Source organism: Pseudomonas sp. LP_7_YM (assembly GCF_004364435.1).
Classification (GTDB): Bacteria; Pseudomonadota; Gammaproteobacteria; order Pseudomonadales; family Pseudomonadaceae; genus Aquipseudomonas.
In genome coordinates, this window is record NZ_SOCT01000001.1 from 803,775 (window position 1) to 919,117 (window position 115,343).

At 60.3% G+C, this 115,343-nt stretch carries 93 protein-coding genes and 1 pseudogene (2 of these 94 cut by a window edge); 61 read left to right on the forward strand and 33 right to left on the reverse strand.

What is annotated here, in order from left to right; genetic code table 11:
• On the forward strand, window positions 1-681 hold the 3' portion of the coding sequence (locus EC915_RS03605; RefSeq protein WP_133749128.1) for a LysR family transcriptional regulator. Its footprint begins 231 nt before the window's first position; 681 of the gene's 912 nt are visible here — the last part of the coding sequence; its start codon lies off the left edge, out of view; the stop codon is at window positions 679-681.
• A gap of 83 nt (window positions 682-764) precedes the next feature.
• The gene (locus EC915_RS03610; protein ID WP_133749129.1) at window positions 765-1,787 is read left to right on the forward strand and encodes an amidohydrolase family protein; all 1,023 of its coding nucleotides are present in this window, start codon (window positions 765-767) and stop codon (window positions 1,785-1,787) included.
• A gap of 55 nt (window positions 1,788-1,842) precedes the next feature.
• Here the strand turns inward: EC915_RS03610 and EC915_RS03615 are convergent, their stop codons facing one another.
• Window positions 1,843-2,688: an SDR family oxidoreductase gene (locus EC915_RS03615; protein ID WP_133749130.1), complete on the reverse strand. Its 846-nt coding sequence runs from the start codon at window positions 2,686-2,688 to the stop codon at window positions 1,843-1,845.
• A 433-nt stretch (window positions 2,689-3,121) separates the two neighbouring features.
• Here EC915_RS03615 and EC915_RS03620 point away from each other — a divergent pair, with 433 nt between their 5' ends.
• From EC915_RS03620 to EC915_RS03655, 8 genes are all read left to right on the forward strand, one after another.
• Window positions 3,122-4,783, forward strand: coding sequence for a DUF1302 domain-containing protein (locus EC915_RS03620; protein WP_133749131.1), 1,662 nt, complete (start codon window positions 3,122-3,124; stop codon window positions 4,781-4,783).
• 30 nt (window positions 4,784-4,813) lie between these two features.
• The gene (locus EC915_RS03625; protein WP_133749132.1) at window positions 4,814-6,178 is read left to right on the forward strand and encodes a DUF1329 domain-containing protein; all 1,365 of its coding nucleotides are present in this window, start codon (window positions 4,814-4,816) and stop codon (window positions 6,176-6,178) included.
• A 121-nt stretch (window positions 6,179-6,299) separates the two neighbouring features.
• Window positions 6,300-7,451, forward strand: coding sequence for a YCF48-related protein (locus tag EC915_RS03630; protein ID WP_256658645.1), 1,152 nt, complete (start codon window positions 6,300-6,302; stop codon window positions 7,449-7,451).
• Window positions 7,452-7,518: 67 nt separating this feature from the next.
• Window positions 7,519-10,026, forward strand: a complete 2,508-nt coding sequence (locus EC915_RS03635; protein ID WP_133749133.1) for an RND family transporter — start codon at window positions 7,519-7,521, stop codon at window positions 10,024-10,026.
• A gap of 96 nt (window positions 10,027-10,122) precedes the next feature.
• On the forward strand, window positions 10,123-11,088 hold the full coding sequence (locus tag EC915_RS03640) for a lactoylglutathione lyase (protein WP_133749134.1): 966 nt from the start codon (window positions 10,123-10,125) through the stop codon (window positions 11,086-11,088).
• 1 nt (window position 11,089) lies between these two features.
• Window positions 11,090-11,911, forward strand: coding sequence for an enoyl-CoA hydratase/isomerase family protein (locus EC915_RS03645; protein ID WP_133749135.1), 822 nt, complete (start codon window positions 11,090-11,092; stop codon window positions 11,909-11,911).
• Window positions 11,912-11,941: 30 nt separating this feature from the next.
• Entirely contained in the window at window positions 11,942-12,772 is an 831-nt protein-coding gene (locus EC915_RS03650; RefSeq protein ID WP_133749136.1) for an SDR family NAD(P)-dependent oxidoreductase, read from the forward strand.
• A gap of 93 nt (window positions 12,773-12,865) precedes the next feature.
• Window positions 12,866-14,449 carry an NAD(P)/FAD-dependent oxidoreductase gene (locus EC915_RS03655; protein WP_133749137.1) on the forward strand — a complete coding sequence of 528 codons (1,584 nt, stop codon included), beginning with the start codon at window positions 12,866-12,868 and terminating at the stop codon, window positions 14,447-14,449.
• Window positions 14,450-14,492: 43 nt separating this feature from the next.
• On the opposite strand, the gene EC915_RS03660 is transcribed toward EC915_RS03655, so the two are convergent.
• Both EC915_RS03660 and EC915_RS03665 read right to left on the reverse strand, forming a co-directional pair.
• A complete protein-coding gene (locus EC915_RS03660; protein WP_133749138.1) occupies window positions 14,493-15,137 on the reverse strand; it encodes a TetR family transcriptional regulator in 645 nt (214 codons plus the stop codon).
• 25 nt (window positions 15,138-15,162) lie between these two features.
• On the reverse strand, window positions 15,163-15,390 hold the full coding sequence (locus EC915_RS03665) for a hypothetical protein (RefSeq protein ID WP_133749139.1): 228 nt from the start codon (window positions 15,388-15,390) through the stop codon (window positions 15,163-15,165).
• On the opposite strand from EC915_RS03665, the gene EC915_RS03670 reads away from it, so the two are divergent.
• The 9 genes from EC915_RS03670 (at window position 15,374) to EC915_RS03710 (ending at window position 25,541) form a co-directional block, all read left to right on the forward strand.
• Window positions 15,374-16,651 carry a cytochrome P450 gene (locus EC915_RS03670; RefSeq protein WP_133749140.1) on the forward strand — a complete coding sequence of 426 codons (1,278 nt, stop codon included), beginning with the start codon at window positions 15,374-15,376 and terminating at the stop codon, window positions 16,649-16,651. The two genes, EC915_RS03665 and EC915_RS03670, sit on opposite strands and share 17 nt — an antisense overlap.
• 55 nt (window positions 16,652-16,706) lie before the next feature.
• Window positions 16,707-17,738, forward strand: coding sequence for a hypothetical protein (locus EC915_RS03675; RefSeq protein WP_133749141.1), 1,032 nt, complete (start codon window positions 16,707-16,709; stop codon window positions 17,736-17,738).
• Window positions 17,739-17,822: 84 nt separating this feature from the next.
• Window positions 17,823-18,614 (forward strand): SDR family NAD(P)-dependent oxidoreductase, encoded by a 792-nt coding sequence (locus EC915_RS03680; RefSeq protein ID WP_133749142.1) that lies wholly within the window; start codon window positions 17,823-17,825, stop codon window positions 18,612-18,614.
• Between the two features lie 48 nt (window positions 18,615-18,662).
• A complete protein-coding gene (locus EC915_RS03685; protein WP_133749143.1) occupies window positions 18,663-19,925 on the forward strand; it encodes an MFS transporter in 1,263 nt (420 codons plus the stop codon).
• A 19-nt stretch (window positions 19,926-19,944) separates the two neighbouring features.
• Window positions 19,945-20,298, forward strand: coding sequence for a nuclear transport factor 2 family protein (locus tag EC915_RS03690; protein ID WP_133749144.1), 354 nt, complete (start codon window positions 19,945-19,947; stop codon window positions 20,296-20,298).
• A gap of 215 nt (window positions 20,299-20,513) precedes the next feature.
• Entirely contained in the window at window positions 20,514-21,251 is a 738-nt protein-coding gene (locus EC915_RS03695) for a helix-turn-helix transcriptional regulator (protein ID WP_133749145.1), read from the forward strand.
• A 153-nt stretch (window positions 21,252-21,404) separates the two neighbouring features.
• Window positions 21,405-22,898: an efflux transporter outer membrane subunit gene (locus EC915_RS03700; protein ID WP_133749146.1), complete on the forward strand. Its 1,494-nt coding sequence runs from the start codon at window positions 21,405-21,407 to the stop codon at window positions 22,896-22,898.
• Entirely contained in the window at window positions 22,895-24,046 is a 1,152-nt protein-coding gene (locus EC915_RS03705) for an HlyD family secretion protein (RefSeq protein ID WP_133749147.1), read from the forward strand. Before EC915_RS03700 ends, EC915_RS03705 begins: the two co-directional genes overlap by 4 nt.
• Window positions 24,036-25,541 carry a DHA2 family efflux MFS transporter permease subunit gene (locus EC915_RS03710; RefSeq protein ID WP_133749148.1) on the forward strand — a complete coding sequence of 502 codons (1,506 nt, stop codon included), beginning with the start codon at window positions 24,036-24,038 and terminating at the stop codon, window positions 25,539-25,541. The genes EC915_RS03705 and EC915_RS03710 overlap by 11 nt, the downstream gene beginning before the upstream one ends.
• Window positions 25,542-25,556: 15 nt before the next feature.
• On the opposite strand, the gene EC915_RS03715 is transcribed toward EC915_RS03710, so the two are convergent.
• The 4 genes from EC915_RS03715 to EC915_RS03730 form a co-directional block, all read right to left on the reverse strand.
• Window positions 25,557-26,411 (reverse strand): oxidoreductase, encoded by an 855-nt coding sequence (locus EC915_RS03715; protein WP_133749149.1) that lies wholly within the window; start codon window positions 26,409-26,411, stop codon window positions 25,557-25,559.
• Window positions 26,408-27,643 (reverse strand): NAD(P)/FAD-dependent oxidoreductase, encoded by a 1,236-nt coding sequence (locus tag EC915_RS03720; protein ID WP_133749150.1) that lies wholly within the window; start codon window positions 27,641-27,643, stop codon window positions 26,408-26,410. Before EC915_RS03720 ends, EC915_RS03715 begins: the two co-directional genes overlap by 4 nt.
• A 35-nt stretch (window positions 27,644-27,678) precedes the next feature.
• Window positions 27,679-27,999, reverse strand: coding sequence for a 2Fe-2S iron-sulfur cluster-binding protein (locus EC915_RS03725; protein WP_133749151.1), 321 nt, complete (start codon window positions 27,997-27,999; stop codon window positions 27,679-27,681).
• A 62-nt stretch (window positions 28,000-28,061) separates the two neighbouring features.
• A complete protein-coding gene (locus EC915_RS03730; protein ID WP_133749152.1) occupies window positions 28,062-29,342 on the reverse strand; it encodes an MFS transporter in 1,281 nt (426 codons plus the stop codon).
• Between the two features lie 381 nt (window positions 29,343-29,723).
• Here EC915_RS03730 and EC915_RS03735 point away from each other — a divergent pair, with 381 nt between their 5' ends.
• The 6 genes from EC915_RS03735 (at window position 29,724) to EC915_RS03760 (ending at window position 35,183) form a co-directional block, all read left to right on the forward strand.
• Complete coding sequence (locus EC915_RS03735; RefSeq protein ID WP_133749153.1) at window positions 29,724-29,960, forward strand: ferredoxin; 237 nt, start codon at window positions 29,724-29,726, stop codon at window positions 29,958-29,960.
• 72 nt (window positions 29,961-30,032) lie between these two features.
• A complete protein-coding gene (locus EC915_RS03740; protein ID WP_133749154.1) occupies window positions 30,033-30,794 on the forward strand; it encodes an SDR family NAD(P)-dependent oxidoreductase in 762 nt (253 codons plus the stop codon).
• A 37-nt stretch (window positions 30,795-30,831) separates the two neighbouring features.
• Window positions 30,832-31,773 carry a VOC family protein gene (locus EC915_RS03745; RefSeq protein ID WP_133749155.1) on the forward strand — a complete coding sequence of 314 codons (942 nt, stop codon included), beginning with the start codon at window positions 30,832-30,834 and terminating at the stop codon, window positions 31,771-31,773.
• Window position 31,774: 1 nt separating this feature from the next.
• Window positions 31,775-32,656: a fumarylacetoacetate hydrolase family protein gene (locus tag EC915_RS03750; RefSeq protein ID WP_133749156.1), complete on the forward strand. Its 882-nt coding sequence runs from the start codon at window positions 31,775-31,777 to the stop codon at window positions 32,654-32,656.
• Window positions 32,653-34,275, forward strand: coding sequence for an MFS transporter (locus EC915_RS03755; RefSeq protein WP_133749157.1), 1,623 nt, complete (start codon window positions 32,653-32,655; stop codon window positions 34,273-34,275). The genes EC915_RS03750 and EC915_RS03755 overlap by 4 nt, the downstream gene beginning before the upstream one ends.
• Before the next feature lie 98 nt (window positions 34,276-34,373).
• Complete coding sequence (locus EC915_RS03760; RefSeq protein ID WP_133749158.1) at window positions 34,374-35,183, forward strand: IclR family transcriptional regulator; 810 nt, start codon at window positions 34,374-34,376, stop codon at window positions 35,181-35,183.
• A gap of 33 nt (window positions 35,184-35,216) precedes the next feature.
• Here EC915_RS03760 and EC915_RS03765 read toward each other — a convergent pair whose 3' ends face one another.
• Window positions 35,217-36,407, reverse strand: a complete 1,191-nt coding sequence (locus EC915_RS03765) for a thiolase family protein (protein WP_133749421.1) — start codon at window positions 36,405-36,407, stop codon at window positions 35,217-35,219.
• Window positions 36,407-36,805 (reverse strand): Zn-ribbon domain-containing OB-fold protein, encoded by a 399-nt coding sequence (locus tag EC915_RS03770; protein ID WP_133749159.1) that lies wholly within the window; start codon window positions 36,803-36,805, stop codon window positions 36,407-36,409. Before EC915_RS03770 ends, EC915_RS03765 begins: the two co-directional genes overlap by 1 nt.
• A 147-nt stretch (window positions 36,806-36,952) precedes the next feature.
• Between EC915_RS03770 and EC915_RS03775 the strand changes: the two genes are divergently transcribed.
• The 4 genes from EC915_RS03775 (at window position 36,953) to EC915_RS03790 (ending at window position 40,853) form a co-directional block, all read left to right on the forward strand.
• Window positions 36,953-37,687: an SDR family NAD(P)-dependent oxidoreductase gene (locus tag EC915_RS03775; protein ID WP_133749160.1), complete on the forward strand. Its 735-nt coding sequence runs from the start codon at window positions 36,953-36,955 to the stop codon at window positions 37,685-37,687.
• Window positions 37,684-38,673, forward strand: a complete 990-nt coding sequence (locus tag EC915_RS03780; RefSeq protein ID WP_133749161.1) for a fumarylacetoacetate hydrolase family protein — start codon at window positions 37,684-37,686, stop codon at window positions 38,671-38,673. Before EC915_RS03775 ends, EC915_RS03780 begins: the two co-directional genes overlap by 4 nt.
• 122 nt (window positions 38,674-38,795) lie before the next feature.
• Window positions 38,796-40,205 carry a Rieske 2Fe-2S domain-containing protein gene (locus EC915_RS03785; protein ID WP_133749162.1) on the forward strand — a complete coding sequence of 470 codons (1,410 nt, stop codon included), beginning with the start codon at window positions 38,796-38,798 and terminating at the stop codon, window positions 40,203-40,205.
• 42 nt (window positions 40,206-40,247) lie between these two features.
• A complete protein-coding gene (locus EC915_RS03790) occupies window positions 40,248-40,853 on the forward strand; it encodes an aromatic-ring-hydroxylating dioxygenase subunit beta (protein ID WP_133749163.1) in 606 nt (201 codons plus the stop codon).
• A 133-nt stretch (window positions 40,854-40,986) separates the two neighbouring features.
• On the opposite strand, the gene EC915_RS03795 is transcribed toward EC915_RS03790, so the two are convergent.
• Window positions 40,987-41,736 carry a DUF2889 domain-containing protein gene (locus tag EC915_RS03795; RefSeq protein WP_133749164.1) on the reverse strand — a complete coding sequence of 250 codons (750 nt, stop codon included), beginning with the start codon at window positions 41,734-41,736 and terminating at the stop codon, window positions 40,987-40,989.
• A 125-nt stretch (window positions 41,737-41,861) separates the two neighbouring features.
• Between EC915_RS03795 and EC915_RS03800 the strand changes: the two genes are divergently transcribed.
• Entirely contained in the window at window positions 41,862-42,662 is an 801-nt protein-coding gene (locus EC915_RS03800; RefSeq protein WP_133749165.1) for an SDR family NAD(P)-dependent oxidoreductase, read from the forward strand.
• Window positions 42,663-42,706: 44 nt separating this feature from the next.
• On the opposite strand, the gene EC915_RS03805 is transcribed toward EC915_RS03800, so the two are convergent.
• Window positions 42,707-44,350, reverse strand: coding sequence for an ATP-dependent acyl-CoA ligase (locus tag EC915_RS03805; protein ID WP_133749166.1), 1,644 nt, complete (start codon window positions 44,348-44,350; stop codon window positions 42,707-42,709).
• Window positions 44,351-44,532: 182 nt separating this feature from the next.
• Here EC915_RS03805 and EC915_RS03810 point away from each other — a divergent pair, with 182 nt between their 5' ends.
• The 12 genes from EC915_RS03810 (at window position 44,533) to EC915_RS03865 (ending at window position 57,458) form a co-directional block, all read left to right on the forward strand.
• Window positions 44,533-45,282, forward strand: coding sequence for a TetR/AcrR family transcriptional regulator (locus EC915_RS03810; protein ID WP_133749167.1), 750 nt, complete (start codon window positions 44,533-44,535; stop codon window positions 45,280-45,282).
• 353 nt (window positions 45,283-45,635) lie between these two features.
• Window positions 45,636-46,715 (forward strand): amidohydrolase family protein, encoded by a 1,080-nt coding sequence (locus EC915_RS03815; RefSeq protein ID WP_133749168.1) that lies wholly within the window; start codon window positions 45,636-45,638, stop codon window positions 46,713-46,715.
• Window positions 46,715-47,584 (forward strand): fumarylacetoacetate hydrolase family protein, encoded by an 870-nt coding sequence (locus EC915_RS03820; RefSeq protein WP_133749169.1) that lies wholly within the window; start codon window positions 46,715-46,717, stop codon window positions 47,582-47,584. The genes EC915_RS03815 and EC915_RS03820 overlap by 1 nt, the downstream gene beginning before the upstream one ends.
• Complete coding sequence (locus tag EC915_RS03825) at window positions 47,581-48,486, forward strand: 3-hydroxyacyl-CoA dehydrogenase (protein ID WP_133749170.1); 906 nt, start codon at window positions 47,581-47,583, stop codon at window positions 48,484-48,486. The genes EC915_RS03820 and EC915_RS03825 overlap by 4 nt, the downstream gene beginning before the upstream one ends.
• A complete protein-coding gene (locus tag EC915_RS03830; protein WP_133749171.1) occupies window positions 48,483-49,658 on the forward strand; it encodes a thiolase family protein in 1,176 nt (391 codons plus the stop codon). Before EC915_RS03825 ends, EC915_RS03830 begins: the two co-directional genes overlap by 4 nt.
• A 146-nt stretch (window positions 49,659-49,804) precedes the next feature.
• Entirely contained in the window at window positions 49,805-51,079 is a 1,275-nt protein-coding gene (locus EC915_RS03835; protein WP_133749172.1) for a cytochrome P450, read from the forward strand.
• Between the two features lie 191 nt (window positions 51,080-51,270).
• Window positions 51,271-52,578 (forward strand): amidohydrolase family protein, encoded by a 1,308-nt coding sequence (locus EC915_RS03840; RefSeq protein WP_133749173.1) that lies wholly within the window; start codon window positions 51,271-51,273, stop codon window positions 52,576-52,578.
• A gap of 116 nt (window positions 52,579-52,694) precedes the next feature.
• Window positions 52,695-53,843 carry an acyl-CoA dehydrogenase family protein gene (locus tag EC915_RS03845; protein WP_133749174.1) on the forward strand — a complete coding sequence of 383 codons (1,149 nt, stop codon included), beginning with the start codon at window positions 52,695-52,697 and terminating at the stop codon, window positions 53,841-53,843.
• A 2-nt stretch (window positions 53,844-53,845) separates the two neighbouring features.
• Window positions 53,846-54,901: an acyl-CoA dehydrogenase family protein gene (locus EC915_RS03850; protein ID WP_133749175.1), complete on the forward strand. Its 1,056-nt coding sequence runs from the start codon at window positions 53,846-53,848 to the stop codon at window positions 54,899-54,901.
• Window positions 54,898-55,698: a crotonase/enoyl-CoA hydratase family protein gene (locus EC915_RS03855; RefSeq protein ID WP_133749176.1), complete on the forward strand. Its 801-nt coding sequence runs from the start codon at window positions 54,898-54,900 to the stop codon at window positions 55,696-55,698. The genes EC915_RS03850 and EC915_RS03855 overlap by 4 nt, the downstream gene beginning before the upstream one ends.
• Before the next feature lie 35 nt (window positions 55,699-55,733).
• Window positions 55,734-56,858 (forward strand): acyl-CoA dehydrogenase family protein, encoded by a 1,125-nt coding sequence (locus tag EC915_RS03860; RefSeq protein ID WP_133749177.1) that lies wholly within the window; start codon window positions 55,734-55,736, stop codon window positions 56,856-56,858.
• A gap of 54 nt (window positions 56,859-56,912) precedes the next feature.
• Window positions 56,913-57,458 carry a glutathione peroxidase gene (locus EC915_RS03865; RefSeq protein WP_133749178.1) on the forward strand — a complete coding sequence of 182 codons (546 nt, stop codon included), beginning with the start codon at window positions 56,913-56,915 and terminating at the stop codon, window positions 57,456-57,458.
• Window positions 57,459-57,587: 129 nt separating this feature from the next.
• On the opposite strand, the gene EC915_RS03870 is transcribed toward EC915_RS03865, so the two are convergent.
• On the reverse strand, window positions 57,588-58,205 hold the full coding sequence (locus EC915_RS03870; protein ID WP_133749179.1) for a TetR/AcrR family transcriptional regulator: 618 nt from the start codon (window positions 58,203-58,205) through the stop codon (window positions 57,588-57,590).
• A 244-nt stretch (window positions 58,206-58,449) separates the two neighbouring features.
• Between EC915_RS03870 and EC915_RS03875 the strand changes: the two genes are divergently transcribed.
• The 5 genes from EC915_RS03875 (at window position 58,450) to EC915_RS03895 (ending at window position 65,628) form a co-directional block, all read left to right on the forward strand.
• On the forward strand, window positions 58,450-60,069 hold the full coding sequence (locus tag EC915_RS03875; RefSeq protein ID WP_133749180.1) for a GMC family oxidoreductase: 1,620 nt from the start codon (window positions 58,450-58,452) through the stop codon (window positions 60,067-60,069).
• Window positions 60,066-61,553, forward strand: coding sequence for an aldehyde dehydrogenase family protein (locus EC915_RS03880; RefSeq protein WP_133749181.1), 1,488 nt, complete (start codon window positions 60,066-60,068; stop codon window positions 61,551-61,553). Before EC915_RS03875 ends, EC915_RS03880 begins: the two co-directional genes overlap by 4 nt.
• Window positions 61,554-61,602: 49 nt before the next feature.
• The gene (locus EC915_RS03885) at window positions 61,603-63,258 is read left to right on the forward strand and encodes a DUF1302 domain-containing protein (protein WP_133749182.1); all 1,656 of its coding nucleotides are present in this window, start codon (window positions 61,603-61,605) and stop codon (window positions 63,256-63,258) included.
• A 50-nt stretch (window positions 63,259-63,308) separates the two neighbouring features.
• Complete coding sequence (locus tag EC915_RS03890; RefSeq protein WP_133749183.1) at window positions 63,309-64,682, forward strand: DUF1329 domain-containing protein; 1,374 nt, start codon at window positions 63,309-63,311, stop codon at window positions 64,680-64,682.
• A gap of 553 nt (window positions 64,683-65,235) precedes the next feature.
• The gene (locus tag EC915_RS03895; RefSeq protein WP_133749184.1) at window positions 65,236-65,628 is read left to right on the forward strand and encodes a RidA family protein; all 393 of its coding nucleotides are present in this window, start codon (window positions 65,236-65,238) and stop codon (window positions 65,626-65,628) included.
• 112 nt (window positions 65,629-65,740) lie between these two features.
• Here the strand turns inward: EC915_RS03895 and EC915_RS03900 are convergent, their stop codons facing one another.
• Together EC915_RS03900 and EC915_RS03905 are read right to left on the reverse strand one after the other, a co-directional pair.
• Window positions 65,741-66,718 carry an alpha/beta hydrolase gene (locus tag EC915_RS03900; protein WP_133749185.1) on the reverse strand — a complete coding sequence of 326 codons (978 nt, stop codon included), beginning with the start codon at window positions 66,716-66,718 and terminating at the stop codon, window positions 65,741-65,743.
• A gap of 20 nt (window positions 66,719-66,738) precedes the next feature.
• The gene (locus EC915_RS03905; protein WP_133749186.1) at window positions 66,739-67,617 is read right to left on the reverse strand and encodes an MBL fold metallo-hydrolase; all 879 of its coding nucleotides are present in this window, start codon (window positions 67,615-67,617) and stop codon (window positions 66,739-66,741) included.
• A 205-nt stretch (window positions 67,618-67,822) separates the two neighbouring features.
• On the opposite strand from EC915_RS03905, the gene EC915_RS03910 reads away from it, so the two are divergent.
• The 5 genes from EC915_RS03910 (at window position 67,823) to EC915_RS03935 (ending at window position 74,590) form a co-directional block, all read left to right on the forward strand.
• Entirely contained in the window at window positions 67,823-68,800 is a 978-nt protein-coding gene (locus EC915_RS03910) for a LysR family transcriptional regulator (protein ID WP_256658647.1), read from the forward strand.
• A gap of 268 nt (window positions 68,801-69,068) precedes the next feature.
• Window positions 69,069-69,761 carry an ImmA/IrrE family metallo-endopeptidase gene (locus tag EC915_RS03915; protein WP_133749187.1) on the forward strand — a complete coding sequence of 231 codons (693 nt, stop codon included), beginning with the start codon at window positions 69,069-69,071 and terminating at the stop codon, window positions 69,759-69,761.
• Window positions 69,762-69,790: 29 nt separating this feature from the next.
• Window positions 69,791-70,867 (forward strand): DUF4062 domain-containing protein, encoded by a 1,077-nt coding sequence (locus EC915_RS03920; protein ID WP_133749188.1) that lies wholly within the window; start codon window positions 69,791-69,793, stop codon window positions 70,865-70,867.
• 1,272 nt (window positions 70,868-72,139) lie between these two features.
• Window positions 72,140-73,444 carry a site-specific integrase gene (locus EC915_RS03930; protein ID WP_133749190.1) on the forward strand — a complete coding sequence of 435 codons (1,305 nt, stop codon included), beginning with the start codon at window positions 72,140-72,142 and terminating at the stop codon, window positions 73,442-73,444.
• Between the two features lie 276 nt (window positions 73,445-73,720).
• Complete coding sequence (locus tag EC915_RS03935) at window positions 73,721-74,590, forward strand: oxaloacetate decarboxylase (RefSeq protein ID WP_133749191.1); 870 nt, start codon at window positions 73,721-73,723, stop codon at window positions 74,588-74,590.
• Window positions 74,591-74,732: 142 nt separating this feature from the next.
• Here EC915_RS03935 and EC915_RS03940 read toward each other — a convergent pair whose 3' ends face one another.
• Window positions 74,733-75,080: a hypothetical protein gene (locus EC915_RS03940; protein ID WP_133749192.1), complete on the reverse strand. Its 348-nt coding sequence runs from the start codon at window positions 75,078-75,080 to the stop codon at window positions 74,733-74,735.
• Window positions 75,081-75,371: 291 nt separating this feature from the next.
• Here EC915_RS03940 and EC915_RS03945 point away from each other — a divergent pair, with 291 nt between their 5' ends.
• Window positions 75,372-75,752: a RidA family protein gene (locus EC915_RS03945; protein WP_133749193.1), complete on the forward strand. Its 381-nt coding sequence runs from the start codon at window positions 75,372-75,374 to the stop codon at window positions 75,750-75,752.
• Between the two features lie 184 nt (window positions 75,753-75,936).
• Window positions 75,937-77,930 (forward strand): annotated as a pseudogene (locus EC915_RS03950) (U32 family peptidase).
• Between the two features lie 30 nt (window positions 77,931-77,960).
• On the opposite strand, the gene EC915_RS03955 reads toward EC915_RS03950, so the two are convergent.
• Entirely contained in the window at window positions 77,961-78,290 is a 330-nt protein-coding gene (locus tag EC915_RS03955) for a hypothetical protein (protein WP_133749194.1), read from the reverse strand.
• A 296-nt stretch (window positions 78,291-78,586) separates the two neighbouring features.
• Between EC915_RS03955 and pcsA the strand changes: the two genes are divergently transcribed.
• Entirely contained in the window at window positions 78,587-79,306 is a 720-nt protein-coding gene (pcsA, locus tag EC915_RS03960; protein ID WP_133749195.1) for a phosphatidylcholine synthase, read from the forward strand.
• A gap of 80 nt (window positions 79,307-79,386) precedes the next feature.
• Here pcsA and EC915_RS03965 read toward each other — a convergent pair whose 3' ends face one another.
• Entirely contained in the window at window positions 79,387-79,848 is a 462-nt protein-coding gene (locus EC915_RS03965) for an Lrp/AsnC family transcriptional regulator (RefSeq protein WP_133749196.1), read from the reverse strand.
• Between the two features lie 209 nt (window positions 79,849-80,057).
• On the opposite strand from EC915_RS03965, the gene EC915_RS03970 reads away from it, so the two are divergent.
• Both EC915_RS03970 and EC915_RS03975 read left to right on the forward strand, forming a co-directional pair.
• Window positions 80,058-81,215, forward strand: coding sequence for a cysteine desulfurase family protein (locus EC915_RS03970; RefSeq protein WP_133749197.1), 1,158 nt, complete (start codon window positions 80,058-80,060; stop codon window positions 81,213-81,215).
• A 108-nt stretch (window positions 81,216-81,323) separates the two neighbouring features.
• Window positions 81,324-82,475 (forward strand): MalY/PatB family protein, encoded by a 1,152-nt coding sequence (locus tag EC915_RS03975; RefSeq protein ID WP_133749198.1) that lies wholly within the window; start codon window positions 81,324-81,326, stop codon window positions 82,473-82,475.
• A 75-nt stretch (window positions 82,476-82,550) separates the two neighbouring features.
• Here the strand turns inward: EC915_RS03975 and ggt are convergent, their stop codons facing one another.
• Window positions 82,551-84,278, reverse strand: coding sequence for a gamma-glutamyltransferase (ggt, locus tag EC915_RS03980; RefSeq protein WP_133749199.1), 1,728 nt, complete (start codon window positions 84,276-84,278; stop codon window positions 82,551-82,553).
• Between the two features lie 431 nt (window positions 84,279-84,709).
• Between ggt and EC915_RS03985 the strand changes: the two genes are divergently transcribed.
• Window positions 84,710-85,924, forward strand: a complete 1,215-nt coding sequence (locus EC915_RS03985; RefSeq protein ID WP_133749200.1) for an MFS transporter — start codon at window positions 84,710-84,712, stop codon at window positions 85,922-85,924.
• Between the two features lie 274 nt (window positions 85,925-86,198).
• On the opposite strand, the gene EC915_RS03990 is transcribed toward EC915_RS03985, so the two are convergent.
• On the reverse strand, window positions 86,199-86,879 hold the full coding sequence (locus EC915_RS03990; protein ID WP_133749201.1) for a TIGR04211 family SH3 domain-containing protein: 681 nt from the start codon (window positions 86,877-86,879) through the stop codon (window positions 86,199-86,201).
• 16 nt (window positions 86,880-86,895) lie between these two features.
• Between EC915_RS03990 and EC915_RS03995 the strand changes: the two genes are divergently transcribed.
• Complete coding sequence (locus EC915_RS03995; protein ID WP_133749202.1) at window positions 86,896-87,237, forward strand: hypothetical protein; 342 nt, start codon at window positions 86,896-86,898, stop codon at window positions 87,235-87,237.
• 8 nt (window positions 87,238-87,245) lie between these two features.
• On the opposite strand, the gene glgB is transcribed toward EC915_RS03995, so the two are convergent.
• Genes glgB through EC915_RS04010 form a run of 3 tightly spaced genes read right to left on the reverse strand, consistent with a single transcriptional unit; the run spans window position 87,246 to window position 94,879 of the window.
• Entirely contained in the window at window positions 87,246-89,504 is a 2,259-nt protein-coding gene (gene glgB / locus EC915_RS04000; RefSeq protein ID WP_133749203.1) for a 1,4-alpha-glucan branching protein GlgB, read from the reverse strand.
• Between the two features lies 1 nt (window position 89,505).
• Complete coding sequence (gene treS, locus EC915_RS04005) at window positions 89,506-92,826, reverse strand: maltose alpha-D-glucosyltransferase (RefSeq protein WP_133749204.1); 3,321 nt, start codon at window positions 92,824-92,826, stop codon at window positions 89,506-89,508.
• A gap of 16 nt (window positions 92,827-92,842) precedes the next feature.
• A complete protein-coding gene (locus EC915_RS04010; protein ID WP_133749205.1) occupies window positions 92,843-94,879 on the reverse strand; it encodes an alpha-1,4-glucan--maltose-1-phosphate maltosyltransferase in 2,037 nt (678 codons plus the stop codon).
• Window positions 94,880-95,209: 330 nt separating this feature from the next.
• Between EC915_RS04010 and EC915_RS24765 the strand changes: the two genes are divergently transcribed.
• Window positions 95,210-95,371 carry a hypothetical protein gene (locus EC915_RS24765; RefSeq protein WP_166650906.1) on the forward strand — a complete coding sequence of 54 codons (162 nt, stop codon included), beginning with the start codon at window positions 95,210-95,212 and terminating at the stop codon, window positions 95,369-95,371.
• A 53-nt stretch (window positions 95,372-95,424) separates the two neighbouring features.
• On the opposite strand, the gene EC915_RS04015 is transcribed toward EC915_RS24765, so the two are convergent.
• The 8 genes from EC915_RS04015 to EC915_RS04050 all read right to left on the reverse strand — a co-directional run bounded on the left by EC915_RS04015 (window position 95,425) and on the right by EC915_RS04050 (window position 107,978).
• Window positions 95,425-95,970: an MgtC/SapB family protein gene (locus EC915_RS04015; RefSeq protein WP_133749206.1), complete on the reverse strand. Its 546-nt coding sequence runs from the start codon at window positions 95,968-95,970 to the stop codon at window positions 95,425-95,427.
• Window positions 95,971-96,189: 219 nt separating this feature from the next.
• Window positions 96,190-96,936: an SDR family oxidoreductase gene (locus EC915_RS04020; protein WP_133749207.1), complete on the reverse strand. Its 747-nt coding sequence runs from the start codon at window positions 96,934-96,936 to the stop codon at window positions 96,190-96,192.
• Window positions 96,937-97,123: 187 nt separating this feature from the next.
• Window positions 97,124-98,614: an efflux transporter outer membrane subunit gene (locus EC915_RS04025; protein WP_133749208.1), complete on the reverse strand. Its 1,491-nt coding sequence runs from the start codon at window positions 98,612-98,614 to the stop codon at window positions 97,124-97,126.
• Window positions 98,611-101,718, reverse strand: a complete 3,108-nt coding sequence (locus EC915_RS04030) for an efflux RND transporter permease subunit (RefSeq protein WP_133749209.1) — start codon at window positions 101,716-101,718, stop codon at window positions 98,611-98,613. The genes EC915_RS04025 and EC915_RS04030 overlap by 4 nt, the downstream gene beginning before the upstream one ends.
• A gap of 88 nt (window positions 101,719-101,806) precedes the next feature.
• Window positions 101,807-104,902, reverse strand: a complete 3,096-nt coding sequence (locus EC915_RS04035; RefSeq protein ID WP_133749210.1) for an MdtB/MuxB family multidrug efflux RND transporter permease subunit — start codon at window positions 104,900-104,902, stop codon at window positions 101,807-101,809.
• The gene (locus EC915_RS04040) at window positions 104,899-106,239 is read right to left on the reverse strand and encodes an MdtA/MuxA family multidrug efflux RND transporter periplasmic adaptor subunit (protein ID WP_133749211.1); all 1,341 of its coding nucleotides are present in this window, start codon (window positions 106,237-106,239) and stop codon (window positions 104,899-104,901) included. The genes EC915_RS04035 and EC915_RS04040 overlap by 4 nt, the downstream gene beginning before the upstream one ends.
• Window positions 106,240-106,433: 194 nt before the next feature.
• Window positions 106,434-106,934, reverse strand: coding sequence for a thiol peroxidase (gene tpx, locus EC915_RS04045; RefSeq protein WP_133749212.1), 501 nt, complete (start codon window positions 106,932-106,934; stop codon window positions 106,434-106,436).
• A gap of 123 nt (window positions 106,935-107,057) precedes the next feature.
• The gene (locus EC915_RS04050; RefSeq protein ID WP_133749213.1) at window positions 107,058-107,978 is read right to left on the reverse strand and encodes a LysR family transcriptional regulator; all 921 of its coding nucleotides are present in this window, start codon (window positions 107,976-107,978) and stop codon (window positions 107,058-107,060) included.
• A 130-nt stretch (window positions 107,979-108,108) separates the two neighbouring features.
• Here EC915_RS04050 and EC915_RS04055 point away from each other — a divergent pair, with 130 nt between their 5' ends.
• Complete coding sequence (locus EC915_RS04055) at window positions 108,109-109,104, forward strand: aldo/keto reductase (RefSeq protein ID WP_133749214.1); 996 nt, start codon at window positions 108,109-108,111, stop codon at window positions 109,102-109,104.
• A gap of 115 nt (window positions 109,105-109,219) precedes the next feature.
• On the opposite strand, the gene EC915_RS04060 is transcribed toward EC915_RS04055, so the two are convergent.
• The 3 genes from EC915_RS04060 to EC915_RS04070 form a co-directional block, all read right to left on the reverse strand.
• Complete coding sequence (locus tag EC915_RS04060) at window positions 109,220-112,873, reverse strand: translocation/assembly module TamB domain-containing protein (RefSeq protein ID WP_372237851.1); 3,654 nt, start codon at window positions 112,871-112,873, stop codon at window positions 109,220-109,222.
• A 35-nt stretch (window positions 112,874-112,908) separates the two neighbouring features.
• Entirely contained in the window at window positions 112,909-114,639 is a 1,731-nt protein-coding gene (locus tag EC915_RS04065) for an autotransporter assembly complex family protein (RefSeq protein WP_133749216.1), read from the reverse strand.
• 67 nt (window positions 114,640-114,706) lie between these two features.
• Window positions 114,707-115,343: the 3' portion of a GNAT family N-acetyltransferase gene (locus EC915_RS04070; protein WP_133749217.1), read on the reverse strand. 14 nt of this gene lie beyond the right edge of the window; the window shows 637 of its 651 coding nt (coding positions 15-651); its start codon lies beyond the right edge, outside the window; its stop codon occupies window positions 114,707-114,709.

Genomic DNA, 115,343 nt, shown 5'->3' on the forward strand with positions numbered 1-115,343 from the left:
CTCGAAACACTGCAGGACGCCCTGAGCGAGCCGCTGTTCCACAGTCGCACGGTCTCGGGCAGCGTGCGCGTGGGCGCGTCGTACACCGTGCTTGGCTACTTTCTGCCGTCGCTGCTGGCGCGCTTCAAGCGCAGTTATCCGCAGATCGACATCGACCTGGTGGACCTTGACCGAATGAACATCGAGAGCGCCGTCGCCCAGGGCAGCCTGGACCTTGGACTGGTGATCATCTCGAACACGCAAAACATGCATCTATTTGAACACCAGGTGCTGATCCGTTCACCCAGGCGCTTGTGGCTGTCGAGTCAGCATCCCTTGGCCGGTAGCGCAACGATCCGCCTTGAGGACGTGGCCGAGCATGCCTACATTCTCGCCACGGTGGATGAGGGAGAGGTCTCGACCGCCCGTTACTGGCAGAAGAAAGGCCTGTCGCCCCAGGTGGCGTTTCGTACCTCATCGATGGAGGCGCTGCGCGGTTTGGTCGCTCATGGGTTCGGAGTGACCATTCTGTCGGACATGCTCTATCGCGCCTGGTCGCTGGAGGGCAAGAAGATCGACATCCGCCCGCTGGCCGATCCGGTTCCGCCCATGGAACTGGGCCTGATCTGGCATCCGCAGTCACACCTGAGCGCGGCTGCGCAAGGGTTCCGGCAGTTTCTGATCATGGCCTGCGCCAGTTGACCCTCGCCTTACCCAACCACCGCCCCACGGATTTAATGGCTTTAGCCTGACGCTGCACTTCTAAAAACAACAAGGAGAACACCATGCTCATCGATGTCCACGCGCACCTGCTCACCAAAGGCATGCTCAACCAGCATGAATTCTGGGGTCCGTTCATGAAAACCGGTGGCCTGACGGTCGGGCATTTTTCATTGGGCACCAAACAGCCCGCTAAAGCGGCCACCGACGAAGAAGCCCAAGCCAATCTGCTCAGCCGCATGACCCACGCCAGCCGCCGCGCGTTGATGGCCGAGCGAGGTGTCGACAAGCTCGTGCTGTCGACGCCGTCACATGCCTTTATGTACTGGGCGGCGGAGTTCGGCACCGAATACGCGAAAATCTGCAACGATGAAATCGCCGCATTTTGCCGCGTCGATCCCGACCACTTTGATTTCTGGTGCCACGCCAACCTGGCCGATCCGCAGGCAGCCGTGCGCGAAATCGATCGCGCGGTGCGGGTGCTGGGCGCCAAGGGCGTTTGTGTGGGTGGGGCCAACTTCAATGGCCTGGAAGCCCATGATGAGCGGCTGTTTCCGGTCTGGGAAAAACTCTCTGAACTGGACGTGCCAATCATGGTGCACGGCTACAACCAATCGATCTGGCTGGGCGAGCGACACACCGAAGACCGCTTCGAGACCAGTTCCATCGTCGGTGACTGCGTCGATGAGACGCTGTTCTTCTGGTATTTGATCAATGGCGGGGCGCTGGACGTGTTCCCCAATCTGAAGACCTACATCACCCACGCCGGCGGCATGGCGGTGTTTCAGCTGGGCCGTCTGAGCGAACTGAACCGGGCCATGGCGCCGGATTCGCGCAACAAAAAGCCGTTGATGGAATACATGGACAACTTCTACTTCGATCTCGACGTGCACGCACCGGGATTACGGCGCGGGGTGGCGGAAGTGGTGGGCAGTCACCGGCTGCTGTACGGGACCAATTTTGGTGGCGCTTACGATCACGGTGACCTGACCCAAGGGCTTGGCCTGAGCGACGTTGACCGTGAGCGTATACGCAGCAAAAACGCGATCGAGTTGCTCAAGCTCAGCGTGCCGACGACGGTGGTCTAACCCTTGCACACGCCGTCGCGAGCCGCGTTACCGGCGGCTCGCGATAGGGTCGGTGTCAGGCCTGTTGCGCGTTACGCGCCTTGATCATGGCCGCGAAATCGCGCTTGAGCTGCGGGAAATAAGCGATCTGTCCGCCCATGCCACCTGCAATGTCGATGGAGGCAGCGCTGATGAAACTCGCGTATTCACTGGCCAGGAAAAGCACCATCCCGGCCACGTCCTCTGGCTTGCCGTAACGCCCGATCGGCACGACCTTCATGACCATCGCGTCGAATTCCTCACGGCTTACGCCGGGGCCCATCTCCTTGTAGTGGCGGTCCCACTGGCCGGTGTCGATCCAGCCCATGTTCAGGCTGTTGACCAGAATGTTGTCCTTGGGCAGTGACATGCCCAGGGTCTTGGACAGGGCGATGCAGGACGCCCGGTTAATGACCGACGGTATGCCGTCGGGCGTGGGGATAGCGCCTGCCAGGGCATTGATTTCGATGATCCGTCCCCAGCGCTGTTCACGCATGTACGGCACCACCGCCTGCACGAAGCGAAAGTGGCCCATCTGCAAGACGTTGGCGTGTTCAAGAATGGCTTCCGGAGTAAGGGTGTCCAGATTGCCGCCTCGACCCTGACCGGCGTTGTTCACTAGCACATCGACGCCGCCCCAGGCCTGTGCAACTTCCGAGACAAAGGCCTGCACAGCTGCGCTGTCCGTCACGTCCACCGCCCGGGCGATGACCGCTTGTGCCCGCTCCGTCAGGGCCTGTCCCGCCTCGCGCACGGCTTGCTCGCTGCGTGCGCAAATGGCGACGCGTGCACCTTCGCTGGCAAAAGCCCTGGCAATCGCAAGGCCGATACCCCTTGAGCCTCCCGTGATGATGACGCGTTTGGCGCTCAGGTCGATATTCATCAACTTTCCTCTTTTTGTCGTTATGTACCGCATCTGACGGGGCTTTGAGTCGGTACGGAGCCTGCCTTTGAGCGGTGTTGGAATGCGCGGCGGCCCATGGGCTCGACCTTGGTCTCTGAAACTTTAATTGAACATTAATAAATAATGTGTGCAGTATTGCCCTGTCGGCCAACGTGCGCAAGGGCGCCAGGTGATCGAGCTGAACGCAGTAAAGAATTCTGTATATAGAACGTAAATCTTTATGTGGAATTCTGTGAAAAGATCAATTACCTTGAGATTCAGCTGACGAGGTGGCGGCAAGCCGAGGTGGAAATAGCCTCAGGCGCCCATCGTCCGGGCTGCAATCGAAGCGATCTATCCTCGGGGCAGAACGCGAACCAGCAGGGCCCGGATGCACATAAACGACTGAAAATAAAAATAAAAGGTAGTTTGCATGAGAGACATGACCAACCCGGGTCGCGTAGCGTTGACCCATGGTGCGATCACCCTGTTGATGCTGGGATGCGGGCAAGGTGCGATTGCCGCATCCTTCGACCTGCCTAACCCTGACTACCGTCTGCGCTGGGACAACACCGTGCGATACAACCTGGGCATGCGTACCGACGGCCAGAACAGTCGCATCATGAATACCCCCAACTATGACGAGTCGGACGGCAAGTTCGGTCGGGGCGATATCGTGACAAATCGGCTAGATGTGTTAACCGAAATCGACTTCTCCTACCTCAACGACTGGGGCGCACGTTTGAGCGCGGCCGGCTGGTACGACCAGGCTTACCATGACGACAACGTCAAAAGTAACGTGCCCGGCTACGCCACCAGCTATCAAAACGATCATTACAGCGGCGAGGTGAAACGCTACGTGCAGGGACCGTCGGGTGAGATCCTCGATGCGTTCCTGTGGCGCAACTTTGTCATCGGCGACACGCCGGTCAACGTGAAGGCTGGTCGGCACACCAACTACTGGGGCGAAGGCCTGTTGTTCGGTGCCCATTCGGTTTCCTATTCCCAGGCCCCGAGCGATGGTGTGAAGGCGGCCACCAGCCCTGGCATCGAAACCAAGGAAGTGTTTTTGCCGGTCGGACAGGTGTCGGCCAAGGCACAGGTCACCGACAGTCTGTCGGTCGCCGGTCAGTACTTTTATGAGTGGGAACCCACCCGGATTCCCTACGGCGGTACTTATTTCGGCGGCGCTGACCCATTGTTCGAGGGGCCTGATCGCCTGCCGCTCGCGGCCAACGGCTCGGTGTTCCAGCGTCAGAATTCGCGCTTTGGCCGCGACGGCAAGAACTGGGGCGTCATGGCCAAACTCAACGTGGAAGCACTGGAATCGACCATCGGCGCCTACTACCGCGAGTTCGATGACTACCAGCCCTGGCTTGCGCCGCAGATCAAGGCCTCTTCCGGGTTGTACCGGGTGGTCTATCCACGAGGCGTGAAACTGGCGGGCTTGAGTTTTTCCCGGGTGATCAACACTGTCGCGGTCGGTAGCGAGGTGTCCTATCGCATGAACGGCGCCCTGAACGCCACCGGGGTCAGCACCGTCGACAACGAGGGTCCGCGCGGCGATACCTTGCACTTCGTGGCCAATGCGGTGTACGGCGTGCCGCGTAACTTCATTTCGGAAAATGCCACGCTGGTCGGCGAATTCGCCTACAGCCACCTGCTGCGTGTCACTGAACATGACGAGCTGTACAAAGGCGCCGGGACTGCCGCCTGTACCAACGCCCGCACGCCCACCCTCGCCGGTTCCGGCAGTGAGTCGGACGGCTGCTCTTCGAAAAACTACTACGCGATGGCGGTCAACTACACCCCGCAATACCTCTCGATCTTCCCTTCGTGGGACCTGGATGTCCCGCTGACCGTCAACTACGGCCTGCACGGTAACGCCCCCACCGCGGGCGGCGGTAACGAAGGCGCGCTGGCCTATTCGGTCGGCGTCAAGTTCACCTACGCCCAGCTGTATGAATTCGGTCTGCGTTACGCCGACACCGAAGCGCGCTCCAAAAACCTGGGCAACGGGACGATCGCCGGCAACGGTAACGTCGGCGGCACGGATCGCGGATGGCTGGCGTTCACCTTCAAAACCTCATTCTGACAAATCCAATAAGAATCGGAGTAAGCCTGTATGAAACGACAACTTGCCTTATCCCTCGTGCTGACAGGATTTGCTACCTGCAGCCTGGCTGCGGTGCCGGCCAACGAAGCTGCGGAAATCGGCAAGACCCTGACGCCGTTCGGTGCGTTGTTGGCCGGCAATGCCGACGGCAGCATTCCCGCCTATACGGGCGGCCTGACCACCGCTCCGGCGGGTTTTAAACCGGACAGCGGTTTCTGGGTCGATCCGTTCAAGGACGAGAAACCGCTGTTTCGCATCGACTCGAAAAACGTCGACAAGTACGCCGACAAACTCAGCGAGGGCCAGAAAACCCTGCTCAAGAAATACCCGGATTACTACCTGGACATCTATCCGTCTCATCGCACCACCGCCTACCCCAAGGCCGTGCTGGATGCGACCGCACGCAACGTCACCAGCTGCCGGATCCTGAAGGACGGCCTGGCGGTCGACACCGCGTGCCGCGGCGGTCTGCCGTTCCCGATTCCCAAGACCGGCAATGAGGTGATGTGGAACCAGCAGCTGCGCTACAAGATTGGCACCGGTTACTCGACCACATCTTCGTCCAACAGCTGGGTGGTCGACGCCAACGGCTCGGTTACCAAAACCGCCGAACAGGCCACCTTCGAAGAAACCCCGTACTACCAGGTCACTCAGCAGGACCGCGATCCGATGATGTACGCGCGGGTGTTCTCCCTCAACAACTACCCGGCGCGCCGTTCGGGGGAAGTGGTGGTGATCAGCGATTACCTGGACCCGCAAGCCAAGGCGCGCCGCTCATTCAGCTATTCGCCGGGCCAGCGTCGGGTAAAGAAGGCGCCTGAATTCACCTTCGACACACCGGTGGCCAGTCAGGGCGGCGTCACGCTGTTCGACGAACTGCAGATGTTCTCCGGCAGTCAGGACCGCTTCGATTACAAACTGGTCGGGCGCAAGGAAATGTACATCCCTTATAACGCCTACAAGTTCTATTTCAGCGCCAAACAGGATGAGCAGTTCAAGCCGCACTTCGCCAATCCGGAGAACGAACGCTGGGAGCTGCATCGGGTGTGGGTAGTCGAAGCCACGCTCAAGCCGGGCGAGCGCCACGTGTATGGCAAGCGCACTTATTACCTCGACGAAGACACCTACGGCGTGGGCCTGTATGACGCCTGGGACAAGAGCGGGGCGCTGTATCGCTCTATCTTCCTCAGCGGCGTGCAGCTGTACGACAAGACCATTCCCTACAACGTGAAGAACGTGGTCTACGACTTCAACAAAGGCATGTATGCGCTGCTCAACGATGGCCTCAAAGGCGGTTACAAGTTCGTCGACATACCGCTGACCGAACGCGACATGAACGAGGAAGCGATCGTCACGCGGGTTACCCAGCGCTGATACGTGCAGCCTGATGCAAGGATCGGTCAACGGCGTCACGTCACAGCGGATGCCGTTGCCTTGGGCGTGAAGCAATACCATCGGGCAACCGTTTCAGGTCGCCCGCATGAGGATAAAAATAATGATTAGCCCTGAACCCCATGCCGCTTGCCAGGCGGCACAGGCCCCGTTAAAGCCGGCGCGCGCCTGGCCTGCCACCTTTCGTGCCTGCGTGCTCGCTGCCTGCCTGATAAGCGCGATGCACCCGGTGCACGCCGCCCCCGTCGGTGAGGTACTGGAGACCCCCGCGCAGACCGTCGACGAACGCTTGCCGGTCCCGGTGGTGTCGGTGGCCAGGGCCGGCGAGGCGCTGATCGGCGTAGGCCCGCACGGCGTCATCCAGCGCTCGGTCGATGCGGGACAGAGCTGGCAGCAGGTCACAAGCCCGGTGTCCAGCGACCTGGTTCAAGTGCGCTTCATCGATGATCGCAACGGATGGATCGTCGGCCATGACTCCCTGGTCATGCACAGCAGCGATGCCGGGAAAAGCTGGCAGGTGCAGCTCGACGGTCGCAGCCTGCTCACGCTGTTGCATGATTATTACCAGCCGTTGGCCGACAAGGGCGACGACGCAGCGGCGCAGGTGCTTAACGAAGTCGCCACGGCCAGCGGCAGCACGGCCACCCCCGGGGTGCTCGCCGCGCCGTTTCTGGATGTGCTGTTCGATGGGCACGGCAATGGCTTCGTCGCCGGTGCCTTTGGCATGCTGCTGCACAGCACCGACAACGGCGCGCACTGGCAGCCATGGGTCGAACGCAGTGACAACGAACGACGCATGCATTTGTACGGCCTGGCGCAACGGGACGGCGTGTTCTACATCAGCGGCGAACAGGGCCTGCTGCTCAAACAGGACGTCGCCGGCGAGCGCTTCACCCATATCGAATTGCCCTATGCCGGAACGCTGTTTGGCGTCGCGGCGCTGAACGATGTGCTGCTGGTCCACGGGCTGCGCGGCAACCTCTACGCCAGCCGCGATGAGGGTCAGCAGTGGCAGAAGATCGACACCGGTATTGCCTCCAGCCTGGTGAATATCATCCGTCAGGGTAACCGCTGGCTGGTGGTCGGGCAGGGCGGTGAACTGGTCGGGCTCGACCGCCGGACCCTGGAAGTGAACACCTTGCCTCGGGTGCCGGGCGGCGAGGTCTATGGCGCCAGCGACAGCGGCAAACCGGGCGAACTGCTGGTGTCGCGCTTCTCAGGCGCCAGGGTCGTGAATATCGCCACCGCCGAATGATCTCGGCAATGCACTGCAACTGCAACGGCCGCTATGGCTGGCACGCATCTTCAACGGGAATGCAGCGATGGTAGAGCAAAAGTACAACAGCGGAATGCCGGTGATTCCAGACCTCAAGGACTTCGACATGAACTCCGGCGGCCTGCTGGAGCGCGTGATCTTCAACAACCGCATTCCGGTGATCATCGGCTGCGTGTTGGCGACCCTGATTCTCGGGTTTTTCGCGACCCGCCTTCAGGTCAACGCCAGCTTCGAGAAAATGATTCCCAGCGCCAGCCCCTATATCAAGAACTACCTGACCTACAAAAGCGAGCTTCCGGGACTGGGCAACACCATCCGCATCGTGGTCGAGAACAAGACTGGCGACATCTACGACCCCGAATACCTGCAAACCCTGCAGAAGGTCAACGACACGCTGTACCTGATCCCCGGCGTCGATCGCTCGTGGATGAAGTCGCTGTGGATGCCGATCGTGCGCTGGAAGGAAGTGACCGAAGAAGGCATCGAGGGCGGCGCCGTGATGCCGGCCGATTACAACGCCAGCGCCGCGTCGATCGACAAGCTGCGGCAGAACATTGCCCGCGCCAACATCATGGGCAACCTGGTGGCCAACAACAGCCAGTCGAGCATGATCGTCGCGCCGCTGCTGGAAACCAATCCGCAAACCGGACAGGCGCTCGATTACGGCGAATTTTCCCGGCAGCTGGAAAGCCAGATCCGTGTGCTGCAAAGCGACAAGGTCGGCATTCACATCGTTGGTTTCAGCAAGCTGGTCGGTGATCTGATCGACGGCCTGTATGCGGTGATGATGTTCTTCGGCATTTCGGTGGTCATCGCTGCGCTGTTCGTCTACCTCTACACCCGCTGCCTGCGCAGTACGCTGCTGCTGGTGGGGGTGGCGATTGCCGGGGTGATCTGGCTCCTGGGGCTGATGGAATTGCTGGGTTATTCGCTGGACCCGTATTCGATCCTGGTGCCGTTTCTGATCTTCGCTATCGGCCTGTCCCATGGCACGCAGAAGATGAACGGCATCCTGCAGGACATCGGTCGCGGCACGCACAAATACATCGCGGCGCGTTACACTTTTCGCCGCCTGTTCCTCACCGGGCTGACGGCGCTGCTGACCAATATCGTCGGCTTCGCGGTGCTGGTGATCATCGACATTCCGGTGATTCGAGATCTGGCGCTGACCACCAGCATTGGCGTGGCGGTGTTGATTTTCACCAAGCTGCTGCTGATTCCGGTGGCGCTGTCCTACCTGGGCGTGAGCAAGAAAGCGGCACGCATCGCCATCGAGAAAGACCGCGCCGGGGAAGCCAACAAAGGCTTGCTGGGCCGTATCTGGCGCGGCCTCGACCGTTTCACCGAGCGCCGCTGGGCCACGTTGGTGATCGTCGCCTCACTGCTGGTGACCGCTGGCGGCAGCGCGGTGATGATGCACCTGAAGGTGGGTGACCTCGACCCGGGCGCGCCGGAGTTACGGCCGGATTCGCGCTACAACCTGGACAGCGCCTTCATCTCGAAAAACTACGGGCTTTCCAGTGATCAGTTCGTGGTGATCATGACCACCCCTGAAGACAGCTGCCGCCTGTACTCTGCGTTGCAGGCCATGGATCGCCTGGCCTGGCGCCTGCGCCAGACGCCTGGGGTGCAGACCACCAGCTCCTTGCCCGAGGCGGTCAGGTTCATCACCTCCGGCATGGCCGAAGGCAGTGGCAAGTGGCTGACCATCAGCCGAGATCAAGCCATCACCAATGCCTCGGTGGACGCTGCGATGATCTCCCAACCCGGCATCACCAATCAGAAATGCTCGGTGACGCCGCTGGTGGCCTACCTGGCCGATCATAAGGCCGACACCCTGAACCGGGTGCTGACCGTGGCGCAGGAGTTTGCCGATCAGAGCAAGGCCTCCGGGGTTGCCGATCAACCGCAGTTTTTGCTGGCCGCAGGTAACGCGGGGATTGAAGCGGCGACCAATATCGAGGTCGAGAAAGGCATCATCACCATGTACTTCGCGGTGTACGGCGCCACGGCGCTGCTGTGCCTGCTGACCTTCCGCAGCTGGCGTGCAACGCTGGTCGCGCTGATTCCGCTGGTCATGACCACGATCATCTGCAAGGCCTTGATGGTCTGGCTGGGCATCGGCCTGAAGGTCGCGACGTTGCCGGTGATCGCCGTAGGCGTCGGGGTCGGTGTGGACTACGCCCTGTATTTGCTCAGTGTGCAACTGGCGGTGCAGGCGCGCGGCGGTTCGCTGGCCACGGCCTATCGCCGCTCGCTGGACTTCACCGGCCGGGTGGTGGCGCTGATCGGCCTGACCATGGCCGCAGGCGTGATCACCTGGGCCTGGTCACCGATCAAGTTCCAGGCCGACATGGGCATCCTGCTGACGTTCATGTTCCTGTGGAACATGCTCGGTGCGCTGGTGCTGATTCCTGCGCTGTCGCACTACCTGCTCAACCCCAAGGCGCGCAACGACACCGAATTGGACGAAGTGAATGCGCCAGGTTCCAGCGGCACCGTGCTGCCCAAGGATCGTCCGAAAACGCACTCGGCGGCCATCGTCTCCCACTGACGCAGGCTGGCCACAACACGGCTCAGCGCAGCCAGCCAATAACAACAACCGCTGCCAGGCCAGCGGGACAAGCGAAAAAGCATAAGGGGAAAGGGTATGTTCGATTTGTTGATGAGTGCCGACATGATGGTGCCGGACCCGGATGCCATGACCGAAAAACTGGTCGATAAGCTCGGCATTCACAAGCATGAGCGCTGGCGTCAGGCGTTCGATAACCATCCGTACATCGCGCACTTCCTGCGGGTTCACAAGTCGTTGGCCGTGTCGCCGACCCGCGTTGAACCCCAGTGGCACCTGGACCGACCGAACCCGGGTGACCCGTTGTTCCATGACTTTCTGGAAAGCCTCAAGGCGTTCCAGGGCCGCCACCGACCGATGATTACCCACTCCATCGTGCTGGCAATCCACGGCGACAAGTTCAACGCACTGGTGCAAAAACTCATGGAGCGGCGCCTGCCGTTCCGCATGGCCCAGCGTACCGAGGAGATGCCCTTCGATCGCCTGTGGTTGGGCGTGACCCCGGAAAATCCCGTTTACGAGCCTTCGGTGGACGGTGGCCTGTGCATTGAAATCATGCCCATGGAACCGTTGCAGATGCCAGCGGACACCTTCGCCCAACCGCCGGTACAGCCCCGCGATCCGAAACCCGGCGATATGATTCGCGTGACCGCCCGCGGGTTTCTGGTGCGTGATCTGGACCAGACCCTGCGTCGCTGTGCAGCGAACCTGGACTGGGAGCCCAGCGGCGCGGTGCAAACCCTGCAAGAGGAGGGCTACCGCCGCGCCCGCATGGGCTTCAGCCTGGCCAACAGCGCAACGCTGGACATCATCGAAGCCACGCGCTGGGACAGCGAGGCCGGCGTGTATCTGAACAGCTGGGGCCCCGGCCCGTACTACATCCGCATCGGCGTGCACGGCCTTGAAGCCAAGGCCGAGGACCTGCGCGCGCGGGGTACGGCGTTCAAATGGATCGAAGCTAGCGAAGCCGTGGGTGGCAAACCGCTGATCCGTATCGATCCCAGGGAACTGGACGGCCAGTTGTTTGAGTTCGAGGAGTGCTGAGATGAGTGACGAGCCTTTGCAGCCGCAACGAACGACGTTGATCAACGACGCCGTGACCATCGAGCGCGACGGCGCCGTGGGGTGGCTGGTGCTGACCCGCCCCGGACAGATCAATGCCATCAACGACCAGATTCGTCATGGTGCCCCGCAAGCCTTGCGCCTGCTGGACGCCGACCCCGAAGTCAGGGTCATCGTGATTCGCGGCCAGGGTGAGCGCGGGTTTTGTGCCGGTGCCGATATCAAGGAGCGCCGTGGCGAAGAGACCGCGCTGCAGGTGCGCCAGCGGATACAGGGCTCACGCTGGATCAGCAGTCTGGACAGCATCGAGAAGCCAATCATTGCGGCGATTCACGGTTATTGCATGGGCGGCGGCCTGGAACTGGCGCTGGCATGCGATATTCGCTTTGCCGCGCCCGATGCTGTCTTCGCCCTGCCGGAAACCGGTCTGGGTCTTATCCCCGGTGGCGGCGGCACTCAGCGCCTGTCCCGGGTGGTCGCGCCGGGACGCGCGCTGGACATGCTGCTTACGGGCGATCGCATGAACGCGCAAGAAGCGCGCAACATCGGCCTGGTCAGTCGCCTGGCCAGTGACGCGACAGCCCTTTTGAGTGAGGTTCTGGCCTTCGCCCAGCGCATTGCCGCCAAGCCGCCTGCGGCCTCGGCGTCGGTTAAACGAGCGGCCCGGGCGGCGCTGGAGCTGGACCTCAAGAGCGGGCTGGATCTGGAACTTGACCTGTTCGCGCTGCTGGCGCCGAGCAAGGACGCCAAGGAAGCGGCCCAAGCCTTCGCCGAGCGGCGTGAGCCGCGTTTTACCGGCGAGTGAACAGCTGACCCATAACAAGAAGAGAAGATCATGAGCACAGCAAAGCTTGCAGAACGGGTTGCCATCGTCACCGGTGGCGGCAATGGATTGGGTGCCGAGTGCGCTCGGGTACTGGCCGGACATGGCGCTCACGTGGTGGTGCTGGACATCGATGGCGAGGCCGCCAGTCGGGTTGCCGACGAAGTCAGCAAACGCGGCGTGCAGTCGATGGCGATCCGTTGCGACGTGTCTTCGGAGGACGACGTCAAGGACATGGCGGCGCAGGTCAAGGCGCGTTTTGGCCGCATCGATGTGCTGCACAACAACGCAGCGGTGCTCAGCGTCGATCAACGCCAGCGTGACCGAGACATCTGCAACCTCGACATGCAGGCCTGGGACCGTGCCATCGCGGTCAACCTGCGCGGTGCAGTGCTGTGCAGCAAGTACGTGATTCCGGTGATGCTGGAGCGCAAGTCCGGTGCGCTGATCTTTGCAACCTCGGGTCTGGGTATGCAGGGCGACCTGTCGCTGACCGGTTATGCCTGCTCCAAGGCCGCGCTGATGATGCTGCCCAGAACCATCGCTGCCCAATACGGCAAGCAGGGCATCCGCGCCAACGCCGTGCAGATCGGCCTGGCACCGGCCGAGAACGCCCATGGCTCGATGCCGGCCGAACTGCTGGAAATCATCCGCGATAACCACCTGACACCCGAACTCGGCACCCCACGGCAGATCGCCGATGTGGTGGCGTTCCTCGCCTCGGACGAAGCGTCGTTCGTGACCGGCACCACCCTGGTGGCCGACGGCGGGTTCAGCAGCCATACGCCGTCGCTGGTCGCGATGCGTGCGCTGTTCGAGAAGATGGGCCGTTCGAGCATGTAACGGCTCGCCCCAAGATCCGGCTTTGATGCCCGCGTGACGGTTTGACCTGTGACGGCGCTGGCTTGCGACCTACCGATGCTGAAGGGATTTGACATGAATACTGCTGCGCAGAAGTCCGAATACGATGTGGTGATTGTCGGCGGCGGCCATAACGGCCTGTCAGCCGGGTGCTACCTGGCAGGCCAGGGAAAATCGGTGCTGGTGCTCGAAGCGCTGGACAAGGTTGGCGGCATGGCCTCGTCCGGTTACCTGATCCCCGAAGCGCCGAACCATCTGGTGCACCCTTGTGCAGCCGACCTGCTGTCGCTGCGCGCGCACTCGGTGGTCCAGGAGCTGGAACTGGAACGTCATGGCTTCAAACAGGTCGAGCTGAAACCTGCCTACGTCTACCTGCACCCGGACGGCACCTCGCTGGTGTTCTGGCGCGACCCGCAGAAAACCGCCGATGAGATCCGCAAGTTCTGTCCTGAAGATGCCGATGCCTACGTCAAGTTCGTCGAGGTGATTTATGCCTTGCTCGACGTGGTGCATCCGATGATGCGCGTGGACCCCGCGCAGAAGAACCTGGGGGTCAAGTTCAAGGCTTTCCGTACGCTGCGCAGGCACAAGGCAATCAAACCGGACATCATTGCCTTGGCCAGCGGCTCGGCTTACGGCGCCGCCGTCGAGCGTTTCGTGCACCCGGTCACCATATCCGCGCTGACCTGCCTGACCGGGGCGGCCGGTCCGGTCAAGGCTGACGGCAGCGGGCTGTATTTCGCGGTGCTGGGGTTCCTGCATCGTTTCGGCATTGGCCGGCCCATAGGTGGCATGCAGACCATTCCCGATGCCATGCTGGCGCGTTTCAAGGAATTGGGCGGCGAGGTCCGCACCCAGGCGCCGGTGGCGGAAATCATCAGCGTTCAGGGCAAGGCCAACGGTGTGCGCCTGCAAAGCGGGGAGGTGATCAAGGCGCGGGCCGTGGTTGCCAGTTGTCACCCCAAGGTGGCGCTGGACATGGTCACCGCCGGTGAGCTTGAACGCAAATGGCTGACGCGCATCGCCATGGCCCCGGCCAATGCCCATGGTGGCTCGCCGCTGAAAGTGGACATTGCCCTGAGTGGGCAGATCAGCGTGCCGCTGCATCAGTCCAAACGCAGCGATGGCCTGAACCTGCGTGGACCGGTGTTGTTGGTAGGGACCGCCGAGGCGGTGATTGAGAACTTCGAATCCGCAGCCCGTGGCGAGGTGCCCAAGCTGCCGTGGATGTGGATCGCTACGCCCAGCGCCATCGACACCTCACAGACCCCAGAAGGGCAGGACATCGTCTATCTGTATCCACCCGCCATGCCGGTCAATCCAAAGGAGGGTTGGGAAGCCATTCGCGAGCAGGCAGTGCGCCAGACCATCGAGTTCGCCAGCCAGTACGTGCCCGAAATTGCCAGCCTGGAGATCGGCCGCCGGGTCGAGACAGCACCAGAACTGGCCAAGCGCTTGAATGCGCATAACGGTTGCGTGCTGCACATCGACACCTCGATATTCCGTTCCAGCACGATGCGTCCGGCTGCCGGGCTGGGTGGCGACACCCTGCCGATTGCCGGGCTGTTTTTCGGCGGCGCGGGGATTCATCCTGGCGGTGGCGTGACCGGCATGCCCGGCAAGATCGCGGCCGGACGGGTGAAGCGCTTTTTGGGCTGAGGCCAGCGCAGCGCTATCGCAACGCTGCCACCGCTCCCCGGCATCAGCTACGGGCTGTGGCAGCAATGCTCGCCAGCACGAAATCGACTGAGTGCTCGCGCCACACGTGCAGGCCTTCTTCGGAGTAGGTCGCAAGGCCGGTCAGGGCAGACGTCGAGTAGCGATTGGTAAACCAGCCCGTGGTCACCAGCGCGGCGGTGGCGAGGAACAGTGGGGCATCGAGTCCGTGCTTGAATTCGCCGGTCTCGGCGCCGCGCTTGAGCAAGGCGTCAAGCTTGTCGATCAGCCGCGGTGCCAGTTCCAGAAAGTGATTGCGCGGGGTCTGGTGGGCGTCGTGATAGCGGATGCCTTCCAGCGCCAGCGAACCCATCAACGGGTCATCGCGGTATTGATCGAAAAAATGATTGAGCACCTGACGCATGGCCTGGGTGGGGCTGAGGCTGTCCACGTCCAGGGCCACCAGTTCGGACATGATCTGATCCGAGGCTTCGTCGAGCACGGCGACGAACAAGCCTTCCTTGGTGCCGTAATAGTGATGAATCAGCTGTTTGGTCACGCCCGCGTCGTGGGCAATGTCGTCGATGCGTGCACCCGCCAGCCCATGTTCGGAGAAGGCTTGCCGGGCGGCGGCCAGAATGCGCTTGAGGGTGTTGAGCTTGCCGGCTTCGGGTTGTGCAGGGCTTTTCACCAGGTCTCTCCATGGGCTGTTCTTGTTATGCCATGGCAGGCCCTTGCCACGGTTCCGACACACTGCCGCCGACGGCACAAACACGCAATGGGCGGATGCACTTTATTGCCTGCGGCGTTTCGTTTGACGCAGCGTCCAACGAATTGAACACGCGCTGGACAGCCTTGTGGATACCATCCGCCAGCACGTCATTGATCGACAACGCCCATAAAAACGACAACAAAAAGGTAGCAAGCATGAGCAGCGACAGCACCGCCCTGAACCTGGAATCCGCGTACTCCGCCGTCTCGGACATGTACAAGGGCGCCGACCTGGACATTCACGCTTTGTGTCGAGAGATGCGGCATCGCTCGCCGGTCTACGAAGGCGACTTCATTGCCCAGTTCGGCGTACCGACCAATGCTGGCATGCAAGCCGGCACCCGTCCGACCTTTGCCTTGTTCAAGTACAAGGATGTGATGGCGGTGCTGCGCGATGGCGCAAGCTTCACCAGCGGCTTTATCGCCGAAGGGCTGGGTGCATTTTTCGACGGCCTGATCATTCTGGCCATGGACGGCGAGCAGCACCGCAAGGTGCGGGCCTTGTTGCAGCCGGCCTTCATGCCGGAAACCGTGAACAAATGGCGGGACAAGATCGATCGGGTGATTCGCGAGCATTTCCTGCTGCCGATGGTGGCCGACAAGCGCGCAGACCTGATGGATTTCGGGCTGAATTTCCCGATTCGTGAAATGTACGCCCTGATGGGCTTTCCCGAAGACGATCCGCAAACCTACCGCCAGTACGCGGCCTGGGCGTTGGCGATGGTCGGTGGTAACCAGATCGACCCGGCCAAGGCGCCTGAAGCCCGACGTCTGGCGGGTATTGCCGTGAAAGCGCTGTACGACGAAATCCTCAAGGTGGTGATCCAGCGCCGTGCCGACGGCAGCAGTGGCGACGACCTGATCGGGCGCTTGCTGCGGGCCGAGCACGAAGGCCGCCAACTGGATGACCATGAGGTCGCCACCTTCGTCCGTTCGCTGTTGCCGGCGGCGGGCGAAACCACCACACGCACCTTCAGCTCGGCGCTGGTCCTGCTGCTGAGCACGCCGGGTTTGCTGGAGCGTGTTCGTGCCGACCGTAGCTTGATCGGCAAGCTGATCGATGAATCGGTGCGCTATGAACCGGTCGCCACGTTCAAGGTGCGTGAGGCTGCCCGCGACGTGGAAATCGACGGCGTAAAGATTCCCAAGGGCGCCTTCGTGCAATGCATGGTGGTGTCTGCCAACCGCGACGAGGATGCGTTCGATCACCCCGACCAATTCGACATCGACCGCAAGCCCAAACCCTCGTTTGGCTTTGGTTTCGGCCCGCACATGTGCATCGGCCAGTTCGTCGCCAAGGTCGAACTCAACTGTGCGATCAACGCCATCCTCGATCTGTTTCCCAATGTGCGCTTCGACCCGTCCCGACCGCAGCCGGTCATCACCGGTGCGCAACTGCGCGGCGCCTCGAGCCTGCCGGTGATCTGGGACTGATCGCCAGCGCTGTGCGTATGAATTCAGACAAAAACAAGAGAGAGACCCCATAGCGATGAAAACTTTCAAGACCATCCCTGAACGCGGCGATTTCGGCTTCCAGCAACTGGTCGGCCCGCATAAGGTCACCGGCCCGGCCCTGTCCGGTGAGCGCGGCTTCTTCGGCCTGCAGTTGAGCAAGAGTGCGCCGTTCGGCTCGGTGCGTGACGAGGAGGGCAACATCTATTCGTTCGTGCGCTCGATCATGGCGCCGACGGGTACGCCCAACCCGACCAAGTTTTTCTTCATGAGCACCCTGGTCGACGGCAAGCACCTGCGCATGGATCAGGCGCTTATTGCCAAGCAAGCACTGACGCCCAAGCCGGTACAGGTGCTCGATGGCGACACCATCCGCTGGAGCAGCCAGCCGGACGAGCCGGGCAATGGCTGGGAGATTACCGCCTCCAGCGAGCGCATCACTTACAAGGAAGAGGGCCTGTTCGAGCTCGAAGGTCGATTGCTGGCGCCGGGATTGCAGTGGTACTTGCCGGGGGTGGAGTGGGGCACGTTCTACGTTTCCCAGGTCTGGGACATCCACGGCGTGTGCAACGGTAAACCGGTGAAAGGTGCGATGGCCCTGGACCAGTTCTACATGGCCGAGGGCGGTGCGATCCACTTCAAGAAAGACCTGGTGGTGAACAACAACAAACACGTGATCTGGTGGACCTTTGCCACGGTCTACAAGGACGGCACCTGGGACACCGGCTCGTTCATGGTGGGTCACGATCATCTGGGCTACGCGATTTTCGCCAATGAAAAAGGCGAAGTGCGAGTTACCAATGACATCGAAGGCAGCACCGTGCACAAGGAAGGCAGCTACTTCCTCGACAGCGCCCGGATCGTTCTGGATGGCGACGAAGCGTGGGAGTTCCTGCCGGATCCAAAGGGCGAAATGATCGATTTCGTTGGCGGTTTTCCGGTCACCGCGCAGCAGGAAGGTCGCTGGCGTCGTGTGGGCGATACCCGCGAGCCGGATCACTGGCTGGCCTGGGGTGAGTCCGACCGGCGCAACGGCCCCTCGCGCAACGTCCAGGGTTCGGACATCTGAAACCGGCTGTTGAGCGTAAAACCTTGATCCTGCGGGCGATGCCCATCGCCCGCAGCACAACAACAATAACAATGAGGTGCGTGCATGAGGTTCAAAGACAAAGTGGTGCTGGTGACTGGCGCCGGGCGGGGCATGGGGCGGGCGATTGCGCTGGCCTTTGCCCGCGAAGGCGCGAAAGTGGTGGTCAGCGCACGTACTGAAAGCCGCGGGCAGGAAACCGTGGCGCTGATCGAAGCAGGCGGTGGCGCTGCCTGTCTGGTAGGGGGCGATGTCGCTGACCGGGCGGCGGTCAAAGGCATGGTCGAAGGCGGGGTTGAGGTGTTCGGTGGCCTCGACATTCTGGTGCATTGCGCGGCGGACACCAGCAGCGGGCTGATCGTCGAGATGGCCGACGAGACCTTTGATCACATCGTGCGCAGCAACGTGCAGGCGTTGTTCTGGCTGGCCAAGGACGCCACGCCGCACCTGGGCAAGTCCGCTGACAAGGGCCGGCTGATCTACATTTCGTCGGGCGAAGCCAATCGCAAATACACCCCGCGTCTGATCCCGTACAGCTCGACCAAGGCCTTCATGAATGCTTTTGCCCGAGGCCTTGCGGTAGAACTCGGCGCCCTGAACGTGCTGGTCAACGTGGTCGAGCCAGGCCTGATCGGCACCGATCACATGCACGAAACCCTCGGTCACGAGCTGCCGGATACACTCGCCGCGAACTTCCCGGTGCCCCGGGTCGGCAGGCCGGAAGAAATTGCCTCGGCCGTGATGTTCCTGGCGTCCAGCGAGGCGTCCTATATCACCGGCACTTCGCTGTTGGTCGACGGCGGGGCAACCATGGTCGCGCTGCCGAAGATCGATGCCTCGCTGAAAAACGCCCATTAACTTTCGAGGCGTCGGGAAGCAGTTGAAGTCTGGCGCCGGAGCACGAGCATGAACGTTTTACAGGATTCATTGGCGGGCCAAACCGTCACGGGCGAGTTTCACCGGGGCTGGCGCATCGTCGTGCTGGGCCTGGCGGGCGTATTGACCAGCACCAGCGCGGCATTGCTGTATGGCTTCGGCACCCTGGTGATTCCGTTGCAGGACGCCTTTGGCTGGAGCCGTGGCGAACTGCAGACCTCGATCACCTTCCTGTTCGCCGGTGTTGCCATAGGCTCGCAACTGCTGGGCGGACTGTATGCCCGTTACGGCTTGCGGCGGGTGGCCCTCGTCAGCCTGGTGCTGCAGGTGCTGTGTTATGCGTCGCTAACCCTGCTCGGCGGCAGCATCTACTGGTTGTACCTGGCGTTCTTCCTTATGCCGCTGCTGGCTGTCGGCACCATCGCCATCACCTGGACGCAACTGGTGAGTCTGTGGTTCGAGCGTAACCGGGGCGTGGCCTTGGCGATCATCCTCAGTGGCTCGGGCCTGGCCGCGATGGTCATGCCGCCGCTGCTGGCCTGGTCGATTGCGCATGGAGGCTGGCGCTGGGCCTTTCTGCTGCTGGCGGCCATGCCCTTGTTGCTTACATTACCCATGGCCGTGGCCTGGCTGAAGTTTCCGGCACAACGGTCGACCGCCACAGAGTCCTCCACGACTGAGCCGGTGGTTGAGGGTACGAGCTTTGCGCTGGCGATTCGCACACGGGTGTTCTGGGGCTGCAACCTGGCGTTGATTCTGTCGGTGTCGCTGATCGTCGGCATGGTGACCACCATCGTGCCGTATCTTCAGGACAAGGGCGTGCCGAGCCTCACTGCCAGTCAGGTCTTCAGCAGCTTCGGCATTTCAATCATCGTCGGGCGCCTGCTGGTGGGGTATCTGCTGGATCGCTTCCCACCGCACCTGATTGCTGCGGCCAGTCTTTGTGTTCCCGCCGTGGGTTGTCTGTTGTTCATGTTCACCGGACCGCAGGCTATCGGGGTATTGGTGCTGGCGACGGTGTGCATCGGTTTCAGCGCCGGGGCCGAGTTCGACATTGCCGCATTTCTCATCGCCCGGTATTTCGGGCTACGGGACTATGCGCGGATCTTTGGCCTGCACCTGGGTCTGGTGACGGTCATTTCCGGTCTGGCACCGGCGATGTTCGGGCACTTGTTTACCCTGTTTGGCAACTACAACCCGGTGCTGTTCTATTGCCTGGGTTGTGCCGTCGTCGCACCGCTGGTGATGCTGACCCTCGGGTCCGCGCCGCTGTATCGCAAGGTTTCGGTCTGAGTTTCTTTGGAGGTTAATCATGAGTGTTCCCGATCAACAGAGCATCGAGCATTTCCTGCACGGGCAGGTGGCGTGCTGGAACGCAGGCGACAAGGAAGGCTTCTTCGCGCATTACCGCCGGGTCGCCAGCAAGGGCTTGAGCATCGAGTACGTGGGCCAGGCCGAACGGGACGCCTGGCAGGTGCTGGAAGGCATGTGGGCGCAACAGCAATCGCGGATCCGCATCGAAGTGAAGCTGACAGTGGTCAAGGGCGCCGAGGCCGCGTGTCATCATCGCAATGCGTTCGTCGGTGCCGAGGGCGGTATCGAAACCATCGAGCTTTATCGATTCGAGGACGGCTTGTTGTCAGTGCGCTATTTCATTGCCGGGTGAGTGATTGTGCGCCGAGCCGCTCGCGGGGCATGACTGTTGATGCCTTTGCAACCCAGTCTGGGGGCAGCGTCGCAAGCTGATTGCCGGTTCTGGGAGGCTTTGAAGGATTTATTGCCGAACGTCCGTTTTCAGGACGCCTTTTGGGCCAGTGCTGCCGATCGGGCGTCGTTAGACTGTTCGGCATCATGAGGGCTTGATCGAGGGACGCGCAGTTCATGGAAGCTCTGGGGATGGATTACAGGCATGGCGAGTGGATCGGTCGTCATTGCCACGCCGAGGATCAGTTGATCTACGCCACCCAAGGGGTGATGCAGGTGCGCACCGAACGGGGCAACTGGATTATCCCGAGCGGGCATGCGCTGTGGGTGCCCGCTGGCGTGGGCCATGAAATCCGCATGAGCGGTGACGTGTGCATGCGCACGCTGTTGTTGCCCGCGCAGGAACGGCCCTGCCAGGTCATCGAGGTGCCAGCCTTGCTGCGCGAACTGATTCTTGCGGCGCAGCGCCTGCTCCTCCCGGATTCCACGCCCTTGGCCGGGCATCTCCGCGCGCTGGTGCTGCACGAACTGGTCAACGCCAGGCGCGTCGTCTCGCACATTCCCATGCCGCGTCTGCCACGCTTGCTGCAACTGTGCGAGCGCTTTCTCGACGATCCGGCGCAGGACGTGTCGCTGGACGAGTGCGGCGTACGTTTGAACATGAGCGCACGCACGGTGGCGCGGCTGTTCCAGCGCGAGCTGGGCATGACCTTCGCGGAATGGCGGACCCACGCCCGCATGATCCTCAGTCAGCAACGCCTGGCGGACGGTGCGCCCATCCTCCATGTGGCGCTCGAACATGGTTATCAGAGCGCCAGCGCATTTGCCGCCGTGTTCAAGCGCGTGCTGGGCTACACGCCGCGCGACTGTCGCGCAGGCAGACGTGAAGCGCCCCGAGCCGCGTCGCTGCATTGACCTCGCACGCCAGCAGAGCCGTACCGGTCGCTTGCCGAGCCCTCCCAGGCTGATCAGGTTGTCTTGATCACGCGCAAGGTTGTCCGGTTTCGAGCAGAACGGGCCCGATTTGCTCGCTAGTCTGGCTGTCCATTCTTCAGGCGCTTACTCGCAATGCCCGAACCTCAACCTTGCTTGCGCCTGGCCTGGTCGCCAGTTGTTGTGACGCTGGCGCTGACCCTGTGCGGCTGTGCCACGCCAACCGCACCTGGGGCGTCCCTTGGCACGGCGTCGGTCAATCCGTTGCTGTCGCTGCCGGCGGGCGTCAGCCATCAACCGCTGCCAGCCCGCTGGTGGCAACTGTATGAGGACCCGACATTGAATCACTGGGTCCAGCAAGCCTTGGCGCATAACCAGGACCTGGCCGCCGCCCAGGCCAACGTGCAGGCCATGCTCGCTGGCATCGGCGAATTCGAAGGCCAGCGCTGGCCGGCGACTTCGCTGGGCGTGGCGGCGGTGTACGGCAGGACCGCCGATGACCAGACACTGGCCCAGGCACGCGGTCGGCAGGCGCCCGCGCAGTGGGAGTTCAACCCCGGCGCGGAGCTGGCGTATCAGCTGGACGTTTGGGGTCAGGTGCGCAATTCGATAACGCGTGCACAGGTTCAGGCCCAGGCAGCCAGCGAAGCCTACGACCTGCTGCGCATCAACGTGGCCAGCCAAACCAGCCGCGCGTATATCGAGCAATGCACAATGGGTGCGCGCATTGAGGTGACACGACGCTCATTGCAAACCCTGGACCGAAGTGGGGCGTTGAGCGAGCGCCAGCGTCAGGCCGGGATTGCCACCGAGCTGGACGGCGCACGCTTGCGAAGCCTGCGTGAGCAGGTCAGTGCCGAATTGCCCCTGCTCCAAGCACATCAGCGCATGGCGCAGTACGAACTGACGATGCTCAGCGGCCAGTCCGATGCGCCCTCGGACGCCGAATCCGCAGCCTGCAAGACCATCCCAGCGCTTAACAGGCCATTGCCCGGCGGTGACGGTTGGCACCTGCTGCAGCAACGCCCCGATGTGCGCCAGGCCGAGCGCGAACTGTCGGCGAGCCTTCTGGAGGTCGACATCGTCAAGGCTGACCTTTATCCCAAGGTCAGCTTCGGCGCGTCGCTGACCTCGTCCAGCCATCGGCTTAACGGGCTGGGCGACAGCCATGCGGTGATGTTTGGCATTGGTCCGTTGATCAGTTGGCAATTCCCCAATCTGCACGCCAATCGTGCCCGGGTCGGCAAGGCTCAGGCGCTGGCAGAGAGCCAACAGGCGACCTTCCACAGCGTGGTGCTGGCCGCTTTGAAAGACGTGCGGCAGGCATTGGCGCTGTATGACGGCGAGCGGCAGCGCCAGCAGGCCTTGACCCTGGCCTTGCAGCAAAGCCAGCGCAGCTATGAATTGGCCGAGGATGGCCTGCGCGCCGGCAGCGTGGATGGCCTCGCACTGCTCGACAGCGAGCGCGATCTGATTGCCGTCCGCGCTCGTACAATCGATGCGCAAGGGCGCCTGGCCCTCAGCGAAATCAACCTGTTCAAAGCCTTGGGCGGCAGCTGGCAGAGCGACGCCCGACTGGGCGTGGCATCGCCTGCGGCCCTCATTCACGCTGCCGGAAACCCGCCATGAACATTGCTGTGGAAAAAGACCCTGTTGTCGGCCCGGGCACTGCGTCGCGCGCCGATCTCCGCCCGAGCCGCCAGCGCTGGTGGATGCTGGGCGGCGCTTGCCTGGCCGGTTTGGGCATCCTGGCGTGGGGCTTTTATTGGTTCGTCAGTGGGCAGCATTTGCAGACCACCGACGATGCTTATGTGCGCGCCGACTGGGTGGCGGTCAGTGCGCGGGTCAGCGGCTATGTCGCGCAGGTAGAGGTGACCGACGATCAGCCGGTCAAGGCGGGCGATGTACTGGTGCGTCTTGAAACCCGCGACTACCAGGCAATCTACGAGCAGGCCCAAGCCGTGGTCGCCGAGGCCGAGGGTGCGCTGCTGGCGGCGCAAGCCCGGCAGCAAGTGGCTGCCGAGCGTGTCGAGCAACAGCGCGAGGCCATCGCCCAGGCCCGGGCCGCGGTACAAAGTGCGACTGCCGAAGACCGGCGCAGCCAGCTGGACGTGCAACGCTACCGGGGTCTGGTAAGGGACAATGCCGCCACGCAACAGCGCCTGGAAACCGCCGATGCCCAGGCGCAGCAGGCACACGCGGCGCTCCAGGGCGCCCAGGCGCGGTTGCGCGAACAACAGGCGTTGCTGGCCGTGACGCAAGCGCAGGCCCGATTGGCGGACGTACAGATCAAAGCACGGGCGGCTGCTCAGGCCAGTGCTTTGGCCCGCCGCACGCTGGCGCAGCAGAATCGGCAAGACACGGTGATTCGTGCGCCGGTCGATGGGGTGGTCGGCCAGCGGCAGGTGCGCAGCGGTCAATACGTGGTTCCCGGCCAGCCGATGCTGGCGGTGGTACCGGTGCACCAGACCTATGTGGTGGCCAACTACAAGGAAACCCAGTTGACGCATATGCAGCCAGGTCAGCCCGCGATCATTCACGTCGACAGTTTCCCTGACCAGGCACTGCGTGGTCACGTAGCCAGTTTCTCCCCGGGCTCAGGCAACGTGTTTGCCTTGCTGCCTTCGGACAACGCCACTGGCAACTTCACCAAGATCGTCCAGCGCTTTGCCGTGCGGATTGTCCTGGATGAGCCGCAGGCGATTGAGGTCTTGCCGGGCATGTCCGTGACCACCACGGTCGATACCCGCCGTGAGGCAGGCGCCGATGAGCAGTGAGTTCGCCGTCTCCAAGCGTGCCTGGGTCGCGGTGATCGGTGGCCTGTTCGGCTGTTTCATGGCGGGCATGAACGTGCACGTCACCAGTGCGGCGCTCCCGGAAATCGAGGGGTCGCTGGGGGCCACGTTCGAGGAAGGTTCGTGGATATCCACCGCGTACCTGGTGGCCGAAATCGTGATGATCCCGCTGACCGCCTGGCTGGTCGAAGTGTTTTCGATGCGGCGCGTGATGTGGCTCGGCTCATTCATTTTTTTGCTGGCCTCGGTCGCCTGTTCCTGGGCGCCGAACCTGCAAGCGATGATCGTTATCCGGGTGATCCAGGGGGCCGCCGGGGCGGTGCTCATCCCACTGTCTTTCCAACTGATCATTACCGAGTTGCCGCCCGCGAAAATGGCGCTGGGCATGGCGCTGTTCAGCCTGGCCAACAGTGTCGCGCAAGCGGCGGGGCCCTCGATTGGCGGCTGGCTGACCGACACCTATTCCTGGCGCTGGATCTTTTACCTGCAGTTGATTCCGGGGGTCGCGCTGCTCCTGGCCATCGCCTGGTCCATCGACGCCAAGCCGATGAAACTCGAACTGCTGCAGCGCGCCGACTGGTTCGGTATCAGCGCCATGGTCATCGGCCTGGGCAGTTTGCAGATCGTCCTCGAAGAGGGCGGACGCAAGGACTGGTTCGGCTCCAGCTATATCCTCGGTATGTCGATCATCGCTGGCGTAGCGCTGAGCGGATTCGTGCTGGCGCAGCTGTATGGCTCGCGTGCCTTTATCAACCTGCGACTGCTGCGGCGCTACAATTTTGGCGTCGCCAGTGTGGCCATGTTCACCTTCGGCGCCGCTACGTATGGGCTAGTGTTTCTGGTGCCCAACTATCTGTCGTTTCTGCAGCACTACAACGCAGGTGAAATCGGCATCACGCTGATCGCCTACGGCATGGTGCAGCTGCTGTTGGCGCCCCTGATGCCGCGCCTGATGCGCTGGTCCAGTCCCAGGATAATGGTGGCCAGTGGTTTCGCAATCATGGCCCTGGGCTGCTGGCTGGGCGCGCACCTGAACGCTGACAGCGCGGCCAACGTCATCATTCCCTCCACAGTGGTGCGCGGTATGGGGCAGCCCTTGATCATGGTGGCGTTGTCGGTTCTGGCCGTCGCCGGGCTGGAAAAAAGCGAGGCGGGGGCTGCTTCGGCGTTGTTCTCCATGCTGCGTAATCTGGGCGGGGCTGTCGGTACCGCTGCTTTGACCCAGATCGTCGCGATGCGCGAGCGCTTCCATTCCGAGCGGCTGAGCGAGCATGTCAACGTCTTTTCCCCTGGCGTGCAGGAGCGCCTGGGCCAGGTGGTGCATACCTGGCTGCCCGCGCAACAGCAAGCCCTCGGCGCACTGGCCGTGACCATCAGGCGCGAAGCGTATTTGATGGCGTACAGCGATGCGTTTTACCTGGCCTGTCTGGCATTGGCGGGGTGTGCGCTGGCGACCGCGATGATGCGCCAGCGTTGATCGCGTTGGCCGGACTCAGTTTTGGGGGCCGGTGGACCAGTCACCGTCGGTCGAGCAGGACAGTGTCTGCCAGCGTTCGATTTCAGTGCCCATGTGTGCCAGCTTGGCGCTGACCTGAGTGTAGGCGTCGCTGCCGGCCAGAAAACGCAAAGGCGGTGTTTCGCAGTTGGCCAGCGTCACCAAGGCGTGGCCCAGTTTCGCCGGGTCTCCCGCTTGCTGGTGATTGCCAGCGGCGCAAGAGGCCTGCAGTTTGTCTACCAGCGCCGCGTAGTCGGCGATCTGCACACTGCCGAACGCCAGCGAGCTGCTGTCGAGGAAATCAGTGCGGAAAACCCCGGGTTCCACCAGCGTGACGCGAATACCGTAACCGGCGACTTCCTGAGCCAATGCTTCACTGAAGCCTTCAACCGCGAACTTTGAGGCGCTGTATAAGGAAGCGCCGCCCATGCCGATCAGTCCGCCCACCGAAGACAGGTTGAACACATGACCGCGACGCTGGGTACGCATCAGCGGGAGCACCGCCCGGCACAGGTTGAACACGCCAAAGACGTTGGTCTGGAACTGCCGCTCGACGTCGGCCTGGGTGTTGGTTTCAAAAGGGCCGAGCTGACCGTAGCCAGCGTTGTTGACCAGTACGTCAATCGCGCCGAAGCGGGTCAGCGCCGCGTCCACTACCGCACTGGCCTGGGCTTGGTCGGTGACGTCCAGCGCCTGTTTGAGCACCCGGTCCGCGTCGCCGGTAAACAGCGAGTCCAGGGCATGCAGGTTGCGTGCGGTGACCACGACCCGGTCGCCTGCCGACAACGCAGCCTGGGCGATGTGCGCGCCTAGTCCCCTTGAGGCCCCGGTTATCATCCAGACTTTATTCATGGTCGATTGGCCGCTTCCCATGCCTTGAGTTCGAACCCCGGTTCTGCTGCTTGCGCCGCCGTCAGCTGGGGGGCGCGAGCCAGGATCTTGCGCGCCGCCATGTGATCGCCCGGCCGATTGCAGGACTCCACGGTGATCAGTTGATCATTGCGAAAACACAGTACCGACAGCTGCGAGGTTTCCGGCGAGCCCACCATAACGCTGCTGTCATAGCCGGTAGACAGCCCGGCGATTTGTAACTTGAGCGGGCCCTGATCGGTCCAGAACCACGGCAGGGCCTCATAGGCAGCGGGCTTGCCCATCAGCCGCGCGGCGATGCAGCGCGCCTGATCGATGGCGTTCTGCACCGACTCCAGCCGAATGGGCTGCTGATCGTTATGCAGGCACGGGAAGCAGGCCACGTCGCCAACGGCAGAAATCTGCGGGTCGCTGGTCAGCAGGTGGGCGTCGACCTTGATGCCGTTTTCGATGTCCAGCCCGGCCTCAGTGGCGATTTGCACGTTGGCGATCACGCCGATACCGAACACCACCAGGTCCGCCGGCAGCCGCCGACCGTCGCTGGTGGTCACGGCGCAGACCCTGCCGTTGTCGCCTTCGATGGCGGCCAGCCCCTGGCGAAAATCGAAATGCACGCCCCAGCCTTCATGGGCCTTGCGAAACACCTCGGACATTTCCCGCGATACCGCACGCGCCATTGGACGATCGCCCAGTTCCAGCACGTGCACATTGGCCCCCAGCGCGGCGGCCACCCCGGCGAACTCCAGGCCAATGAACCCGGCGCCGACCACCACGACATTGCGCGCCTGATGCACTAAAGGCGCGAGGGTGTCGGCGTGCAGCTTGGTCTTGATGCCGAATACGCCCTCCAGTTGCGCCCCCGGCACTGCCAGCGGACGGTTATGTGCGCCGGTGGCCAGCACCAGATGGTCGTAGCTCACGACGTTGCCGGAGGCCAGCAGCACCCGTCGGTTGAGTCTGTCGATGGCGGTCGCCTGATCATGCAGCAACTCGATATTCTGGCTGGCGAAAAAATCTGCCGGGCGAAACAGCAGCGCCGTTTCGGCGATCTTGCCGAGCAGGTAGGCCTTGGACAACGGTGGACGCTGATAGGGCAGGCCGGGCTCGTCGCCGATCAGGACGATACGCCCGGTATGGCCTTCCTGGCGCAGCGAGGCGGCGACCTGATAACCCGCCTGACCTGCGCCGACGATCACGATTGAGGACAGTGACATGACAACTCCTTCGACTGAGTCCATGAGCGCAAGGCTCAGTACTGGGATTGCGGCAAACGCAGCACCAGACCGTCCAGCGCATCGCTGACGATCAACTGGCAGGTCAGGCGGCTGTTGTCGCTGCGACCGCAGGCGTATTCGAGCATGTCCGATTCGGCCTCTTCGGCGGCCGGCACGCGTGCCAGCCAGGCATCATCGACGAACGCATGGCAGGTGGCGCAACTGCACGCGCCGCCGCAATCGGCCTGCAGGCCGGGAACACTGGCGAAATTGGCGGCCTGCATCACCGACTGACCGACATCTGCTTTGACGCGATGTTCGGTGCCGTTGAATTCGATCAGGGTCAGAACTGGCATAGGGATTTCCTCTTGTTTTTGTTGTGGGCGGGGCATTGCCGCAGGTGCATCGCGGCAGGCCTTCAGGTGGGTGCCGCCATGGCCGCGCCGTGGAAGCGCGGCGCGCGGCCCAGCATGAGCAGGAGCAAGGGGCCGATCAGGCAGCAGACCATGCAATACACCAGCATCGCAGAGTAGTCGCCGTTGCGACTGAGCATGAAGGCGAACAGCAGCGGTGCCAGGGCCGAGGCCACGGTATTGAGGCCCTGATGCACGCCAAACAGACGGCCGTACTCACGCAGACCGAAATAGCGGGCCACCAGGAATGCCGCGATGTCGAACTCGGCACCCGCGCCGAAGCCTACCAGCATGGCGGCCATCAGCAGCATCTGGAAATCCGTGGTGCCGCTCAGGTAAATCATGCAGCCCACCGCGGGCATCATCAGGCTGGCGGCAGCCACAGCGGGCGGCCAGAGACGGTCGAGCAGGTAGCCGATCAGCATCCGGCCCACGATCAGCGAGATGCCGAAACCGCTGAAGATCAGCCCGGCATCGGCCGCGCTGAGCCCTTTGGACTGCAGCAGCGGGATGGTGCTGGTGACCATGCCGACCACCGACGATACCACCAGGGACAGTGCCAGGTTGCAGATCCAGAACTTGCCCGAGCGCATGCCCTGGCGAAAACTCATGCCGGGCAGGGCGAGCAGCAGGTCATCCGCCGTATGCTCGCTGTGGGTCGCAGGGCGACCGACGACCTCGGGCAGCCGGAACCACAGCAGGGTCAGCGGCAGCAGCACCACCAGATTGAGGATGGCGAGGATGATGAACGCCGCGCGCCAGTCCCACTGTTCGATGCCCCAGGTCATCAGGCGCGGGATGATCGCTGCGGTCAGCCCGGTGCCCGACAGGCCGATGGCCAGCGCCAGGCCACGGTTGCGCTCGTACCAAAGGCTCAACAGCTGCGTCCAGGTCACCGCCAGGGTGCCCATACCAACGATGGGTAACAACGCAAATGCCAGGTACATCGACCAGATCGACGGGGTCAGTTGGGTGGTCGCCAGATAACCGAGCACCAGCAACAGCAGCGAGACCACCGTTACGCGCTTGATGCCATAACGAAGGTTGAACCAGCCGACCAACTGCAAGGAAATGACCGCGCCGCCGAACAGAAAGGTGATACACGCCTGCAATTCCGGCTTGGTCCAGCCGAACGCCTGATTGAGCGGCACCACCAGCGTGCCGAAGCCATACAGCAATGCGGCGTTGATGCTGACAGCAACACCGGCGAGGGACAGGATGAGGATTTTCCAGGCGCTTCGAAATTCGGTGAAATCGATCGCCGCTTCGTTTTTCGAAGGGGTCATGAATTGGCTTCCTTATAGGTTTTGTTGAGCCAAACGGTATAGCGGTTTCAACTCAAAGAACGGCTGTGGGCGTTCTCGGACAAGAATCGGGTACGCAATCGAGAATATGGCAGGTCGAAGGGGGCTGTCCAGCGACCTGAGTCGCACGGTCGACGAAATAATAGACATAAATCGAATATATGTTCATATATATGACCGATAAAGGGGTCGTTAAGGGCATCCGTAGCGACGCGCTGCAACACGAAAATCAGGTATACACCGGCAAGCTCACGCTTTTACAGGCCTCTTTTCGGCAGGGGATTGACGCTTGCGATGAAATATTTACACATGAATAGAAAGTGTTCATTATTGGCCGAACTGAACCTACAAGGGAGACAAGAAATGAGTTCAGACAAACCGCAATTCAAAGTCGTCGCCGACCGTTCGCGTTGCTGCGGCTATGGCCTGTGCGCAGCCGTATGCCCAAGCCTTTACAAGCTTGATGACGATGGTCTGGTTTATCTTGACGATGACCGGGTGCCACCTGAGCTTGAAGAGGAGGCACGCGAAGGCGCTGCCGCCTGTCCTGCCGAAGCGATCTGGCTGGAGCCCCTGGATACCCCCGAAAACGCTGCCTGAAACCTTGCCTGACGTCGCCACTGGCGACGGCAATTTCATAACCGTGCGTGCACATTTCGGGAGAATCACAGGATGACAGGTCGTTTGCAGAACAAAGTGGTGCTGATCACCGGTACCGGTGGCGGGCAGGGTCGCGTTGCGGCACTGCGATTCGCCCGCGAAGGCGCCATCGTCGTGGGCTGTGACACCAACGCCAGCGCCCACGAAGAGACAGCCGCTTTGCTGGCCAGTGAAGGCTTGCAGTTGTCGGGATCCGCTCCGGTCGACCTAGGCGATCCCGCTCAAGCCAAGGCATGGATAGACGCGGCCGTGGCCCAGCATGGTCGTATCGACGTACTGTACAACAATGCCTCGGCGGCCAAATTCGGTCCGGTGAACACGCTGTCCATCGAGGACTGGCAGTTCACGATGCGCAATGAGATCGATCTGCTGTTCTACACCACCAAGTACGCTTGGGATCACCTGGCCGAACAGCGTGGGGTGATCATCAATATCTCCTCCACGGCTGGCTGGGGCGGCTCCAAAGTCGCAGGCATCAGCGCGCACGCCGCCGCCAAGGGCGCAGTCATTGCCTTTACCCGTCAGCTGGCCGTGGAAGGCGCGCCGGTGGGCATCCGCGCAGTCAGCATCAGCCCCGGTTTCATCGCCACGCCAGGCACTGCAGCGTTCATGGAAAATCCCAAGGTGCGCGCAGCGCTGCTCGACGGCGTGCTGATGGACCGACCGGGAGAACCGGAAGAGGTCGTGGCCATGGCGTTGTTCGTCGCCTCCGCCGAGGCTTCCTTCATCACCGGTTCGGACATCGTCATCGACGGCGGCCTGCTCGCGGTCTGAGCAACGCCCACCCAACAAGAACAATAGGTGCACTCACATGGACATCATCGGTATTGGTTACCTGGGGTTCGAAACCCCTAGCCTTGACGCCTGGCGCGAATACGGGCCGCAGGTCATGGGCTTTGGCATTGCGCCGTCGCCGGCCAGCGACAGTCAATCGCTGTATTTCAAGATCGACGACCGCCGCCATCGCTTCGCCTTTCACCCCGGCCAGGTCGACCGCCTGGCCTACATCGGCTGGGAGGCCATGGGCCGCCAGGCCTTCGACGCCGCGATCAAGACCTTTGAAGCCAACAACGTGGAGGTCACCCGCGGCGATGCGGCGCTGTGCGAGCAACGCGGCGTGCGCGAACTGATTCGTTTCCGCGACCCGGTGGGCTATCAGCACGAGCTGTTTTACGGCCAGAAATGGACCCCGCGTTCATTCCTGCCGGGGCGCCCTCACGGGGGGTTTTTGGCCAACGAACGTGGCGCTGGTCACGTGGTGGTCATTACCCCCGAATACACCGATGAACTGGAAGATTTCCTGACCCGGATCATGGGCTTCCACTGGTACGGCGCTGGCGCCGGGAAGGGACGTACCGGCTTCTTCCGCTCCAAACTCAATCATCACACCAGCCATGACATTGCTTACGGTCACGGCGCAGGACGCATGGGCGTGCAGCACGTCGGCCTGTTCGTGAACAGCATTCGCGACGTCGGCGAAACCTACGACATCGTGAAAAAGCATCAACTGCCAATGATGATGACCCTGGGTCAGCACACACAGGATCCGCACCTGTCGTTCTATCATTACACGCCGTCCGGTTTTGCCATCGAAACCATTGCCGAGATCGAGCCTTGGCAGGGCGATCCGTTCGAGCTCAATCCCGAGTGCCTGAGCCTGTGGGGGCATGAGATGGTCGGGCCGATTCTGGGGCCGAGCGTCAAGACGCCCGAAGAGGTGCTCGACCCGGAATACCTGGCGAGCAAGCGCTGAGATGCGGCTGATCCGGGTCGAGTACCGCAACGAAAGCTTCTGGGGTTTGCTCGACTTGGAGGCGACCTGCCTGCAGCGCATTCGTGCGCCGTTCGCGCAGTGGGCGCCAGCGCTGGCGACCCAAGGCGTGGACGCACTGAGCCTGGACAAGGTCGGCATTATGCTGGAGCAATGCCGCGTCCTGCCGCCGCTGGAACCCGGCGCACGGGTCTTCGGCGTGGGCCTTAACTACCTCAGCCATCTGCAGCGCCTGGGCAGCGTCGCGCCCGAGCACCCACTGGGTTATATCAAGCCGGCCTCGGCACTGGTGGGTGCCAGCGACGATATCCAGTACCCGGCGCTGACCGCGCAATTGGATTATGAAGTCGAGCTGGTCGCGGTGGTCGCCAGAGCGTTGGGCGAAGAGCCCCACGCCAGTGCCTGCCTGCTGGGCTACACCTGTGGCAATGACATCAGCGCACGGGATGCCGGCAAGCGTATTGCCCGCCTGGATCTGCTGACCCAGAAGGCCATGGACCGCACCACGCCGGTCGGGCCGTGGATCGTCACTCTCGACGAGTTCGCTGGCGGACAACCGCAGCTCGACATCGAACTTAGGGTCAATGACGAGCGGCGCCAGTTCGACAACACCCGGCACATGCTGTTTCCCATCGATGAACTACTCGATTTCGTCGACGCCAGAATCACCTTGCAGCCGGGTGACCTGCTGTTCACTGGGTCCACTCACGGCGTAGGCCTGGAAGACGGGCGCTTTCTGCAACCTGGCGATCAGGTCGACGCATGTATTGAAGGCATCGGGCGTCTGAGCAACCGCGTCAGCGAAGCGCGCATTTTGTCGACCGCCCGTTCCGGAGGCAGGCTGGGCTGGCCCGTGCTCCCATGAGCGAGGTGTCCGAGAAGCCCGAAGTCAGGCGAGCGGCGATCAATGCTCAGCCGACCTCTGCCTGGTCGCCCTTGGCCAACCGCAGCTTTCGCTGGCTCTGGTGTGCCGGTGCAATGGTCAATCTGGCCATCTGGATGCAGACGGTGGGCGCGGCCTGGATCATGACGCTGCTGTCGACATCGCCGCTGATGGTGTCGCTGGTGCAAACGGCGATATCGTTACCCGCGTTCCTGTTCGGTTTGCCCGGTGGGGTCATCGCTGACCTGGTCGACCGACGCAAATGGCTGATGCTGACTCAGGGCATCATGCTCATCGCTGCCGTGTCTCTGAGCGCGTTGTCCTATGCCGACCTGCTGACCGACTGGTCGCTGCTGTTGTTCACCTTTCTATTGGGCACCGGCAGTGCGCTGAGCATGTCGGCCTGGATGGTAACCATCGTCTCGGTGCTGTCCCGCGATCAGGTTCCGGCGGCGGTTTCCCTCAACGGTATTTCCACCAATGCGGCGCGGGCTTTGGGCCCGGCCATTGCCGGGGGATTGATCGCCTACTGGAATGCCGCCTCGGTGTTCATGATCATCACCATCAGTCTGGCGCTGGTCATCGTGCTGGTTGCGATGTTCACCCCACGCCACATAGCGCATGGGCTGCCCTCGGAGAACTTCGCGGCCGGCCTGCGCAGCGGCGTGCGCTACATCCGCCATTCGGCGGTGCTGGTCAGCGCCTTGAAGGAAGTGTTTATCTTTACCCTGAGTGCCAGTGCGCTGTGGGCACTGATGCCCTTGGTGGCCAAGCATGAGCTGGGCATGGACGCCGGCGGGTACGGGCTGCTGATGGGGTTTCTGGGGGCAGGCGCGGTGATCGGCGCGTTCAACCTCACCAAACTCTATCGGCGTTTCACTCTGCGGGTGCTGATCATTGCGGGCACGCTGGGTTTTGCCCTGGCGACACTGACGGCGGCACTCTCCCACAGCCGGGTCGCGGTGTGCGCCATGTTGATGATCGCGGGAATGTCCTGGATGGCGGTCAACGCGACCATTTCGACAGTGGTGCAGACCTGTGCGGCGAACTGGGTACGGGCGCGGGTCGCTTCGATGTACCTGCTGATGCTCATGGGCGCGATGGCCATCGGCGGCGCCATCTGGGGGGCTCTGGCCCAGTACTTCGGCTTGCAACACAGCTTGACGCTGGCGGGAATAACGCTAGTGCTGGGGCTGCTGTTGACGCGCAACGGCAAGCTGGCGCTGGGGCAAGAGGCCGACTACGCCATGGCGATCCAACCGACTGACCGGCTGTTGCTCCCGGAAGAGTCGATCCCCGGAGCCGGGCCGGTTTCCATTGAACTGGCCTACCGGGTCGCTCCAGCCGGTCGGGCGCATTTCATCGAGATCGCCTATGCGGTCGGCCAGTCCCGGCGTCGCAACGGGGCGAAGAACTGGCGGCTCTATCACGACCTGGATGAAAACGGTCACTTCGTCGAGCGCTTCATCATCGAATCCTGGCTGGATTATTTGCGTCAGGAGTCGCGCATCACCCAGGCCGACCAAGCGCTTGAGGCCAGGCTGAACCACTATCGCTGCGCAGCGCAGCCCCAGAGACGCTACATTCATCAGCCGCCCTGAATACCTGCAAAACAACGCTTGGGTTTCGGTATTAAACTTTAAACAGGCTGTCGTTCTCAGGTTAGAATGCCGCATCGCTCGCCTAACCGGTATTCCCGATGCCTCGCACCAAGACCGACAACACAGGTTCACAGTCCCCTGATACGCCCGATAACCAGAAGGGCGCGGTCAGTGTCAAACCGGTTTCAAACGCCATCCGCATCCTTCGCCACCTCAGTCAGGCCGGAACCCCCGAGCGTTCCGTGGACCTGGCGCGTATTCTGGGGATCAACCCCAGCACCTGTTTCAATATCCTGCGCACGCTGGTCATGGAAGACGTGGTCGATTTCAACCCGCTGTCCAAGCGCTATTCGGCAGGGCTGGGCCTGGCCAGGCTGGTCGAGCAATGGGTGACTCAGGGCCAGCGCGTGGCCTTCGCCAAGCCGCTGTTGCAGGATCTGGCCGCGCGCATGCGGGTCACCGTGACCTTGTGGCGGCGTATGGGTGCGGACCGCATCGTGATCGTCAGCTCGGCAGCAAGTCCCACCGACGTGCGCATCGACATGGCCGAAGGGCAGCGTCTGCCGATTCTGATGGGCGCCAGCGGACGGTTGTTCGCCACCCAGCTGGACATGCAGGACGCCCAGGTCAGGGAGGATTTCGAGACCATTCGCTGGGCCAGGCCCTTGCCGTTCGAGGTCTATCGGGTTGAGGTGGCGCTGGCCGTGGAACGCGGTTGGGCGGTGGATGACGGCTATTTCTCGGTGGGCATCCTGGCAATCGCGGCGCCGGTTTATTCGCTGTCCGGCAACATCGATTTCACCGTGTCCGCCGTGTTGTTCAGGGGCCAGCGCGATGAGGAAGGGATCGAAGAGATCGGCGCCGCATTGGTAGCGTTCTGCGCCGAGCTGAGCAAGGTGCTGTTCTAGGCACGCTGCCCGGCCCGTAGGGAGACGGGCGTGTCAGTCTTTGACGAGCAACAGGCTGCCGCCCAGCGGGCCGCCCCCGGCCGCGACCGCCGTGACCGTGTGCGGTCGGGTCTGGCGACCTTCAGCGCGGCCCCATAACTGCAGGCAGGCTTCATGCACATAGCCCAGACCGTGCGTGCGCCCGCCGGACAATTGCCCGCCATTGGTATTAATCGGTAGCTGCCCGGTCAGCGCAATGCGCTGACCCCCTTCGACGAATGCGCCGCTTTCTCCCTCCGGGCACAGGCCGAGCGCCTCCATCCAGATCATGGTCAGAATCGAAAAGCCGTCATACAGCTGTGCCGAACCGACATCGGAGGGCGCGTAATCGGTGCGTGCCCACATCATTCGGGCGACATCGAACGCCGCCATCTGCGTCAGGGAAATTTGATCCCACGACCAGGGCTGATTCAGGGCTGCGCCCAAGGCCTCGATGCGAATCGGTTGCTGGCGCGTGTCTTTGGCGACATCGCGGCGAGACAATACGATGGCGGTGGACGCATCACAGTGCACATCACAATCGAACATGCGCAGCGGTGAGGAAATCATCCTCGAGGTCATGTAATCGTCCAGGGTCATGGGTGAGCGATAAATGGCCTTGGGATTACGCTGCGCATTGGCACGGCAGGTCATGGCAATCTGCGCCAGTTGTTCAGGCCGGGTGCCGTACTCGTGGAAATGGCGCTGCGCGTACAGGGCCATCAGGTTGATACCCGAGTGCACGTTGAATGGCGTGAACCACTGCCAGGCATGACTGCTGTCGCGGCCCTGCGTTTTGGCACTCAAGGCCCCGGCCTGTTTGTTGTGCACCCTGGCCGAGGCCTCGGTGATGGTGCGGAACACCAGCACATGCCTGCACAGACCCGCAGCGATGGCCATCGCACCGTTTATCACCCCGGCCAGCGGTCCGGGGCCTTCGTAGCCGGCGCCGAACCAGTTGACGTTCAACCCGAGCACGCTCTTCAAAGCGCTCGGGCCTACAGGAGAAAACGGGTCGCCATTGTTGTTGTCCCCTGGCCAGCAGGCCACCCCGTCGATGTCTTCGCGAGTCAATCCGGCATCGGCGATGGCTTCAAGGCACGCATCCAGAGTCAGGCGCATGGCCGATTTGCTGGAGGGGCGGCCCACCTCGGACTGACCGATACCGGTAATGGCGACGTCTTTCTCATAGCGATGATCGAACATCATTGATCCTTCTCGAACAGGGGAAGCCAGACATCCTCGATGTTTTCGAATGCCACTTGCACACGCATGCCGATACTGACCGACAACGGGTCACAACCAATGACATTGCTGAGAAAGCGCAGCCCGGGCTGTTCAGGCAACTCGATGATTGCCACGACGAACGGGGTGTTGAGGTCGGGCGTCCATTGCTGATAGTTCACCGTGAAGCTGATCACCGAGCCTTTGCCGGACACTGCCTGTGGCTTGACATCGAAACTGGCGCAGCACGGGCAGATGGGCGAGGGCGGGTGGAAGAAGCGCGCGCAGGCGTCGCAATGATGAATGAGCAACTGACCGTGCTCGCCACCTTGCCAGAAGGCACGGTTGTCGGCAGTCAGGGCAGGCAGTTTTCTGAGCATTAGCGTCGATATCCGGATGGTTTTTATTGATTCCAGTCAACGAGAGCACAGTATCATCTGTACATATTTTAAAAAAGTGTCTTATATTGTCGCCACGCCTCGCTTCCCCGCAGAGGGCAGCGCCAACAACAATAAGAGGAATCAGCGATGTACAGTTCTGATCAGGTCGCAGTGCGTCAAGACGCGCCGTTGCACGCAAAAGTCATCGTCGTTACCGGCGGCTTTGGTGTCCTTGGACGGGCACTCGGTCAGCATTTGCGTTCCCGTGGCGCCAAGGTTGCACTGCTGGACCGGGCCGAGTCGACTCAGGCAACCGTCGACGACAGTGGGGATGTGCTGTCATTGGGGGGCGTCGACCTGACCTTGATCGAGTCGGCCACAGCGGCCTTCGCACAGGTGGCCGAGCATTTCTCGCGTATCGATGGCCTGGTCAATGTCGCCGGAGGCTTTGCCTGGGAAACCCTCGAAGCCGGTAGCCTGGCGACCTGGGACCGTCTCTATCAGATGAACCTGCGGACCGCCGTCGTGGCCTCGCAGGTAGTCCTCGCGCATCTGTCTGCCGCGCAGAGCGGACGCATCGTTAACGTCAGTGCCCAGGCGAGCCTCAAGGCAGGGTTGGGCATGGGCGCTTACGCCGCGTCCAAGGCTGGCGTTGCGCGCTTGACCGAAGCGCTGGCCGAGGAGGTCAAGGACCGCAACATCACGGTCAACGCGGTCTTGCCGAGCATCATCGACACGCCGAGCAACCGCAGCGACATGCCTGACGCCGATTTCAGCCGCTGGGTCAGCCCCGCGCAGCTCGCTTCGGTTATCGCCTTTCTGCTGTCCGAGGAGGCCAGTGCGGTGACCGGCGCGTGCCTGCCCGTGAGTGGTCGCGTATGAGACTGGTCACCTTTACCCATGCGGATGGCGTCGAGCGTGCCGGCGCCTTGTTCGATAACGATCAACTGGTCCTCGACCTGCAGGCGGCTCACCGCAACGTCCAGGGTGGTGAAAGCGCCGCCCTGAGCAGCGTGCTGAAGCTGGTGGAAGGTGGCGAGCAAGCCCTGGACCTGGCGCGCACGCTGCTTGGCAAGTCGCCAAGCGCCAGTGTCATCTCGCGTAACGAGGTCAGGCTCCGTGCGCCGATTCAGCCACCGCCGCAGATGCGCGACTGTTCGTGTTTCGAGTTGCACCTGCGCCAGGCGTTCGCGGCCGCGCGGCGTGCCCGGGCATTGCGCACCGACGATCCTGAGGCCGCGTTAAAGGCCATGAACACCCGCGCCGACGACCGGGTCATTGAGACCTTTAATCGCCAGCCCATCTATTACAAGTGCAACCGTTTTGCGGTGATTGGTGCCGACGACGAATTTCTCTGGCCTTCCTTCAGCAAAGCGCTGGACTTCGAGCTGGAGTTCGGTTGCTACATCGGCAAGAAAGGCAAGGACATCTCCCGGGACGCTGCCCGCGAGCACATCGTGGGTTTCACCATTTTCAACGACATGAGCGCCCGTGACGCCCAGGCCGCCGAGATGCCTGGCATGCTCGGCCCGGCCAAAAGCAAGGACTTTGACACGGCCAACATCATGGGGCCGTGCCTGGTGACCGCCGACGAGCTGGGCGATCCCTATGACCTGAACATGGTCGCCAGGGTCAACGGCGAAGAATGGGGCCGTGGCAATACCCGGGACATGCGCTGGCACTTCGAAGATGTCATTGCTCACGTGTCCCGCTCCGAAACGCTGTATCCGGGCGAGTTTCTGGGCTCCGGGACCGTGGGCAACGGCTGCGGCCTGGAGCAGTTGCGCTACCTGAAACCCGGCGATCGGGTGGAGCTGGAAGTCGAGGGTATCGGGGTGCTGCGCACTGAGGTGGGAAGCCCGCAGTGAGCCGTGTGCCGGACGCTGAATGATTTGCCGTCAAGACAAACGACTTCCTATACATTCTTTTTGATTCTGTCTTATATTCAACCGGCTCGTAGTAGCCGTGACACCCTGAACTGGAGGCCAATATGCTAACAAGAACAAGCCCCGTACTGTCTGATGGAACCAAGGTCGCTGACCTGATTTATCCTTCTACACGCGAAGTGCAGATGCGCGTGCTGTCGGACCGTGAAATCTACGAAATCGAGATGGAAAAGATCTTCGGCAAGATCTGGGTCCTGCTGGGCCATGAATCCGAGATTCCGAATTCCGGTGACTTCATGGTCCGCGACCTGGGCTCGGATTCGGTCATCATCGCTCGCGATAAGGAAGGCGAGGTGCATGTAACCCTCAATGTCTGCCCTCATCGCGGCATGCGCATCAGCACTGCCGATTGCGGCAACACGCAAATCCATAAATGCATCTATCACGGCTGGGCGTTCCGTCCCAACGGTGACTTCATCGGCTCGCCGGTCGAGCGCGAGTGCATGCACGGCAAGATGCTCCCCAAGGAGCAACTGGGCCTGAAAAAAGCCAGGGTCACGCTGTACGGCGGCTTGGTGTTTGCCACATGGAACGTTGACGGGCCATCTTTCGACGAATTCCTCGGCGATGCCAAGTGGTACTACGACATGCTGTTCCTGCGCACCGACAAAGGCATGGAAGTGCTCGGCCCGCCGCAGCGCTTCATCGTCAACGCCAACTGGAAGACCGCCGGTGAGCAGTCTGCTGCCGATGGTTTCCATACCCTGACGCTGCATCGCTGGCTGGGCGAGGTCGGTAACTATGCCAAGAAGGATGAGAACGGCCAGAGCGCTGATCTGAGTCCTGAAATGTACGGTGTCGAGATCAGCTCGCCTCATGGTCACGCACTGCGGTGCATCGACCTGGCACGCAAGATCAAGCGCCTGACCGGGCTGGACCCCGAATCGCTGACGGTCGAGCAGAAGCTTCAGGCGCTGCCGCCCGCCGGGATGACCGCCGGGATGGTCGAACAGCTGGCGCGTAATCTCAGTGAGGACCAGCTCAAGGTCCTGACCAGCATGCCTCCGCAGGTCGGCGGCATGTTTCCGAACATTCTCTTTGGCTTTGTTTATATCCCGCAGCCAGACGGCACCGTGGTCGGTTCGATGACCCTGCACGCCTATGTGCCCCAGGGGCCGGACAAACTGGAGTTCGTGAACTGGATCTTCGCCGAAAAAGACGCGCCGCCCGAACTGCGGGAAAAAATGCTCAGGCAGACCATTCAGTTGTTCGGTACTTCCGGCATGGTCGAGCAGGACGACTCCGACACCTGGCCGCACATGACGCTCGCCGCCAAGGGTGCGATGGGTCGCAAGAGTACGCTCAAATACCAGGCCGTGTTCGAAACCGGCGCCCCGCAAGGCTGGCCTGGGCCGGGCATTGTCAACGAGGGCTTCACCAAGGACGACACCCAGTGGCATTGGTGGCTGTACTGGCACGAGCTGATGACCGCGCCCGTGGATGAGCCGCAGTAAACGCACCGGCACTCAACAACAATAAGATTCGGGGATACATCCATGTCTGACACTCAATTGGCGCAGCGACCGTCGGTCGACGTCCAGCAGCGCGGCACCGAGCACGTACAGCCCGGTTCACCGCTGGGCATCGAACGTGTGCCGGTCGGCTCGCCAGTCTACAACCAGGTGGTTACCTTCCTTTATGAAGAGGCCACGCTGCTGGATCAGATCCGCTTGCAGGAGTGGGCTTCGCGCCTGGCGACCGATCTCATCTATACGGTGCCGCTGCGCCACACCCGCACCGCCGCAGAGCTGTCCACCACCATCGTACGCAGCGTTCAGCATTACCACGATGACTACCGCTCGATCATGGGTCGCATCTTGCGGCTTTCAGGCAAGAGCGCCTGGGCTGAGGATCCGCCATCGCGCACGCGGCGACTGGTGACCAACGTGTTCGTCGAGAAAACCGCCAAGGCCGATGAGTTCATCGTCACCAGTTACCTGCTGCTGACCCGCAGCCGTTTCAAGGAACATCACGTCGACATCATCAGCGGCGAACGCCGCGATCTGCTGCGTGTGGAGGGCGACAGTTTCAAGCTGGCCAGACGCGAAGTCATCCTCGATCAGGCGGTATTGGGCACCCCGAACCTGGCGGTATTCCTCTAAACCCCAAGTCTGCCGAAAACGTTCATTGTGTCGCACCTTTAGCCTGCTGATCTGTGTCAGCAGGCTTTTTTACGTGCGTTTTCAGGCAGGGCCCCTGGTTGCAAGTGCTTGAGAGCTACGAGAGTTATAAGCGCTACGAGGACGCCTGACTGCGCGCCTTCAACCAGGCCTGATCAGTGGAGCACAGCGCCTCGTTGCTGGCGATATCCCAGGTCGATCCCTTCATGCGCCGTGCCTGCGGCGCGCGCAGCGATTGCTGGCTGTAGCAGCGGTCAGTGCTGGAGGCGTGAATCTGCTCATCCAGATGATGGGTCTTGCCAATGGAGATCATGGTGCAGCGCCGCAACAGCAGCGCCGCTTCTGCAAGCTCGGGGTCCAGGGTATTGAGCGCCCAGCGCGCCATTCCTTCGCGAATGTTTACCGCAGTGAATGGCGAGGGGCCCTCGATGATTGCGCCCTGAACCTGCCATTCCAGCAGCAGCTCGCCGTTCAACTGCAGCAGGGGCCTTGTCCGCCCCTCCACGCGCAGTGGAACCTGGATATCGTAGCGTCTGGATTGCGCGGGCCGCAGCGTTGCCGCCAGCGCCAGACCGGCCAGATCCAGCAGATGCGTGCATTGATGCCGGGCGTCAGTCTGACGAGTTACTGAATGTGCAATGGGCGAAAGCGCCATGCCCACCAGCGCATGCAAGGGCTCAATGGCTTCGGGACAGGCGGTGTAGGGGTACCTCAAGGCCTGGCCGGTAATGTGCGTCAGGATCCCCTGCTGATGATGCAGACTCACTCGAAAGTGATGAAAGTCGTCTTCCAGGGCGGCGCGAACTTCGCCACCGTCTGCCTGGCCACTGGAAACGATCTCGACGCGGCGGCGAAACGTACTCATCCGGCTTATCCTTCCTGTCTGGCTGAGTGTGCACTTTTTATCGGTTTTATTTGGACACTATATCGGATAATGTTCACATATACAGTGATGAAATGCCTTTCCAACAACAACAAAAAGGAGCGGCTATGGGCCTGCTGCAAGAACAAGTGGCGCTGATTACCGGCGCCGGTGGGGGTATCGGGCGGGGTGTGGCATTGAGCTTCGCCAAGCAGGGCGCTGCCGTGGTAGTGGCGGAGCTCGACGAGGTCAGCGGCGCGGCGGTGGTCGAGGAACTCAAGGCGTTGGGCGCGCAAGCCTTGTTCATCAAGACCGACGTCAGTTGCAAGGCGGACATTCAGGCGGCGGTCGATGCCGCGGTCGAGCATTTCGGCGGTCTGGACATTCTGGTCAATAATGCCTTCGCGCCAACCCCCAATGTGCTTCTCGAAGAAAAGACCGACGACATGCTGGAGCGCACGCTGAACTCCACGGTCTGGGCGGCCTGGTGGTCGATGAAAGCCGCATTCGCGCCGATGCAGGCGCGCGGTGGTGGCAAGATCATCAACTTTTACTCCATCGATACCGAAGTCGGCGCGTGGCTGCACGGCGACTACAACACGGCCAAATCGGCCGTGGTGGGGCTGACGCGCAGCGCTGCTTCGGAATGGGGACGCTTCAACATTCGGGTCAATGCCATTGCGCCGACCGCAATGGGCGCGACCTTTCACAAGCTGGCGAAGGAGAATCCGGGGTTTGCTGAAATGTCTGCCGGCTTGCGCCCTCTGGGGCGTTGTGGCGATCCGGAAGAAGATATCGGTCCGGTGGTGGTGTTTCTGGCCTGCGAAATGTCTCGCTTCGTCACCGGAGAAACCCTGCACGTGGACGGCGGTTTGCACCTGCCAGGCTACAACTCGCGGCCTGCGCACATTCCTGCGCGCGAGTACTGATCGGCCCAAAGAGTTGCGGCGTGCCGGGCACGCCGCATGGCCTTTCAGCGTTTGGCCACTTTGATGTCAGTGTCGTCAAGATCCCAAGTGGTGGCGGTCTTGCCCTCATCACGCAGCAGGTACTTGAGCACCCGGCCCTGGGGGTTTTTCGGCAGGCTGGTGCGAAACTCGATGTAGCGGGGTAGCGCATAGTACGGCACGGTATCCGCCGCCCAGTGGAACAGTGCTTCGGGCGCGAGCTGAGTATTGGCATGCAACACTGCGGTCACCTTGACGTCATCCTCGCCCTTGTCCGAAGGCACCGCATGCACCGCCACTTCGGACAGCGCCGGGTGGGTGGCGAACGCTGCTTCCATCTCGAAACTGGAGATGTTCTCGCCGCGGCGTCGCAGGTAATCCTTCTTGCGGTCGACGAAGTAGAAGAAGCCGTCATCATCGAATTTACCGACGTCGCCGGTGTGGAACCACATGTTGCGCATCAGTTTGTGTGTGTCCTCGGGGCGGCGCCAGTAACCCTGGAACATGATGTCCGGGCGCTGGGGTCTGACCACGATCTCACCCGGTGTGCCGGCCGTTACTTCGTTGTCCTGTTCATCGACGATCCGCACGTCGAAATCAGCGATGCGCTTGCCCGATGAGCCTGGCGCCGCGTATTCGCCCGCCGCCAGCGAGGTCACCACGCAGGCCTCGGTCAGCCCGTAGCCGTTGCCACCGACCAGCTTGCTGCCGAAGCGCTCCCGCCAGATTTTCTTGGTCTCTTCGGTGTAGGGGTTGCCGCGTGCGGTATGAATCTGCCCGCGGCAGCGCAGCATGGCGTCGTTATCGGGGGCTTGAGCGAGCAGGCCACCCATGCCGCCGAGGATTGAGGCGATGGTCGCGCCGGAGCGCTCGACTTCCGGCCAAAAGTTGGACACGGAAAAGCGCGGCAGAATCGCGGCGCGGGCACCGACCAGAATGCTGGCAATGATGCTCACGCAAAGGGCGTTCATGTGAAACAGCGGCAGCGGGGTGATAGTAACGTCGTCCTCGCTCGCAGGGCCGGCGCGCAACTGGAGTCGGGCAAGGTTGCACATGAAGTTGTAGCTGATCATGCAGCCCTTCGATGGGCCGGTGGTGCCCGAGGTGTAGATCAGGCAAGCGAGATCCGATGGCTGGGGCTTGCGTTCGAATGCCGAATCATCCTCGCCACGATGGGCGTCCAGAGCCGCGATGGGGAACGCACAGGTCGGTAAATCACCGCTCTGCTGGCCAGGCGCGGTGCGGAACAGTACACGCTTCACATCAGTGAGTTGACCGGCGATGGCTACCATGCGTGGCAGGTAGTCGGCTTCACAGATCACCAGGTGCGTGCCGGTGTCGGCAATCTGGTGACGCAGGAATTCACCCTTCAGCGCCGTGTTGATCGGCACGCTCACGGCGCACAGCTTGTTGATGGCCAGCCAGGTGATGACCGCGTCGATGTTGTTGTCGAGCATGGTCAGTACCGTGGCACCGGCGGTGACCCCCAGATCGGCCAGTGCATGGGCCATTCTGTTGGAAAGCTGGTCAACTTCCCGGTATGTGTACAAGGTTCCGATGAAATCCAGTAAAACCTTATCTGGAGCCCTTGCTACCGCTCGCTCCAGCGCTGAAATAACCGTGTCTCGTTCACCTACCGTCCAGGCTTCGGGGTTCCCGGTACCACTCATGAATATCTCCTTTTGTAAGGCGCACAATGAAGAGGGCGCCCAAATCTTGTTTTGATGAGAGAACTGGATTCTATGGAAAGATTTTGGAAAAGTCTCTAGCCGGAAGTTGAACAAATTCCGCGCGAAATGCTTAATTCGTATGCTACCTTGGCCCATCGAAATGTCCACGAGTCTGCTTATCCATGCCAAGACCTCCAAAACAACAGGCCAAACCCGTCGGGCCAAAGGCCGTCAGTGTCGCAAAGGAGACCCCCGCCGCTCCCGCCAAGATCGCGCGTACAGCCGCCAAGGCGCCTGCTTCGAAAAGTGCTGGCAGCAAAGGTGCGGCAGTGCCGGGCAAGGTCAAACCCAATCGCCGGTCGGAAGAAACCATTGCCAATATCCTGGTTGCCACCGAAGAGGTGGTGCTGCAGTCGGGTGCCGACCGCATCTCGATTCTCGACGTGTGCAAGGTCGCAGGTGTGTCACGTGGCACTTTCTATCGTTATTTCTCTTCTCAGGAAGATCTGCTCGATACGTTTTCGCGGCACAAGCGTGACAGCTTCCACGTCTCGCTGACCGAGGCGCTCGTGCATATAAAAGACCCCGAGGCGCGGCTCAACGCCTTGTTCGTGTATCTGGACAATTACCTCGAACAGAGCCGTGCACGCCGCTTGCTCGTGGTCGCGCCGGAGTACGCACTGGGTTTTTTCAGGCGCATCTTTCATGACTCGATCGTGCGCTTTCAGGACGTGCTGAACATCGTCTTCGACGACTGGGACGAGAAGCTCGGCGTGCGTCTGGACCGAGAGTTGTTGTGTGAAATGATCATCCGCTATGTCTTGAGCGAAATCCTGGTGCCGGAAAGTGCCAGCCGCCGCCTGTTGCCGATAAGGGTGAAGAAGCTGGCCGCCGCCATGACCATGGGGTCGACTTCACGCACCCGGCGCTGAAGCGCTTATTTAGACACTTTCATAAAAAATAAAACCGACCCCTGGGATTACAGGGGTCGGTTTTTTTTGCCTTCAAATTGCCAAATGTGCAGTTTTTTCCGGGTTATCCATACAAGTCGAGCCTGTAGAGCAGGGCGAGGAGCGCTCTGGCCCGGTCCTCAACGCCAGGTTATGAAATTAATCTGAACACTATTTTGATTTATGACTAAATTAATTTTATGCTTCGATCAGACCGAAGCCGATTGAGCTGACTTGCCGGGCCGCCCGTCGAGGGCTCCAGGCGCCGTGCTTTGGGAAGCGCAACACCCAGAACAATCACAAAAAACAGAGTTTCCACGTAGAGGTCCCGGATTATGCTTATTGATCTTCACGCTCACGCGCCGCTCCCTGGCTATTACAACCAGCACCCACATTGGGGTCCGTTTTTCGAACAATGCGATGACGGCGATATCCGCCTGCGCGTCGGCAAATGGCAATTGACCCTCGGCTCGCCGGAGCGCAAGGCTGCCGTGCGTGCCGGCAAGGGACTCAAACTTGAGGAATACATGGCCAAGTGGGCCGATCCGAAAGTCCGCTTGGCGGGGATGGATGCCGCTGGTCAAAACCTGCAGGTGGTCTCGGTTCCGTCCCACTGCTACATGTACTGGACCGAGGCCGAATACGCCGTCCCGTATGCCCGCACGGTGAATGACACCTTTGCCGAATACTGCTCGGCCGCCCCGGACCGCCTGATGTTCTGGGCGCACGCACCGCTCAATGCCCCTGAAGCCGCCGCCGTGGAACTGCGCCGTGCCTGCACCGAGCTGGGCGCCAAAGGCCTCTCTGCTGGCGGCGCCAATTTCGGCGGGCTGGAATTCGACTCCCCGGAACTCGATGTGGTCTGGAAGACCCTCTGCGATCTCGACCTGCCGATGTTCATCCACGGCTATAACCAGTCGGTGACCTGGGGCGATCGCGCCAACGAAGACCGTTACGAAACCACGGCGATCGTCGGCATGCAGTACGACGAAACCCGCTGTTTCTGGAACCTGATCTGCGGTGGTGTGCTTGATCGCTTCCCGGACCTGAAGGTCTACATCACCCACGGTGGTGGCTATGTCCCGTACCAATTGGGCCGCCTGGCGCAGACCAACAAGAACCTGGACGTGGTGCACAACAAACGCCCGGTGCTCGATTACATGAAGAACTTCTATTTCGACGTCGAACTGCATGAGCTGCCGATGCGCCAGGCGCTGATTGAAGTCATTGGTGCCGACCAGATGGTCTACGGCAGCAATTTCGGTGGCAGCGATGCCGTGCGCCATGACCTGACCGAAGGCCTGAAACTCAGCGATACCGACCTGCAGAAAATCCGTTGGCAGAACGCTTGCAAGTTGCTGCATCTGGATCCGGCTCGTGTTGGCCAGGTGACCTCTGCCAAGGAAGCAGTCTGATGAAACTGGCCCGCTGTTCCTATTTCGAGAGCGGCGTGTTCTGGGCGGTGGTCGATGCGCAGCAGGACATGGTCACGCCGATTGCGGGTGATTTTCGCGAGTGGGCACCGAAAGTTGCGCAGGGTGCCGGTATCAGCGCACTGCGTTTCTCCGGTCCTCCGTTGCCTTTATCCCGGGTCACGCTGTTGCCACCGGTCGAGCCCATCAATCGCGTGGTGGTGGCGGGCGCCAATTACGCCAAGCATCTGGTCGAGTTCGGACTGGCTGCACCGTCACAGCCGGTGGCGTTTCTCAAGGCATACGGTGCGCTGATTGGCGCCCACGACCCGATCCGCTTTCCACCGCTGACAGCCGAACTCGACCACGAGGTCGAGCTGGTGGCGGTAATCGGTACCGATGAGATCGATCTCGATGATCCACTGGCCTGCGTATTGGGCTACACCGTCGGCAACGACGTCAGCGCCCGCGACCTTCAGCGCAGTGGTCCCAAGGGCATCGGCATGGATCTGTTCGCGGCCAAAAGCCAGGACAAGACCACCGGGTTGGGTCCATGGATTTTGACCAAGGACGAACTTCCCGCCGGTTCGCCCAAGTTACGCTTGCTGTTGAAGGTTAACGGTCAGGTCCGCCAGGACGGCAACACGGCCGACATGACCTGGAATGTGGGTGAGCTGATCGCCTTCGTTCAGCAGCGCTCGAGTTTCGCCTGTGGCGACGTGCTCTTCACCGGCTCTCCGGCCGGGGTTGGCATGGGTACCGGCATCTTCCTTAATCCGGGCGACGTGGTTGAGGCCAGCGTTGAGGGGATCGGCACCTTGCGCAATGTCGTGGGCGAAAAGTCATTGGTCCAATCAAAGGTCTCGGCATGAGTATCGATAAAAACAACAAAGTGGTCGTCGTAGGAGCGGGGCTGATGGGCACCGGGATCGCCCACGGCTTCGTCAGCGCTGGGCTGCAAACAGTGCTGGTCGACACCAATGCCCAGTCATTGACCAAGGCCCGCGGTGCCATCGAAGCGATTCTCAACACGGGTGTGTCCTTGGGCAAAATCAGTACCGTGCAGGCCGAGGCTGCGCTGGCCAGGCTAAGCACAGCCAGCGACCTGAGCGAGGCGGCCAGCGGTGCGAACTGGCTGGTGGAGACGGTTTCCGAGCAACTGGCGATCAAAAAGGCCATCGTCGCCCAAGCGGCGCCGTTGCTGGCGCCCGATGCCATTATTGCGACCAACACTTCGGCGCTGAGCGTTACCGAGATCGCGGCGTCGATAGACAGTGCAGACCGTGTCATCGGCATGCACTTCTTCAACCCTGTGCACAAGATGAAGCTGGTCGAACTGGTGCGCGGCCTGGCCACCAGCGATGAAACCGTGGCCCGCACGCGGGATTTGTGCGATGCCATGGGCAAGACATCGATCACCGTCAACGAGTCGCCGGGGCTGACCACAAGCCGCATGTCGGCGATGCTCGGCAACGAAGCGATGTACATGCTCCAGGAAGGCATCGCCACGGCAGAAGACATCGACACCGCGCTGCGCATGGGTTTCAACCATCCCATGGGGCCGCTGGAGTTGGGCGACCTCACCGGCTGGGACACGCGATTGTCGGTGTTGCGTTATCTGCACCAGACCTTGGGCGAGAAATTCAGGCCATGCCCGTTGATCATCAAAATGGTGGCGGCGGGGCGTCTGGGTCGCAAGACCGGGCATGGGGTCTATCGCTATGAAGACAACAAGGCAGTGCTTGGCAGCGGCCTGAAAGGGAGCGTGTTATGAAAGAGGTCGTGATCATCGACGCCTTGCGCACGCCCGTGGGCCGGTTCCGTGGCAGCCTCGCCAGCGTGCGCGCCGATCACCTGGGAGCGTTGTTGATCAACGCTTTGGTGGAGCGTAATGACCTTTCGCCGGGGGTGGTGGATGACGTGATCTTCGGTTGCGTCACCCAGATCGGCGAGCAATCGGCCAACATTGCGCGTACGGCGTTGCTCGGTGCCGGCTGGCCGGAGAGTGTGCCGGGCCTGACCCTGGACCGCAAATGCGGCTCAGGCGAGGCGGCGGTGCATGTCGGCGCAGGCTTCATTGCCGCCGGGATGGCCGACATTATTGTGGCAGGCGGTGCAGAAAACATGAGCCGCGTGCCCATGGGCAGCAATCGCGACCTGCACGGCGAGGCGTTCGGCTGGATGGCCAGCGAGCGTTACGAACTGACCAGTCAGGGCGAGGCGGCCGAGCGCATCGCTGACCGCTGGAACCTTAGTCGCGACGATCTGGACGATTACGCCATCACCAGTCATCAGCGCGCCGCACAGGCCAGCGACGCTGGCTATTTCGACAGTCAGCTGGTGCCAGTGCCGGTCCAGGCGTTGCGCGAAAAGAACGATGCGCAGGTAGCTGCGGATTTGCTGTCGGACGAAACCATACGCCGCGATACCTCACGCGAGAAACTGTCCACCCTCAAAACCAGCTTCCGCCCGGACAACGGCAAGGTCACCGCAGGCAACTCGTCGCAAATCTCCGATGGCGCTGCGGCGCTGTTGCTGATGGACGCTGAAGCGGCCCGACGCCAGGGTTTGAAACCTCGGGCACGGATCGTTGCGTTCGCCACGGTAGGGGCTGACCCGACGCTGATGCTCACCGGGCCCATCGCTGCCACGGCCAAAGTCCTGAAGAAAGCCGGGCTGCACATCAACGACATCGACCTGTTCGAAGTCAACGAGGCGTTCGCCCCGGTGCCGCTGGTATGGATGAAGGAAACCGGCGTGGCGCACGACCGCCTCAACGTCAATGGCGGCGCTATCGCGTTGGGTCATCCGCTGGGTGCCAGCGGCGCACGGTTGATGACCACGTTGCTGCATGAACTCGAGCGAAGAGGCGCCCGCTATGGCCTGCAGGCCATCTGCTGCGCTGGCGGCATGGGCACTGCGACCATCATTGAGCGACTGGATTGAATACCTGGCCGGAGCTGATTCGGCCTCATTGAGGGCTTATCGAGTCAGATTCAGCCAATACGTTCAGCATTTCGCCTATATTGGCTGAACCTGGTCTTGGCGCCGGGCGTATCGACCCATAATAAACAACAAGAGAGGAGATGATCATGTCCGTTCAGGCGCAAAGCAATCTGAACAGGGAGTTCGCCAACGTCGCCAGCAATTACCGTGGCAGCGATGTTGACTTGCAAGCGGTCTATGCCGAGATGCGCAAGACCCAACCGATCCTCGAAGGCAACTTCATGGCCAGCCTTGGCGTGCCGTCGATTGCCGGCCTGGACCCGAATCGTCCGACCTTTACGCTGTTCAAGTACGACGACGTAATGGCGGTAATGCGCGACGCGAAGAACTTCACCAGCGGGTTTATCGCCGAAGGGCTGGGGGCGTTCTTCGACGGGCTGATTCTCACGGCGATGGACGGCGATGCGCACAAGAACATCCGCAATCTGCTGCAGCCGGTGTTCATGCCGGAGACCGTCAACCGCTGGAAGGAAACCAAGATCGACCGGGTGATTCGCGACGAATACATCAAGCCGATGGTAGCGGCCAAGTCTGCCGACCTGATGGATTTCGGCCTGTATTTCCCGATCCGGGTCATCTACGCGCTGATTGGTTTTCCGGAGGACAAGCCCGAAGAAATCGAGCAATACGCCGCTTGGGCACTGGCTATTCTCGCGGGCCCGCAGGTCGACCCTGAAAAGGCAGCCGCTGCGCGCGGCGCCGCCATGCATGCCGCCCAGGCGCTGTATGACGTGGTCAAGGTGGTGGTAGCCGAGCGCCGCGCACGGGGAGCAGACGGCGACGACCTGATTAGCCGCTTGATCAGCGCCGAGTACCAGGGCCGTTCACTGGACGACCATGAAATCGCCACCTTTGTCCGGTCCTTGCTGCCAGCGGCCAGCGAAACCACGACGCGTACCTTCGGCACCTTGATCACCTTGCTGCTGCAGAACCCGCAGACGCTGGAAAGGGTACGTAATGACCGCAGCCTGGTGAACAAGGCCATTGATGAAGCGGTGCGGTTCGAGCCCGTAGCGACCTTTAAAGTACGTCAGACCGCGCAGGACACTGAAATCCGTGGTGTGAAGATTCCCAAAGGGGCGATGGTGCAATGCATTGTGTCGTCGGCCAACCGTGACGAAGACGCGTTCGAAAACGCTGATCGTTTCGATATCGATCGTAAGCCACGACCTTCATTCGGGTTTGGCTTTGGCCCGCACATGTGCATTGGCCAGTTCGTCGCCAAAACCGAGATCAACTGCGCAGTCAACGCGATTCTCGATCTGATGCCCAATATTCGCCTGGACCCTGACAAACCCGCGCCGCAGATCGTCGGCGCGCAGCTGCGTGGTCCTCATGAGGTCCACGTGATCTGGGATTGAGCCACGGCCAACCGCTGTCGATCCGCCAAACCCGCGCCCGCCAAGGTGCGGGTTTTTTATGCGCGTGCGGACAAAGCACTGCGTTTCATCTGAATTTATATGAACACAATCAAATAAAGTGTTTAATTTAGCCCGGTGGTGATCTATGATTCAGGCACAACAACAAACCACCCGTTGAGAAGGGAAGAACAATGAAAATTGATGATCTGATTCTCGTCAGCGTCGACGACCACGCCATCGAACCGCCAGACGCGTTCGCCCGTCACATGCCTGCACGCTTCAAGGGGCGCGAGCCGCATGTGGTGAAAACCGGTGACCGGGATGTCTGGGTCTTCGAGGAACAGGCGACCGGATACATGGGCCTGAACTCGGTGGTCGGCCGTCCTAAAGAAGAATATGGCATGGAGCCCCTGGGTTACGACCAGATGCGTCGTGGCACCTGGAACATCAAGGATCGCGTGGATGACATGAGCGCCAACGGTGTGTTGGGCTCGCTGTGCTTCCCGACCTTCCCAGGCTTTGCCGGGCAACGCTTCCAGGTCCACAACGACCGGGATGTGTCGTTCGCAGCGATCCAGGCCTACAACGATTGGCACCTGCATGACTGGTGCAATGCTGCACCGGGCCGTTTCATCCCCTTGATGCTGGTGCCATGGTGGGACATGCAGGCCGCCGCCGCCGAAGTCAACCGCATGGCCAAGCAGGGCGTGCATGCCTTGTCGCTGTCCGACAACCCGGCCATCCACGGTTACCCATCGATCCACAGCGACTACTGGGATCCGCTGTGGAAAGCCTGTTCCGACAACAAGGTGGTGATCTGCTGCCACATTGGCACTGGCGTCAAAGCCAACCATGCCTCGGATCTGTCGCCAATCGATGCGTGGATCACCTCCATGCCGATCTCCATCGCCAACTCTGCGGCAGACTGGATCTGGGCGCCGATGTGGAAGAAATTCCCCGACCTGCGCATGGCGCTGTCCGAAGGCAGCATCGGTTGGGTGCCCTACCTGCTCGAACGTGCCGACTTCACCCATCGCCATCACAAGGCCTGGACCAATTCCAACTTCGGTGGGCAGATGCCGAGCGATATCTTCCACAAGCACATCATCACCTGCTTCATTGAAGACAAGTTCGGTTTGCAGAACCTGAGCTTCATGAATGAGGACATGGTCACTTGGGAGAGCGATTACCCGCATTCCGACTGCACCTGGCCGGAGTCGCCGGAAACCGCGTGGGATGGCCTCAAGCATCTGCCCGACCAGACTATCAATAAGCTGACTCACCTCAACGCGATGCGCGAGTTCTCGTACGACCCGTTCTCTATCCTGGGACGCGAAAACTGCACCGTTGGCGCCCTGCGCGCGCAGGCCACTCACGTCAAAGTCGAGCCGGCCCTGGGCCTTGGCGGCGCCGACCATGGTCGTGAAGACGGCAAACCGGTGACCTCCGGCGACATCAACGCGATGTTCGAAAAAGCCGACGCGCAAACCGCGCTGTAAGTACCGCGACGTTGGTTCCCGACCTGCCACGCACAGTTCGGGAACCAACGACACGGTCACGCACGTCCTGCGGATGTCTTTTCCGCGTTTTGCATGCCCAGTTTTCGAGAGCATTCATGGCCATCAATGAATTTACCTACAGCCGGATTCCTGCTGAGGCCGAAGCGTTGCGCGCCGAGGTGCGCCGCTTTCTCGCTGACGCGCTGGCCGATTATCCGCCGGCGCTGCGAGCACAATCCTGGATGGGCTTCGACGCCAGCTTCAGCAAGGCGCTGGGCGCCAAAGGCTGGCTCGGCATGGCGCTGCCCAAGGAATACGGAGGCAATCAGGCCGGTTTCTTTGCGCGCTACGTCGTCAGTGAAGAGTTGCTCGCGGCGGGCGCACCGGTGTCGGCGCACTGGATCGCCGACCGGCAGAGCGGGCCGCTGATCAATAAATTCGGTACCCATGCGCAGCGAGACCGCTACCTGCCGGCGATCTGTCGCGGCGAGAGCTATTTCTGCATCGGCATGAGCGAACCCGGCTCAGGCTCCGATCTGGCCTCAATTCGCTCCACGGCAGTGCGTGACGGCGAGGGTTGGCGAGTCAACGGTCAGAAAGTCTGGACCACCAACGCTCACCACTCCCATTACATGATTGCTTTGCTGCGCACTGGCGATAAGCAGAACGGGCGGCATGAAGGCATGTCGCAATTTATCGTCGACCTGCGATTGCCCGGCATCACCGTGCGGCCGATTCGCGATCTGGCGGGCGGCGAGCATTTCAACGAGGTGTTTTTCGACGATGTCTTGCTGGCTGACGATGCGCTGATCGGCAACGAAGGCAAGGGCTGGGAGCAGGTCACGGCCGAGCTGGCTTTCGAGCGCAGCGGCCCTGAGCGTTTTCTCAGTTCCATGGCGCTGATCAAAACCATGATCAACGCCATCGGCAGCCAGCCCGACGCGTTGCAGGCGTCTGAAGTCGGTCGCCTCACGGCAAGGCTCGCGACACTGCGCAACATGTCGCTGGCGGTCACGGCGCAACTGGCCAAGGGCGAGCACCCGGCGTGGGCCGCGTCCTGCGTCAAGGATCTGGGTAACGCTTTCGAGCAGGACATTCCCGAGCTTGCGCAGCGATTGCTGGACATCGAACCGCGGCAGCAGGGTGGTGGCGATCACGCACAGGTTCTGGCCTATCTCACGCAGATGGCGCCTTCTTTTTCATTGCGCGGCGGCACTCGCGAGATCCTTCGCGGGATCATCGCCCGTGGCCTGGGGTTGCGATAATCATGCGCGAATTATTTGAATCCACCATCGAGCGCCTGCTCAGCGATGGCGCAGACAGCGAAACGGTCAACGCCAGCGAGGGCGGCGTGTGGGCCGCGACATTGTGGGACGCCATCGAAGACTCCGGCTTTACCCTGGCCGCTGCGCCTGAATTCCTGGGTGGCGCCGACGCTGGTTGGGCTGATCTTTACGTGATCGCACGAGCGGCGGGGCGATTTGCCGTTCCGCTGCCGTTGACCGAGGCGCTGTTAGCCAACTGGTTGTTGGGCTGCTGCGGGCTTGAGCCGCGAACGGGGAGCTTGAGCATCTGCGCCAGGCCCCGGCTTTTGCTCAATGACGATAGGGTGAGCGGGGTGTTGCCTGACGTTCCGTGGGGCCGGCATGTCGAGTCGGTTGTTGCCATTGCCGATAGCGATGACGGCGGTCCCACGCTGGTGGTGCTGCCACGCGCGCAGGCTCAACGCATCGAGCAGAGCTTGAACATTGCCGGAGAGCCCCGGGATGCACTGTTTTTCAGCGAAGCCACGGTGCTGGATCGCGCGCCGCTGCCAAGCGGACTGAACAGCGAAGCACTGCAGACCGGCGGGGCACTGATGCGCAGCGCACAGATTGCCGGCGCCTTGAGCACATTGCTGGACATGACCGCAGAGTACGCCGGCCAACGCAATCAGTTTGGCAAACCTATCGGTGCGTTTCAGGCGATCCAGCAGCAACTGGCGGTGTTCGCCGAACAGGCTGCGGCTGCCAACAGCGCCGCAGAAGCGGCGTTTGCCGAATCTGACCGGGCATTGAACTGGTTTTCGGTTGCCGTGGCCAAGGTCACCACGGCAGAAGCTGCCACCCAGGGCGCGAATATCGCCCACGCCGTCCACGGCGCCATCGGCTTTACCCAGGAATACGCCTTGCAGTTGTACACCCGTAGATTGTGGGCCTGGCGTGGCGAGTTCGGCTCGACCACGCACTGGAGCCAGATGATAGGCAAACAGGTCTGCGCGGCAGGTGCCGAGGGTTTCTGGCCATTGATGACTGACAACTCAAGCTGTGGAGCATCGGCATGACCGCGTTTCTGCACATCGAGCGTGACGGCCCTGTCGTGACCGTGCGCATGAATCACCCGGACACTCGCAATGCACTGACTTCGCCGGAGCAAATAGAAGAGTTCGTGCAACTGTGCGCGAACCTGCGCCGTGACCGCTCGGCGCGCGTGATGGTGCTGACCGGCAATGGCAGTGCGTTCTGCGCCGGCGGCAACGTCAAGGACATGCGCGAGCGCAGTGGCATCTTCGCCGGTCAGCCTTATGAACTGCGCGACACGTACCGCGACGGCATCCAGCGTATTCCGCTGGCGTTGTACGAGCTGGACATCCCGATCATCGCCGCCGTCAACGGTCCGGCCATTGGTGCCGGACTGGACCTGGCCTGCATGTGCGATATCCGCCTGGCATCGCCCACTGCGGTGTTCGCCGAGAGTTTCGTGCGCCTGGGCATCGTCCCAGGTGACGGTGGCGCCTGGCTGTTGCCGCGCATCATCGGCATACCGAAAGCCAGCCTGATGGCCTTTACCGGCGACCCCATCGATGCCGCCAAGGCGCTGGACTGGGGCTTGGTGGAGCAGGTCTGCACCCATGAAACCCTGCAGTCCGAAGCTCAGGCGCTGGCCAAGCGCATTGCCAGTAATCCGGGCCACGCCTTGCGCCTGTGCAAACGGCTGCTGCGCGAAGGTCAGCACATGCGTCTGGATTCGCTGCTCGAACTGTCGGCCGCCTATCAGTCCATCGCTCACCACACCGCCGACCATGAGGAAGCCGTGGCCGCCTTCGTCGAGAAGCGCGCGCCCAGCTACCAGGACAAGTAACTGCACAACAATAAGAAGGTAAGGGGAGAACCGTCATGCGCCGCGTCTTTCGTGAAGATCACAACATGTTCCGTGATCAGGCCCGCCGTTTCGTCGAGCGGGAAATCGTGCCGCATCTGCATGAGTGGGAAAAAAACGGCATCGTGCCCAAGGAGCTGTGGCTCAAGGCCGGCGAAACGGGCTTGCTCTGCTCGACCGTGCCTGAGGAATATGGCGGCTCGGGGGGCGACTTTGGGCATTCGGCGGTAATGATCGAGGAATTGGCCCGTGCCAATGCCACGGCTGTGGGCTTCACCACTCACTCGGAGATCGTCACGCCGTACATCGTTGCCTATGGCAGCGAGGAGCAGAAACAGAAGTGGCTGCCATGCATGGTCAGCGGTGAGTTAATCGGCGTGATTGCCATGAGTGAACCGGGCATCGGCAGCGACCTGCGCTCGATGCGCACCTCGTTGCGCCGCGAGGATGACGAGTACATCGTCAACGGGCAGAAAACCTTCATCACCAACGGTGGCAATGCCGGCCTTGTGGTCACCGCGACCAAGCTCGATCCCATCGCCAAAGAACTGACCCTGGTGTGCGTCGAAGAAGATCGTCCGGGGTTCTCCAAGGGCCGCTTGCTGGAAAAGATCGGTCTGAAAGGCCAAGACACCTCGGAGTTGTTTTTCGATCAAGTGCGTGTGCCCGTCGGCAATCGCCTGGGCGAGGAGGGCATGGGTTTCAAATACCTCACCCATCAGCTGGCGTGGGAACGCTTGATCATCGCCATTCGCGCCGCGCAGTCGATCGACACCCTGCTGGAGGAAACCATCGAGTACACCCGTGAGCGCAAGGTGTTTGGCAAACCGGTACTGGACTTTCAGAACACCCGTTTCAAGCTGGCCGAGGCCAAGGCTCAGGCAACCATGCTGCGGGTATTCGTCGACGATTGTCTGGACAAGGTCATGCGTGGTGAATTGACGCCGGACATCGCCGCCATGGCCAAACTGCTGGGTTCGGAGATGCAAGGCAAATTACTCGATGAGTTTTTGCAATTGCACGGCGGTTACGGCTTCATGAGCGAGTACAAAATCAGCAGGGCCTGGGTTGATGCCCGCGTTGCGCGGATTTACGGCGGCACTTCGGAAATTATGAAAGAAATTATTGGTCGCACGCTTTAAGGTGTGTCCTGACATGACCACCGGTCAAAGCACCCACCATTGAAGGAGACAGGCATGAGCACTTCGCTGTACGACATCCCGCTGAAACAGATCGACGGCACTTCCAGCAATCTGGGTCAGTACAAAGGCAAGGTTCTGCTGCTGGTCAATGTGGCCTCCAAATGCGGCCTGACCCCGCAATACGAAGGGCTGGAGAAGCTGTACCAGAGTAAGCATGGCGAGGGCCTGGAAGTGCTGGGCTTTCCGGCGAACAACTTCAAGGAACAGGAACCTGGCAGCGACAGCGAAATCCAGTCGTTCTGCTCCACCACCTACGACGTGCACTTCCCCTTGTTCTCGAAAATCTCGGTTGCTGGCGCTGACAAGCATCCCCTGTACAGCGAGCTGACCGCCGCCCAGCCTTCCGCCACCGGCGATGGCCCGTTCCGCGAGCGTTTGAAGGGCTATGGCATCGAGAGCGGCAACCGGCAGGAAGTGCTGTGGAATTTCGAAAAGTTTCTGGTCGGTCGCGATGGCAAGGTCATCGGTCGTTTTGCACCGGATGTCGCCGCAGATGACTCACGTTTGACAGCCGCCATCGACGAGGCGCTGAAGGCCTGATCCTCGCCCAGGCATCTGGTTGCCACTAAGAACAAGGCTCTGAACCTGCGTTCAGGGCCATTCTTTGAGTGGCACGTACATAGCCAGTCGCTTGGGCCTACCGCTCGGAAGCGTTCGATGGCAAGCCACTCACATTTCGGGCCAGACCCCGTCGCTCATCAGGGCGTTGAAGTGGTCGCTGATTTGCGCAGGGTTATGGCAATAATCCTGGCGTACCCACCATAACCACATGGCAAGCAGCCCTCCGACCAAGCTGCGCACGGCGATCTCGCCGCGCAGCTCATCACCCCGGTAGGTCCCATACCGCTTCAGGTGTTCGCGGACCTGAATGATCAGCAGGTTTTCGAGATGGGCAAGGACGATTTCCCGCGAGGCGCCGCCCATCAACGAAGTGGTCAGCGCTGCATGGGTGCGGGTGGCCACGAATAACCATCCGCACACGTCTAGCACCACCCGCGGCCGGCCGTTGCCCGTGCCGGGCTTGACGACCGGATCGCCCATAACGCCGTAGCCTGCGACCAGCAGGTCCTCCTTGTCCCGAAAGTGGGCATAGAACGTCGACCGCGCGACACCTGAGCGGTCCAGCAGGTCTTGCACGGTAATTTCCCGATAGTCCTTTTCCAGTGCCAGCTGGTACATCGTGGTCAACATCAGATCCCGCGTGCGTTGGGCACGCCGGGTATGTCGGTCGGCGCTGGGGTCAAAGGATTCAGGCCATTGGTTCTGCGAGGGGCTGTATTGATTCATGGGGGGAATCTCTACGTCAGAGGCGCGGTTAATTTTTAGAGTTATTGGACATATTCTCGAAGAATGTCTTTTTCGCACGGGTTCCAGACTGGCACAGGCGTCTAGGTCGAGCAAGAAAAGGGGCTAGACCCTGTTCAACAAATTGCCAGCGCCAGTCGCCGAACAGATCCGCATATCTGTCCGTTGTGCACGGGGTGGTGCAGTTCTACAGTCCTCGCACACCTCGCAACGCAGAATAATAAAAATGCTCAAAACCTATGACTACATCATTGTGGGTGCGGGTTCGGCTGGCTGCGTCATGGCAAACCGGCTGTCCCACAATCCAGGTGTCTCGGTGTTGTTGATCGAGAGTGGCCCGGAACACTCCAGCCCGTTGATCTCGATGCCGCGTGGCATTGGCAAGTTGCTCGCAGCCGGTAACCCGCACGTTTGGGACTATCAGGCCTCGCGTGGTGAGGGGATGGCCGATGAGCTGTGGCTCAAGGGCAGGGCGATCGGCGGTTCCAGTTCGGTCAACGGCATGGTCTACGTACGAGGGGCTCCGGCCGATTACGATGCCTGGGAGGCGCAAGGCTGCGAGGGCTGGGGCTGGAAGGACATCGGACGGCAGTTCGTGGCGCTGGAAGACCATCAACTGGGCAGCGCACAGTGGCGCGGCACGGGCGGCCCGTTGAAGGTCAGCATTCACCCCGCCAACGACGAATTGTGCGACGCCGTCATCGCCGCCGCCGGGCAGGCCGGGATACCGCGTGTGGCCGATACCAACGATGTCGACGCGGTGGGTCATGGCGGATTTGGCTATCAGCCTCAAACCACCTGGGGCGGTCAACGCTTCAGCGCAGCCAAGGCGTTTCTTGACCCCGTGCGTGACCGCCCCAACCTGACGGTGATGACGGCCAGTACCGTGCAGCGCATCGAATTCGAAGGTGACCGCGCAGTGGCCGTTCAGGTGCGCAATACCTCAGGGCTGCACAGCATTGGCATCAGGCGCGAGGCGGTCCTATGCGCCGGTGCCATCGAGACACCAAAGCTCTTGCAGCTATCAGGCATCGGCCCAGCCGAATTGCTTTCCGGGCTTGGCATCCAGGTCGTCAGCGATTCGGCCAATGTCGGCCGCAATCTGCGCGAGCACCTGTATATCGCGATGCAGTATCGGGTGACGCGTGGAAGTTTTAACCATTGCTTCGCCGGCTTCGGGCTGGTGCGGTCGTTGCTCAACTATTTTGTCCGCAAGAAAGGTCCGATGACCCATGCGGCCCACGAGGCCGGGGGGTTCGTCAAAACCCGCACAGGCCTGGAGCGGCCCGACGCGCAAATCGGCGTCAGCCTGTATTCGATGCTCGGTGATGGCAACCGGGTGATGATCGATAAGGAACCCGGCCTGACCCTCGGCGGTTATTTTCTACAACCGCAAAGTCAGGGCGAGATACGTATCCAGTCGACGGACCCGGCGGTCCCGCCGCTGATCGATGCCAATTACCTGAGTGCCGAAATCGATCGCGTGGCCGGCGTCGCGTTGGTGCGCTGGCTACGTCGATTGGCGGCCCAGCCTGCGCTCAAGCCTTTCATCGTCGCTGAGTTGACCCCGGGTATCGAGGCGCAGACCGACGAGCAGATCCTGGGCGCTTTGCGGCACTACGGGCAGACCGCCTTTCACGTCAGCGGGACGTGTCGCATGGGCGCCGATACCGATTCGGTGGTCGATCTGCAGCTCAAGGTGCGCGGGGTCAAAGGGTTGCGGGTGGTCGACACCTCGGTCATGCCCACCCTGGTCTCCGGCAACACCAACGCCCCGGCCATGGCCATCGCCATGCGCGCGGCGGAAATCATCACCGGCCGCCTTGAAGGAGCAGCGCACCCATGAGCATTCCATTCACTCAACTCGACAAACTGTACATCGCGGGGCAGTGGGTTGCGGTCCGGGACACCGAGGCGGTGCTTAACCCTGCAACCGAGGCGGTGATCGGCCATGCGCCGCTGGGCGATCACAGCAGTGCTGACGCCGCCATCGATGCCGCACGGCAAGCGTTCGACCGGGGCCCCTGGCCGCAACTGTCGACTTTCGAGCGGGCGGGATATTTGCGCCGCCTGCACGCCGAACTGGTAACCGAGCGCGACGCCATCGCCGCGCTGATCATCGCAGAGGTCGGCTGTTCTCAAGGCGTCACGTATGGCATGCAGGTGGATATGCCGTTGCGTCATGTGTTGACCGCTATCGATCAATCGTTGAGCGATCAACCGCGACCGATTGCTACTCAGACGGCGGTGAATCCATTCAACCCCGGCGGTCCTCTGTTGCTGGGCAGCGGCAGTATCGAGCGTGAGCCCATAGGCGTCGTGGCGGGCATCACCGGCTACAACTTCCCGTTCCTGCTTAATCTGGCGAAGATCTTTCCGGCTTTGCTGGCAGGCAATACCTTGGTGCTCAAACCTTCACCCTTCACTCCGTATTCGGCGCTGTTGTTCGGGCAACTGGCCGAGCGCATCGGCTTGCCGGCCGGGGTGCTGAATATTGTCACGGGTGGGCCTCAGGTCGGTGCCATGCTCAGCACTGATCCGCGGGTGGACATGGTCTCGTTTACCGGCTCCGAGGCGGTCGGCATCAGCATCATGAGTCAGGCGTCTGCGACGCTCAAGCGCGTACATCTGGAATTGGGCGGTAAATCGGCACTGATCGTGCGTGCCGACGCAGATATCCAGACCGCCGGCATGGCCGCGGTCGGTGGCCTGACCGTGAATGCGGGGCAGGGCTGCGCACTGTTGACCCGCTTCGTCGTGCACGAGTCGATTCGCTCCGCGTTCATTCAGACCGCACAGGCTATCGCCAGCCAAATCAAGATCGGCGACCCCAGCGACCCGACGGTGATGATGGGGCCGCTGATACGGGAGTCGCAGCGCGCCAAGGTTCAAGGCTTCATTGACCGGGGACGCGACAGCGGGGCCACCCTGGTCTGCGGCGGCGGGCGTCCTGCGCACCTGTCCCAAGGCTATTTCAGCGACATCACGCTGTTTGACGATGTGCGCAACGACATGGAAATCGCTCAGGAAGAAATCTTCGGCCCGGTGGGCGTGACGATTGGGTTCGACACCGACGAAGAGGCCCTGAGCATTGCCAACGATTCGCGCTTCGGCCTCAACGGCGGGGTGTACACCGCCGATGCTGCGGTGGGACTGGACATGGCGCGGCGGATCCGCGCCGGCAGCGTGTACCTCAATGGCGGTGGCGGGCAGATGCCCTATGCCCCCATCGGCGGCTACAAACGCTCGGGCATCGGCCGCGAATTCGGACCCGACTGGCTCAAAGAGTTCACCCAGGAAAAATCCATCATCTACCCCATCGGGCGCTAAGCAGAGCGAGCCGACAGAGCCATCAATAATAAAAATAAAAGGTAAAACGATGAAAGACATAACCAGATTTGACCGCAGGGTGGTGACCCGTAGCGCTATTACGCTACTGATGCTGGGGGCCGGAGGAACGGTGCGCGCCGACTCCATCGACCTGGCTAACCCCGATTATCAGCTGCGCTGGGACAACACGGTGCGCTACACGCTGGGGGTGCGTGCCGAGAAGCAGGACAGCCGGATCATGAACAACCCGAACTATGACGAATCCGACGGCAAGTTCGACAAGGGTGACGTGGTGACCAATCGCGTGGATGTGCTCAGCGAGGTGGATTTCTCTTACCTCAACGACTGGGGCGCACGCGTCAGTGGCGCAGGCTGGTATGACCAGGCGTACCACGATCATGACGTCGAGCCGAGCAACCCGGCCTACGGCACCAGCTACAAGAACGACCACTACAGCTCCCAGGTCAGCCGGTACGTCAACGGTCCTTCGGCGGAGTTGCTTGACGCGTTCGTCTGGAAGAACTTTTCCCTGGCCGGTGCCCTGGTCAACGTCAAGGTCGGGCGGCAAACCAACTATTGGGGGGAGGGGTTGTTATTTGCAGCGCATGCCATTTCCTATTCACAGGCACCGACCGATGGGGTGAAGGCGGTGACCAGTCCCGGCATCGAGATCAAGGAAGTTTTTCTGCCGGTTGGGCAGATCTCCGCCAGGGCCCAGGTCACCGACTCGCTGACGCTGGCGGCGCAGTATTTTTATGAGTGGGACAACACCCGCTTGCCCTATGGCGGAACCTATTTCGCGCCCGCCGACCCGTTTTTCGAGGGCACGGATCGGCTACCGCTAGGGGATGGGCAGTACCTCAATCATGCGTCGTCGAAGTTCGGTCGCGACGGCGCCAACTGGGGTGTCATGGCGAAGCTGAATGTCGAATCCCTGGAATCCAACTTTGGCGCCTACTATCGCCAGTTCGACGATTACCAGCCATGGCTGGCGCCAGAGCTGCGCCTGGCGCAGGGCGACTATCTGCTGGTCTATCCGCGTAGTGTGAAACTGGCCGGTTTGAGTTTCTCCAGGGTGATCAATTCCGTCGCCGTGGGCAGTGATCTTTCATACCGCATGAACGGCGCGTTGAATGCCACGGGCGTTGACCCTACCGACGACGAAGGGCCACGTGGCGACAGCCTGCACTTCATCATCAATGGCGTTTACATGATGCCGCGCAGCTTTCTCGCAGAGAACGCGACGGTAGTGGGTGAATTCGCCTACAGCCATCTGGAGCGCATCACTGAGCACAAGGAACTCTACAACGGCGAAGGCCACCCCGGCTGTGTCGATCAACGGACCGGTGTTGCTGGCTCCGGGGGCGTCTCGGACGGCTGCTCGACGCGCGATTACTACGGCGTCGCGCTCAATTTCACGCCCAGCTATCTGTCGGTGTTTCCGTCCTGGGATCTGGACGTTCCGATCACCCTCAATTACGGCTTGCATGGCAACGCCGCAGTGGCCGGTGGTGGTAACGAGGGGGCGTTGTTGTGGTCCGCCGGACTCAAGGCGACCTACGCACAACGGTATGAATTCGGCCTGCGTTACGCAGATACCACCGCGCAATCGAAAACCCTGGCTAGCAATACCGTAGGGGGCAATGGTGGCGTGGGCGGCACGGATCGCGGCTGGCTGGCGTTCACCTTCAAGACCTCTTTTTAGACCCCCCGACACTTCACCTGACCAACAATAACCCTTCAGGAGAAACGCCTATGCGCCACTCACTTTCAACATTCGTCATCGGTCTCGCATTCGTAGGCTATACATTGCCGGGCAGCGCCGCCGTGACTGCTCAGGAGGCTTCCGCGCTGGGCAAGGATCTGACGCTCTTCGGCGCCATACAGGCGGGCAATGCCGATGGCTCGATCCCGGCCTATGACGGTGGCCTGCACAAATCACCTGCAGGCTTCACTGCGGACAGCGGGTTCTGGGTCGACCCCTTCAAAGAGGAAAAACCGCTGCTGCGCATCGACGGCAAGAATGTCGACAAATACGCCGACAAACTCAGCGAAGGGCAAAAGACGCTGCTTAAGAAATACCCGGACTACTACCTGGACATCTACCCAAGCCATCGCACAACGGCGTACCCCAAAGAAGTTCTCGACGCCACGGTACGCAATGCCAGCGGATGTACGACGCGCAACAATGGGCTGGCTGTCGATCCAGTCTGCAGGGGAGGGCTGCCATTCCCGATTCCGAAAAACGGCAACGAAGTGATGTGGAACCAGCAGTTGCGCTACAAGATCGGCCCCGGTTATTCAACGACTTCGTCGTCCAACAGCTGGGTCATCGATGCCAACGGGTCGGTCACCAAGACGGCCGAGCAACGCACCTTCGAAGAGCAGCCTTTCTATCAGGTCAAGCAGGCCGACCGGGATCCGGAGATGTATGCCCGGGTGTACGCCCTGGATAAATACCCCGCGCGCAGTGCCGGCCAGCTGATTGTGCTGGACGATTACCTCGATCCGATCGCCAAGCCTCGCCGTGCCTGGAGCTATACACCTGGCCAGCGGCGCATCAAACTGGCGCCCGAGTTCGGCTACGACACGCCGGTCTCCAACCAGGGCGGGGTCAACCTGTTCGATGAATTGCAGATGTTCTCCGGCGCCCAGGACCGCTTCGACTACAAGCTGGTAGGCCGCAAGGAAATGTACCTTCCCTACAACGCCTACAAGTTTTACTTCGACTGCAAGCAGGAAGACCAATTTCTGGCGCATCACGCCAACCCGGCCTGCGAGCGCTGGGAGCTGCACCGGGTCTGGGTAGTGGAAGCCACCCTCAAGCCGGGCATGCGCCACGTGTACAGCAAGCGCACTTACTACCTGGACGAAGACACTTTCGGCATTGGCCTGTATGACGCCTGGGATGCCAGTGGCGCGCTGTACCGCTCCCTGTTTCTCAGCGGCGTGCAGCTGTACGACAAGGACCTGCCGTACAACGTGAAAAACGTCAGCTATGACTTCAACAAGGGCATGTGGGCGTTGGTTAACGACGGGCTCAAAGGCGGCTACAAGTTCTTCAGCACACCGCGCTCGGAGCTGCAAATGAACGCCGAGGCGATCGTTTCCCAGGAAACCCAGCGCTAACTCTCTTCAGGGAAGCGGAACAGCTCTGGTAGGAACAGCTCTGGTAGCAAAGCGCAGAGTCTATTGTCGTGACGGCGGAGCTTAGGCTGTATGCGCCGCCGTCTTTCACCGACGGGCTCTGCACATCCTGATCATCGCTCTGGCGCAGGAGGAAGGTATTGCGGTGGTGCTCTCAACCATGACTTCGAATCAACTCCCGCCCATGAGGTTATCGTCGAGCGCTTATGTAAACAGCAAACCCTGGGCCGACATAATGAAGCTCGCGGCAATGCCCATAGCGCCGAAGGACTTACTGACGCTGATGGCCACGACCCAGGACATGTACGTCCTGGGCGGATATCGCGGATTGCCGGCCAGCGGTCAGGTTCGGCTCTGACTCAGGGGATGTGAGAGGCTTGTCGGGGACTATAACGAATGAAAGAAGCCACGCACTTGGAGCGTCCGCCTAACAGGCGTGCCGGGTTTGATTGCTTAATGAGGAGTGACCCGAGTGGACGGAGCTCTGGCACCTGGGTTAGGTTTCGTATCCGTTTATATTTTGGGCTCCACAACCATGACTGATCGTCAGATCATCGTTCCAGACGGCATGCAATTGCTTTGCGATCATGCTGGTTATGCGCCAGCTGTAAAGGTAGGAAAAACTCTCTACTGCGCTGGTCAGGTAGGCAGGACGCCGGAATTATCAGTTATCGAAGATCCTGAACAGCAGTTTTTGGCAGCGTGGGAGAATGTGCGGCTTGTCTTGGCAGCCGGTGGCTGCGAATTTGAGGATGTCGTCGAAATGACGACTTATCACGTCGATATGCAACGCCACATGCCAATCTTTAGACAAGTGAAGGATGAAGTCTTTCCTAGGAGCACTTGTGCATGGACATGCATAGGTGTCGGTGAACTGGCCCGACCGGGGCTCCTCGTGGAGATCAAATGCATCGCCGTGCAGCGATAATTTTTCAGATAGGCAAGTGAACATGTAAATCATAGATGGGGGTCCATCTATGCGGCAGTAGATCTGAAATCTCACTCGCCCTCATTCGATGATGTCTGAAAGCGCTGATTTATTAGCGGTCAACCTCCGCTGCAATGAACACCGATAGCTCTCTAAAAGCCTGCTCGCGGTTCTTCTCTAACACCAGCATGTGAGTGGCCTCGCTTAGGGTCACGAGACGCTTGAACGGCGCCTTCACCGCGCGTTTGAAATACTTCATTCCTGCCTCTGGTGGTACGTCGATGTCCCACTCGCCCAGTACCAACAAAAGAGGCACCTCAATCTCGGCGGGTTCATAAAGCGGCTTGCCTGCCGACCAGTATTCTCGAACGTCTGCAATGGGGCCATTGCTTGCTACAAAAGACTGTTCGGCGCGAAGTGTCTTGTCCGGCTCTGAAGCGACAGTGTTTTCGAGCCAAGCTTCGAAGCCGCCGTCAGGAATCAGCGTCTCACGTTTTTCTTCAGGCGCAGCGCCTATCCAGCGTGTTCTCGCGGCACTCGCGTTCACCACTCGGTGGGCATGCAACTGACCGCCAGCGTCCAGAGGTATCGGCAAATCACTCAGCCATTGAGGTGCGATCAAGCCAAGTTTGCGCACCTTGCTTGCGTTGCGGACGGTATAGGCGCCCGTAACGGTTCCGCCCCACGACATGCCGATAATGTTCACCTGCTCAACGTCGTTGGCGCGTATGGCGTATTCGACAGCGGTGCCGAAGTCTCTAATGGCGGTCTCAGTTCGTACCAGCGGGGGGTTGTCAGCAGCGGGCTGACCCATTTCTAACGGGCGGGTCGATTCGCCATAGCCGCGCACATCCACTGCGTAGACGTTGAAGCCCGCCGCAGCCAAGTAATCGAGAAAGCTGTAGCCCTCAATACGTGTGTCGTAGAGGCTAGTTGATGAATAGGTCGCCCCGTGCATCATCACGATGGTATGCGCGGCATCCGATCGCTCCATCCCTTGCGGCCGCTTGTTGCGCACATGCAGGTTTATGCCGGCAGTGTCGCTTGGGATCATCAAACTTTGGCTATGAATGTTGGTGTTGGAAGTCATGAAAAATCTCCTGGGAGCCCCTACTGGGCTATCCACTCAAATTGGTTATCGAGGCGGCGCACACGGCCTACGGACGAGCCGGCGAAATGGCTAGTGAAGAACAAGGCATCGCGGTCAGCGGCGTAATTAAGGGCCCACAGGCGCGAGCGCTGGGCATCTGCCCCGAACTCACAAAACACCGAGTTCCACTGCGGAGTTTTCACCTGGATGGGGTGATGCATGACGTCGCCGGTGAAAAGCGCCAGTGCATCCCCAGACGCTAGGCTGAAGGAGTAGTGGGCGTGGCTATGGCCCTTTGTCATATGAAAGCCAAGCCCTGGAATCAATCCCTTTGCTTCTGTTTCGATCCAGCGCACCAGACCCGCCTCTACGATGGGCTGAACGCTATCTTCGAATACGCCAACGCTTGGATCCTCGACATTGGCGGGGTCGGAATAGAAGTCGTACTCAGCACGTGAAAAGAGATAAGTCGCGTTAGGGAAGGTCGGTACCCACTTCCCGTTGCGCTGAACGGTGTTCCATCCCACGTGATCGACGTGCAGGTGAGTGATCACCACGTAGTCCACTTGCTCAGGTGTCACCCCTGCCGCTCGCAGGTTGTCCATCCAAGGGGAGTTCAGCTCGTGGAAGACTGGATTGAGCGGGCGCTGCTTGGCATTGCCGGACGCGGTGTCGATCAATATTACCTTGCCTGCGATCTGTATCAGCCAGGCGTGAACACTCAGAGCTAGTGTCTGGTGATCGTCTGAAATGTGATCCGCACCAAGCCAGTTGGCGTGTTGCTTGCCGGCTTCAGCGCTCCACTCTGGATACAGATAGTTGGAAGGTACGGCCAAGATTTGCTCAGTGATGCGGGTCACTGTGGCCTCGCCTATTTGATATTGATGAAGAGCGGACATTAAATTCTTCCAGCGTGGTGGGGAGGAGGCGCCGGTACAGCTATCGACACTTTTAAGTTTTGACCAATGACGGCGCAACGCTTCGGAACAGCTAACTCCTTAAGTTCTGGAATTGCTTTCCCACGATGTTACGTCTTCCAGTGAGATGTCTCGTTCATGGTCAAGGCGTGAGCGAATTATGGCGTCAGCCTGGGAGCTGCCCAAGATGGCCAACGCAAACGCATGGTTGCAATATTCGCAACGACGGCGGACATTTAGCGGTTTGGCGCTCGGGGGGATGGTGGTGGACAAACTTGATGCAATGCGGGTTTTCGTACGGGTAGTGGACGCTGGGACGTTCACCCGTGCTGCCGATTTGCTGAACGCGCCAAAGTCTGCCGTCACCCGGAAAATCCAGGCATTGGAAAAACTACTGGGAGTAAAGCTTCTGCATCGCACCTCTAGGCGACTGTCGCTCACCGAGGCGGGGTCGCATTACTATCAGGGCGCCTTGAAACTGCTGGATCAGGTTAACAGTCTTGAGTCCAGCGTCGCGGAGGCGACTCAGGCACCGCGTGGCAAAGTCAAAGTCGGAATGCCCGGGGCGGTGGCTTACAACCTGGTTGTGCCTGCGCTGGGCTCTTTTTTCGAGCTATATCCAGATATCCAACTGGATATACAGGTAGGTAACCGCACCGCAGATTTGATTGCTGAGAGCGTGGATTGCGTAATCAGAGTTGGCCCCCTGATGAATGACTCGCTGATTGCGAGGCCGTTGGGATTCCTGGGCATGACCACCTGCGCAGCACCAGGGTATCTCGTGAAGCACGGAATCCCTAATCATCCGATTGAGCTAGAGCATGGGCATACGTTAGTTCAGTTGGTGTCGCCTCAATCGGCCCGTGCCTTCTCCCATGATTTGAAGCGAAGGGGGGAAATACGTACATTGAGTGGTAGCCACCAGATTTCGCTTAACGATTCAACCGCCGCGCTGACGGCGGGATTAGCAGGGTTAGGCATACTGACGACTTATTCGTTCTTGGTGAAAGCCCATCTTCATTCGGGCGCACTGGTGGAGGTCTTTCCTGACTGGGAGGGCGAGCAGATCCCGGTGCACATCGCGCTTTCCGAAAACCGTCATATAGCGTCCAAAGTGCGAGCATTCATGCAGTGGACTCAGGAACTGTTTGCCCCTCACCGATAACCAGCTAAAGATTTTGGGAGGATTGCAGCCCAACAGGACACACCTACAGCGCAGTTCACCCCCTCGACTGCCAGGGGTGATTTCCTCCTCTGCCAGATCGTAGTTCTGGAAATCGCGTGGCTATTGGTAGGGCCTGAGAGAGCTTAAGTGGGGAACAAGCTCAAGCCTACCATTCATCGGCAAATACTACATGTTGGGGTCTACGCGTATCTAAATCACTACATATTGGGCTAAATTGTGATCTAGAGCCTAGATGTGGTGTTTTGCCATGAATGAAGCCCAAATCGAGAAAGCAGCGACCGACCTGCTCATGCAGATTTACCGTGACCGTCGGTATCTCTGGCCTGACCAAGATACCCACCCCATGATGATGCGTAGCCCTCGGATCGCCGCCTTGGTTTGCGGCTACGACTTTCATGTGTATCCCACCTTGGGGGACACACAGTTCAACCGGCACAACACGGGCACTCGCATAGCGGGCCTGATCGATCGTCAATCGAACAAGATCGCCGTGGCTACCGAGTTTGGTGACAAAGTCCAGCTCTTCACTGGAGCCCACGAAATAGGTCATCTCGTGCTCCACGAAGACACCGTCATGCACCGCGACCGCGCGCTTGACGGCAGCCCACTGCAGGCACCTCGGCCACTCGCGGAGCGGCAGGCGGATCGGTTTGCAGCCTGTTTCCTCATGCCTCATAAACTGGTGAGAGAAAGGTTCGAATTCATGTTCTGCTGCAGCGATCAAATGCGCTTCAGCGACGTCATTGCCTACCACCTTGATCCCCTCAACCCTGATCGGTTGCTCTACGCGCCGAAAGACTCCGGCGAGCGCGAGTTGGCGCTGGCGCGGTGCACGCAGTTCAACAACAAGCACCTGGTGTCACTGGCGCAGCAGTTCGGCGTATCGGACTCAGCCATGGCGATCCGGATCAAGGAGCTGAATTTGGTGCGCTGGCCCTAAGGCGGCCCATCGCAAATACCTAAGCTCGGATAAAGCTGTATGAGGGTTCATTTGTGAAGGTTTTTATCAGTTCCGTAATACGTGGCTTCGAGGCGTATCGAGCCTCTGCCCGCAAAGCCGTAGGGCTGCTCCAGCATCAGGCCATCATGTGCGAGGATTTCGGGGCTCGTCCTGATTCGTCGGAGATCGCATGCATGACCGAGGTCGACCAGGCTGACGTGGTGATCGTGATCTTGGGGGCTGATTTTGGCTTCAAAACTCCAAGCGGGGAGTCTGTGACCCAGCAGGAATTTCGTCGTGCGAAGGCAGGTGGGAAGAGGGTGCTTGCCTTCCTTCAGGACGTTCCGGTCGAGGGGCCGCAGGAAGCGTTCAGATGGGAGGTGTCGGACTATGTCGATGGGCTGTTCCGAGCGACGTTTCGCAACGAGCACGAGCTGTCAGACGCAATCGTTCAGGCGCTGCATCAGCTCAACGTGACGCGTGCCGCGATTTCAGAGCAGGAGTTTGTAGAGCGCCTTCAGCAGGGCCAAGGTCATGGCCAGAGGCATTGGAATAATGGGAGTCGCGATACTCGGGTGGAGATTGCCTTCGTACCTCAGCCAGAACTTTCCGGGACTCTGCGCCAGGTGCACTCCGAACACGAAACGTTCTTCCTCAAGCTGTGCCAAGCAGGGCTGAGCTCCCTAAAGGACGGGTACAAGGATTTCGATCAGGGCGATTTAACCGGCATCAATGCGGGCAATGTGGCGTGGCGTCACCATGATTCCGGGATGGCTTGGTTTTCTGTGGCGCTTACTACCGACCGATCCAGCCATGATCCGTTCGCCGGCCATTACATATCGCCTAGCCGAGTCCGAAACACAGCCGAGGCTGCATTCGGACTGATCACACATGGCCGAGGAGGGTGGTTCCAGCTTTCCCTGACAGACATCTCCTACAAGCTTTTCCAAGAGCCGCCAACCGTCGCATCGAGCAGTCTCTCGATGCCGCATCGCCAAGAGGAGCAGATTGTCGAAAGGCAGTTGCTCATCCCAGCGTCGCAGGCGGCTTATAACCGCTGGCTTGATGACGTGTTTTTCAGGATGGGGCGTAAGCTCGCTGGCTGACCGCTGAGTGCACTCCTGAGCACCTGTGCTAGCTGCAGCTTAACCCTATGGTGCGAACTGAAGGGGATCCCTGGCGGGTAGTCCGAAAACGCTGCCATATTCGAATTCAATATGACTAGGCTGAAGCGTGGACAAACAGGCAAATCTCGCTTGGACTTGAGCTTCCCAGCCGCGGTCACAGAAGCGCGTCTCGGGCCAAAAATTATGCACACCTTCAGCGACCAGCGTCTTTGCAAGTTCTCGTTCAGTCGAGCCAATTAGACACCAGGCTGCAAACAGCCTTTCATCCCAATTCGCAGAGCATAAGAGGTCTATCGGTGCAAAATATCCAAGGGCGAGCTGATCGATTTCACGATCAAAACAAAACATCCCATTAATCATGATCCCATGATTCCGATTAAGCAGTGGGGGTCACAACGGGGTTTTATGAAAACGTGAGCGGAGTTTAGTGACATTAGACATAACGTAATACATAATTTAACATAATATACATTATACGTAACAACGCATATTTGCACCGACGCCATGGGGGTGACTTTGAGAGCATCTGAACCACGGTTATCCAATCTAATCCCGACACCTTTCACCGTTATCGGGCTTCAAATCAATCACGTGTTCACCCATGCTGCGGACTGCGTCGACGCTGCATGCATGAAAACATATCTCCGCGTCAGGTCAACCAAATCCACCACCACATACACTCAGGCGACAATCCATCCGCATTTGCCCAAGTGCCAGTCACTGCCCGAGCTGTTCACACTCTCAAGGACGAATGATGAAACACGTTATCGCATTGCTGTTGCCCATAATCAGCTTCAGTTCGTCGGCTGCGGATCCTGTAACGCTGCCAATGGCCATCCAGATCCAAAAGCTCGCTGACGCGTCTCTGTGTGAAGCATACAAAGGCGATGCGTCGCCGTTCGGCAAAGCGATGAGCAAACACTGTCGTGATCGGCATCGAGCCGAGTTCGAAGCGCTGCAGGATGAGAAGCCGTTGAGGGCCTGTATCAAGCCAGGGAACGTCATCGACGATGATGTCAGGAAGTGCATGAAAGGAATCTGACCTCACCTTTTTCAGGATTCCCGGTAAGGCAGGATGGCATCCAGATCTGGATACATTGGTTGGGGCATATGGCTAAAACATAGGGTTTACAGGCCTGGAGGCCTGAGACGCAGATTTGTAATATCCGATAACTGTCAGACCCGGATATTGCATCAAGTCGTCTGCCGTAGGATCATCCTCGCCATTCCCGGCCATCAGCAACCGATCCTATGTCAGCGCCTTCGACACCGCACCCTTTATTCGAAACCTATGCCCGATTCGTGGAGTTGAACTTCAGTTCTCTGAAAAGCGAGCTGCCTGCGATCAGGGAGTACCTTGAACAGTTTCCCACTGCACTTCAGGCCGCAGAAAGCTATCGCGCGGTCCGCAGCTTTTTGAAATCCTATGCGGGCAATGAATCTACGTTCAATTCCTACCGCACACACGTTGAGCGTCTTCTGCTGTGGACCCTGCTCAAATCGAACGTTCCCCTGCTGGACATGCGCCGAACCCATGCCGAGGATTTCCTTGAGTTCTGCCTGGCACCCGATCCTTCTTGGATCGGCCCTGTCGTCAAATCCCGTTTTCTGCGCATTGGTGGTCGCAAGAAACTGGCGAGCGACAGTTGTGTATTGAACAGTGATTGGAAGCCTTTCAGTCAGTCCGCCTCCAAGGAAGAGCGGAAACGGGCAAAGGAAGAGAACCGCCCTCTCCTTCAGGAACACTACAAGCCGGCCCAAGGTTCGATCGCCCAGATTTTCGCGGTATGTGGCAGTTTTTTTCAGCACGCAATCGATGAGGGCTTCTGCGAGCACAACCCGTTCAGGGCGGTGAAACAGAAGAGCAAATACAAACAGCGCACCACGGGCGATCATGACACACGAATCCTGACGTCGCTGCAATGGGACTTCGTGCTGGAGACTGCCGAATTGTTGGCGGCGCAGAATGCCAAGTACGAGCGCACATTGTTCATTGTCGCAACGATTTTCGCCATGTACCTGCGCGTTTCCGATCTGGTGGGTCGGGAAAACTGGACGCCGAGCATGGGCGATATGCGCAAGGACGGCGCCGGTAACTGGTGGTATCACGTGGTGGGCAAAGGCAACAAGGCCGGGAAGATCAGTGTCCGGGATGACTATGTCGAGAATTACCTGAAGCGTTGGCGCCTGCACCAGGGGCTTTCTCCTCTGCCCGGGTTCAGGGAAACCACGCCGCTTATCGCTACTCAGCGTGGCCGTGCCGGGTTGTCCGACCGGCATATCAGGCTTTTGCTGCAGGAGGTTTTCGATCGCGCTCTGGAGCGTATGCAGGCCGAGAATTGGCCGGACGAAGATGTCGGTCGTTTGCGCGCCGCATCACTGCATTGGCTGCGACACACCTCGGCGACCTTTGACGCGCCCTACAGAGACATGAAGGACCTGCAGGTCGACTTGAGGCATAACAGCTTGAGCACTACGCAAAACGTGTACTACAACTCTGAGGACGAAAAACGCGCCTATTCGATCAAGCGTTTGCCGATGAAAGAGCGCACTTGATCTGATCGAAGCAGGTGAAGTTAACTTTTTATTTAGCTTGAAAAGGCTGTGTTGATCGTAGCCTGACCCTGGTGGTCAGGCGCTGCCCCGCGCAGTGGGCCTGATCGGAGCCTCGGTCCGGCCAACGGGCTTTTGCACCACGCTGCAGGTATGTATCTTGTGCATAGCCCATGCCCAAACGACATAACCTGCGGATTTTCTGCATGTTAGTCTCGCCGCTCATTTTGAATTGGCGTAGATCGTTATCACCGATGATGGCCAGAACCAGGAAACGCTATGTCCAGAATTTCGCATTTCGCGCTGCGCCGCAATTTCCGTGAGCTGCTGGCTTCCAACGCCTGCGTCGAAACCGCCTCCGTATTTGACCCCATGTCGGCGCGCATCGCGGCGGACCTTGGATTCGAAGTCGGCATTCTTGGAGGCTCGGTTGCATCGCTGCAGGTTCTGGCAGCCCCGGACTTCGCCTTGATTACCCTGAGCGAGTTTGTTGAACAGGCCACGCGTATTGGCCGCGTCGCACAACTTCCCTTCATCGCTGACGCCGACCATGGTTACGGTAATGCGCTTAATGTCATGCGTACCGTTGAGGAACTGGAGCGCGCCGGTGTTGCTGCGCTGACCATCGAAGATACGCTGTTGCCGGCTCAGTTCGGTCGCAAATCCACGGACCTGATCAGCATTGAAGAAGGCATCGGCAAGGTCAAGGCTGCGCTGGAAGCCCGTGTCGATTCCGAGCTGTCGATCATCGCCCGTACCAACGCTGGTGTGTTGCCCGTGGAAGACATCATCGAGCGTACCCAGGCCTATGAAAAAGCGGGCGCAGACGGTATCTGCATGGTCGGAATCAAGGATTTCGATCACCTCGAGCAGATTTCCGAAAAGCTCAGCGTACCGTTGATGCTGGTGACTTACGGCAACCCCAAGCTCAATGACAGTCAGCGCCTGGCGAAACTCGGCGTGCGCGTCATCGTTGCGGGTCACGCCGCTTACTTTGCGTCTATCAAGGCTACATACGACAGTCTGCGCGCTCAGCGTAAAGTGACGCACAGTACGGATAACCTGAGTGCGACTGAGCTGACCCACACCTATACGTTGCCGGAAAGCTATGTGGCCTGGGCAAAAGAGTTCATGGACGTCAAGGAGTGACCCGTCTGCTCTGAGCTGCCCGGCGAACGCTACGGGTAAATGGCAGACCATAAAAAACCCGCCGAAGCGGGTTCTTTTCCATCAAGACCATTCCAACATCCTGTCAGTAGCCTCCTGGCGAATGGTAGATCATCCGTGATCTCTAAAGCACTTCCTGTGCTTCAGTTGATGGATCCAATTTAAGGTTTTGCCGTTGGCATGTATATGGTCGGTTTGCTGAACCGTGTGTAAGCGATTGGCTATAACCGCGTAGGCGCACGGCGTCATCGAATGTGGCCGCAACCTGAGTGCCGCGCTCGAGGTCCTGGGCGTGCGCGTAGTACAGCTCGCCCAATTCCAGCACGGCGGACGCAAGATTCGAAGGCGGCAAACGCAGATAGTGGTTCGGGACCGGCAAAACCTGCAGCGGCACCTTGTCGCCATGAGCGCCTTGGAGCAGATAGTCATCGCCCTCGCCCACTTCACGCAGGAAGGCCTGGGGATCGCCCACGGTCCAGGCGTTACGCGAAGGCAGGCTGGAAAAAGTACTGGCGGAATATTCCGAGCATCGGGCGCGCTATGATGCTCTGGCCTTCGGGCCGCAATGCCACACCGAAACTGCGTGTGTTGATCGACTACATCAAGGACCGCATCGCCACAGTGCCACAGCCGGGTATCCGTTTTGAACAAAAGGCATGAGGCGGGAACTGATGCGCGCGCGCCACTGTGCTTTATCATGGGCACTTTCACCCCGGCGTCCTCTGACGCGCACGCCGCCCAGTCCTCTAGAACAGAGATTCCCATGTCCAGCCAAGACCTCAGCTTCATTCCCGATCCCGATGCGGATTCCATTTCTTCCGACGTCGCCAGCTTCGGCGGCATCACGGTGTCCACGCAGGTCCCGACCCGGGCCGATGGCAGCCTCGAACTGGGCAGCATTACCGCACAAAGCGAGTGCACGCTTGAGGCACTCAAGGTCGCACTGGAACGTGCCGGCAGTTCCATGGACCGGGTCATGCACCTGACCATCTACCTGACCGACATGGCCGACCGCGCGGCCTTCAATGACGTGTACCAGCGCTTCTTTGCCAAACCCTGGCCAGTGCGCGCAGCAGTTGGCGTAGCTGCACTGGCCGTCGAAGGCATGCGCGTGGAAGTCACTGCGATGGCGGCCAGGGCCTAACGCGTAAGCCAGCTCTGCTCTTGCCGAGAACAATAGCTATGGGGATGGGGTGGCTTATCCCCATGCAAGAATGACCCATTGCCAATGAGGGCATGTTTGCCGCCATCGGGCAGCCCACGGATGCCCCTCGGACGTTTCGCCGCTACAATGCGCGCCTTGACCGTGACGATCCGACTAAAAAAACATGTCCCTACCCAAGCATCACCTGGAATTGCTCAGCCCTGCCCGCGATGTCGCCATCGCTCGCGAGGCTATTTTGCACGGCGCTGACGCCATCTATATCGGCGGTCCGAGCTTCGGCGCGCGTCATAACGCCAGCAATGAGGTGAGCGATATCGCTGATCTGGTGGAATTCGCTCATCGCTATCATGCGCGGGTGCTTACCACCATCAATACCATCCTCCACGACAATGAGCTGGAGCCAGCGCGAGCGCTTATCCATCAGTTATATGACGCCGGCGTCGACGCGCTGATCGTCCAGGACCTGGGCGTGATGGAGCTGGATATTCCGCCCATTGAGCTGCATGCCAGCACCCAGACCGACATTCGCACGCTGGCGCGGGCCAAATTCCTCGATCAGGCCGGCTTCTCGCAACTGGTGCTAGCCCGCGAGCTGAACCTGCAAGAGATACGCGCCATCGCCGATGAAACCGATGCGGCGATCGAGTTTTTCATCCATGGCGCGCTGTGCGTTGCCTTTTCCGGTCAGTGCAACATTTCCCACGCCCAGAACGGCCGTAGCGCCAACCGTGGGGATTGCTCCCAGGCCTGCCGCCTGCCGTACACCTTGAAAGACGATCAGGGTCGCGTGGTGGCATTCGAAAAACACCTGCTGTCGATGAAGGACAACAACCAGAGCGCCAACATCCGCGCCCTGGTCGAAGCTGGTGTGCGCTCGTTCAAGATCGAGGGCCGCTACAAGGACATGGGCTATGTGAAGAACATCACCGCCTACTATCGTCAGCGTCTGGACGATGTGCTCGAAGACCGCCCGGATCTGGCCCGCGCTTCCAGTGGTCGCACGGCGCATTTCTTCCTGCCGGACCCGGAGAAGACATTCCACCGCGGCAGCACTGACTATTTCGTCACCGACCGCAAGATCGACATCGGTGCGTTCGACACGCCTACCTTCACCGGACTGCCGGTGGGCGTCGTGGAGAAAGTCGGCAAGCGTGACCTGCAGGTGGTTACTCACGACCCGCTGACCAATGGTGACGGCCTCAACGTGCAGATCAAGCGCGAGGTCGTCGGTTTCCGCGCAAACATTGCCGAACTCAAAAGCGAGTTCGAAGAAGATGGCCAGAAGCGCTACCGCTATCGCGTCGAACCCAACGAGATGCCAGCCGACTTGCATAAGGTTCGCCCAGCCATCCGCTCAATCGCAACCTCGACCACAATTGGCAGCAGGCCCTGCAGAAGACGTCTGCCGAGCGCCGGATTGGCCTGTCATGGCAGGCTCGGCTGCGTGAAGAACGTCTGGAGTTGGTTGCCATCAGCGAAGAAGGCATCAGCGCCAGCGCGGTAATGGAAGGCCCGTTCGGTGTAGCGAACAAGCCCGAGCAGGCACTGGAGCAACTGCGCGACCTGCTCTGTCAACTGGGCACCACCCAGTACCATGCGACTGACGTCAAACTGGATGCGCCGCAGGCGTATTTCATTCCGAACTCGCAGCTTAAAGCCGTGCGGCGCGAAGTCATCGACGCCCTGACCGCTGCCCGGGTTGCCGCTCATCCACGGGGCGGGCGCAAAGCTGAAACCAGCCCGCCGCCGGTTTACCCGGATTCACACCTTTCCTTCCTGGCCAACGTCTACAACCAGAAAGCTCGCGACTTCTACCATCGCCACGGGGTCAAGCTGATCGATGCGGCGTACGAAGCCCACGAAGAGGCCGGCGAAGTGCCGGTGATGATTACCAAGCATTGCCTGCGGTTCTCGTTCAACCTGTGCCCGAAACAGGCCAAAGGTGTTACAGGAGTAAAAACCAAGGTCGCGCCGATGCAGCTGATTCACGGCGACGAGGTGCTTACCCTGAAATTCGATTGCAAGCCGTGCGAGATGCACATCATTGGCAAAATGAAAGGCCACATCCTTAACTCGCCTCAGCCCGGCAGCGTGCCGGTGGTGGGTCACATCAGCCCGGCCGATTTGCTGAAAACCATATCCCGCGCTCCACACTGAGCCCCTACCGAGCGCGTCGTCATGGCGCGCTCAGCGGCGCGCCAGTTCGTGGCGCGTGCATCCTTCGTAATACACCTGCCTCACGCCTTCGGGTCGCAGTCGTGACGGGCTGTCATAGGTCTGTTCTGTGATCCCCAACGCGCTCATGCGCATCCACTGTTGGGGAAAGTGCCGTGCCTGCAGCTTCTTGCGTGCTCCATAGAGTGTCAGCCCCGAGAGTTTGTACTGCTGCGCGGTGTTGGCAATACCTGCGCCCCAAGTGCATAGCTCGCGCTCTTTCTTGCTAAGATCCCTCGCTAATGCGGAGCCCACGAAACCTGTAAAGATGAAAAGCGCTAGAACAAACTTGATAGTCGGCATGAAGTTTCAAGGCTAACGTATTGAACAAGCGCGGATTCTGCCGATAGCGGGAGTGTTCAGGGGCCAGCAAAATGCCTCCTTTCGCCAACAGCCGACCAATGACAGGTCTTGCACGTGAAAACCAGGCAGGCAAAATCATCATTGAGCCACCAAAGCCCGCGCCGCCTGCTACCTTGTAAAGGTGACAGGTGAACCTTATCGACTGCTGACCGGTCGATAGATGCACCTCTGGTCAGGCCCCCGATTACCCTTGCGGTGAATCGATCTGACCAGCTTTATTTTCAGAAGGACCGTCCATGATTCCAATTCAACGTATCGCCTGGCTCAAAGCATGGGGAGCCCATGGTTTCACGGCCACTGGCGTCGTCCTCGCGTTTCTCGCCACCATCGCCCTGTTCGACAACCAGCCCAAGGCCTGCCTGTTGTGGCTGGGTATTGCCCTGATCGTGGATGGGCTGGACGGTTCACTGGCGCGCAAGCTCAATGTGCAATCGGTACTGCCGCATTTCGACGGCTCGGTACTGGACCTGGTGATCGATTATCTGACGTATGTGTTCATCCCTGCGCTGTTCATTTACCGCTACATTCCTCTGCCCGACTACACCCTGCTTCTGACGATTTCGGTCATTCTGGTGTCGTCGCTGTTCTGCTTCTGCAATACCGAAATGAAAAGCAAGGACAACTATTTTCAGGGCTTCCCGGCGGCATGGAATGTGGTGGCGTTGTGTATCTACATCCTGTCCCCTGCGCCGTGGCTGACGTTCATTACGGTGATCTGCCTGGCACTTTTGACCGTGACCCGGATGAAATTCCTCCATCCGTTTCGTGTGCGCCGTTTCATGCCGATCAATATCGCCGTCACCAGCGTATGGTTCCTGTGCAGCTTCCTGCTGGTGATCAATCATCCGTACAACGGCTCGTGGGTTCTGACCCTGTGGCTGTTGATGTCAGCGTACTTCCTGGGTATCTGTATCTGGCGCACGTCGCTTGAGTGGATCGACAAGGCGCGTTATTAAACTGATGGCCTCATAAAACAAAAAAAGCAGCCGAGGCTGCTTTTTTTGTGTCCGCACACTTTGACTGTGCGCGCGTTACATCAGGTCGTATACCCCAAAGGCAGCTGCGTAGTGGACTTGATCTGCTCCATGGCGAAACTCGAACTCATGTCGGTAATACCCGACAGCTGAATCAGCTTTTTGTACACCGTGTCGTAGCCGGCAATGTCTGGTACGACGATACGTAACATGTAATCCGTATCGCCCGCCATCCGATAGCATTCGACCACTTCCGGCAGCGTAGCAATCAGTTCGTGAAAACGGCCCAGCCAGTCGGCGTTGTGCTGGTTGGTACGAATGGCCGCGAATACCGTCACTGCGACGTTCAACTGGGCGGGGTCCAGCAGCGCCACTCGGCTGCGAATCATGCCCTGCTCTTCAAGCTTCTGAACCCGGCGCCAGCACGCGGTGCTGCCAAGCCCGATGCTATCGGCTATTTCTGCAATGGGGCGGGTACAGTCGGTCTGCAAGATGCCGAGAATCGCCTGATCGAATTTGTCCATCTGAGGATGCCGTCTTTAAGGGGTGGTTATGACTGATGGTGATAACGATAAGCCAATATGAGCGGATGCTGGAAAGATATTCCTGGAATCCAGGTCCTTGTAGAAAATAAATCTAATACGCAGACGAAATAGCGTCCAGTAATCAATTTTTTTTCACATGCGCGCTAGTAGTATTTTCTGCATTACGGACAGCGCGGATTTCTCTTCCCATGAGCACACTTCCTTGTTACTTGGATTACGCGGCGACAACGCCTGTTGATGATCGCGTCATTCAGGCGATGGTCACCTGTCTTGGCCGCGAAGGCACCTTCGGTAACCCGGCCTCCAATTCCCACGCCTATGGCAATCTGGCGCGTCAGGCGGTAGAGCTGGCGCGGCGGCAGGTCGCTGAATTGGTGGGCGCCTCGGCAGACTCGCTGATCTGGACCTCCGGTGCCACCGAATCCAATAACCTGGCCATCAAAGGCATCGCGCAGAGCGCACAGGGCGCACGCCGTCACCTGATCACCAGCCGTATAGAACACAAGGCAGTCATCGACACCGTGCGCCAGTTGGAGCAAGCAGGTTTTCCGGTCACCTGGCTTGATCCGGACAGTGATGGCTTGATCCAGCCCGAGGCGGTACGCCAAGCGCTGCGGGACGACACGTTGCTGGTGTCGCTGATGCTGGTCAACAACGAACTGGGTACGCTCACCGACATCGCTGCCATTGGCAAAATGGTGCGTGAGCACGGCGCGCTCTTGCATGTCGATGCGGCGCAGGGGGCTGGCAAGGTCGCCATTGACCTGAATGCGCTGCCTGTGGACCTGATGTCTTTTTCCGCCCACAAAATCTATGGCCCCAAAGGCATTGGCGCGCTGTATGTCGGCGAGCGCGCTCGGCCGTGGCTCGCCGCGCAGATTCACGGTGGCGGGCATGAGCAGGGTTTCCGCTCAGGCACCCTGGCGACCCACCAGATAGTTGGCATGGGCGCTGCCTATGCGTTAGCGGCGGCAGAAATCGAGGAAGAAGTGCAGCGCATCAGTTTACTGTCCGATCAACTGCGTGACGGGCTGCTGCAATTGCCGGGGGTGCTTCTTAATGGTGATCCGCAACAGCGTGTTCCGCATACGCTGAACATCTGCGTCGACAAGCCAGGCTTTAACGCCATGAGCCTGTCCAGCGAACTGGCGGTTTCCTCGACATCCGCCTGCAATTCAGCCAGCAGCGGTGCATCCCATGTACTGCTCGCTATGGGATTGACACCTGCGCTGGCGGGCAGCAGTTTGCGCCTGAGCCTGGGACGTTACACCCAGGCGACGGATATCGAGACGGCCATTGCGGTTATCGCAGCCCGGCTCCACAGCCCGTCCACCACGTTCTGGTGAGTGCAGGGAAAGCAGCCTTCCCACGGTGCTTTCCCATAAGAACGCTCGTGATATTCAGCCACTGTCTCTGGCACAATCGCCGCTGGTTTTTTCGAGACAGTCACGAGCATGGATTTGAACAGCGTTTATCAGCGCCTGAACACCGGCAGTAAAAAGTGGAGCCACTACCCCAACGACGTGTTGCCGATGTGGGTGGCGGACATGGACTTTCCGGTGGCCGAGCCGATCCTGCAGGCACTCAAAGGCCGTCTGGAACATCCACTGCTCGGCTATTCGGTGGCGCAGGACGCGTTGCGCCAAACACTGGTAACGCATCTGGCCAATCACTACGACTGGCACATCCTGCCTGAAGACCTGGTGTTCCTGCCCGGTGTCGAGCCCGGGGTCAACATGGCCTTGAATACTCTGGCGCCCAGCGGCAGCGGCGTACTGGTGCAGACCCCCAACTACGCGCCGTTACTGAGTGCGCCAGCAAACTGGAAGCTACCGCGTGTCGATCTGCCTTTTCGTGCCGACGCCAACGGTCAGTACCCCACTGATCTGGCGGCGCTGTACAAGGCCCTGCCAAGCGTCGGTTCGTTGCTGCTGAGCAACCCGCACAACCCGCTGGGCAAAGTCTTCGACCGCGAGGAACTGCGTGCCATCGGCGATGCCTGTGTGCAACATGATGTACTGATCATTTCCGATGAAATCCATGCCGATATCCTGTTCGACGGTCGTCGTCACACGCCAATCGCCGCACTTGATCCCGAAATCGCTGCCCGCTGCGTCACCCTGATGTCCGCCAGCAAGGCATGGAACATCGCGGGGATGAAAACCGCTTTTGCGGTGATCCAGAATGCCGAATTGCGCGAACGCTTTAACGAAGGGCGAATGGGGCTGGTCGACAGCGTCAACGTCCTTGGACTGGAGGCGACCCAGGCGGCATACCGTCACGGCGCACCATGGTTAGCCCACGTGAACGCGTATCTGCAGGACAATCGCGATTATCTGGCCGATGCCATAAAGACGCGCTTCCCTGGTATCCACATGAACCTGCCGCAGAGCACTTATCTGGCCTGGCTGGACTGCTCCGCGCTGGACATCGAGCACCCGCAGCGGTTCTTTCTCACTCAAGCCAAAGTAGCGCTCAGCGAAGGTCTGGAGTTCGGCGATAACTGCGGCCAGTTCGTACGCCTGAATTTCGGCTGCCCACGGCCGATGCTCGAAGAAGCGCTGTTGCGCATGGAGCGAAGTCTGCAGCAGCTACGTGACCGCTGACTCGCACCCGGCCGATGAAAACCCTTGTGAAGCCATCGAGCGCGGCAGCCACCCTGCCCGCTCGACTTTTACGCCTCAGTAACCCAGCGAAAGCCCGGTACTGCGACGAGGGTCATTGGCCCCGTAGAAACGGTTATTGCCAACCGGTTTGCCGCCCAGTGAAGGCGCGCCCACTAGAATGGCAGCCAGATGATTGGCGTCCTGTGGCCCGGCGAACGTGTGGCCCCAGCTCTCGAGAATCTTCTGGGTGTCAGGACTGACCGCAAAATTCTCAAGGTTGGTGGTTTCCGGCATCCATTGCTGGTGGAAACGAGGGGCATCGACCGCTTCCTGAATGTTCATGCCGTAGTCGATGACGTTGAGCATGGTCAGCAGGGTCGCGGTGATGATCCTGCTACCACCCGGTGTGCCCACGACCATGACGGCTTTGCCATCCTTGGTGACGATGGTCGGGCTCATCGAAGACAGCGGCGTCTTGCCCGGCGCGATGGCATTGGCTTCGCCCTGGATCAGGCCGTACATGTTCGGCACACCGACCTTGGAGGTGAAGTCGTCCATTTCGTCGTTGAGGATCACCCCGGTCTTGCTCGCCATAACACCGGCACCGAACCAGTCGTTGAGCGTGTAGGTGACCGACACTGCGTTCCCCCATTTGTCGACGATCGAATAGTGCGTGGTGTTGTTGCCTTCGTGTGGCGCCACGCCCGGCTTGATCTCTTGCGAGATGCCCGCCTTCTGGGGCTCGATGGCAGCGCGCAGCTTGGCGGCGTAGTCACGATTGAGCAGATGGTCGATGGGGTTTTTCACAAAATCCGGGTCGCCAAGGTAACTGTTGCGATCGACGTAGGCGTGACGCATGGCCTCGATCTGGTAGTGCAGACCCTGAGCCGAGTGGTAGCCCAGCTCCTTCATCGGATAGCCTTCGAGGATGTTCATGATTTCGCAGATCACCACTCCGCCCGAGCTTGGAGGCGGCGCGGAAACCACGTGGTAGCCGCGGTAGTCACACTCGATGGGTGCCAGCTCACGGGTCTTGTACCTGTCCAGATCGGCCTGGACGAGAATGCCCTTGCCCGCCTGACTGGAGTCGACGATCGCCTTGGCGACCCAGCCCTTGTAGAAACCGTCGGTGCCTTTGGCCGAAATTTCCTCAAGGGTTTTTGCCAGGTCCTTCTGCACCAGCTTGTCACCCACCTGCAGCGGCTCGCCCTTGTTCAGAAAGATCGTGCCCAGGTCTTTTGCATCAGCCTTGAACTCGTCGGTGGCGGTGTGCAGCAGATCGACATCACCCTGCTCCAGCGCAAACCCTTCATCAGCCAGCTTGATTGCCGGGGCGATGACCTCTTGGCGCTTCTTGGTGCCGTATTTGCTCAGCGCCAGCTCCATACCCGAAACCGTACCCGGCACGCCAACGGCCAGATGGCCTTTGGAACTCAGGTCGGGAACGACGTTGCCGCTCTTATCCAGGTACATGTTAGCGGTGGCAGCCTGTGGCGCTTTTTCGCGGAAATCGAGAAACGTCTTGCGTCCGTCTGCCAACTGGATGGTCATGAAACCGCCACCCCCGAGGTTGCCTGCGGCCGGGTATACCACTGCCAGCGCATAGCCCACAGCTACGGCGGCATCCACTGCGTTGCCACCTGATTTCAGAACGTCCACACCCACGTGTGTGGCCAGATGCTGCGCGGTGACCACCATGCCGTTTTCAGCGGCCACCGGCGCCACGGAAGCTGCATAGGAAGAGGAAAAAACAAGGGTGAGCGTCGTCGCAATCAGCGACTTGGCCAAGGGTTCATGCTTCATGTGTCGACTCTCTTTGTTCTTTTGAGTGGGGAACAGCATTGACAGGGCGAGACTCGATGGGTGGACATCCTTTTGTGCTTCGCCCGGCATCCTTGCAACTGCAGATGCACATTTGTTTGAGCACGCTGGACAGCGGCAGCGCGGCCTGTGACGGTCAAGCACTGCCGGGACAAAATAGCCCCTTGCGCAAAAGTTACCTAGCGCCAATGACAGGTTATTTCAGATAAATCCCCGATTTTACTGGGACGTGCGTCCCACAGCGCATAGGCAGACCTTTCCTTCAAAGCGCATATCCGCGTAACCTCGGGTCTGCGCGCGGACACCGATGACCTGTCCGGTGAGTGCCTCGGCGCGCTGCCATTGAATGTCATTGATCCACCTATAAGGCCCTGCCTGGTGAAAATCCTCCCGTTCGCAGTACACCCGAGCTGATGGCCAGAACCTTTCGTTCACTGGCCGTCTACAACTTCCGGATCTGGTCCATCGGCGCGATCGTATCCAACATCGGCACCTGGATGCAGCGCACGGCGCAGGACTGGCTGGTGCTCACTCAGCTTACCGAACAGAACGCCACGGCACTTGGCATCGTCATGGCCCTGCAGTTCGGGCCCATGCTTTTGCTGCTGCCGTTGAGCGGTGTCGCGGCAGACCATATGGATCGGCGCAAACTGCTGATCGGGACGCAATTGGCGTTCGCTGCTTCGTCCCTGGGATTGGGCCTGCTGACGATCACCGGGCATGTGCAGTTGTGGCATGTGTACTTCTTCGCGCTGGTCTCGGGTTGTGTGGCAGCTATAGACGCCCCGGCCAGACAGACCTTCGCTTCCGATCTGGTCGATGAGTCCCATCTGAGCAACGCCGTGGCCCTCAACTCGCTGTCGTTCAACGCTGCGAGGATGATTGGCCCGGCGGTTTCCGGCTTATTGATTCCGTTGGTGGGCAACGGCTGGGTGTTCCTGCTCAACGTACTGGCCTTCGCCTTGATGATCGGCTCGCTGTGCAGCCTGCGTACCGCTGAGTTACACGTGCGCGAGCGCCCTCCCAGGGCTCGTGGGCAGATGGCAGAAGGGTTTCGCTACGTATGGGGCCGGCCCGATCTCAAGGCAATCATGTTGATGCTGTTTCTGGTCGGTACCTTTGGCCTGAACTTCCCGATCTACATCTCAACCATGGCGGTGACGGTTTTCAGCGCGGACGCGGCTCACTACGGCTTGCTGACCTCGCTCATGGCCGTTGGCTCGGTGACTGGCGCCCTGCTTTCAGCCCGTCGGGCGCATCCGACGCCGCTGCTGATATTGCGCGCCTGCACACTGTTTGGCGGGTGTTTTCTGGTGGCTGCAATGATGACCAACTTCTGGGCATTTGGCCTGTTGTTGTTCGTGCTGGGGATTTCGGCGCAAACCTTCACCACATCGACCAACAGCATGGTGCAGCTGTCGACCGAACCGCTTATGCGCGGCCGGGTCATGGCGATTTTACTGGCGACGACGCTGGGAGGAACGCCAGTCGGCGCGCCAATCGTGGGCTGGGTCGCCGACCTGTTCGGCCCTCGCTGGGCCATGGCGATCGGCGCCGCTTCGGGGTTATGTGCAGCACTGGTGTGGTTCCGCCACCTGCGGGCTGCGAAGAAAGCCGCCGCGGCCTGAGTCAGAACACAATCACCCTGTAGAAGCGAATTCATTCTGGGCGGCACTCCGACGAGACGGCGGCATGGGTGCCACATCTCCATTGTCTGCCAGCCCTTTCGCGAATGAATTCGCTCCCCACAGAGGCGCTGCCAACTCCGGGCCTTCCTTCAAGATGCAACACGCAACACGCAACACGCAACACGCAACCTGCAGGAGCAGCTTGCAGCCTCACCGGCTTCCAAAAGGACCGTGCGGCTCGGCAGACTGTGGGTAATGAAGGCTTCAACGCCTGTTAGAACCAACGGTCGTTACGTTTGCGGCCGCGAGTGAGCGCCGGCAGGACCAGCCCCAGCAACAGGCCCCCACCGGCGATGCTGCCGCCGTAAACCATGTAGCGCATCAGCACCTGGTTGTTCTCGTCACCCAGCTTGGCCTGAGTCGAGCGCAATTCCGATTGCGCATCGGTCAATTGACCATTGAGGTCCTTGGTGCGGGCTTCCAGCTCATCCACCAGTTTCTTGCGCGAATCCAGCGTCTCCTGCATGCCCTGAACCTTGGTTTTCCAGTCGTCGTCGATGCTTTTCAGCTTTGCGCTGAGGTCAGCGACCTCCTGCGTCAGTTGCGGCAAGCGCTCGGTCTGGCCCGGCACTTCCTGCAGGTCACTGGATGGAATCCACACCGTATCCCCGGAATTGCCGCGCACCTGGCTATAGTCGCCCTGGGTGCTCACCAGGTCGACCTTCTGCCCGGATTTGAGCGTGCCGACTATGCGATAACCGTCGGTGGGGCCGCTGCGAACATAGGTGCTTAAGGTATCGCTGACCCAACGATCCTTGGCCTCGGCCTGGACTTCACCTGCTACGCCAACGGTCAACATGACTCCCAGCAAGCCGGCACTGAGCAAACGGCGTCGAGCGCCCGGCAGCAGAGAGGTGTGAGAACTGGAAATTGACACTGGACGAGATAGAGACATGAGGAATCTTCGACAAATGAAAAAGAAAGGCCGGATGGACGGGCCGCATGCGATGGATAAAAGGCTGACCAGCAGCCACGCGCAAAACGCTGAAGCTACAGGAAGAATGCAACTGCGCGCGGAGTCTGCAGCCAGACTCGAAAACCTGAATGCACCGACGCCTCGTGACCCGGTGCACGACGCGCGCAGTGGTCAACAGACCGTGCAAATCGAATCAGGTTCACTACCGGGAGGTGACGTTCGTCTGGGAGGGAATGTAGCAAAGGCGCTTTTTTGCAAGATGGGATGGAGCTCGAAAGCCATGGGGCAGGCATCTATTCAGTGCCTGCCCCACTCCCGCTGTTTAATCCACGGGTGATTGAAGGATCAAGCTTCCTGGTCCCTGACCGGCTTGAGAATCACTACCCCCAAAGGTGGCAGATTCAACGCAAGGGACATCGCTTGGCCATGACTTTTCTCGTTTTGGGCCACTACACCGCCGCCATTGCCTACGTTGGAACCGGCGTACGCCTCGGCGTCGGAGTTGAGCACCTCGGCCCACTTGCCGCCAAATGGCACGCCGACGCGATAGTCCTGGCGAGGCACCGGTGTCAGGTTGGCGACCACCAGCAGTGGTTCGCCATCCTTGCTCCAGCGCAGGTAGGCGTAGACGCTATTGCCCGCGTCATTACCGATCACCCACTGGAAGCCCTGCGGTTGGCAATCCTGTTCGTGCAGCGCTTTTTCCCTGCGATACAACCGGTTGAGTTCGCCCACCAATTTGTGTACGCCCTTGTGGTCACCGTATGCCTTGTTGTTGTCAACGCCGAGGAAATGCCAGTCCAACTCGGTGTCGTGGTTCCACTCGCGCCACTGCCCGAATTCGCAGCCCATGAACAACAGCTTCTTGCCCGGATGCGTCCACATGAAGGTGAGGTAGGCCCGCAGGTTGGCGAATTTCTGCCAACGGTCGCCGGGCATCTTGTCGATCAGCGAGTGTTTGCCGTGCACCACTTCGTCGTGGGAGATCGGCAGGATGAAACGCTCGGACCACGCATACACCAGCCCGAAGCTGAGCTTGTCATGGTGATGCTGACGATGAATCGGGTCCTGCTCGACGTACTCCAAGGTGTCGTGCATCCAGCCCATGTTCCACTTATACGAGAAGCCCAGGCCGCCTTCCTGCGTCGGTCGCGTGACGCCCGGCCAGGAAGTGGATTCCTCGGCGATCACTAGCGCACCGGGGGCTTCCAGGGCAACCACCTCGTTGAGGTGGCGCAGAAAGTCGATCGCTTCCAGGTTCTCCCGACCGCCATAGCGATTTGGCACCCACTCCCCGGCTTTGCGCGAATAGTCGCGGTATAGCATCGAGGCCACGGCATCCACGCGCAAACCATCGATGTGAAAGTTCTTCAGCCAGTGCAGCCCGGACGCGATCATGAATCCATGGACCTCGGTGCGGCCCAGGTTATAGATCAGCGTGTTCCAGTCCTGGTGAAAGCCCTCGTGAGGGTTGCCATATTCATACAGCGCTGTGCCGTCGAACTGCGCCAGACCGTGGGTGTCGGTCGGGAAATGCGCAGGCACCCAGTCGAGGATGACACCGATATCGGCACGGTGACAGGCATCCACGAAGGCTGCGAAATCCTCAGGCGTGCCATAACGAGCACTCGGTGCGAACTGCGAAAGCAGCTGGTAACCCCACGAGCCTCCGAACGGGTGCTCCATGATTGGCATCAATTCGATATGGGTAAAGCCCAGATCCTTGATATACGGAATCAGCTTTTCTGCCAGCTCGTGCCAGTTGTACGGGCGATCCGGCTCATCTTCACCGCCGTGGTGCCACTGCCACGAGCCGACGTGCAGTTCGTAGATCGACAGCGGTTGGTGAATGTCGTGCTTGTCACCACGGCCCTGCATCCATTCGCCATCCTGCCACTCGAAGCTCAGCGGCTTGGCGACTTTCGATGCGGTCGCCGGGGGCAGCTGGGTGGCCAGCGCCATCGGGTCAGCCTTGAGCGGCAAAATGCCGTGCTGCCCGAGGATTTCGTATTTGTAGGCCTCACCGGGTGCCAGACGCGGAATGAAGATCTCCCACACGCCGGAGGGATAACGCACACGCATCGGGTGACGCCGGCCGTCCCAGCTGTTGAAATCGCCGACCACCGAAACCCGGCGCGCATTGGGTGCCCAGACCGAGAAACGCACGCCATCGACGCCGTCCACGTTCTTGACCTGTGCGCCAAAGGCCGCGCTCAGATCGCGGTGGTTGCCCTCAGCGAACAGATAAAGGTCCATTTCGCCCAGCAACTGTCCGAAACTGTACGGGTCTTCGGTGATCTGCTCGCCGGTGGCCCACTGAATTTTCAGCAGGTAGGGTTCGCGCACGGGAAAGTGGCCGGCGAAAAAGCCCGGTTTGTCAGTCATTCCCAGCTCGCCCAGGTCACGCTCACCGTCGCGAGACAGCACACGCACGCTCAGGGCATTGGGCAGATAGGCGCGAATTACCTGGCCATCCTTACCATCGCTGTGGGGGCCAAGCATGGAGAACGGGTCGCGATGTTCGGCGCGGATCAACGCGTCCATATCGCTGGCGCCGGGCAACAACTGGTGGTTACCTTTGCCGAATTGGTCAGACGCACTCATTTTATTCTCCATCAGACAAGTCCAGCAGCCCGCGCAGACCTTGAAGCGGAACCGACAACCATGTCGGACGATTCTCGGCCTCGTAGGCCACTTCATAAGCGGCTTTTTCCAGGGTGAACAGCGCCAGCGCGGCCGCCTCTCCCTTGCTCTCTTTCCAGGCATGGGCAACGCCGACGGTTGCTGCTTTGTAGCCGTCGAGGAATGCTTCACGGGCCTGCTTCAAATACGTTTCGGCAACGCGTGTACGCGCCGCTGTGGTCGCAGCCGAGGTGTCAGCGCTATGGGCGTTTCGTACCGCCATGGCGGCAGCGTAGTCGAAAGAGCGCAACACGCCGCTGACGTCTTTGAACGGGCTGTACTTGGCCCGGCGTTCCTGCAGTGGACGCGCCGGTTCACCCTCGAAGTCGATCAGATACGCATCCCCTTTGACCACCAGCATTTGCCCCAGGTGCAAGTCTCCGTGTACCCGCATGCGCAAGCCGCCAACCGACTGTTTGGCCAGGATTTGCACCTGGGCCAGCAGCGCTTTGCGTTGGCTCAGCAATTCACTGACCAACTGCTGATCGCCCGGTTCCAGTGTATTGCGATGTTGCTCGAGCAAATCCAGTGCCCGGTCGATCTGGGCACCCACACTCCTGGCTGAAGCTTGGCTATCCTTGACGCTGGTGACTTCGGTCTTGAAGTCCGGGTTATCGGTCGGCTTGCTGAGCACCACATGCATCTCACCCAGGCGCTGACCGAGCAGGCCGGCAAAATCCTTGAGTTCAAGCAAAGCGTTGGCGTGTTGTTCCAGATTCGATGAACCCCGCGCCATTTCATCGCGCACCGCACGCTCAAGGTTGTTCTGCGTCCACTCCCAGGCATCGCCCTGATTGCTCAGATAACCCTGGGCGATCATCAACAGGTTGCTTTCGCCCTGATGGTCGACACGCACCACTGCACCCAGCAGCGGTGATATATGCTCGTAACCGGCCTCGGTCAGATAGGCGCCCATCTCCAGTTCAGGATGGGTCCCGGCCGCTACCCGCCGGATCATCTTCAGCACCAGAGCGTTGCCAACCACCACCGAGCTGTTGGATTGCTCTGCAGACAGGTAACGCACCGGGGACTCATCGTTGAATCCCAGCGCAGCCAGCTTCGACGTTTGCTGGAAACGCAACTCGCCGTCGGTGGTGGAAAGCACGGTTTGATCCTGCATACCTTTGATCACCGATCGAATGAAAGGCTCCAGGGTAAACGCATCAGTGATCAGGCCGACCTGACGCCCCCGCCGCACTCGGGCCAGGGCCAGTTGCTGCGGCAAGGCGCTGTTGAAATCGTCTTCGGCAAGGAACCCGAACGGTAGTTGATAACGCGCCACGTCGGTTCCGGAAGTGACCTCGATCTCACTGAGCAGTACCGGACGCTGCTCGCTGCCAAAGCGCACGGCATAGGCGATGTTCACCTTGTCGATGGCCGTACCCTTGCCCGCGAACCAGCGGCGCTTGGGCAGGTAGACCGACAGCGAGGTCTGCTCCATGGTCTTGCGTAACGGCTCCTCGAGAAGCTCTTCCATGCGTTTCTTGAGGACCAGGGTTGGGAAGTCCGGCATGCTTTCGGCCGGTTCGACGTGCCAGCTGGGCATTTGATTCTCCGCGGCCAGCAGGAACCAGTAGAAGCCGTAAGGCGGCAACGTCAGCAGGTAATTGAGCTGGCCGATAGGTGGAAAGGCACTGCCGCCGAGCATTTCTACCGGCACGGTACCGGCATATGGGGACAGTTCGAGTTCAGCTGCCTGGGACGCGGCGGAAACGTTGGCAACGCACAAAATTATTTCAGTCTTGCCGTCCGCCCCGGTGTATTCGCGGGTATAGGCCAGGATCCGCCGATTGCTCGGGGAAAGCATTTTCAGGGTGCCGCGTCCGAACGCCTTTTGCTGCTTGCGCACGGAAAGCATGCGCCGGGTCCAGTTCAGCAGGGAATGCGGGTCATGGTCCTGAGCTTCGACGTTGACCGACTGATAGCCATACAGCGGGTCCATGATCGGAGGCAGCACCAGGCTTGCCGGGTTGGCCCTGGAGAAGCCACCGTTACGGTCTATCGACCACTGCATGGGCGTGCGCACACCATCCCTGTCGCCGAGGTAGATGTTGTCGCCCATGCCGATTTCGTCGCCGTAATACAGGGTCGGCGTGCCTGGCATGGACAGCAGCATGCTGTTGAGCAGCTCTACCCTGCGTCGGTCGCGCTCCAGCAACGGTGCCAGACGGCGGCGGATGCCCAGATTGATCCGGGCGCGGCGGTCAGAGGCGTAGTAATTCCAGAGATAGTCGCGCTCACGATCAGTGACCATCTCCAGGGTCAGCTCATCGTGGTTACGCAGAAAAATAGCCCATTGGCAGTTTTCCGGAATTTCCGGGGTCTGGCGCAGGATGTCGGTAATCGGGAAGCGGTCTTCCTGGGCAACGGCCATGTACATGCGCGGCATCAGCGGAAAGTGAAACGCCATGTGGCATTCGTCACCGTCCTTGCCCTTGCGCTCGCCAAAATACAGCTGCGTGTCTTCGGGCCACTGATTAGCCTCAGCCAGCAGCATGCGGTCAGGGTAATTAGCGTCGATTTCGGCACGAATCTGCTTGAGCACGTTGTGCGTCTCTTGCAGGTTTTCGTTATTGGTGCCATCACGCTCGATCAAGTAAGGAATCGCGTCCAGCCGCAGGCCGTCGATGCCCATGTCCAGCCAGTAGCGCATGACTTCAAGGACCGCCTTCATCACCTGCGGGTTGTCGAAGTTCAGGTCCGGCTGGTGCGAGTAGAAACGGTGCCAGAAGTACTGGCCGGCCACCGGGTCCCAGGTCCAGTTGGATTTCTCGGTGTCGAGAAAGATGATCCGCGTGCCGTCGTACTTCTGGTCATCATCGGACCAGACGTAGAAGTCGCGGGCCTTGGAGCCTTTCTTTGCCTGACGCGCACGCTGAAACCAAGGGTGCTGGTCCGAAGTGTGGTTAATGACCAGTTCGGTGATCACTCGCAGTCCACGCTTGTGCGCTTCTGCGATGAATTTTTTGGCATCGGACATATTGCCGTAATCGCTGTGTACCCCGCGATAGTCCGAAATGTCGTAACCGTCGTCGCGGCGCGGCGAAGGATAGAACGGAAGCAGCCAGATAGTGTTGACGCCAAGCTCGGCAATGTAGTCCAGCTTGGCGATGAGGCCAGGGAAATCGCCGATGCCATCGTCGTTGGAGTCGAAGAACGATTTCACGTGAACCTGGTAAATCACCGCGTCCTTGTACCAGAGCGGGTCTTCGATAAAGGCAGCATTCCGGGGTTTCTTCGCCATCACCACATCCTTTTAATTATTGATTGGTGGCCTTGATGCGCCAGATGCCAAACGGCTGGTAGGACGGGTCGATGCGCATGAACTGCGTCTTGCCGTACCAGGTCCAGCTGTGCCCGGTCATCAAGTCTTCACCCAGTGTTGCGGCGTCGTCGGACAGGCCCATTTCCCACAGCGGCAATTCAAAATGCGCTTCCTGGACATTGTGCGGGTCGAGACTGACTGCGATCAGCACAAAGTTGCTGCCGTCGGCGCTGCGCTTGCCGAAATACAGGATGTTGTCATTCCAAGCGGTGTAGACGCGCAGGCCCAAGTGACTTTGCAGCGCCGGATTCTGACGACGAATGCGGTTGAGCTGAGCGATTTCGGCAATGATGTTGCCTGGCGCGGTGTAGTCACGAGGGCGGATTTCGTATTTTTCCGAATCCAGGTACTCCTCTTTACCCGGCACCGGCGCTGACTCGCACAACTCGAACCCCGAATACATACCCCACAGACCTGAGCCCATGGTCGCCAGCGCTGCACGAATCAGGAAGCCTGGGCGACCTGAGTCATGAAGGAAGCGCGGGTTGATGTCCGGCGTGTTGACGAAAAAGTTCGGCCTGTAGCATTCACGCCACGGCGACTCGTTGAGTTCGGTGAAGTACTGGCTCAGTTCGGCCTTGGTGTTGCGCCAGGTGAAGTAGGTGTAGCTCTGCGAGTAACCGACCTTGCCCAGACGCGCCATCATCGCAGGCTTGGTAAAGGCTTCAGCGAGAAACATCACTTCAGGGTGCTGCGCCCGAATGTCAGCGATCATCCACTGCCAGAACGGCAGGGGCTTGGTATGCGGATTATCGACGCGGAAGATCTTCACCCCTTCCTTGACCCAGCCCAGCACGACGTCACGCAGCTCCAGCCACAGGCTTGGAATGGCATCCGGTGCATAGAAGTCAACGTTGACGATGTCCTGATATTTCTTTGGCGGGTTCTCGGCGTAACGGATGGTGCCGTCGGGACGCCAGGAGAACCAGCCCGGATGCTCCTTGAGCCACAGGTGGTCTTGCGAACACTGAATGGCGAAGTCCAGCGCGATTTCCAGACCGTGCTCGGCTGCGGCCGCCACCAGTTTGCGGAAGTCTTCACGGGTGCCGAGCTGCGGATGAATGGCGTCGTGGCCGCCGTCGGCGCTGCCGATGGCGTATGGGCTGCCCGGATCGTCTGGACCGGCTTTAAGCGAATTGTTCGGGCCTTTGCGGTGAGCACGGCCAATCGGATGAATCGGCGGGAAGTACAGGACGTCGAAGCCCATGTCGCGAATCATTGGCAGGCGGCTGTGCACGTCGTTGAAGGTGCCGTGGCGGCTTTTTTCGTCAGTGATCGAGCGTGGGAACAGCTCGTACCAGCTGGCGAACTGGGCCAGCTCGCGCTCAACGTCCAACGGGAAGTCAAGGCTGCGGCTGAGAAAGGCATGATTATCAGCCTTGGCCATGATCGCTTTGGTTTCACTGTGCAGCAGCAATGCCACCTGCGCTTCGTGTTCGGTGTTTTCGCCGAAACGCTTCAACAGACTGTCCAGTTGCCCGCGCAGCTCATGCTGGCTGCGCTCTGCAGCGTGTTGCAGATGCAGGCGCCCTTCTTCCAGCTCCAGGTCGATGGAGACGCCAGCGGCATATTTCTTTTCCAGCTCGTAGCGGTAGCTGCCGAATTGGTCGATCCAGGCTTCAAGCCGGAACACATAGCGGCTCACCGACGTCGGGGTGAACTCACCGACCCAGCTGTCATTGCCCAGCTCGCGCATGGGCGCCTGCTGCCACTGCTGCTCATCGGCTGCGCGATAGCGAATGAGTACCGATATTTTGTCGTGGCCGTCAGCGAAAACCTTGCTGGTGACAGCCACCGCCTGGCCGACGGTGGCCTTGGCCGCAAGCTGCCCGGAGTCGATCACCGGCGTGGTTTCTTCCATGACAATCCGCGGCAGTTGCAAGGCTTGGGTCAGGGATAAAGGCTGGGTTGGGTGTGGAACATCGGTGGCCAGGGAATCAGGGCCGTATGGCTGATCAGCAGTCACATTCATCGAGCATCACTCCTCACGCCCCCGGGGACGCTCCTTGTAGCTAGTCCGTAATGGTCCATCGGGTCGGTATTCTCCATAAAACAGCGGGCGGGCATTGGCTACTACACAGATGCCCGCGATTGATCGCATAGGTTCCGAGCGCCGTTTTCAGGGAAAAGTTCAAAGAGCTTGCGGTGCACAAAGACGATGCGTCACGTGCCCGGCCGGTAGGTTGCCAAGCGCCTGAAAAATGCGCTGAATCATTCAATCAGAGCCACTGTCGAACGGTGCGAGCGCATTGAAACACGGCACTACTGCCCCCTGAAAATTGCGCTGAAGGAAGGTGTAGCAATGACCATTCCCGTTCCTGCCGAAACGCCCGATCCGAACATTGATAACCCAGAGCTGCCGGTTCCAAAACCCGACGAACCTTCATCGCCCACCATGCCGCCTGTGACTGAACCGGCCAAGGGCGATCCTCCGACTCAGGAGCCGCCAGCAGTTCTGGCCTGAATCACGTTCTTCGTATTTCGCATTGCCGGACTCGCCCTGAGGGCCAAACGCCCTCAGGGCTCATGGGAATCCCCGCCCCTTTGGCGAGCGGTGCTGTTTTTTGCGCTGTGCGGCGTTTCCAAATGTGCCACGATCACCGGCATCAGGCTAAGAATTCCTAAAGCGAGAATCGTACTCAGCACTGCGGTCGCCTCTCGTCCCATCCCTGCCGTAATCCCGATTGCTGCCGTCATCCATAAACCTGCTGCCGTGGTCAGTCCCTTGACCTGATGCGTGTTGAGTGTTTCGCCCTTGAGGATGGTGCCGGCACCCAGAAAGCCAATCCCGGCGACGATGCCCTGCACCACTCGGCTCAGATCGGCGTCGTTGGCCCCTGCAAGCCGTGGAACCAATACAAATAGCGCAGCGCCCATGCACACCAGCATGTGCGTGCGCACACCGGCTGCCTTGCCTTTGCGTTCCCGTTCAAAACCGAGAATTCCGCCCAGCAATGCAGCGATGACCAATCGCACCGTAACCCGGGTCAATTGCGCTGCATCGGTGATGTCCGAGAACTCCGAACGCAGCGTATCGACGACTTCTTGCCACCAGGGGTTCATCAGGGTTTTTCCTTGCCGGAAATGCAGTGAGCAATTGACCGCAAAGTTCGCCCGGAGTGCTGGCATTGATGCATCGTGCTAGCAGCGCCGCATGCCGGACTTCACCGCCCTGCGCCGAACAGACTGTTCCGACATGCGGCAAGCACCCTCTCCTGTCGGAGCGAGCTTGCTCGCGAATGCCGCGAAGCGGCTGCGAACGCCAGCAAGGATGAGGATGAACTACCGCCCTCCCGCCATATCAATGAACGCCCCGGTCGAATACGAGGCCTTGTCCGAGAGCAGCCAGAGAATCGCTTCGGCCACTTCATCGACCCGGCCACCGCGGCCCATGGGGATGGTTGACTCCAGTTTGCTCACGCGCTGCGGGTCGCCACTCAGGGCATGAAAATCAGTAAAGATATACCCCGGCCGCACGGCATTGACGCGTACGCCCTCGCCCGCCACTTCCTTGGCCAGCCCCATGGTGAAGGTGTCCAAAGCGCCCTTGGAGGCCGCATAGTCGATATATTCACCCGCCGAGCCCAGGCGCGCGGCGGCCGAAGACACGTTGACGATGCTGCCGCCATTGCCGCCATGGCGAGGCAACATGCGCAGCAACGCATGCTTGCTGCACAGCATCGGCCCGACCACGTTGCTCATCATGATCTTGAGCATGCGAAATTCCGACATGTCTTCCAGTCGAGCCGATTCGGCCACGGTCCCCGCGTTATTGACCAGCGCGCTGATTCGCCCCAGTTCGGCGTCCACTCGGGAGAACAGGCGAATGATTTCGTCTTCATTGCTCACGTCCGCCTGAATCGCGATGGCATGGCCGCCGGCTTCGCGAATCTGCTCGCACACGCGCTCGGCAGAAACGTGATCAGACAGGTAGTTGATGCAAACGCGGTAACCTTGCGCCGCTGCCAGAACGGCCGTGGCAGCGCCGATACCTCTGGAGCCGCCAGTGATGAGGAGGTTTTTGTCCATGGGAAGGTCCGAATCGAAGCGCTATTGTTGTCCAGACCGGGGTAATCATCGAAGTGCGCGTCAGTCATTCGCAGCGGTCTGGTGTTATGCAAAGCCTGAAACGTCGGGAAGTCTGGCAGCAATTCTACTCAAGCCGACAGGAAAGTCTTTTCGGGCTATCAATTAACGTGATGCGAGACGTCGTGGCTCATCGCCTGGAAATCTCCGGTGGCTGCGACAGACTTTTTTCGGCGCTCCAGCCACCGCCGAGTGCGGCGATCAACTGCACGCTGGCGATCAGCCTGCTCTGCAACAACGTCAGCACACTGCGCTCGTTGCTCAGGGCTGTGGTTTGTACGTTCACCACATCCAGATAGCCAATCAGCCCGGCTTTGTACTGGTTACTGGTCAAGCGCAACGAATCGCGGGCCGCCTCCAGCGCCTCGGCGCGCACCCCGGCTTCCTGTTCATACACGCGCAATTGCGCCATGTAGTCCTCAACCTCCTTGAAACCGTCCAGCACTGTCTGGCGATACTGCGCGACGGTCTGATCGTACACCGCTTCGGTGCGGTCGACTTCGGCGGCGCGCTGGCCGCCGTCGAACAGCGTCATCGCCAGCTGCGGGCCAACAGACCAGAACCGGTTCGGCAGGCTGATCCAGTTACTGAACGTACTGCTGCTGTAGCCGCCGTTCAGGCTCAGTGTAAGGTCCGGGTAATAAGCGGCTTTGGCCACACCGATATTGGCGTTGGCCGCCATCACCGAACGCTCAGCGGCCGCGATGTCCGGGCGACGCTCCAGCAGCTGTGAAGGCAACTGCGCTGGGATCTGTGGCAACGCTGGAATACTCGTCGTCGGGGGCAGGCTGAAGTCCGCCGGAGCCTGCCCCATCAGCACGGCGATAGCGCTCTCGAACTGAGCACGCTGCCATGTCAGGTCGATAAGGTCCGCCTGGGTGGTCTTCAGTTGAGTCTGTGCCTGGGCCACGGCATCGCGTCCGGAAATTCCGGCGCGGTATTGGTTCTGCGTCATGTTGAGCGAGCGCTCGTAGGTCTGCGCCGTAGACTCAAGCAAACGCTTTTGCTCATCGATCACCCGCAACTGCAGGTAGTTCTGCACCAGTTGCGATTGCAGGCTCAGTTGCATCGAGACCAAGTCGGCAAGGCTTGCCTGCGCGCTGGCTTTATCGGCTTCCAGTCCGCGACGCAGTTTGCCCCACACGTCCGCTTCCCAGCTCACGCCCAGCTGTGCGTTGTAGGTGTCTCGGATCCCGCTGTTGGAACTGCTCAGGCTCGAATTGCTGCTGCCGGTGCCCTGGCTTGAACGATTCTTGCTGGTGGTCAGGTCCAGTGTCGGGAAGAACGCACCGCGCGCACTGCGTACCAATGCCACGGCCTGACGGTATTGCGCTTCGTACTGGGCCACGGTCTGGTTCGAGGTATTGAGCGTTTGCACCAGGGCGTTCAGCTGCACGTCGCCGTAGATCTCCCACCAGGCGCCGCGAGCGATGGCGTCGCTGGGATTGGCCTGAGTCCAGCCTTCGGCCTGCTTGAAGTGAGCAGGTGTGGTGACTTCCGGCTTCTGGTAGTCAGGGCCGGCCGCACAGGCGCTCAGCAGCAGAGCGCCCAAGCTGACGGTAAAGGTGCGCCGCCACGGCAAGGTCCGCTGTTTGATCGAAATGTTCAGGCGATGAGTCATAGCGGAGTTTCCAGGGCAGCATCCGTGCGCACACCGCGCCATTTGTTGACCCGGTGGCGCAGACGGTCGAGGTAAAGGTAAACCACAGGTGTGGTGTACAGCGTGAGAATCTGGCTGAGGATCAGCCCGCCAATGATCGTCAGGCCCAGCGGTCGACGCATTTCCGCGCCTTCGGCACTGCTGAGCAACAACGGCACGGCGCCGAGAATCGCTGCCAGGGTGGTCATCAGAATAGGACGCAGGCGTTGCAGGCAGGCATTGCGGATCGATTCCAGCGGGCTCATGCCACTGCCGCGCTCCAGTTGCAGCGCCAGATCGATCATCAGGATGGCGTTCTTTTTCACCACGCCAATCAGCAGAAACAGACCCAGCAAGGAGATCAGGCTGAACTGACCGCCAGTAAGATAAATGCTCAGCAGCGCGCCGACGCCGGCTGACGGCAGGGTCGACAGAATGGTCAGCGGATGAACGTAACTTTCGTACAGGATCCCCAGTACCAGGTACACCGCCACCAGCGCTCCGAGGATCATCCATGGCTGGCTCTTCTGGCTCGCTGCAAACGCATCGGCGGTGCCGGCCATCTTGGCAATCACGTCTTCCGGCATGCCCAGTGCTGCCACCGCGCGCTCGATCGCCGCCGTGGCCTGATCCAGCGTCACCCCTTCGGCGAGGTCGAAGGAGACGTTGTCCGAGGCGAACTGACCATCGTGGGTGACACGGTCATCCTCCAGGCTGCGCTCATAGTGAGCGAAAGTGGACAAGGGGACCCGCGTGCCATCGGCGGTGATCACTTGCACCTGCTCCAGCGTGGTGGGGTCCTGGGCATATTTTTGATTGACCTCCATCACCACCTGATATTGGTTCAACGGATCGTAGATGGTAGACACCTGACGCTGGCTGTAGGCGTTGTTCAGCACAGTAGTGACCATGTTCATGTCGATGCCCAGCCGCTTGGCCGCATCACGGTCGACGACCAGGGTCACTTGCTGCGTGCCGGCACCATCGTTCGCGTCAATGGCAGTCAGCTCCTTGAGGGATTTGAGTGCCACGACCACTTTTGGATACCAGCGGCGCAGGCTTTCCAGATCACCGCTCTGCAGGATGTATTGGTATTGCGAGGTGGTCTGCTCCCGGCCACCGCCCAATTGCAGGTCCTGATCGGGTTGCAGGAACAGGCGTCCGCCCGGCACTTTCGGCATTTCCTTGCGCAGCCGCTCCACGATCTGCTCGGCGCCAAGCTTGCGCTCGGAAACCGGTTTGAGGCGCACGATGATGAAGGCATTGCCAGTGCCACTGGTGCCGCCGATGAACCCTGCGACACTTTCCACTGCTGGATCCCTGAGGATCGCGGTGCGGTATATGTCCATCTTCGGCTGCATCACCGAAAACGAGAGACCGTCATCGCCGCGTACGAAACCCATCAACTGCCCGGTGTCCTGCTGCGGCAGGAAAGTTTTGGGCACTACCACATAAAGCGCGATGTTGACGCCGATAGTGAGCAGCAGCGTGAGCAGGGTCAGGCGCCGGTGACGCAGGGCCCAACTCAGGCTGCGGTCGTACCCGGCAACCATCCGATCATTGACGCGCTGGCTCCAGCGCTGCAGACGATTCTCCGTGCCCGGCACGTGAGGGTTGAGCCAGCGGGCGCAAAGCATCGGGGTCAGGGTCAGGGAGACCACCAGCGAGACGACGATCGAAGCCGACAGGGTGATGGAAAACTCGCGAAACAGGCTTTCCACCAGTCCGCCCATGAACAGGATCGAGATGAACACCGCTACCAGCGATACGTTCATCGACAGCAGGGTGAATCCTACCTCTTGCGCGCCGCGATAGGCCGCCTGCATCGGCGGCACGCCGTCATCAATGTGCCGGGAAATGTTCTCCAGCACCACGATGGCGTCGTCCACCACCAGGCCTGTGGCAAGAATCAGCGCCATCAACGACAGGTTGTTCAGGGAAAAGCCGCACAGGTACATGATAGCGAACGTGCCCACCAGCGACACTGGCACCGCGAGGGTCGGTATCAATGAGGCCCGGAAGTTACCGAGGAACAGGTACACCACCATGATCACCAGCACCACGGCGATCAAGAGGGTCATTTCGGCTTCGTGCAGGGTGGCCTTGATTACCGGCGAGCGATCCATGGCCAGATCCAGCTTGACGCTGGCGGGCAGCACGGCTTGCAAGGCCGGCAATTGTGCCTTGATGGCCGCCACGGTTTCGATGATGTTCGCGCCGGCCTGGCGGTTGATCACCAGCAGCACGGCAGCCTTGTCGTTGAAGAAGCCGCTGTTGTAGCGGTCCTCCACCGAGTCCCGGACACTGGCCACGTCCTTGAGACGCAGCGCCGCGCCGTTCTGGTAGCGAATCACCAGCGGCTCGTAGTCCTTGGCTTTCTCCAGCTGGTCGTTGGCCTGCACCTGCCAGTTGTGCTCGGCGTTCTCGACCGAGCCCTTGGGGCGGCGCACGTTGGAGCCGGATATCGTCGTGCGCACTTCATCCAGCGATACGCCATATTGGTCGAGCAGTTTGGGCTCCAGCGCGATCCGCACCGCCGGCAATGAGCTGCCGCCGATCTGCACCTCTCCCACACCGTTCACCTGGGACAGGCTCTGGGACAGAATGGTCGAGGCCATGTCGTACAACTGACCCTTTTCCAGCACGTCCGAGGTCAATGACAGGACCATGATCGGCGCCTGGGACGGGTTGACCTTCTTATAGGTCGGCATGCTGCGCATCCCGCTCGGCAGCAGGCTGCGCGAAGCGTTGATAGCGGCCTGAACTTCCCGCGCCGCGCCGTTGATGTCGCGGCCCATATCGAATTGCAGAATGACCCGGGTGCTGCCCTGGCTTGATCGGCTGCTCATGGCGCTGACCCCGGCAATCGCGCCCAAGGAACGCTCCAGGGGCGTGGCCACGCTGGACGCCATGATTTCCGGGCTGGCTCCGGGCAGCGAGGCGCTGACCACAATCACCGGGAAGTCCATGTTCGGCAAGGGCGATACCGGCAGCAGTCCGAAGCTCATCCCGCCCAGCAGCATGATTGCCAGGCTCAGCAGCATCGTTGCGACAGGCCGACGAATAAAAGGCGCCGACAGATTCACAAGAAGCCGCTCCGAGTACCGAGCGCAAAGCCACAGAAAAAAGCCGCGCCGCCGTTCAGCTTGCGGTTTATCGCGCGAAGCTTGCCGCTCATGCCGCCACCTCGGTCTTGCCTGAGCGTCGGAACCTGCGCCCCATTCGGTCGAAATACAGGTAGATGACCGGCGTGGTGAACAAGGTCAGCACCTGGCTGACCAGCAAGCCGCCGACCATGACCAGACCCAGCGGTTGACGCAATTCAGCGCCTGAGCCTGTGGCGAACATCAGCGGGATGGCGCCGAACAATGCCGCCAGGGTGGTCATCAGAATGGGCCGGAAGCGCAGCAGCGCGGCTTCGTAGATCGCCGTTTGCGGATCGACGCCTCGGGTGCGTTCGGCGTCCAGGGCGAAGTCGATCATCATGATCGCGTTCTTCTTGACGATACCGATCAGCAGAATGATGCCGATGATCGCGATCATGCCCAGGTCGTTGCCGCTCAGAATCAGCGCAAGCAAGGCACCGATGGCTGCCGATGGCAAGGTCGAGAGGATAGTGATTGGGTGAATGTAGCTCTCGTACAGCACCCCAAGCACGATGTACATGGTGACCACGGCCGCCAGCACCAGCAGCAGCGTGCTCGACAACGACGCCTGGAACGCTTCGGCCGCGCCTTGGAATTGGGTCTGCACGCCAATCGGCATGCCGATGTCTTTCTGCACCTGCTCGATCACTTCGACGGCTTTACCCAGCGCCACACCGGGAGCCAGATTGAACGACATCATCACCGCCGGGAACTGGCCCATGTGCGCAATGGCCAATTGCGCCTGACGCTGTTCGACCCTGGCCAGACTCGACAATTTGACCTGGCCGCCATCGGTGGTCTTGACGTGAATCTGCTCCAGCGCCTGCGGGCCCAGCTCACTGGCTGCAGCCGCTTGCAGCACTACGCGGTACTGGCTGGCCTGGGTGTAGATGGTTGAAATCTGTCGCTGGCCGAAGGCGTCATACAGGGCGTCGGTAATGGTGGCGACGGTCACGCCAAGACGGCTGGCGGCATCCCGGTCGATGTTCAGATAGACCTGCAAGCCCTTGTCCTGAAGGTCGCTGGCAACGTCGGCAAGCTCGGGGCGTTCGGCCAGCGCCTCGACCAGCTTGCCGCTCCACAGGCTGAGCAGCTCGGCGTCCGGTGAAGACAGGCTGAACTGATACTGAGTACGGCTGACGCGGTCTTCGATGGTCAGGTCCTGCACCGGCTGCATGAACAGACGAATACCCGATAGTTGATCCACTGCTGGCTGCAGCCGCTGGATCACCTCGGGGGCCGACAGGTCGCGCTGACCATGAGGTTTGAGGTTGATTAGCATGCGCCCGCTGTTCAGCGTAGCGTTATCGCCGTCTACACCGATGTAGGACGACAGGCTGGCCACCGCCGGATCCTGCAGAATGATTTTCGCCAGCGCCTGCTGGCGTTCACTCATGGCGGCAAAGGACACCGACTGCGGCGCCTCGGAAATGCCCTGGATCACGCCGGTGTCCTGCACCGGAAAAAAGCCCTTGGGCACCACCAGGTACAGCAGCACGGTGACGCCCAGGGTGGCGATGGCGATCATCAGGGTTAACGGCTGATGCCTGAGCACCCACTGCAATTTGCGCCCATAGGCAGCGATCAGCCAATCGATCCATAGGCCGCTGGCGCAATAGAAACGGCCTTGCTCCTGCGCTTTGGGTTCACGCTTGAGCAGCCGCGCGCACATCATTGGCGTCAGGGTCAGCGACACCACCAGCGAGATCAGAATCGCCACGGCCAGGGTAATGGCGAACTCCCGGAATAGCCTTCCGACCACATCGGCCATGAACAACAACGGGATCAGCACCGCGATCAGCGAAACAGTCAGCGACACCAGCGTGAAACCGATCTGCCTGGCGCCCTTGAGCGCCGCTTGCAGCGGTGTTTCGCCCTCCTCCAGGTGCCGGGAAATGTTCTCCAGCATCACGATGGCATCGTCCACCACAAAACCGGTGGCGATGGTCATCGCCATCAAGGTCAGGTTGTTGACCGAGAAACCGGCCAGATACATCACGCCAAACGTGCCGACCAGCGAGAGCGGCACCGCCACCGACGGGATGATGGTGGCACTGAAGCGTCGCAGGAACAGGAAGGTGACCAATACCACCAGCACGATAGAAATCAGCAATTCGTGCTGCACGTCGCTGACCGACGCGCGAATGGTCTGGGTGCGATCGGTGAGCACCATCACGTTCAGGCCGGCAGGCAGGTTGTCGGTGATGCTCGGCAGCAAGGCCTTGATCCGGTCGACCACCTCGATGACGTTGGCACCCGGTTGACGCTGGATGTTCAGCAGCACCGCCTGGTTTTCGTTGGCCCAGGCAGCGAGTCGTTCATTTTCCGCGCCATCGACGATTTGCGCGACGTCTTTAAGACGCAGCGGGCCGCCGTTCTTGTAGGTGAGAATCAGGTTGGCGTAATCCTCGGGGGATTTGAGCTGATCATTGGCGTCGAGCATGGATACCCGGGTCGGCCCGTCAAAGTTGCCCTTGGGTGTGTTGACGTTCGCAGCACTGACCAGGGTGCGTACGTCCGACAGGTTCAGCCCGTTTGCGGCCAGGGCATCGGGATTGACCTTGATCCGCACCGCCTGACGCTGTCCGCCCGCGATGCTGACCATGCCGACGCCGCTGATCTGGGCGATTTTCTGCGCCATGCGCGTATCCACCAGATCATTGAGCTGGGGCAAGAGCATGGTTTTCGAGGTGATGGCCAGCGTCAGGACCGGAGTGTCCGCCGGGTTAACCTTGTTATAAGTCGGCGGTGCCGGCAGGTCGTTGGGCAGCAGGTTGGTGGCCCCGTTGATCGCGGCCTGCACTTGCTGCTCGGCGACATCCATATTGATGTCCAGGCTGAAACGCAGGGTGATGACCGAGGCGCCACCGGAACTGGTCGATGCCATCTGGGTCAGGCCGGGCATCTGACCGAACTGACGCTCCAGAGGTGCGGTCACGGCACTGGTCATCACTTGCGGGCTGGCGCCGGGGTACAGCGTCATGACCCTGATCGTCGGATAGTCCACCTGCGGTAGCGCCGAGACCGGCAGCAAGGTGTAGGCGATCAGACCCGCCAGAACGATGGCCAGCATGCTGAGCGTGGTCGCGACGGGCCTGAGTATGAACAGGCGTGACAGATTCATGCGTTGCCTTTGTTCACGGTGTCCACGGCTGCCGATTCGCCGGACTCCCTGGACGGCTGGCCCTGCAGCTTCTGGCCCGGCGTAACCGGAACATCCTTGCTGTCGTTGACCACTTCCACATTGCTACCGTCCTTCAGGCGGTCGGTGCCCTCCAGAACCACACGATCACCTGCTGCCAGGCCTTGGATGATAACGGTTGAGTTTTCATCGCTCGGGCCGGTCTTGAGCTGGCGAATGCGAACCTTTTTGTCACCCTCCAGCATGTAAACAAAAGTGCCGTTGACCCCAAATTGCACGGCGGCCGTGGGCACCAGCACCACGCTCTTGAGGGTGGTGGCCAGCAATCGCGCGTTGACGAACTGATTGGGGAACAGCGTTTCGTTGTCGTTATCGAAGCGCGCCTTGAATTTCAGGGTGCCGGTGGTGATATCGATCTGGTTGTCGATGCTCGTCAGCACGCCCGTGGCCTGCAGTTTCACATCGCCACGGTCCCAGGCTTCCACCGGCAGCTTGTCGCCGCTGCGGTAATGACCGATCACCTCTGCGAGGTCTTTCTCAGGCAGCGTGAAATTGACAGTGATCGGCTGGGTCTGAGTGATGACCGCCAGCGCCGTCGTGTCATTGGCCGCCACCAGATTGCCCACGTCAAGCTGGCGCAAGCCGATACGGCCGGAGATAGGCGCGCGGATCTGGGAGAACTCGAGGTTGAGCTTTGCATCGCCCACCGCCGCCTGATTGGTCTTGATCGTGCCTTGATACTGACCGACCAGCGATTCGGCGGTGTCCAGCGTTTGCTTGGCGATGCTGTCTTCCTTGTACAGGCCCCGGTAGCGCTGCACGTCCAGCTGCGCATTCTTGAACAGTGCCTGGTTCTGCATCAGAGTGCCCTCTGCCTGTTGCAGCGCGATCTGGTAACTGCGAGGGTCGATCACTGCCAGCAAGTCGCCTGCCTTGACCTGCTGCCCCTCCTGAAAGTTGATTTTCATCAGCTCGCCCGCGACCCGGCTGCGCACGTTGATGGTGTTAAGCGCCGTGACGGTCCCCAGCGCCTTGTAATAGATCGGGAAGTCTCCGGTGATCGCGGGCGCAACCCGTACCGGCACTGGCGCCGTGGAGCCGCCAAAGCCCGGACGCTGGCCAACCATCTTCCCGGCCCCGCCACTGCGGCTGGCACCCTTGTGCGGTTGCTCTGCATTTTGCGCGCCGGCATCGGTTTTTGCCGCCGAGACTGGCCAGAAATGCCAGCAGACAGCTGCGACAATCAATAGAACCAGTAGGCTGAGCAGCCAGCGACGGGAGTTACGGAAACCAGACGATTGCATGAATGAATTAACCAATGTGCGGGTGGGCGTCTTCGGGAGGCTGAACAATAAGCATAGTTACACGCCAAGCAAAGGGCGTTGAGCAGCAATTGAACTGCTACTTAGCTCAGTAAGGTGCTGACCTGTATATAAAAACGGCCTGATCGAGTCAGGCCGCATTGTGTTGCCATGTATTGCAGCGCCGGTTTTGGCACTGCCTGGCGAACAATTTACCTGAGCACTGCCAGCGCAGCCTCGTAGTTGGGCTCCTGGCCGATTTCCGGAACCAGCTCGCTGTGAAGAACCTTGTTGTTCTCATCCAGTACCACCACGGCACGGGTGGTCAGGCCGACCATGGGGCCGTCAGCGATGGCGACACCGTAGTCCTGCAAAAACTCGGCACCGCGCATGGTGGAAAGGTTTTTCACGTTTTCCAGGCCTTCGGCACCACAGAAACGTGCCTGGGCAAACGGCAGGTCGGCGGAAATACACAGCACCACCGCGTTGTTCAGTTCGTTGGCCTGAGTGTTGAACTTGCGCACCGAGGTGGCACAGGTCGGTGTGTCGACGCTTGGAAAGATGTTCAGCACTTTGCGTTTGCCGGCAAAGCTTTCCAGGGTGACGTCGGACAGATCACCCCCGACCAGCTTGAAGGCCGGTGCGGTACTGCCGACGTCGGGCAGTTGACCGCTGATTTGTACCGGAGAGCCTCGACGAGTCACTTGAGCCATGAGCTGAGTCCTTGTTCTGAAGTTAGAGTTTTCAGGAGGGTGATAAGGCAATGCAATAAAGCAGGAAGTTAACCACGAAACCGTTTTGCCACCTACCGCTGCCCGCGAATTTGTTGCCAGGCCTTAGGCCTTGGAGGCTCTATCCAGCAGGCCCGGTCTTGCGCACAGTTCCACCAGCCAGTCGACGAACACCCTGACCCTGCGCGACATCTGTCGGTGAGCCGGGTACAGCGCTGTCAATGGCAACCGCGGTTGTGGGCAATCTCCCAGCACTTCGATCAATTTGCCCTGCTGCAGAGCCTCCGCTACATGGTAGTAAGGCGTCTGCACCAGGCCATAGCCCGCGCTGCAGGCGGCCAGATAACCGTCTGCGCTGTTGGTCGACAGGGTTTTGGGCAACGTGAGCTCCTGCGCCTTGCCTTCTATAACGAACTCCAGGCCGTAACGTTTATTCGACGTGCTGGAAAAATATTCGATGACTTTGTGCTGCGGCAGGTCTTCCAGTGTCAGGGGCGTCCCATGTAGGTCCAGATATTGCCGGCTGGCACAGACGACCTGACGCATTTGTGCCAAAGGTCGTGCCACCAGCGAATGGTCCAGGGGTTGCCCGCCGCGGATCACGCAATCGTAGCCGTCACGAATCAAATCCACCGGGCGGTCGCTCATGCCGACTTCCATTTCCAGGCCAGGGTAGCGTTCGGTGAATTCAGGCAATGCAGGCATGAGGATCAGGCGACCAAAACCGGAAGGCATGTCCACCCGGAGCACCCCTTCAGGCGCCTTCGCCACCGTGGCGAAGGCCGACTCGGTGTCGTCCAGGTCGTTAAGCAGGCTCACGCAACGCTGGTAATAGGCCTGCCCGTCCAGCGTCGGCGTCACCTGCCGTGTCGTGCGTAACAGCAATTGCGCGCCGAGGTGCGCCTCCAGCTGTTTGATCAGGATGGTCACCGAAGCGCGAGGCATGTGGAGGCTGTCTGCGGCTTTGCCAAAACCGCCGAGCTCGACGATGCGGGTAAAGGCGCGCATGGCATTGAAACGGTCCATTTCGATTCCGACCCTAGGGATTATTTAGAAATAGCCAACAGTGAAAGCACTTTTAGCCGGTTTATCGACAGTCTGTCGAGTGGCAACAATGGGCGGTGTTGAACCTCCTGAACTGAGAAAGGACCCCATCATGCAAACGCGTCAACTCGGCAAAAACGGACCTCTGGTCTCGGCAGTCGGCCTGGGCTGCATGGGCATGACCGATTTCTATACCACCGGCGGCGACACTCAGGAAGCCATTGCGACGATTCATCGCGCGCTGGACCTGGGCGTCACCCTGTTTGACACCGCGGACATGTATGGCCCGCATTCCAACGAAGAGCTGCTCGGAAAAGCGTTGGCCGGCAAGCGTGAACAGGCTTTCATAGCCAGCAAATTCGGGATTGTACGCACACCCGGCGATGCTGCTGCACGGGGCGTTGATGGCAGCCCGGAGTACATCAGGACCGCCATTGACGGCACCCTGCAGCGACTAAAGATCGACACGCTGGATCTGTACTACCAGCACCGGATTGACCCGAAGATCAGCATCGAGGAGTCGGTCGGTGCCATGGCCGAACTGGTCAAGGCTGGCAAGGTGCGTTATCTGGGATTGAGCGAAGCGTCGGCGAGCACGCTGGAACGTGCGCACAAGGTCCATCCGATCGCTGCGCTGCAAACCGAGTATTCGTTATGGAGTCGCGAGCCGGAGGAAAACGGCGCACTGGAAACCTGTCGTCGGCTGGGTATTGCATTCGTGCCATACAGCCCCCTTGGCCGTGGTTTTCTGACCGGGACGCTGAAAAGCCCCGATGACTTCGCCGCCGATGATTACCGCCGCAGCAGCCCGCGTTTTCAAGGCGAAAATTTCACAAAGAACCTGGTGCTGGTTGAAAAGGTGCAGCAACTGGCCGCGGACAAAGGGCTCAGTGCCGGTCAACTGGCACTTGCCTGGGTGCTGGCCCAGGGTAACGATGTGATTCCGATCCCCGGTACCAAACAGCGCAAGTATCTGGAAGAGAACGTGGCGGCGCTGGATGTGCACCTGAGTGCAAGTGAGCTGCAGGCGTTGAAAGATCTATTCCCGGTGACTGAAGTGGCAGGTGGGCGCTACACCGACGCGGCGATGAAGTTGGTGAACGGTTAACCCTTGAGTTTTCTGTTGTGAAGCGTGGAAGTTGCCCCCGCTGTAGACCGCCAATGGGCGGTCTACAGCACGCGTACAGCCTCCAGCCAGCATTTGAAACGTTTCGCGCTTGCCGCTAAAAATCCCGCTTATAGAAAATATCCAGCGAACTGGCTACGCCTCCCGCCACCTCCAGATACACCTTCTTGCTCAGCAGATAGCGCAGCGTGAGGGTGTTGGCAGGTTCGAAGACGCCGACGCCGTAACGCAGGCTCAACTTGTCAGTGATCTTGCCGCTGGCGACCACCGATGTCTTATCGCCGGTGCCCGAAGTATCCAGATCGAAGTCCTTGATCCCAAGCCCAGAGGCCAGCTTGCCTGCGGTCGACGAACCACCCGCGAGTCCCAGTGCAAGAGCGGCCTGAGCTAGCATATTATTGTCTTCACCGTTGGTGCTCAGGGGGCGTCCAAGCACCAGATAGGACAGCGCTTGCTCCTGACTCATCGCGGGTTCCGAGAACACCGTGGTCGTCGGCTGCTCAGCGCTGCCACCCAGGCGGATACCGGCAATCACATCGTCGGTCTGGCGAATTGCTTCGATGTCCAGATAGGGCTGGTCCACAGGACCGGCAAACAACAATCGCGCCTTGCGAATGGTCAAGCGCTGGCCGTAGGCCCGATAACGACCGTCATTGAGATTCAGTTCACCCCGGGTGTCGAGGTTATCGCCAATGTGGACGTGCCCAGCCAGATTGGCAGTCAGGCCGAAGCCACTGAAACTGAGTTTCTCCTGGCCGACCTCGACATTGACATCCATTGCGATCGCCATGGGCGGTTTGCCGTCTGTGGTCTGTTCACCAACGATAACCGTATCGTCGGACACCTTGACCGTGGACGGGGGCAATTGACGAACCGTTATCTCGCCTTTAGGGATCAGCACTTTGCCGGAAACCGCCAGCCGATCACCTTTCAGGGTTAGTTTCAGGTCGGGCGCCGCTTCAAGCTTGGCGTAAGGCTCTACGGTGATCGGTAAATGCGAGCCCTGAAGACTTACGTCGACATCCAGCGCCTCGGCCCAGCCGATGTGGCCGCCGATGCTACCCTGCCCGCTTGGGCCGCTGGTCCAGTTGCCGTTGAGTTGGACACTTTCGCCAGCGATCAGCGCTTGCACGTTTAGCTTTTCCAGGCTCACCGGCAGCTCAGGCCCGGACACCTCGCCATCGCTCAAGGTCACGTTGCCGTTGACCTGTGGTGCGAGCAACCCACCGGAAATCCGACCGCTGCCGTTAAGCTTGCCGTTGAGCTTTTCAAGCATTGGCACAAACGGGCGCGCAACCGAGACATCCAGGCCCTTCAGGTTGAAATCGCCGTTGACCGGCTTGTTCTTGCCCAGCGGGTCGATGCTCAGCCGCGCCAGCAATTCGCCCAGCTTACCGCCACGGAAATCCAGGCTGGTATCGACTTTCTTCGGTGTCAGGCTGCTGGTGATCTTCAGCGTCTGATAGGGAAAATCCAGCCACTGGTTCTTTTCCTTCACGCGTAACGTACCGCCGCTGGCGTCAACCACGATCTGGCCATTGGGGCCAGCGGCGGGAACGTCCAGTTGCATGTCGGCGTTGAGCGAACCTTTCCAGGCGAAATCCTTGGGCAGCCACTGCCCCAGGCTTTCCAGAGGGAATTGCTTGAGGTGGTAGCGCAGGCGCGGCTCGGGCATCAGGCGCTGATCCTCGCCGCACAGGCTGGCGGGCCCGGACATCCAGCAATGGGCGCCGAAATTGACCTTGCCGTCCGCCAGACGCTCCAGTCTCGCGGGCTGTTGCAACTTCCAGTCCTGGCCGCCCGTTTGAATGTCGCCGCTGGCAAGGCGACCGCGCCAGTTGTCCTTGTCAAGATTGCCATCGAGCGCCAGCGCCAGCTTCAGCAACGGGCCTTGCAGATCCATCTTGGCCTGCTGGTGCTTGAGATCGCCCTGCCCGTTGACAGTCAATGTGCCCAGCGCAGTATCGCCTGCCTGAATGCCGATGGTCTTCAGGTCGATGGTGGCACGCTGGGCGTTGTCCAGCCTGGCCGTGAGGTTGAGGCTCTGCAGCGTGTTGGTGTCATAGGCCAGTTGCGAGCCTTGCAGTACCAATTGGCCCTGAGGCGCTTGCAATGTACCCGCCAGATCGAGTCGGCCTTTGACCTGCCCCTGCAAGCGCGGCCACAGTTGACCGAGACGCGGCAGCGCCAGATCCAGTTGCCCCGCGAGCTTTTGCTGCAGACTGCCGTTGCCCTGAATCCGGTTGTCACCCAGGCGGATGTCCAGTGCGCTGACGTTCCACTTATCTCCCGCCCCATCGGCCTTGGCCTGCAACAACGCAGGCTGGCCCCGCAGGCGGCCTTTTAGATCAAGGTCGGCGTTCAGACTCAGTTGCTCGTTCCTGTAAGCGCCTTTGCTGCGCAGCGGACCGGCCAGTGACCCCGGCAACTCACCGACCCAGAACGACGGATCGATGGCGCTCAGGTCCAGCGCGGTGTCCCAGGAAACCCCCTCGGCAAACCCGACATTCAGGTGGCCGCTGGCCTTGCCCTGCCCGGCCACCATTTCCAGCTCAGGCAGAAAGATCTGCTGCAGGTCCCCACTGAACGGGCTTTTCAAACTGAAGGGACCGGCGGGACCTTTGAAATTCCCGTCGAAATTACCCAGGTACCTGCCATCGGTATAGGACACTTCACCTTTAAAGCTATGGATGCTGACTTGAGGCTCGTCGATCACCGGATACAGGCGATGCCAGGGGAAGTCGAGCCAATCGATCGTGGCATTAGCGCTCAGGCCCTTCTGCCAGTCCACCTTGCCGCTGACCTTCAGTCGCTGTTGGGCGGCGGCTGTCAGGTCCAGCGTAGTTATATCAGCGCCCTTTGCGTCGACGCGGCCTTGTAACGCGAGGGTCACGGGGCCCTGCTCGGCTGGCAGCGAAGCGTTACCGAAAATCGCATAGCCCTGGGCCAGATCGCCCTTGGCGCTGAGCGTCAGTTGGTTAAGTTGCACTGTGGAAGGCAGGTCGGCGCTCGGGGTGAAGCTGTCGCTGGTAATCGTCACTTGCGCTGGCAGGTTTGCAACCAGCGGCTGCAACTGCCCGACCAGTTTTGCGTCGATATAGCCGCTGCTCTGCGCGGTAAGCTCCAGCGTCTTTAGCAAGTCGCCCTGGACATTCAATGTCAGCGAAAGGGGCTTGCCGCCGATTTCCGGCAATTTGATCTGGCCTTCAGCCGTCAGAGGCCAGTCAGCCACGGGCTTGAGCAAACCGGTCAGGTCCAGGGCAATGTCGTCGCGTTGCGCATGCAGCGAATCAATCTTCAACCCTGCGGCAGTCCAATGGGCTGCCAGATGCAGGTCCCGCACCTGTTCTATGCCATCCAGGTGCAAGCTGCCCACTTGCACCTGGCCCAACTCCAGTGCCAAGGGCAGCCTGAGGTCCGGCAAGGTGACCGGTCCGCTGCTTTCTTCCCCGGCTGACGGCGGAAAAATCAAACGAATATCGCCGGTTCGCAGGTTGTCGATGCACAAGGTCATGCGCGCCAGACAGGAGATCGACCAGGCGAAAACCGGCGCTTGCACCTCGACCTTGCTTTCGCCCTGCTGCCACACTAGTGAATCGGCCTGCCACTGGCCGCCGAGACGCCCGACAAAGTTCTGAACCTGCAGGCCAGGGACTTTCCCCAGCGCCCAACGGCTGCCGGACGCCGTGCCCAGTATCAGCGTCAGCGCCGTGCCGACCAGCACTACCACGGACAGCACGCCGATGGCGATATAAAGAGCGATACGTTTCAACAGTGCCGTACTCGTCACAGTTCAGGTCCCATGGAAAAGTGCAGACGAATACCGCCGTCGTCATCCAGCGCATGCGCCAGGTCCAGGCGCAATGGACCGACAGGCGAAACCCAGCGAATACCGATGCCGACCCCGGTCTTCAAGCTGGGCAACTCCAGAGAGTTAAAGGAATTACCCTCATCGATAAATGCAGCCACGCGCCATTTTTCAGCGATCGAATACTGATACTCAGCACTGCCGGCGACCATGTAGCGCCCGCCGATCTTGTCGCCATCGGAGTTTTCCGGGGACAGCGACTGGTAGTCGTAACCGCGCACGCTCTGATCGCCACCGGCGAAGAAGCGCAGTGAAGGCGGGATGGACTTGTAGCCATTGGTGGCGGTGCCGCCGACCTGTATCCGTCCGAGGAAACGGTGGTTCTGCGCGACCGTGGTCAGGCCCTTGAGCAAGGCCGTGCCATGAACCACATTGGCATCCGACCCCAGACCCTCCTTGCCCACTTCGGTTTCGAATTGCAGGCGATACCCATTGTGTGGATCGATGCGGTTGTCGCTGCGCAGATAGGAATAGCTGATTCCAGGCATCAGCAACGTACTCAACCCTGAGTCGTTACCCAGGCGATATTCTTCGCGCTGCCATTTGAGCGAGATGACCCGTTCCCAGCCACTGGGCAACTTGCTGTGCCACTCTGGCCCCAGGGTCAGCAGTTTGCTGAGACTGTCGGTGTCGGCGATTTCTTCGTATTGATACCCGCCCGCCCAGCGCAGCTTGTCGGTCAACGGCGGGTCGCGCGGCATGTCGTAGAACAGCGCGACGTTTTGCCGTGGTGCCGAGAGCTCCGACTCAATGCCATAACTATCGCCCTGCGGGTTGACCCAGTGACGCGTCCAGTTGGCCTTGACCCGTGGCCCGACGTCCGTTGAGTAACCGACGCCAAGCCCCATGGTGCGCGGCTTGCGGGTTTGCAATTGCACGTCGACCGGTATGACCTGCGCCTGCGCGGCGGTGGGTGAGGCGTCTACGCGGACGCCTTCGAAATACCCGCTGGCCTGCATTGCCTGGTTGAGTTCTGCGATCAGTTCGGAGTCGTAAGGCGTATCGGCCTTGAACGGCACCATCCGCTGCAAGAGATCCTCGTCGAACGGCGCGTCCCCGCTGAACGTGACCTCGCCGAGGCTGAAACGTGGCCCGCTCTCGTACACCAGTTCGATATCGGCGACACCGGCACGGGGATCGACGGAGAGTCTTTGGGTGACGAAGCGGCCATTGAAAAAACCGTAACGCGCGGCCTGATTCTGGATCAGCTTCTTGGCGTCTTCGTAATGGCCGTGATTGAGCACCGCGCCAGGCTTGAGCGCGTCCCCCTTGGGCACCTTGAAGGTATCGAGTTGGCTGGCCGCTCCCTGGATTCGAATGGTCACGTTGCGCAAATGCACCGGCTCGCCCGGTTGCACGGTCAGGACCAGTTGCAGATTCTGATCACTGTGTGTGACCTCGCTCCCGATCTGCGCCTGATAATAGCCCAGCGCCTGCGCCGCTTTCTGCGCCTGCTCGACAGCACCGACGCTGAACCGCTCAAGCGCCTGTTCGTCGCGCTCACCGAGGCTGCCCACATACCCTTCTATGTTGGATTTGAGCTGGGAATTGGCTGGGTTGATCCGCACATCCAGCTGAGCATCGGCAAACGCTGCACAGCTGGAGAACATCAGGAGAAAACCACTTGTAAATCGACCGGGAAACTTCATAGGCGCGGATGCTAACACGAGCGGCGGGTGCTGCTGGAGCCCGCGAAAGTTGAGAGAAGGTCCGGTGTCAAACCATGGAGCCCAGCGAAACCTGAGGGTTGGGATGAAAAAACACGTGCTCCCGGATTGGTCCTACTGCAACTTCGCCGATTTCCTCATATCCATGTCGCTTGTAGAACTCCAGATAGTGGCCGTTCCCGGTGTCGAGGACGACCCCCTGGGAGTTTTCGTCCACCGCGCACCAGTCATGCAGCGCCTGCAACAGTTGTTCACCATAATGCTGCCCCTGGAAGTCCGGGTGTACGCCAAACAGTGGTAACACATGCACCGCGTCGTTTGGCAGGCATGCCAGCACCGACTGGTAGTACTCCAGATAGCGCTGGGTGCAGCGCAGGCCGGTGCTCATTACCATGCGCAGACGCCAAGCCCAGCTTTCGGTGATACCCAGACGTCGCTGCGGCGGCGCGATCAGCGCAACACCTGCGAGGCGATCCTCGACGAACAGCCCGAGCGCAGGCATATCTTGCAGGAAGTGCTGTTTGACCAGCGCGCGAATGGTGGCCCGCACCCGCTGTTCGTAACCGGAGCGAGCGGATTCGAACAGGTAGCCGAAGCTCGGCTCGTGCCGGTAAGCCTGATACAGAAGTGAGCGTGACTCCCGGCAATAGCCACTGTCCAGTTGCCGGATAACGGCCGGTGCATTC

Bases quoted from the DNA above. Each gene is read 5' to 3' on its own strand.
- EC915_RS03740 (WP_133749154.1), top strand. From the start codon at position 30,033: ATGACAGGTCGTTTGCAGAACAAAGTGGTGCTGATCACCGGTACCGGT.
- EC915_RS03815 (WP_133749168.1), top strand. From the start codon at position 45,636: ATGCTTATTGATCTTCACGCTCACGCGCCGCTCCCTGGCTATTACAAC.
- EC915_RS03905 (WP_133749186.1), bottom strand. From the start codon at position 67,617: ATGTCCGCTCTTCATCAATATCAAATAGGCGAGGCCACAGTGACCCGC.
- EC915_RS03625 (WP_133749132.1), top strand. From the start codon at position 4,814: ATGAAACGACAACTTGCCTTATCCCTCGTGCTGACAGGATTTGCTACC.
- EC915_RS03855 (WP_133749176.1), top strand. From the start codon at position 54,898: ATGACCGCGTTTCTGCACATCGAGCGTGACGGCCCTGTCGTGACCGTG.
- EC915_RS03930 (WP_133749190.1), top strand. From the start codon at position 72,140: ATGTCAGCGCCTTCGACACCGCACCCTTTATTCGAAACCTATGCCCGA.
- ggt (WP_133749199.1), bottom strand. From the start codon at position 84,278: ATGAAGCATGAACCCTTGGCCAAGTCGCTGATTGCGACGACGCTCACC.
- EC915_RS03970 (WP_133749197.1), top strand. From the start codon at position 80,058: ATGAGCACACTTCCTTGTTACTTGGATTACGCGGCGACAACGCCTGTT.
- EC915_RS03860 (WP_133749177.1), top strand. From the start codon at position 55,734: ATGCGCCGCGTCTTTCGTGAAGATCACAACATGTTCCGTGATCAGGCC.
- EC915_RS03715 (WP_133749149.1), bottom strand. From the start codon at position 26,411: ATGAATAAAGTCTGGATGATAACCGGGGCCTCAAGGGGACTAGGCGCG.
- EC915_RS03810 (WP_133749167.1), top strand. From the start codon at position 44,533: ATGCCAAGACCTCCAAAACAACAGGCCAAACCCGTCGGGCCAAAGGCC.
- EC915_RS03775 (WP_133749160.1), top strand. From the start codon at position 36,953: ATGTACAGTTCTGATCAGGTCGCAGTGCGTCAAGACGCGCCGTTGCAC.
- EC915_RS03785 (WP_133749162.1), top strand. From the start codon at position 38,796: ATGCTAACAAGAACAAGCCCCGTACTGTCTGATGGAACCAAGGTCGCT.
- tpx (WP_133749212.1), bottom strand. From the start codon at position 106,934: ATGGCTCAAGTGACTCGTCGAGGCTCTCCGGTACAAATCAGCGGTCAA.
- EC915_RS03840 (WP_133749173.1), top strand. From the start codon at position 51,271: ATGAAAATTGATGATCTGATTCTCGTCAGCGTCGACGACCACGCCATC.
- EC915_RS03780 (WP_133749161.1), top strand. From the start codon at position 37,684: ATGAGACTGGTCACCTTTACCCATGCGGATGGCGTCGAGCGTGCCGGC.
- EC915_RS03685 (WP_133749143.1), top strand. From the start codon at position 18,663: ATGAACGTTTTACAGGATTCATTGGCGGGCCAAACCGTCACGGGCGAG.
- EC915_RS03670 (WP_133749140.1), top strand. From the start codon at position 15,374: ATGAGCAGCGACAGCACCGCCCTGAACCTGGAATCCGCGTACTCCGCC.
- EC915_RS03795 (WP_133749164.1), bottom strand. From the start codon at position 41,736: ATGAGTACGTTTCGCCGCCGCGTCGAGATCGTTTCCAGTGGCCAGGCA.
- EC915_RS03770 (WP_133749159.1), bottom strand. From the start codon at position 36,805: ATGCTCAGAAAACTGCCTGCCCTGACTGCCGACAACCGTGCCTTCTGG.
- EC915_RS03990 (WP_133749201.1), bottom strand. From the start codon at position 86,879: ATGTCTCTATCTCGTCCAGTGTCAATTTCCAGTTCTCACACCTCTCTG.
- EC915_RS03995 (WP_133749202.1), top strand. From the start codon at position 86,896: ATGAAAAAGAAAGGCCGGATGGACGGGCCGCATGCGATGGATAAAAGG.
- EC915_RS03700 (WP_133749146.1), top strand. From the start codon at position 21,405: ATGCCCGAACCTCAACCTTGCTTGCGCCTGGCCTGGTCGCCAGTTGTT.
- EC915_RS03885 (WP_133749182.1), top strand. From the start codon at position 61,603: ATGAAAGACATAACCAGATTTGACCGCAGGGTGGTGACCCGTAGCGCT.
- EC915_RS03830 (WP_133749171.1), top strand. From the start codon at position 48,483: ATGAAAGAGGTCGTGATCATCGACGCCTTGCGCACGCCCGTGGGCCGG.
- EC915_RS03640 (WP_133749134.1), top strand. From the start codon at position 10,123: ATGTTCGATTTGTTGATGAGTGCCGACATGATGGTGCCGGACCCGGAT.
- EC915_RS03735 (WP_133749153.1), top strand. From the start codon at position 29,724: ATGAGTTCAGACAAACCGCAATTCAAAGTCGTCGCCGACCGTTCGCGT.
- EC915_RS03720 (WP_133749150.1), bottom strand. From the start codon at position 27,643: ATGTCACTGTCCTCAATCGTGATCGTCGGCGCAGGTCAGGCGGGTTAT.
- EC915_RS03630 (WP_256658645.1), top strand. From the start codon at position 6,300: ATGATTAGCCCTGAACCCCATGCCGCTTGCCAGGCGGCACAGGCCCCG.
- EC915_RS03895 (WP_133749184.1), top strand. From the start codon at position 65,236: ATGACTGATCGTCAGATCATCGTTCCAGACGGCATGCAATTGCTTTGC.
- EC915_RS03710 (WP_133749148.1), top strand. From the start codon at position 24,036: ATGAGCAGTGAGTTCGCCGTCTCCAAGCGTGCCTGGGTCGCGGTGATC.
- EC915_RS03865 (WP_133749178.1), top strand. From the start codon at position 56,913: ATGAGCACTTCGCTGTACGACATCCCGCTGAAACAGATCGACGGCACT.
- EC915_RS03620 (WP_133749131.1), top strand. From the start codon at position 3,122: ATGAGAGACATGACCAACCCGGGTCGCGTAGCGTTGACCCATGGTGCG.
- treS (WP_133749204.1), bottom strand. From the start codon at position 92,826: ATGGCGAAGAAACCCCGGAATGCTGCCTTTATCGAAGACCCGCTCTGG.
- EC915_RS03910 (WP_256658647.1), top strand. From the start codon at position 67,823: ATGGCCAACGCAAACGCATGGTTGCAATATTCGCAACGACGGCGGACA.
- EC915_RS03845 (WP_133749174.1), top strand. From the start codon at position 52,695: ATGGCCATCAATGAATTTACCTACAGCCGGATTCCTGCTGAGGCCGAA.
- EC915_RS04050 (WP_133749213.1), bottom strand. From the start codon at position 107,978: ATGGACCGTTTCAATGCCATGCGCGCCTTTACCCGCATCGTCGAGCTC.
- EC915_RS03890 (WP_133749183.1), top strand. From the start codon at position 63,309: ATGCGCCACTCACTTTCAACATTCGTCATCGGTCTCGCATTCGTAGGC.
- EC915_RS03680 (WP_133749142.1), top strand. From the start codon at position 17,823: ATGAGGTTCAAAGACAAAGTGGTGCTGGTGACTGGCGCCGGGCGGGGC.
- EC915_RS24765 (WP_166650906.1), top strand. From the start codon at position 95,210: ATGACCATTCCCGTTCCTGCCGAAACGCCCGATCCGAACATTGATAAC.
- EC915_RS03755 (WP_133749157.1), top strand. From the start codon at position 32,653: ATGAGCGAGGTGTCCGAGAAGCCCGAAGTCAGGCGAGCGGCGATCAAT.
- EC915_RS04015 (WP_133749206.1), bottom strand. From the start codon at position 95,970: ATGAACCCCTGGTGGCAAGAAGTCGTCGATACGCTGCGTTCGGAGTTC.
- EC915_RS04035 (WP_133749210.1), bottom strand. From the start codon at position 104,902: ATGAATCTGTCACGCCTGTTCATACTCAGGCCCGTCGCGACCACGCTC.
- EC915_RS03975 (WP_133749198.1), top strand. From the start codon at position 81,324: ATGGATTTGAACAGCGTTTATCAGCGCCTGAACACCGGCAGTAAAAAG.
- EC915_RS03725 (WP_133749151.1), bottom strand. From the start codon at position 27,999: ATGCCAGTTCTGACCCTGATCGAATTCAACGGCACCGAACATCGCGTC.
- EC915_RS04025 (WP_133749208.1), bottom strand. From the start codon at position 98,614: ATGACTCATCGCCTGAACATTTCGATCAAACAGCGGACCTTGCCGTGG.
- EC915_RS03805 (WP_133749166.1), bottom strand. From the start codon at position 44,350: ATGAGTGGTACCGGGAACCCCGAAGCCTGGACGGTAGGTGAACGAGAC.
- EC915_RS03880 (WP_133749181.1), top strand. From the start codon at position 60,066: ATGAGCATTCCATTCACTCAACTCGACAAACTGTACATCGCGGGGCAG.
- EC915_RS03875 (WP_133749180.1), top strand. From the start codon at position 58,450: ATGCTCAAAACCTATGACTACATCATTGTGGGTGCGGGTTCGGCTGGC.
- EC915_RS03945 (WP_133749193.1), top strand. From the start codon at position 75,372: ATGTCCAGCCAAGACCTCAGCTTCATTCCCGATCCCGATGCGGATTCC.
- EC915_RS03745 (WP_133749155.1), top strand. From the start codon at position 30,832: ATGGACATCATCGGTATTGGTTACCTGGGGTTCGAAACCCCTAGCCTT.
- EC915_RS03900 (WP_133749185.1), bottom strand. From the start codon at position 66,718: ATGACTTCCAACACCAACATTCATAGCCAAAGTTTGATGATCCCAAGC.
- EC915_RS03705 (WP_133749147.1), top strand. From the start codon at position 22,895: ATGAACATTGCTGTGGAAAAAGACCCTGTTGTCGGCCCGGGCACTGCG.
- EC915_RS03820 (WP_133749169.1), top strand. From the start codon at position 46,715: ATGAAACTGGCCCGCTGTTCCTATTTCGAGAGCGGCGTGTTCTGGGCG.
- EC915_RS03955 (WP_133749194.1), bottom strand. From the start codon at position 78,290: ATGCCGACTATCAAGTTTGTTCTAGCGCTTTTCATCTTTACAGGTTTC.
- EC915_RS03800 (WP_133749165.1), top strand. From the start codon at position 41,862: ATGGGCCTGCTGCAAGAACAAGTGGCGCTGATTACCGGCGCCGGTGGG.
- EC915_RS03935 (WP_133749191.1), top strand. From the start codon at position 73,721: ATGTCCAGAATTTCGCATTTCGCGCTGCGCCGCAATTTCCGTGAGCTG.
- EC915_RS03915 (WP_133749187.1), top strand. From the start codon at position 69,069: ATGAATGAAGCCCAAATCGAGAAAGCAGCGACCGACCTGCTCATGCAG.
- EC915_RS03675 (WP_133749141.1), top strand. From the start codon at position 16,707: ATGAAAACTTTCAAGACCATCCCTGAACGCGGCGATTTCGGCTTCCAG.
- EC915_RS03655 (WP_133749137.1), top strand. From the start codon at position 12,866: ATGAATACTGCTGCGCAGAAGTCCGAATACGATGTGGTGATTGTCGGC.
- EC915_RS03690 (WP_133749144.1), top strand. From the start codon at position 19,945: ATGAGTGTTCCCGATCAACAGAGCATCGAGCATTTCCTGCACGGGCAG.
- glgB (WP_133749203.1), bottom strand. From the start codon at position 89,504: ATGAGTGCGTCTGACCAATTCGGCAAAGGTAACCACCAGTTGTTGCCC.
- EC915_RS03965 (WP_133749196.1), bottom strand. From the start codon at position 79,848: ATGGACAAATTCGATCAGGCGATTCTCGGCATCTTGCAGACCGACTGT.
- EC915_RS03650 (WP_133749136.1), top strand. From the start codon at position 11,942: ATGAGCACAGCAAAGCTTGCAGAACGGGTTGCCATCGTCACCGGTGGC.
- pcsA (WP_133749195.1), top strand. From the start codon at position 78,587: ATGATTCCAATTCAACGTATCGCCTGGCTCAAAGCATGGGGAGCCCAT.
- EC915_RS04065 (WP_133749216.1), bottom strand. From the start codon at position 114,639: ATGAAGTTTCCCGGTCGATTTACAAGTGGTTTTCTCCTGATGTTCTCC.
- EC915_RS04020 (WP_133749207.1), bottom strand. From the start codon at position 96,936: ATGGACAAAAACCTCCTCATCACTGGCGGCTCCAGAGGTATCGGCGCT.
- EC915_RS03750 (WP_133749156.1), top strand. From the start codon at position 31,775: ATGCGGCTGATCCGGGTCGAGTACCGCAACGAAAGCTTCTGGGGTTTG.
- EC915_RS03825 (WP_133749170.1), top strand. From the start codon at position 47,581: ATGAGTATCGATAAAAACAACAAAGTGGTCGTCGTAGGAGCGGGGCTG.
- EC915_RS03790 (WP_133749163.1), top strand. From the start codon at position 40,248: ATGTCTGACACTCAATTGGCGCAGCGACCGTCGGTCGACGTCCAGCAG.
- EC915_RS03850 (WP_133749175.1), top strand. From the start codon at position 53,846: ATGCGCGAATTATTTGAATCCACCATCGAGCGCCTGCTCAGCGATGGC.
- EC915_RS03695 (WP_133749145.1), top strand. From the start codon at position 20,514: ATGGAAGCTCTGGGGATGGATTACAGGCATGGCGAGTGGATCGGTCGT.
- EC915_RS03645 (WP_133749135.1), top strand. From the start codon at position 11,090: ATGAGTGACGAGCCTTTGCAGCCGCAACGAACGACGTTGATCAACGAC.
- EC915_RS03610 (WP_133749129.1), top strand. From the start codon at position 765: ATGCTCATCGATGTCCACGCGCACCTGCTCACCAAAGGCATGCTCAAC.
- EC915_RS03870 (WP_133749179.1), bottom strand. From the start codon at position 58,205: ATGAATCAATACAGCCCCTCGCAGAACCAATGGCCTGAATCCTTTGAC.
- EC915_RS03765 (WP_133749421.1), bottom strand. From the start codon at position 36,407: ATGTTCGATCATCGCTATGAGAAAGACGTCGCCATTACCGGTATCGGT.
- EC915_RS03835 (WP_133749172.1), top strand. From the start codon at position 49,805: ATGTCCGTTCAGGCGCAAAGCAATCTGAACAGGGAGTTCGCCAACGTC.
- EC915_RS03985 (WP_133749200.1), top strand. From the start codon at position 84,710: ATGGCCAGAACCTTTCGTTCACTGGCCGTCTACAACTTCCGGATCTGG.
- EC915_RS03635 (WP_133749133.1), top strand. From the start codon at position 7,519: ATGGTAGAGCAAAAGTACAACAGCGGAATGCCGGTGATTCCAGACCTC.
- EC915_RS03615 (WP_133749130.1), bottom strand. From the start codon at position 2,688: ATGAATATCGACCTGAGCGCCAAACGCGTCATCATCACGGGAGGCTCA.
- EC915_RS03760 (WP_133749158.1), top strand. From the start codon at position 34,374: ATGCCTCGCACCAAGACCGACAACACAGGTTCACAGTCCCCTGATACG.
- EC915_RS04055 (WP_133749214.1), top strand. From the start codon at position 108,109: ATGCAAACGCGTCAACTCGGCAAAAACGGACCTCTGGTCTCGGCAGTC.
- EC915_RS03730 (WP_133749152.1), bottom strand. From the start codon at position 29,342: ATGACCCCTTCGAAAAACGAAGCGGCGATCGATTTCACCGAATTTCGA.
- EC915_RS04010 (WP_133749205.1), bottom strand. From the start codon at position 94,879: ATGAATGTGACTGCTGATCAGCCATACGGCCCTGATTCCCTGGCCACC.